This is a genomic window from Staphylococcus sp. 2S1, from assembly GCF_046721335.1.
In the GTDB taxonomy this organism is placed as follows: domain Bacteria; phylum Bacillota; class Bacilli; order Staphylococcales; family Staphylococcaceae; genus Staphylococcus; species Staphylococcus equorum_A.
In genome coordinates, this window is record NZ_JBEUUJ010000003.1 from 922,744 (window position 1) to 1,038,086 (window position 115,343).

The 115,343-nt window shown below is 32.9% G+C and carries 90 protein-coding genes, 1 tRNA gene, 24 pseudogenes and 2 riboswitches (2 of these 117 only partly in view); of the genes and pseudogenes, 64 read left to right on the forward strand and 51 right to left on the reverse strand.

Annotated elements, in window-relative coordinates; translation table 11 throughout:
* A pseudogene (gene mbcS / locus ABLV90_RS04905) lies at nt 1-1,480 on the forward strand (acyl-CoA synthetase MbcS) (it extends 99 nt beyond the left edge of the window).
* Between the two features lie 198 nt (nt 1,481-1,678).
* Here the strand turns inward: mbcS and ABLV90_RS04910 are convergent.
* Entirely contained in the window at nt 1,679-2,224 is a 546-nt protein-coding gene (locus tag ABLV90_RS04910; protein WP_002506107.1) for a DUF1541 domain-containing protein, read from the reverse strand.
* Nucleotides 2,225-2,242: 18 nt separating this feature from the next.
* The gene (locus tag ABLV90_RS04915) at nt 2,243-4,285 is read right to left on the reverse strand and encodes a heavy metal translocating P-type ATPase (protein ID WP_427705578.1); all 2,043 of its coding nucleotides are present in this window, start codon (nt 4,283-4,285) and stop codon (nt 2,243-2,245) included.
* 183 nt (nt 4,286-4,468) lie between these two features.
* Here ABLV90_RS04915 and ABLV90_RS04920 point away from each other — a divergent pair, with 183 nt between their 5' ends.
* The 3 genes and pseudogenes from ABLV90_RS04920 to ABLV90_RS04930 all read left to right on the forward strand — a co-directional run bounded on the left by ABLV90_RS04920 (nt 4,469) and on the right by ABLV90_RS04930 (nt 6,880).
* Entirely contained in the window at nt 4,469-5,200 is a 732-nt protein-coding gene (locus tag ABLV90_RS04920) for a MerR family transcriptional regulator (protein ID WP_460872279.1), read from the forward strand.
* Between the two features lie 177 nt (nt 5,201-5,377).
* Nucleotides 5,378-6,082 carry a dihydropteridine reductase gene (locus ABLV90_RS04925; protein WP_427705573.1) on the forward strand — a complete coding sequence of 235 codons (705 nt, stop codon included), beginning with the start codon at nt 5,378-5,380 and terminating at the stop codon, nt 6,080-6,082.
* A 211-nt stretch (nt 6,083-6,293) separates the two neighbouring features.
* Nucleotides 6,294-6,880 (forward strand): annotated as a pseudogene (locus ABLV90_RS04930) (undecaprenyl-diphosphatase).
* A gap of 153 nt (nt 6,881-7,033) precedes the next feature.
* Here the strand turns inward: ABLV90_RS04930 and ABLV90_RS04935 are convergent.
* Nucleotides 7,034-7,237 (reverse strand): TM2 domain-containing protein, encoded by a 204-nt coding sequence (locus ABLV90_RS04935; RefSeq protein WP_069814824.1) that lies wholly within the window; start codon nt 7,235-7,237, stop codon nt 7,034-7,036.
* 263 nt (nt 7,238-7,500) lie between these two features.
* On the opposite strand from ABLV90_RS04935, the gene ABLV90_RS04940 reads away from it, so the two are divergent.
* From ABLV90_RS04940 to ABLV90_RS04955, 4 genes and pseudogenes are all read left to right on the forward strand, one after another.
* A complete protein-coding gene (locus tag ABLV90_RS04940) occupies nt 7,501-8,166 on the forward strand; it encodes a 4'-phosphopantetheinyl transferase family protein (RefSeq protein ID WP_427705571.1) in 666 nt (221 codons plus the stop codon).
* A 204-nt stretch (nt 8,167-8,370) separates the two neighbouring features.
* A complete protein-coding gene (locus ABLV90_RS04945; protein ID WP_460872856.1) occupies nt 8,371-11,142 on the forward strand; it encodes an amino acid adenylation domain-containing protein in 2,772 nt (923 codons plus the stop codon).
* A pseudogene (locus ABLV90_RS04950) lies at nt 11,129-14,256 on the forward strand (amino acid adenylation domain-containing protein); the annotation flags it as partial. The gene ABLV90_RS04945 and the pseudogene ABLV90_RS04950, both read left to right, overlap by 14 nt.
* Nucleotides 14,243-15,820: an SDR family oxidoreductase gene (locus ABLV90_RS04955; RefSeq protein WP_460872280.1), complete on the forward strand. Its 1,578-nt coding sequence runs from the start codon at nt 14,243-14,245 to the stop codon at nt 15,818-15,820. The pseudogene ABLV90_RS04950 and the gene ABLV90_RS04955, both read left to right, overlap by 14 nt.
* An 80-nt stretch (nt 15,821-15,900) precedes the next feature.
* Here ABLV90_RS04955 and ABLV90_RS04960 read toward each other — a convergent pair whose 3' ends face one another.
* The 6 genes from ABLV90_RS04960 to ABLV90_RS04985 form a co-directional block, all read right to left on the reverse strand.
* A complete protein-coding gene (locus ABLV90_RS04960; protein WP_427705566.1) occupies nt 15,901-16,593 on the reverse strand; it encodes a thioesterase II family protein in 693 nt (230 codons plus the stop codon).
* A gap of 3 nt (nt 16,594-16,596) precedes the next feature.
* Nucleotides 16,597-17,883 (reverse strand): condensation domain-containing protein, encoded by a 1,287-nt coding sequence (locus ABLV90_RS04965; protein ID WP_427705564.1) that lies wholly within the window; start codon nt 17,881-17,883, stop codon nt 16,597-16,599.
* 37 nt (nt 17,884-17,920) lie between these two features.
* A complete protein-coding gene (locus tag ABLV90_RS04970) occupies nt 17,921-18,724 on the reverse strand; it encodes an oxidoreductase (protein ID WP_069816619.1) in 804 nt (267 codons plus the stop codon).
* 354 nt (nt 18,725-19,078) lie between these two features.
* Nucleotides 19,079-19,345: an FmdB family zinc ribbon protein gene (locus ABLV90_RS04975; protein ID WP_069816621.1), complete on the reverse strand. Its 267-nt coding sequence runs from the start codon at nt 19,343-19,345 to the stop codon at nt 19,079-19,081.
* Nucleotides 19,345-20,538, reverse strand: a complete 1,194-nt coding sequence (gene fmdA, locus ABLV90_RS04980) for a formamidase (protein WP_069816623.1) — start codon at nt 20,536-20,538, stop codon at nt 19,345-19,347. Before fmdA ends, ABLV90_RS04975 begins: the two co-directional genes overlap by 1 nt.
* 636 nt (nt 20,539-21,174) lie before the next feature.
* Nucleotides 21,175-21,321: a hypothetical protein gene (locus ABLV90_RS04985; RefSeq protein WP_460872890.1), complete on the reverse strand. Its 147-nt coding sequence runs from the start codon at nt 21,319-21,321 to the stop codon at nt 21,175-21,177.
* Here ABLV90_RS04985 and ABLV90_RS04990 point away from each other — a divergent pair.
* The 6 genes and pseudogenes from ABLV90_RS04990 to ychF all read left to right on the forward strand — a co-directional run bounded on the left by ABLV90_RS04990 (nt 21,257) and on the right by ychF (nt 29,455).
* On the forward strand, nt 21,257-22,732 hold the full coding sequence (locus tag ABLV90_RS04990) for an NADH dehydrogenase subunit 5 (protein WP_460872857.1): 1,476 nt from the start codon (nt 21,257-21,259) through the stop codon (nt 22,730-22,732). The two genes, ABLV90_RS04985 and ABLV90_RS04990, sit on opposite strands and share 65 nt — an antisense overlap.
* 1 nt (nt 22,733) lies before the next feature.
* Nucleotides 22,734-25,363, forward strand: a pseudogene (locus ABLV90_RS04995) (DUF2309 domain-containing protein).
* 202 nt (nt 25,364-25,565) lie between these two features.
* Nucleotides 25,566-25,934, forward strand: coding sequence for a Na-translocating system protein MpsC family protein (locus ABLV90_RS05000; protein WP_002506093.1), 369 nt, complete (start codon nt 25,566-25,568; stop codon nt 25,932-25,934).
* A 1,302-nt stretch (nt 25,935-27,236) separates the two neighbouring features.
* Nucleotides 27,237-28,121: a mechanosensitive ion channel family protein gene (locus ABLV90_RS05005; protein WP_285324075.1), complete on the forward strand. Its 885-nt coding sequence runs from the start codon at nt 27,237-27,239 to the stop codon at nt 28,119-28,121.
* 21 nt (nt 28,122-28,142) lie between these two features.
* On the forward strand, nt 28,143-28,358 hold the full coding sequence (locus ABLV90_RS05010; RefSeq protein WP_002506091.1) for a DUF951 domain-containing protein: 216 nt from the start codon (nt 28,143-28,145) through the stop codon (nt 28,356-28,358).
* Nucleotides 28,358-29,455: a redox-regulated ATPase YchF gene (gene ychF, locus ABLV90_RS05015; protein WP_427708301.1), complete on the forward strand. Its 1,098-nt coding sequence runs from the start codon at nt 28,358-28,360 to the stop codon at nt 29,453-29,455. Before ABLV90_RS05010 ends, ychF begins: the two co-directional genes overlap by 1 nt.
* Nucleotides 29,456-30,435: 980 nt before the next feature.
* Here the strand turns inward: ychF and ABLV90_RS05020 are convergent.
* Nucleotides 30,436-31,231: pseudogene (locus tag ABLV90_RS05020) on the reverse strand (GH25 family lysozyme).
* A 404-nt stretch (nt 31,232-31,635) separates the two neighbouring features.
* On the opposite strand from ABLV90_RS05020, the gene rpsF reads away from it, so the two are divergent.
* From rpsF to rpsR, 3 genes are read left to right on the forward strand one after another with little or no spacing between them, the layout of a single operon-like run.
* Nucleotides 31,636-31,941 carry a 30S ribosomal protein S6 gene (rpsF, locus tag ABLV90_RS05025; RefSeq protein ID WP_002511967.1) on the forward strand — a complete coding sequence of 102 codons (306 nt, stop codon included), beginning with the start codon at nt 31,636-31,638 and terminating at the stop codon, nt 31,939-31,941.
* Between the two features lie 19 nt (nt 31,942-31,960).
* On the forward strand, nt 31,961-32,500 hold the full coding sequence (ssb, locus tag ABLV90_RS05030; protein WP_069816640.1) for a single-stranded DNA-binding protein: 540 nt from the start codon (nt 31,961-31,963) through the stop codon (nt 32,498-32,500).
* A 51-nt stretch (nt 32,501-32,551) separates the two neighbouring features.
* Nucleotides 32,552-32,794 carry a 30S ribosomal protein S18 gene (rpsR, locus tag ABLV90_RS05035; RefSeq protein WP_002506086.1) on the forward strand — a complete coding sequence of 81 codons (243 nt, stop codon included), beginning with the start codon at nt 32,552-32,554 and terminating at the stop codon, nt 32,792-32,794.
* A 79-nt stretch (nt 32,795-32,873) separates the two neighbouring features.
* Here the strand turns inward: rpsR and ABLV90_RS05040 are convergent.
* Nucleotides 32,874-33,934 (reverse strand): annotated as a pseudogene (locus ABLV90_RS05040) (type I restriction endonuclease).
* Nucleotides 33,935-34,378: 444 nt separating this feature from the next.
* Between ABLV90_RS05040 and ABLV90_RS05045 the strand changes: the two are divergent.
* Together ABLV90_RS05045 and ABLV90_RS05050 are read left to right on the forward strand one after the other, a co-directional pair.
* Nucleotides 34,379-34,567 (forward strand): hypothetical protein, encoded by a 189-nt coding sequence (locus ABLV90_RS05045; RefSeq protein WP_065337215.1) that lies wholly within the window; start codon nt 34,379-34,381, stop codon nt 34,565-34,567.
* 217 nt (nt 34,568-34,784) lie between these two features.
* The gene (locus tag ABLV90_RS05050) at nt 34,785-36,086 is read left to right on the forward strand and encodes a peptidoglycan recognition protein family protein (protein WP_069816643.1); all 1,302 of its coding nucleotides are present in this window, start codon (nt 34,785-34,787) and stop codon (nt 36,084-36,086) included.
* 75 nt (nt 36,087-36,161) lie between these two features.
* On the opposite strand, the gene ABLV90_RS05055 is transcribed toward ABLV90_RS05050, so the two are convergent.
* Entirely contained in the window at nt 36,162-36,767 is a 606-nt protein-coding gene (locus tag ABLV90_RS05055) for a hypothetical protein (protein WP_069816644.1), read from the reverse strand.
* A gap of 313 nt (nt 36,768-37,080) precedes the next feature.
* Between ABLV90_RS05055 and ABLV90_RS05060 the strand changes: the two genes are divergently transcribed.
* The 6 genes and pseudogenes from ABLV90_RS05060 (at nt 37,081) to ABLV90_RS05085 (ending at nt 42,758) form a co-directional block, all read left to right on the forward strand.
* The gene (locus ABLV90_RS05060) at nt 37,081-37,320 is read left to right on the forward strand and encodes a hypothetical protein (protein ID WP_069816645.1); all 240 of its coding nucleotides are present in this window, start codon (nt 37,081-37,083) and stop codon (nt 37,318-37,320) included.
* Nucleotides 37,321-37,531: 211 nt separating this feature from the next.
* Entirely contained in the window at nt 37,532-37,846 is a 315-nt protein-coding gene (locus ABLV90_RS05065; RefSeq protein WP_065337227.1) for a PTS sugar transporter subunit IIB, read from the forward strand.
* A 9-nt stretch (nt 37,847-37,855) separates the two neighbouring features.
* A pseudogene (celB, locus tag ABLV90_RS05070) lies at nt 37,856-39,152 on the forward strand (PTS cellobiose transporter subunit IIC).
* A gap of 6 nt (nt 39,153-39,158) precedes the next feature.
* The gene (locus ABLV90_RS05075) at nt 39,159-39,473 is read left to right on the forward strand and encodes a PTS lactose/cellobiose transporter subunit IIA (protein ID WP_460872281.1); all 315 of its coding nucleotides are present in this window, start codon (nt 39,159-39,161) and stop codon (nt 39,471-39,473) included.
* Nucleotides 39,474-39,485: 12 nt separating this feature from the next.
* Nucleotides 39,486-40,865, forward strand: coding sequence for a glycoside hydrolase family 1 protein (locus ABLV90_RS05080; RefSeq protein WP_069816648.1), 1,380 nt, complete (start codon nt 39,486-39,488; stop codon nt 40,863-40,865).
* A gap of 42 nt (nt 40,866-40,907) precedes the next feature.
* Entirely contained in the window at nt 40,908-42,758 is a 1,851-nt protein-coding gene (locus tag ABLV90_RS05085; RefSeq protein WP_460872282.1) for a BglG family transcription antiterminator, read from the forward strand.
* Between the two features lie 109 nt (nt 42,759-42,867).
* Here ABLV90_RS05085 and ABLV90_RS05090 read toward each other — a convergent pair whose 3' ends face one another.
* Both ABLV90_RS05090 and ABLV90_RS05095 read right to left on the reverse strand, forming a co-directional pair.
* Nucleotides 42,868-43,614, reverse strand: a complete 747-nt coding sequence (locus tag ABLV90_RS05090; RefSeq protein WP_460872283.1) for a poly-gamma-glutamate hydrolase family protein — start codon at nt 43,612-43,614, stop codon at nt 42,868-42,870.
* Between the two features lie 229 nt (nt 43,615-43,843).
* Entirely contained in the window at nt 43,844-44,218 is a 375-nt protein-coding gene (locus ABLV90_RS05095; protein WP_460872284.1) for a VOC family protein, read from the reverse strand.
* Nucleotides 44,219-44,411: 193 nt separating this feature from the next.
* Between ABLV90_RS05095 and hypR the strand changes: the two genes are divergently transcribed.
* Nucleotides 44,412-44,846 (forward strand): redox-sensitive transcriptional regulator HypR, encoded by a 435-nt coding sequence (gene hypR, locus ABLV90_RS05100; RefSeq protein ID WP_069816652.1) that lies wholly within the window; start codon nt 44,412-44,414, stop codon nt 44,844-44,846.
* A pseudogene (merA, locus tag ABLV90_RS05105) lies at nt 44,833-46,156 on the forward strand (hypothiocyanous acid reductase MerA). Before hypR ends, merA begins: the two are co-directional and overlap by 14 nt.
* A 64-nt stretch (nt 46,157-46,220) precedes the next feature.
* Here merA and ABLV90_RS05110 read toward each other — a convergent pair.
* A complete protein-coding gene (locus ABLV90_RS05110) occupies nt 46,221-46,397 on the reverse strand; it encodes a hypothetical protein (RefSeq protein WP_176722975.1) in 177 nt (58 codons plus the stop codon).
* 205 nt (nt 46,398-46,602) lie between these two features.
* Nucleotides 46,603-46,827: a hypothetical protein gene (locus tag ABLV90_RS05115; protein WP_069816656.1), complete on the reverse strand. Its 225-nt coding sequence runs from the start codon at nt 46,825-46,827 to the stop codon at nt 46,603-46,605.
* Between the two features lie 300 nt (nt 46,828-47,127).
* A riboswitch (guanidine-I (ykkC/yxkD leader) is annotated at nt 47,128-47,225 on the forward strand.
* A 52-nt stretch (nt 47,226-47,277) separates the two neighbouring features.
* Here ABLV90_RS05115 and ABLV90_RS05120 point away from each other — a divergent pair.
* The 3 genes from ABLV90_RS05120 to ABLV90_RS05130 all read left to right on the forward strand — a co-directional run bounded on the left by ABLV90_RS05120 (nt 47,278) and on the right by ABLV90_RS05130 (nt 48,659).
* Nucleotides 47,278-47,604, forward strand: coding sequence for a DMT family transporter (locus ABLV90_RS05120; protein WP_069816658.1), 327 nt, complete (start codon nt 47,278-47,280; stop codon nt 47,602-47,604).
* Nucleotides 47,604-47,918, forward strand: coding sequence for a DMT family transporter (locus ABLV90_RS05125; protein WP_069816660.1), 315 nt, complete (start codon nt 47,604-47,606; stop codon nt 47,916-47,918). The genes ABLV90_RS05120 and ABLV90_RS05125 overlap by 1 nt, the downstream gene beginning before the upstream one ends.
* Before the next feature lie 150 nt (nt 47,919-48,068).
* Nucleotides 48,069-48,659, forward strand: coding sequence for a LysE family translocator (locus tag ABLV90_RS05130; protein WP_460872858.1), 591 nt, complete (start codon nt 48,069-48,071; stop codon nt 48,657-48,659).
* A gap of 99 nt (nt 48,660-48,758) precedes the next feature.
* Here ABLV90_RS05130 and ABLV90_RS05135 read toward each other — a convergent pair whose 3' ends face one another.
* Nucleotides 48,759-49,124 carry a DUF4870 domain-containing protein gene (locus ABLV90_RS05135; protein ID WP_460872285.1) on the reverse strand — a complete coding sequence of 122 codons (366 nt, stop codon included), beginning with the start codon at nt 49,122-49,124 and terminating at the stop codon, nt 48,759-48,761.
* A 140-nt stretch (nt 49,125-49,264) separates the two neighbouring features.
* Between ABLV90_RS05135 and ABLV90_RS05140 the strand changes: the two are divergent.
* A pseudogene (locus ABLV90_RS05140) lies at nt 49,265-49,844 on the forward strand (histidine phosphatase family protein).
* 41 nt (nt 49,845-49,885) lie between these two features.
* Here ABLV90_RS05140 and ABLV90_RS05145 read toward each other — a convergent pair.
* The 12 genes and pseudogenes from ABLV90_RS05145 to ABLV90_RS05200 all read right to left on the reverse strand — a co-directional run bounded on the left by ABLV90_RS05145 (nt 49,886) and on the right by ABLV90_RS05200 (nt 60,729).
* Nucleotides 49,886-50,101 carry a hypothetical protein gene (locus ABLV90_RS05145; protein ID WP_002511986.1) on the reverse strand — a complete coding sequence of 72 codons (216 nt, stop codon included), beginning with the start codon at nt 50,099-50,101 and terminating at the stop codon, nt 49,886-49,888.
* Nucleotides 50,102-50,528: 427 nt separating this feature from the next.
* Nucleotides 50,529-51,155 (reverse strand): NDxxF motif lipoprotein, encoded by a 627-nt coding sequence (locus ABLV90_RS05150; RefSeq protein ID WP_460872286.1) that lies wholly within the window; start codon nt 51,153-51,155, stop codon nt 50,529-50,531.
* A 614-nt stretch (nt 51,156-51,769) separates the two neighbouring features.
* Nucleotides 51,770-53,294: pseudogene (gene ahpF, locus ABLV90_RS05155) on the reverse strand (alkyl hydroperoxide reductase subunit F).
* 16 nt (nt 53,295-53,310) lie between these two features.
* Nucleotides 53,311-53,880 (reverse strand): alkyl hydroperoxide reductase subunit C, encoded by a 570-nt coding sequence (gene ahpC / locus ABLV90_RS05160; RefSeq protein ID WP_069816672.1) that lies wholly within the window; start codon nt 53,878-53,880, stop codon nt 53,311-53,313.
* A 381-nt stretch (nt 53,881-54,261) separates the two neighbouring features.
* Nucleotides 54,262-54,603 carry a hypothetical protein gene (locus ABLV90_RS05165; RefSeq protein ID WP_460872287.1) on the reverse strand — a complete coding sequence of 114 codons (342 nt, stop codon included), beginning with the start codon at nt 54,601-54,603 and terminating at the stop codon, nt 54,262-54,264.
* A gap of 88 nt (nt 54,604-54,691) precedes the next feature.
* A complete protein-coding gene (locus tag ABLV90_RS05170; RefSeq protein ID WP_460872288.1) occupies nt 54,692-54,970 on the reverse strand; it encodes a hypothetical protein in 279 nt (92 codons plus the stop codon).
* A 1-nt stretch (nt 54,971) separates the two neighbouring features.
* A pseudogene (locus ABLV90_RS05175) lies at nt 54,972-55,820 on the reverse strand (ABC transporter ATP-binding protein).
* 95 nt (nt 55,821-55,915) lie between these two features.
* Nucleotides 55,916-56,239: a LytTR family DNA-binding domain-containing protein gene (locus ABLV90_RS05180; RefSeq protein WP_427708307.1), complete on the reverse strand. Its 324-nt coding sequence runs from the start codon at nt 56,237-56,239 to the stop codon at nt 55,916-55,918.
* Between the two features lie 66 nt (nt 56,240-56,305).
* Nucleotides 56,306-56,848, reverse strand: a complete 543-nt coding sequence (locus ABLV90_RS05185; protein ID WP_427708309.1) for a P-loop NTPase family protein — start codon at nt 56,846-56,848, stop codon at nt 56,306-56,308.
* 154 nt (nt 56,849-57,002) lie between these two features.
* Nucleotides 57,003-57,357, reverse strand: a pseudogene (locus tag ABLV90_RS05190) (helix-turn-helix domain-containing protein).
* Nucleotides 57,358-57,618: 261 nt separating this feature from the next.
* Nucleotides 57,619-59,610, reverse strand: a complete 1,992-nt coding sequence (locus tag ABLV90_RS05195; RefSeq protein WP_460872289.1) for a catalase — start codon at nt 59,608-59,610, stop codon at nt 57,619-57,621.
* 338 nt (nt 59,611-59,948) lie between these two features.
* A pseudogene (locus ABLV90_RS05200) lies at nt 59,949-60,729 on the reverse strand (2-keto-4-pentenoate hydratase).
* A 166-nt stretch (nt 60,730-60,895) separates the two neighbouring features.
* On the opposite strand from ABLV90_RS05200, the gene nfsA reads away from it, so the two are divergent.
* Nucleotides 60,896-61,651, forward strand: a complete 756-nt coding sequence (gene nfsA, locus ABLV90_RS05205) for an oxygen-insensitive NADPH nitroreductase (protein WP_460872290.1) — start codon at nt 60,896-60,898, stop codon at nt 61,649-61,651.
* A 75-nt stretch (nt 61,652-61,726) separates the two neighbouring features.
* Nucleotides 61,727-62,302, forward strand: coding sequence for a hypothetical protein (locus ABLV90_RS05210; protein ID WP_069816782.1), 576 nt, complete (start codon nt 61,727-61,729; stop codon nt 62,300-62,302).
* Nucleotides 62,303-62,423: 121 nt separating this feature from the next.
* On the opposite strand, the pseudogene ABLV90_RS05215 reads toward ABLV90_RS05210, so the two are convergent.
* The 5 genes and pseudogenes from ABLV90_RS05215 to ABLV90_RS05235 all read right to left on the reverse strand — a co-directional run bounded on the left by ABLV90_RS05215 (nt 62,424) and on the right by ABLV90_RS05235 (nt 66,575).
* A pseudogene (locus tag ABLV90_RS05215) lies at nt 62,424-63,802 on the reverse strand (L-cystine transporter).
* A gap of 276 nt (nt 63,803-64,078) precedes the next feature.
* Nucleotides 64,079-64,306: a hypothetical protein gene (locus ABLV90_RS05220; protein WP_460872291.1), complete on the reverse strand. Its 228-nt coding sequence runs from the start codon at nt 64,304-64,306 to the stop codon at nt 64,079-64,081.
* A gap of 348 nt (nt 64,307-64,654) precedes the next feature.
* Nucleotides 64,655-65,127: pseudogene (locus ABLV90_RS05225) on the reverse strand (hypothetical protein); the annotation flags it as partial.
* 125 nt (nt 65,128-65,252) lie between these two features.
* Nucleotides 65,253-65,915: a hypothetical protein gene (locus ABLV90_RS05230; RefSeq protein WP_069816690.1), complete on the reverse strand. Its 663-nt coding sequence runs from the start codon at nt 65,913-65,915 to the stop codon at nt 65,253-65,255.
* Between the two features lie 246 nt (nt 65,916-66,161).
* A complete protein-coding gene (locus ABLV90_RS05235) occupies nt 66,162-66,575 on the reverse strand; it encodes a general stress protein (protein WP_460872292.1) in 414 nt (137 codons plus the stop codon).
* 227 nt (nt 66,576-66,802) lie between these two features.
* A riboswitch (purine riboswitch) is annotated at nt 66,803-66,905 on the forward strand.
* A 250-nt stretch (nt 66,906-67,155) separates the two neighbouring features.
* Between ABLV90_RS05235 and xpt the strand changes: the two genes are divergently transcribed.
* The 7 genes and pseudogenes from xpt to ABLV90_RS05270 all read left to right on the forward strand — a co-directional run bounded on the left by xpt (nt 67,156) and on the right by ABLV90_RS05270 (nt 75,197).
* A complete protein-coding gene (gene xpt / locus ABLV90_RS05240) occupies nt 67,156-67,737 on the forward strand; it encodes a xanthine phosphoribosyltransferase (protein ID WP_460872293.1) in 582 nt (193 codons plus the stop codon).
* Entirely contained in the window at nt 67,734-69,002 is a 1,269-nt protein-coding gene (gene pbuX, locus ABLV90_RS05245; protein WP_460872294.1) for a xanthine permease PbuX, read from the forward strand. The genes xpt and pbuX overlap by 4 nt, the downstream gene beginning before the upstream one ends.
* A gap of 35 nt (nt 69,003-69,037) precedes the next feature.
* Nucleotides 69,038-70,506 (forward strand): annotated as a pseudogene (gene guaB, locus ABLV90_RS05250) (IMP dehydrogenase).
* A gap of 21 nt (nt 70,507-70,527) precedes the next feature.
* Nucleotides 70,528-72,069 carry a glutamine-hydrolyzing GMP synthase gene (guaA, locus tag ABLV90_RS05255; protein ID WP_069816699.1) on the forward strand — a complete coding sequence of 514 codons (1,542 nt, stop codon included), beginning with the start codon at nt 70,528-70,530 and terminating at the stop codon, nt 72,067-72,069.
* A gap of 461 nt (nt 72,070-72,530) precedes the next feature.
* Entirely contained in the window at nt 72,531-72,920 is a 390-nt protein-coding gene (locus ABLV90_RS05260) for a hypothetical protein (RefSeq protein WP_460872295.1), read from the forward strand.
* Nucleotides 72,895-74,568 (forward strand): DUF1430 domain-containing protein, encoded by a 1,674-nt coding sequence (locus tag ABLV90_RS05265; RefSeq protein WP_460872296.1) that lies wholly within the window; start codon nt 72,895-72,897, stop codon nt 74,566-74,568. The genes ABLV90_RS05260 and ABLV90_RS05265 overlap by 26 nt, the downstream gene beginning before the upstream one ends.
* Nucleotides 74,565-75,197: an ATP-binding cassette domain-containing protein gene (locus ABLV90_RS05270; protein ID WP_069816704.1), complete on the forward strand. Its 633-nt coding sequence runs from the start codon at nt 74,565-74,567 to the stop codon at nt 75,195-75,197. The genes ABLV90_RS05265 and ABLV90_RS05270 overlap by 4 nt, the downstream gene beginning before the upstream one ends.
* Before the next feature lie 297 nt (nt 75,198-75,494).
* Here the strand turns inward: ABLV90_RS05270 and ABLV90_RS05275 are convergent.
* From ABLV90_RS05275 to ABLV90_RS05295, 5 genes and pseudogenes are all read right to left on the reverse strand, one after another.
* A pseudogene (locus ABLV90_RS05275) lies at nt 75,495-75,702 on the reverse strand (hypothetical protein); the annotation flags it as partial.
* A gap of 98 nt (nt 75,703-75,800) precedes the next feature.
* Entirely contained in the window at nt 75,801-75,947 is a 147-nt protein-coding gene (locus ABLV90_RS05280; RefSeq protein ID WP_176723016.1) for a hypothetical protein, read from the reverse strand.
* Nucleotides 75,948-76,219: 272 nt separating this feature from the next.
* The gene (locus tag ABLV90_RS05285; protein ID WP_256092387.1) at nt 76,220-76,378 is read right to left on the reverse strand and encodes a hypothetical protein; all 159 of its coding nucleotides are present in this window, start codon (nt 76,376-76,378) and stop codon (nt 76,220-76,222) included.
* A gap of 55 nt (nt 76,379-76,433) precedes the next feature.
* Nucleotides 76,434-76,604 carry a hypothetical protein gene (locus ABLV90_RS05290; RefSeq protein WP_176723017.1) on the reverse strand — a complete coding sequence of 57 codons (171 nt, stop codon included), beginning with the start codon at nt 76,602-76,604 and terminating at the stop codon, nt 76,434-76,436.
* A gap of 42 nt (nt 76,605-76,646) precedes the next feature.
* Nucleotides 76,647-76,985 (reverse strand): hypothetical protein, encoded by a 339-nt coding sequence (locus ABLV90_RS05295; protein ID WP_069816709.1) that lies wholly within the window; start codon nt 76,983-76,985, stop codon nt 76,647-76,649.
* 146 nt (nt 76,986-77,131) lie between these two features.
* Between ABLV90_RS05295 and ABLV90_RS05300 the strand changes: the two genes are divergently transcribed.
* The 5 genes from ABLV90_RS05300 (at nt 77,132) to cspD (ending at nt 78,874) form a co-directional block, all read left to right on the forward strand.
* Nucleotides 77,132-77,326 (forward strand): hypothetical protein, encoded by a 195-nt coding sequence (locus tag ABLV90_RS05300; RefSeq protein ID WP_069816711.1) that lies wholly within the window; start codon nt 77,132-77,134, stop codon nt 77,324-77,326.
* 34 nt (nt 77,327-77,360) lie between these two features.
* Complete coding sequence (locus tag ABLV90_RS05305; RefSeq protein ID WP_069816713.1) at nt 77,361-77,561, forward strand: hypothetical protein; 201 nt, start codon at nt 77,361-77,363, stop codon at nt 77,559-77,561.
* A gap of 132 nt (nt 77,562-77,693) precedes the next feature.
* Entirely contained in the window at nt 77,694-78,077 is a 384-nt protein-coding gene (locus ABLV90_RS05310) for a phosphate-starvation-inducible PsiE family protein (RefSeq protein WP_256092389.1), read from the forward strand.
* 69 nt (nt 78,078-78,146) lie between these two features.
* Nucleotides 78,147-78,305, forward strand: a complete 159-nt coding sequence (locus ABLV90_RS05315; RefSeq protein WP_176721514.1) for a hypothetical protein — start codon at nt 78,147-78,149, stop codon at nt 78,303-78,305.
* A 368-nt stretch (nt 78,306-78,673) separates the two neighbouring features.
* Nucleotides 78,674-78,874 carry a cold-shock protein CspD gene (gene cspD / locus ABLV90_RS05320; protein WP_460872297.1) on the forward strand — a complete coding sequence of 67 codons (201 nt, stop codon included), beginning with the start codon at nt 78,674-78,676 and terminating at the stop codon, nt 78,872-78,874.
* Nucleotides 78,875-78,991: 117 nt separating this feature from the next.
* On the opposite strand, the gene ABLV90_RS05325 is transcribed toward cspD, so the two are convergent.
* Nucleotides 78,992-80,155 carry an MFS transporter gene (locus tag ABLV90_RS05325; RefSeq protein ID WP_427708317.1) on the reverse strand — a complete coding sequence of 388 codons (1,164 nt, stop codon included), beginning with the start codon at nt 80,153-80,155 and terminating at the stop codon, nt 78,992-78,994.
* A 172-nt stretch (nt 80,156-80,327) separates the two neighbouring features.
* Here ABLV90_RS05325 and ABLV90_RS05330 point away from each other — a divergent pair, with 172 nt between their 5' ends.
* Nucleotides 80,328-81,170 carry a LysR family transcriptional regulator gene (locus ABLV90_RS05330; protein WP_460872298.1) on the forward strand — a complete coding sequence of 281 codons (843 nt, stop codon included), beginning with the start codon at nt 80,328-80,330 and terminating at the stop codon, nt 81,168-81,170.
* A gap of 363 nt (nt 81,171-81,533) precedes the next feature.
* Here the strand turns inward: ABLV90_RS05330 and ABLV90_RS05335 are convergent, their stop codons facing one another.
* Nucleotides 81,534-81,782 carry a hypothetical protein gene (locus ABLV90_RS05335; RefSeq protein ID WP_069832198.1) on the reverse strand — a complete coding sequence of 83 codons (249 nt, stop codon included), beginning with the start codon at nt 81,780-81,782 and terminating at the stop codon, nt 81,534-81,536.
* A 339-nt stretch (nt 81,783-82,121) separates the two neighbouring features.
* Between ABLV90_RS05335 and ABLV90_RS05340 the strand changes: the two genes are divergently transcribed.
* From ABLV90_RS05340 to ABLV90_RS05355, 4 genes are all read left to right on the forward strand, one after another.
* On the forward strand, nt 82,122-82,691 hold the full coding sequence (locus tag ABLV90_RS05340; RefSeq protein WP_069816724.1) for an RNA polymerase sigma factor: 570 nt from the start codon (nt 82,122-82,124) through the stop codon (nt 82,689-82,691).
* Entirely contained in the window at nt 82,681-83,499 is an 819-nt protein-coding gene (locus ABLV90_RS05345; protein WP_069816727.1) for an anti-sigma factor, read from the forward strand. Before ABLV90_RS05340 ends, ABLV90_RS05345 begins: the two co-directional genes overlap by 11 nt.
* Nucleotides 83,500-83,646: 147 nt before the next feature.
* Nucleotides 83,647-84,660 (forward strand): Mur ligase family protein, encoded by a 1,014-nt coding sequence (locus ABLV90_RS05350; RefSeq protein WP_460872299.1) that lies wholly within the window; start codon nt 83,647-83,649, stop codon nt 84,658-84,660.
* A complete protein-coding gene (locus tag ABLV90_RS05355; RefSeq protein ID WP_460872300.1) occupies nt 84,596-85,123 on the forward strand; it encodes a hypothetical protein in 528 nt (175 codons plus the stop codon). The genes ABLV90_RS05350 and ABLV90_RS05355 overlap by 65 nt, the downstream gene beginning before the upstream one ends.
* A 193-nt stretch (nt 85,124-85,316) precedes the next feature.
* Here the strand turns inward: ABLV90_RS05355 and isaB are convergent, their stop codons facing one another.
* Both isaB and ABLV90_RS05365 read right to left on the reverse strand, forming a co-directional pair.
* Entirely contained in the window at nt 85,317-86,216 is a 900-nt protein-coding gene (gene isaB / locus ABLV90_RS05360) for an immunodominant staphylococcal antigen IsaB family protein (RefSeq protein WP_460872301.1), read from the reverse strand.
* 294 nt (nt 86,217-86,510) lie between these two features.
* Entirely contained in the window at nt 86,511-87,104 is a 594-nt protein-coding gene (locus tag ABLV90_RS05365) for a histidine phosphatase family protein (RefSeq protein ID WP_460872302.1), read from the reverse strand.
* Nucleotides 87,105-87,373: 269 nt separating this feature from the next.
* Between ABLV90_RS05365 and ABLV90_RS05370 the strand changes: the two genes are divergently transcribed.
* Entirely contained in the window at nt 87,374-88,588 is a 1,215-nt protein-coding gene (locus tag ABLV90_RS05370) for a CynX/NimT family MFS transporter (RefSeq protein WP_460872303.1), read from the forward strand.
* A 96-nt stretch (nt 88,589-88,684) separates the two neighbouring features.
* Here the strand turns inward: ABLV90_RS05370 and ABLV90_RS05375 are convergent, their stop codons facing one another.
* Nucleotides 88,685-89,287 carry a poly-gamma-glutamate hydrolase family protein gene (locus ABLV90_RS05375; RefSeq protein ID WP_427705534.1) on the reverse strand — a complete coding sequence of 201 codons (603 nt, stop codon included), beginning with the start codon at nt 89,285-89,287 and terminating at the stop codon, nt 88,685-88,687.
* 442 nt (nt 89,288-89,729) lie between these two features.
* Here ABLV90_RS05375 and ABLV90_RS05380 point away from each other — a divergent pair.
* Together ABLV90_RS05380 and ABLV90_RS05385 are read left to right on the forward strand one after the other, a co-directional pair.
* A pseudogene (locus tag ABLV90_RS05380) lies at nt 89,730-90,264 on the forward strand (hypothetical protein).
* 187 nt (nt 90,265-90,451) lie between these two features.
* Nucleotides 90,452-91,190 (forward strand): annotated as a pseudogene (locus ABLV90_RS05385) (alpha/beta hydrolase).
* A gap of 112 nt (nt 91,191-91,302) precedes the next feature.
* Here the strand turns inward: ABLV90_RS05385 and ABLV90_RS05390 are convergent.
* Together ABLV90_RS05390 and brnQ are read right to left on the reverse strand one after the other, a co-directional pair.
* Nucleotides 91,303-91,674 (reverse strand): iron chaperone, encoded by a 372-nt coding sequence (locus ABLV90_RS05390; RefSeq protein ID WP_460872304.1) that lies wholly within the window; start codon nt 91,672-91,674, stop codon nt 91,303-91,305.
* Between the two features lie 70 nt (nt 91,675-91,744).
* Nucleotides 91,745-93,111: pseudogene (brnQ, locus tag ABLV90_RS05395) on the reverse strand (branched-chain amino acid transport system II carrier protein).
* A 297-nt stretch (nt 93,112-93,408) separates the two neighbouring features.
* Here brnQ and ABLV90_RS05400 point away from each other — a divergent pair.
* Nucleotides 93,409-94,741: pseudogene (locus tag ABLV90_RS05400) on the forward strand (sodium-dependent transporter).
* Between the two features lie 394 nt (nt 94,742-95,135).
* On the opposite strand, the pseudogene ilvD reads toward ABLV90_RS05400, so the two are convergent.
* Nucleotides 95,136-96,837, reverse strand: a pseudogene (gene ilvD, locus ABLV90_RS05405) (dihydroxy-acid dehydratase).
* Between the two features lie 478 nt (nt 96,838-97,315).
* Between ilvD and ABLV90_RS05410 the strand changes: the two are divergent.
* Nucleotides 97,316-98,101 (forward strand): arylamine N-acetyltransferase family protein, encoded by a 786-nt coding sequence (locus ABLV90_RS05410; protein ID WP_427705525.1) that lies wholly within the window; start codon nt 97,316-97,318, stop codon nt 98,099-98,101.
* Nucleotides 98,102-98,261: 160 nt separating this feature from the next.
* Nucleotides 98,262-99,234 (forward strand): annotated as a pseudogene (locus ABLV90_RS05415) (LysM peptidoglycan-binding domain-containing protein).
* A 156-nt stretch (nt 99,235-99,390) separates the two neighbouring features.
* Here the strand turns inward: ABLV90_RS05415 and ABLV90_RS05420 are convergent.
* A complete protein-coding gene (locus ABLV90_RS05420) occupies nt 99,391-99,660 on the reverse strand; it encodes a hypothetical protein (protein ID WP_460872305.1) in 270 nt (89 codons plus the stop codon).
* A 208-nt stretch (nt 99,661-99,868) separates the two neighbouring features.
* Between ABLV90_RS05420 and ABLV90_RS05425 the strand changes: the two genes are divergently transcribed.
* Complete coding sequence (locus ABLV90_RS05425; RefSeq protein WP_285324213.1) at nt 99,869-100,720, forward strand: GNAT family N-acetyltransferase; 852 nt, start codon at nt 99,869-99,871, stop codon at nt 100,718-100,720.
* 109 nt (nt 100,721-100,829) lie between these two features.
* Nucleotides 100,830-102,074, forward strand: coding sequence for an ammonium transporter (locus ABLV90_RS05430; protein ID WP_069816760.1), 1,245 nt, complete (start codon nt 100,830-100,832; stop codon nt 102,072-102,074).
* A 65-nt stretch (nt 102,075-102,139) separates the two neighbouring features.
* On the opposite strand, the gene ABLV90_RS05435 is transcribed toward ABLV90_RS05430, so the two are convergent.
* The 3 genes from ABLV90_RS05435 to gltC all read right to left on the reverse strand — a co-directional run bounded on the left by ABLV90_RS05435 (nt 102,140) and on the right by gltC (nt 105,016).
* Nucleotides 102,140-102,925 (reverse strand): YibE/F family protein, encoded by a 786-nt coding sequence (locus ABLV90_RS05435; protein ID WP_460872306.1) that lies wholly within the window; start codon nt 102,923-102,925, stop codon nt 102,140-102,142.
* A complete protein-coding gene (locus ABLV90_RS05440) occupies nt 102,922-104,034 on the reverse strand; it encodes a YibE/F family protein (protein WP_069816764.1) in 1,113 nt (370 codons plus the stop codon). The genes ABLV90_RS05435 and ABLV90_RS05440 overlap by 4 nt, the downstream gene beginning before the upstream one ends.
* A gap of 94 nt (nt 104,035-104,128) precedes the next feature.
* Nucleotides 104,129-105,016, reverse strand: a complete 888-nt coding sequence (gene gltC / locus ABLV90_RS05445; RefSeq protein WP_460872307.1) for a glutamate biosynthesis transcriptional regulator GltC — start codon at nt 105,014-105,016, stop codon at nt 104,129-104,131.
* Nucleotides 105,017-105,152: 136 nt separating this feature from the next.
* Between gltC and gltB the strand changes: the two genes are divergently transcribed.
* From gltB to treR, 6 genes and pseudogenes are all read left to right on the forward strand, one after another.
* Nucleotides 105,153-109,652 carry a glutamate synthase large subunit gene (gene gltB / locus ABLV90_RS05450; protein ID WP_460872308.1) on the forward strand — a complete coding sequence of 1,500 codons (4,500 nt, stop codon included), beginning with the start codon at nt 105,153-105,155 and terminating at the stop codon, nt 109,650-109,652.
* Between the two features lie 19 nt (nt 109,653-109,671).
* Nucleotides 109,672-111,135: a glutamate synthase subunit beta gene (locus tag ABLV90_RS05455; RefSeq protein WP_460872309.1), complete on the forward strand. Its 1,464-nt coding sequence runs from the start codon at nt 109,672-109,674 to the stop codon at nt 111,133-111,135.
* Between the two features lie 60 nt (nt 111,136-111,195).
* Nucleotides 111,196-111,288, forward strand: a tRNA-Ser gene (locus ABLV90_RS05460).
* Nucleotides 111,289-111,530: 242 nt separating this feature from the next.
* Nucleotides 111,531-112,959, forward strand: a pseudogene (gene treP / locus ABLV90_RS05465) (PTS system trehalose-specific EIIBC component).
* Nucleotides 112,960-113,049: 90 nt separating this feature from the next.
* The gene (gene treC, locus ABLV90_RS05470; protein WP_427708319.1) at nt 113,050-114,684 is read left to right on the forward strand and encodes an alpha,alpha-phosphotrehalase; all 1,635 of its coding nucleotides are present in this window, start codon (nt 113,050-113,052) and stop codon (nt 114,682-114,684) included.
* A 28-nt stretch (nt 114,685-114,712) separates the two neighbouring features.
* Nucleotides 114,713-115,343, forward strand: the 5' portion of a protein-coding gene (gene treR / locus ABLV90_RS05475; RefSeq protein WP_427705510.1) for a trehalose operon repressor. Its footprint extends 95 nt past the window's final position; the window shows 631 of its 726 coding nt (coding positions 1-631); the start codon lies at nt 114,713-114,715; its stop codon lies off the right edge, out of view.

A 115,343-nucleotide genomic window follows, 5' to 3' on the forward strand; every position in this document is an offset into this window, starting at 1 on the left:
AATGAAACAGGAGAAAATAGAGAAATTACATATACCAACCTTATCAAAAATGCGAATAAAGTTGGTAATATGTTTTTAAAATATGGTTTTAAAAAAGGTGACAAAGTGCTCGTCATGATGCCACGTTGTATTGAGACATATGAGGTTTATCTTGTCGCCTTAAAATTAGGTATCATTATTATCCCTAGTTCTGAAATGTTACGTACGAAAGATTTACAATACAGAATTACACATGGTGAAGTAAAAGGAATTGTAGTTATTTCAGATGCGCTTGATGAGTTTAAAGCAGTCAAAGAATACGACACTTTAACTAAATTTATTGTTGGCGGTCAAGAAGATGGATGGATGTCAGTTGAAGATGAAAAAGCAAATTCAACGGATCAATTAGAGATTGTTGAAACTTCTCGTGAAGATATTGCTTTATTATCTTATACGTCTGGTACAACTGGTAATCCTAAAGCTGTTGTCCATTCACACGGTTGGGGCTATGCACATATGCAGATGGCGCCAAAACATTGGTTGAGTATTAAAGAAGACGATATTGTTTGGGCAACTGTCTGCACCAGGGTGGCAAAAATGGGTATGGAGCCCATTGTTATCAATTATGGGATCAGGTGCAACTGCCTTTGTATATAATGGAAGATTTGATGCTGAAAAATATTTACAGTTATTACAAGATAATAAAATTAATGCGCTTTGTTGTACACCGACTGAGTATCGCTTGATGGCAAAACTGTCTAATTTAACAGATTATAATTTAGAACATTTGCATAGTGCAGTGTCTGCAGGCGAACCATTAAATAGAGAAGTCGTTGAAAAATTCCAAGAAAACTTTGATCTTATGGTAAGAGATGGATACGGCCAAACAGAAAGTACACTGTTGATTGGATTTTTAAAAGATACAGAGAGCCGTCCCGGTTCAATGGGTAAAGCAATCCCTGGTAGTCATGTAACAGTTATTAATGATGATGGTGAACTTTCTAAAGTAGGCGAAGTAGGTAATATCGCAGTGCCGTTAGACTTACCTGCATTATTCAAAGGTTATTATAAAGACCCAGAACGCACAGCAGAACCACAAAATGGTGACTATTTTATGACGGGTGATTTAGCTAAAATAGACGAAGATGGTTATTTCTGGTTTGAAGGTCGTAAAGATGACATCATTATTAGTTCTGGCTATACAATAGGACCATTCGAGGTTGAAGATTCACTTACGAAACATCCTTACGTAAAAGAATGTGCTGTTGTTGCAAGCCCACATGAAATTAGAGGGAACATCGTTAAAGCATTTATTATTTTACAAGATGATGTAACTGGTAATGAAGACACAATCAAAGAATTACAAAACTACGTCAAACATGACGTTGCGCCATATAAATATCCAAGAGCCATCGAGTTTGTCGAAGACTTACCTAAGACCAACTCAGGTAAAATTAGACGTATCGAATTAAGAGACGCTGAGAAAAAGAAACAATCGTAATTGATTAAACTTAAAAATGCTTAGTACACAAAAACCTGGCAATATCATTGAGTAATTTTAATGATAGTGCCAGGTTTATTTTTTTATTGAAAAGTGTTTGCTCTTTTTATTACGTCATATCATCTGTATTATAATATCGAAAGTAATGGGAATGCTAAATGCGGTTAGATTTTAAAAAGTCTAAAAGGATAATTTAATTTATCTCGATTTTAGTTCGTTACTTGTCATCCATTTATGATTTTTAACCATTTTGTCATTTTCAGTTGATCTATAATCAACTACATAAACAGTTGTCTTATTTACATCATCTATTTTTGCTTCTGCCCCCTTCATACCTGGCATATGGTCAGCTTCTAATTTAACTGTATCACCTTTCTTAAAGCCATTTTCAGGGGCATCGGCAACTTCTTCATTAACAACCCATTTATGATTACTTACCTTTTCATCCCCATTTGTGGGTGTATAGCTTACGACATAAGCATAAGTCTCATAAGCACCTTTTACAGTAGCTTCCGCATTTTTCATACCTGGCATGTGTCCTGCTGTAATAGTAACTTCATCATCTTTTTTAAATTTACTTTCTTCTGTGCTCTCCATATCCTCTGGAACTTTATTTTCACTTTTATGTTCCATATGTTCCTCGTGTTTTTGATCTTTAGAATCTTTTTCCTCTCCACTGCCATTTGAGCAAGCTGATAATACGAGGCCTGATGCTAATATAATAAAGCTTAATTTTTTAATCATAATTTTAACCCCTATCATTTATTTTAATTTTAAAGTAAAAGCGTTAATTGCTACGATAACTGTACTTAAGGACATGAGTATTGCACCTACAGCAGGCGATAATATTAAACCTATAAAAGCTAATATACCAGCTGCAAGAGGAACGGCTACAACGTTATATCCAGCACCCCACCATAAATTTTGAATTGTTTTTCTCATAGTGTTTTTAGAAAGTGTAAAGAAATTGATAATATCGGATGGATTGCTTTTAACAAGTATGACATCGCCTGATTCGACTGCTACATCTGTTCCAGCGCCTATCGCCATTCCAATATCTGCTCTTATAAGACTGGGAGCATCATTGATTCCATCGCCAACCATCATAATTTTACTACCTCTGCTTTGATATGCTTTAATAATACTTTCTTTATCTTCGGGCATTAATTGTGCATGGACATCGTTAATTCCTAATTGTTTAGCAACTGTTTCTGCAACTTCTTTATTATCACCAGTAAGCATCACTGGTGTAATGTTTCTTGATAATAAGTCTGAAATCATTTGTTGTGAGCTTTCTTTGATTTTATCGCCTTGTGCAATCATGCCAATAACTTGTTGGTTATGAATTAAATAACTAATAGAATTACCTTGTTGAGCAAGATGAGTGAATTGTTCTTTATTATACTTAAGATTGTTATTATCGAGATAAGAAGCATTCGTTATTTTGAGTATTTTATTATCAACTGTGCCTTCTAATCCTACGCCTGGTAAATTATTAACTTCTTTAGGATTAGCATACGAGATATTTTTACCTTTAGTAAAATCAACGATTCCAGTAGCAAGTGGATGATTAGAACTACTTTCTAATGAAGCAAATAGACTCAATATTATCTCCTCATGGAATTCATCAGTAAAACTTTCATAGTGATTTACTGTAAAATCACCTTCAGTAAGTGTTCCTGTTTTATCCATCATAACGTAATCAATATGTTGGGCAATTTCTACAGATTCTCTGTTTTTTATGATTAAGCCATTATGTGCACCTATAGAAGTAGAGCGTGCTGTAACTAATGGAATGGCCAGTCCTAATGCGTGTGGACAAGCAATAACTAATACAGTAACAAGTCTTTCAAGTGCGAAGTCGATATCATTTTGAATAAGCATCCATACAATAAATGAAATTAACCCTACGCTCACTGCAAAATAAAATAAATAACCTGCTACTTGATCTGAGAGAAGCTCGGCTTTTGACTTATCATTTTGCGCCTGATTAACTAATCCCATAACTTGAGATAGGTAGCCATTTTCACCAGTGGCTGTAACTTTAACTTGTATTGTGCCTGAACCATTGATAGAGCCGCCAATAACGTCATCATTATACTTTTTGGCAACTTTTTTTGATTCACCAGTAACTAATGATTCATCAATTGATGTCTCGCCCTGAGTGATTGTGCCATCTGTAGGTATGCTTTCCCCAGCTTTAACTTCAACAATATCATCAATATTGATGTTATCAATTTTAACTTCATGACGTTGGTCATCTTCTGTCACTTTAATTGCAGTATTCGGTAACAGTTCTGCCATTTTTTTCAATGCATTGCCCGCTTTACCTACAGCATTCATTTCAATCCAATGACCTAACAACATAATTAAAATTAAAGTCGCTAATTCCCAGAAAAAATCCATTGTATGCGTTGAGGAATCGGTGAAATTATTCATGTAAAAAGCATATAAACTATAAAAATAAGCCACTGAAATGCCTAAAGCAACTAGCGTCATCATGCCAGGTTTTTTAGTTGAAATCTCATCCTTAGCACCTGTTAAAAATGGTTTGCCACCGTAAAAGAATAAAATTGTAGCAAGGATTAAAACAATCCAATCAGAACCTGGAAATGAAAATTGGAATGGCAATGTAACACCCATCATTGGTGATAGAATAATAATAGGTATTGCAAAAATTAAAGAAATAAAAAATTTATTTTTAAAATTGCCGTGATGATGCGCATGACCATTATGGCTGTCATGATGCTCATGTTCGTGATGACTATGAGCATCATGATTATGGTGTTGATCATTATGTTCCATAATAAAACCCCCTATATTTATAGAATTGGTAATAAGATGATTTTAGTATAACACATACCCTATAGGGGTATAAATATTTCGACTTTTCATAAATAATTTGGTAGAAAACATAATGAGAGTGTTTATTTATATTGACTGTTACTCAGGGTAATAGTTTATTAAATAAAGTAGGAGGTGAAAAATATGTCTATATATTCAACAGGAGAGTTAGCTGCCCTTTTTTCTATCACAACTAGAACCATTCAATATTATGATAAAAAAGGAATACTCAAACCATCCTATGTTAAGGATAATAACTACAGAGTTTATACAGAAAAAGAAGTAAAAAAATTACAAATTGTCATAACTTTAAGAAATATGCAATTCAATTTAAAAGATATTAATAAACTAATTAATAGTGATGAAGATTTGAGGTCAATATATTTATTATTAGATCAAAAGATAGAGGGTGATGAACAACGCATAAAAGAAGATCAGCAAAGACTTAATAACTTGAAACGTGTTAAAAGTATGATTTCTGAAACATCTAACTCACCGATACAAAAATTATTAGACATAGAAGATGTTATGAATAAAAATGAAAATATTAGTAAGTTATATCGAAAACTATTTTTGGTGGGTGGATTAGGGACATTAGTCCAGTTAATAGGTATATCAATAAGTTTTGCTATAAAAAGTTATTTACCATTTGTAATATCTTTTGTTTTAGCTATTATTTGTGCGATTACAATAACAAATAAATACTTTAATTCAGTATTATACATGTGCCCGAATTGCCATTTTAAATTCAAACCTAAAAAATTAAAATGGATGTTAGTCGCGCATACATCGAAGACTAGAAAATTAAAATGTCCAAACTGTAACGAAAAATATCATTGTATAGAAACATTAAAAGAGGTTGAAAAATTCTCTTAATTAATGGAAAAGCGTGAGCAGAAAACATTTATTTTCTGTTCACGCTTTAAATATAGCGAAAATTACTTCTGCAAAATGATTTTCAATAAACAGTAATATCCTTTAATTGATAATTATTATCATTTGAAGTATATTATATAAATAGATTTAATTGTAAATGATGAGGAGAATATATAAATGCAGATATATTGGACTAAAATAAATAAGATTATTAATGAGACGTCTGAAATTAAAACGTATTTACTTGATCGCCCAGAGGGTTTTACTTGGGAAGAGGGCTCTCACACGCACATGGGATTAAAAGGTTTTAATGAAGGCGAAAAACCAAATAAAAGCTTAGTTCGCCATATGTCGATTTCTACTGTTCCTAACGAGAATATAATTGGAATTACTACAAGAATAAGAAAACAATGTTCTGAATTTAAAAATATTTTAAATAAGTTAGAAGTTGGACAAGAAGTAGCGATTTTTAAAACACATTCAAATATTCCACTAAAAAGAGAAAGTAAAAATGTGTATTTACTATCTTCGGGTGTTGGCTTAGCGACATATAGACCAATAGTGCTTAAATATTTAGAGAACGCTGAAAATGTTAATAAAATACATTCTATAAATGTTGATTCATCTAAAGAATTCTTATTTACAGATATATTTAAATCTGTACCAGATAAAAAATTCACATCACAATTTGTGGATAGCAGAGCATCATATTATGAGCAATTAGAAAATATTGCAATGGATAAAAATGCTTTATTTTATATAGTAGGTAGCGATGAATTCGTAACTCAAAATATTGAAAAATTATTTGAGTTAGGTATGAAAACATCACAAATTGTAATTGATAAGCGTGAGAAACAACGCTCGGAATTCCTAACAATATAAATGCTTAAATTGCTATAAAATTAAAATATTGTAATGCCTCAAGCCAAAGGTCTGTTATATATTTTTGAATATATTCAAAAATCGTTTCTTTATATTTTAAAGTAATTTTCAACAATATTTTATAGATATTGTTTTAATATTTTATTTTGGTATAGTTGAAGGTCAGTATAAACTATATTTAATAAAATTAAATAATTAAGGAATGATTTGAATCAATTTATCAGAATTAAATGTTGAACTATTTAGGGTGTTTAACGAATTAAGTAAACAACTGGTGTTTTTAAATCCAGTAATGATTTTTTTAGCTAAATACATGGAGTATTTTTTAATTTTAAGTATTATCATATATTGGTTTACTCGAAAACAACAAAATAGAATGATGGTCATTAGTGCAATCATTGCTTTTGTAGTCGCAGAGTTATTAGGAGATATTATAGGGAAAGTATATTCAAATAACCAACCATTTGCAGAATTATCAAATGTTAATCAACTTATTGGACATGAAATAGATAATTCATTTCCAAGTGATCATGCACTACAATATTTTGCTATATGTATCATGTTTCTGCTTTTCAAAAAAACTTAAGGTATTTTTGGCTAGTATTAGCTTTTCTTGTAGGAATTTCACGGATTTGGGTTGGTGTACATTATCCGGCAGATATACTGGTAGGCGCAATTTTAGGTACGTTTTCGGCAGTATTTTCTTTCTGGATCGTTCCTCATATAAGGCTAACTAAAAAACTTTTAGAAATATATGAAAGAGGAGAAACGTTCATATTATCGAAAATATCAAAATAAAGCGTATAGATAAATAATACGGCACGATAATATATAAAATTTCTGAAGATAAGAAAATATACTAAAATAGCAGTGAAGAAATCTATAATGATAGAGGCCTTCACTGCTATTTTATATGAGTAGATTATCCAGTATCTTAAATTTCAAATTGCTTTATACTGCTATATCTCCATTACTATCCGACTTTTTAAAAACAGTTAAAATCGCTTCTACGATACCAATGATTTCAGGAATACCAGTCCAACAAAATACAAAATATAATATCCCTAATTTTCTTTTGTTTGAATAAAATTTATGGACGCCTAATCCACCTAGAAAGAAGGCTAATAGCATATAAATTATTTTGTTAACTTTCATTAAACCATCTCCTGAACCTTTTATAGGCACTATACAATATAAATGGTGGTATACATAATGTTTTGACTATTTAGACTTGAATAACAAATATATCTAATATAATAAGTGGCTTAGATTTTTAAAAATCATTAAAAACTTTAACATTAAAAATATTTTAATATGTTACCATAACACTAATAATATAATGTTTTTAATAATTTCCATGTATTAGTAAAGTTTTTTATAATGATATATCGTGAACCTATATAGAATGGAGCAAATAGATGAAGTTATATTTAATAAATGTAAGTGACTTAAACTATGATGCTATACAAAATCGGTTTTTAAATCATATCAGATGTGACAAGCAGAATAGAATTCATAACTTACATGCCGCAAATGATAAGGTGCTTACTTTGATCAGTGAATTGTTATTATATTATGCGCTGATCAAAGATTATGGTTTTTCTCTAGAAGGACTCATTTTTGAGGAAAATGAGTATGGCAAGCCATATTTACTAAAATCACAGAACGTACATTTTAATTTATCTCATTCAAATGAATGGGCGGCTTGCTATATCTCTGATTCGCCAGTAGGCGTCGATATAGAGCAAATAGATGATATAGATAAGAAACTGTTTTGTGATATTACACATGCTAATGAACGCGCTATGATGAGCAATAATAAAGAGAATTTCTTTTCTTTTTGGTGTTTAAAAGAAAGTTATACCAAATTTATAGGAAAAGGCTTATCTTTTGATATTAAACAATTATCTTTTGATTTTAACATCAAACACAATATTGAGTTGGTATATAATAACGAAATAATTACAAACCATTTTTTATTATTAGATGTAATAGAAAATTATAAATTAGCTGTTTGTTGTGAAAATATAGTTACACCTAAAATTGAGTTTGTAACGTATAAAAATATAGAAAAACACTTATAAAATCATCGTGGGAGAGCTGTTTTGGAATAATTTTACATTCATTTACTATAAGTTAATAATAATTTATGATTTAATAAAAAAATTACAAAATATTTACAATTTATAACCTTTTATAACTTTTATTATTATAATAATAAGAGTTATAAAAGGTTATTTTTTTAAAAAATATGTTAATCTTAAGATATAAAAAAAGGGGGTTTAATTATGGAAACAAGTACTTTATCAGATGCACAGACCGAAATTATTCAGTTACAAGAATATTATGAAAATAATAGCATTAATAATATACCGGGGATTATTTATATTAAACCTGAAGTTAAAATAGAAAAAATAGAAAAGGCATTAAATAATCTAATAAAAACACATGAGAGCTATAGAATTAAAATGAAAAAAGTGAAAGGTGAATATAAACAATATATTACTGAACACAAAGATAGAAATTTTGATTTTATTGACTTTATGAATAATCAAGTAGGGTATGATGAATGGATTAATGAACAGGCACGTAAAAACCTATTTTTTGAAAATAAGGACTTATTTGACTTTAAAATAATGAGGTTACCTACTGGGAAAACCGGAATACTTTTGCTGGAACATCATGTTATTTCAGATGCGTGGAGTGTGACAGTAGCTATCAATACAATATGTAAATATTTAATTGATGGAACTAATAACAAGCAAATAGAGTCTACATATTTTAATTACATCAAAGAAGAATTAGAATATAAAAATTCTAAAAGGTTTGAAAAAGATAAAAATTTCTGGTTAAAAAAGGTTGAAAATTTAGAAGATAATGAATTATTCGAAAATAATAGTGAAAATAATGCTCTGAGTAATAGAAAAAGTTATAGTTTCTCTGATATAGAAACCCATAGAATACACGACTTTTGTGAAAAAAATAATATAAGTATTAATAATTTATTCTCTTCCATTATGATTATTATAAAATATAAAAAAACAGCATCGAAAAAAATTTCAGTCGGGTCAGTAATGCATAATAGAAATAAAAAAGCAGAAAAAGGGCTTACTGGCGTGTTTTCAAGGGCATTGCCAATTATAATTGATGTCTCTAGTGATTATTCTATATTTGATTTATTAACCCAAACAAAATATGAAAGTTTCAATATACTAAAACATAGAAAATATCCGTATAGAAATATAGTAGAAGATAGTGGTGGGCAAAAAGGACTATTAGACTGTTTGATTTCCTATCAAAACACTCAACACAATTATGAAATTATAAAAAATGGTTATTCAGATGAATGGATAGAAAATGGCTCAAATAACGCGCCATTAACTGTAAATATTAGTAATAGGAATAGGGAAGATACTTTAATTGTAGATTATGATTATCAAAGTGCTGTTGTGAATGAGAAAGAAATTATAGACCCGCATAAGATAATATTAAAAGTCATAGAAGAAATAATAGAAAATCCAAGTAAAAAGATTAAAAATATAGAGTTATTGGATGAAAACGAAAAAGATACCATCTTAAACGACTTTAATGATACAGAGGTTAGTTTAAATAATACGGAAACGTTTGTTGAACGTTTTGAAAAGCAAGTGAAAAAAACGCCATATCAAACAGCGATTACGTATGAAGGCAAACGTTTAAGCTATAATGAGTTAAATATCCGTGCGAATCAGCTTGCTTATCAATTAAGAGATGAAGGTGTGAAAGCTGACAGTCTAGTTGGTTTAATTATGGATCGACAACTTGAAACGATTATTAGTATTTATGGAATTTTAAAAGCAGGTGGCGCTTATGTTCCAATTGATCCTAATTATCCAATTGACCGTATTAATTATATTTTAGAAGATAGTCAACCGAAGGTTTTACTAACAGATCGAGTATTAGATGAATCTATAAAATATGAAAATAAAGTAATTGATTTAACTAAAGAGATAAAATCAGAAACATTTCCAACTTCTAATTTAAAACAAATTTCAGATAAGTCTAACTTAATGTATGTGATTTATACTTCAGGTACAACTGGAAAACCGAAGGGCGTTATGGCACATAGTGAAGGCGTTATGAACCGTTTGAACTGGGTGATAAATAAATATAATGTTGATGGTGACGATACAATATTATTTAAAACACCTTATACTTTCGACGTTTCAGTTTGGGAAATATTTGGCTGGGCTATGGCCGGTAGTCAAATTGTTTTACTACCATCTGGAGAAGAAGGTAATCCTGAAAAAATAACTGCATTATTAGAAGATTACGCAGTAACGATGGTTCACTTCGTGCCTTCGATGTTAAATATGTTCGTCAATTTTATTAAATCTACGAACAACTCACAGTCCATTTCGAAATTAAAATATGTTTTAGCTAGTGGCGAAGCATTGAAACCTGAACAAGCTAATGACTTTAATCATTTTATCGGGAATAAAAACAATACTGCCTTATTAAATCTATATGGTCCTACTGAGACAACCGTTGACGTAACAAGTTTTGACTGTGAAAACCATAAGACATATGACTCAATTCCAATCGGTAAACCAATCTCAAATATTCAAGCTTATATTCTAAATGAAGATAATAATATAATGGGTATCGGCGTGCCTGGCGAACTCTGTATTGCGGGCGTGGGTGTCACAGCAGGGTATTTAAACCGTCCTGAATTAACACAAGAGAAATTTATTGATAATCCGTTTGGGAAAGGTAAATTATATCGTACGGGAGATTTAGCGAAATGGAATGCCGACGGCAATATTAGTTATATAGGTCGTATAGATGAACAAGTTAAAATACGTGGTTATCGTATTGAATTGGGCGAAATTGAAAGTGTTTTAAGACAACAGGCTCATATCATTGATGTAGCGGTTGTTGCGACAACGATGGTTGAAAATGAATTATCTATTTGTGCGTATTTAGTATCAGATGACGCACTTGATTTTGGATCTCTAAAAACATCTTTAGGTCAAAAGTTACCAGATTATATGATACCAAGCATATATGACACAACTTGATAAACTGCCAGTAACTTCAAATGGAAAGCTGAATAAAAAAGCTTTACCAAAAATCAAAGTTGAAAGTAAAGTATATGTAGCGCCGACAAACGACATAGAAAGCGCTGTGGCGAAAGCATTTGAAGCAGTATTACATGTGAATCAAGTTAGTATCCATGATAATTTCTTCGAAATGGGAGGGCACTCACTTAAAGCCATTAGTGTAATCAATGAAATTGAACATTGTATTGGGATCAGATTACCATTAAAAATTATCTTTGAGAAACCAACGGTTGCTCAATTAGCTGAGTTTATAAAAAATAGTAAAGACCATAAGAATATTCAAGATATTCCACAAGCTGAAGATAAACCCTCTTATTATGTATCTTCACAACAGAAGAGATTATATGTTTTAAATGAAATGACGGAGGGGCAAACGGCTTACAATATGCCGGGAATACTTGAAATTAAAGGTGACGTAGATATTGAACGTGTACGTTATGCTTTCCAGAGTTTAATTAACCATCATGAAATTTTAAGGACACATTTTGAAGTGTTTGAAGGAGAACCTGTTCAAATTATCAAAGATAGTGTATCTATTAATATAGACTATGAAGAGAAAATGGATATTAATTATGATAATCTCTTAAGTGAATTTGTAAGTCCATTTGACTTAGCACAGGCGCCTCTATTAAGAGTAAAAGTAGTGAAGTATGACGAACAAAAATATCTTTTATTATTTGATATGCACCATATCATTTCTGATGGTTTATCTATCAATATTATTATTAAAGATTTTTCGAGATTGTATCAAAGCGAAACATTAGAAGCATTGAAAATACATTATAAAGACTATAGTGAGTGGATGTGTGAACGTGATTTAAATCAACAACGTGCATTTTGGTTATCACAATTTGAAGAGGAAGCACCTGTTTTAGATTTACCTTATGATTATACTAGACTTAAACAGCAAAGTTTTAAAGGTAGAACAACGTCAATGCACATGCCTAATGAAACTAAGAACGCGATTAGTCAGCTTGCGCAAAAAACTGGTAGTACGGATTACATGATTTTATCGGCATCATTTATGGTATTACTTCATAAATATAGTAGACAAGAAGATATAGTTATTGGTAGTCCAGTCTCCGGAAGAACACATAAACATACCGAAGGTATATTAGGTATGTTTGTTAACACACTAGCAATGAGAGGTTATCCAGAACGAAATAAAACGTTTGAACAATTATTGTCAGAAGTAAAGAACCTTTCTATAAAAGCTTTTGATAATCAAGAATATCCACTCGAAGATTTAGTAGAAGAAGTAGTAGAAAGACGTGATTTAACTCGTAATCCTTTATTCGATGTATTATTCACGTTACAAAATAATGATAATCAAGCATTTGAAATTAATGATTGGTCTGTTGAAGTTAAAGAAGCATCACATACAAATGCGAAATTTGATTTGAGTATGACAATTGAAGAAGATGAAGGATATAAAGTTTCATTAGAATATGCAAGTGAATTATTTAGTGAAGCGACGATAGAGCGTATGTTGAAACACTTTATGGAAGTTTTAGTTGAAATTACAAAGGATTCCTCTCAAAAACTGAGTGAGATTGAGATGATAACTGAAGAAGAAAATGCAGTTATTTTTGATGACTTTAATGATACAGAGGTGAGTTTAAATAATACGGAAACGTTTGTTGAACGTTTTGAAAAGCAAGTGAAAAAAACGCCTCATCAAACAGCGATTACGTATGAAGGCAAACATTTAAGCTATAATGAGTTAAATATCCGTGCGAATCAGCTTGCTTATCAATTAAGAGATGAAGGCGTGGAAGCTGACAGTCTAGTTGGTTTAATTATGGATCGACAACTTGAAACGATTATTAGTATTTATGGAATTTTAAAAGCGGTGGCGCTTATGTTCCAATTGATCCTAATTACCCAATTGACCGCATTAATTATATTTTAGAAGATAGTCAACCGAAGGTTTTACTAACAGATCGAGTATTAGATGAATCTATAAAATATGAAAATAGAGTAATTGATTTAACTAAAGAGACAAAATCAGAAACATTTCCAACTTCTAATTTAAAACAAATTTCAGATAAGTCTAACTTAATGTATGTGATTTATACTTCAGGTACAACTGGAAAACCGAAGGGCGTTATGGCACATAGTGAAGGCGTTATGAACCGTTTGAACTGGGTGATAAATAAATATAATGTTGATGGTGACGATACAATATTATTTAAAACGCCTTATACTTTCGACGTTTCAGTTTGGGAAATATTTGGCTGGGCTATGGCCGGTAGTCAAATTGTTTTACTACCATCTGGAGAAGAAGGTAACCCTGAAAAAATAACTGCATTATTAGAAGATTACGCGGTAACGATGGTTCACTTCGTGCCTTCGATGTTAAATATGTTCGTCAATTTTATTAAATCTACGAACAACTCACAGTCCATTTCGAAATTAAAATATGTTTTAGCTAGTGGCGAAGCATTGAAACCTGAACAAGCTAATGACTTTAATCATTTTATCGGGAATAAAAACAATACTGCCTTACTAAATCTATATGGTCCTACTGAGACAACCGTTGACGTAACAAGTTTTGACTGTGAAAACCATAAGACATATGACTCAATTCCAATCGGTAAACCAATCTCAAATATTCAAGCTTATATTTTAAATGAAGATAATAATATAATGGGTATCGGCGTGCCTGGCGAACTCTGTATTGCGGGCGTGGGTGTCACAGCAGGTTATTTAAACCGTCCTGAATTAACACAAGAGAAATTTATTGATAACCCGTTTGGGGAAGGTAAATTATATCGTACGGGAGATTTAGCGAAATGGAATGCCGACGGCAATATTAGTTATATAGGTCGTATAGATGAACAAGTTAAAATACGTGGTTATCGTATTGAATTGGGCGAAATTGAAAGTGTTTTAAGACAACAGGCTCATATCATTGATGTAGCGGTTGTTGCGACAACGATGGTTGGAAATGAATTATCTATTTGTGCGTATTTAGTATCAGATGACACACTTGATTTTAGATCTCTAAAAACATCTTTAGGTCAAAAGTTACCAGATTATATGATACCAAGCATATATGACACAACTTGATAAACTACCAGTAACTTCAAATGGAAAGCTGAATAAAAAAGCTTTACCAAAAATCAAAGTTGAAAGTAAAGTATATGTAGCGCCGACAAACGACATGGAAAGCGCTGTGGCGAAAGCATTTGAAGCAGTATTACATGTAAATCAAGTTAGTATCCATGATAATTTCTTCGAAATGGGCGGAGATTCACTTAAAGCCATAAAGTTAACATCGTTAATATCTAAATTATATAATATATCAATTAAAGATATCTTTGAATTACAGACAGTGGAATCTATAAGTAAAGCATTGATTGAACGTGAAGAAATGAATGTAATGACAAAATTAGATGCATTAAAATTTCCGAATGTTAAGAATGAACATCATTTAAATAGTGATTTTATATCAGAAATCAATGATTACAAAGTGCAAAGTAACGAAAATTATAAATTCATTGATAAAGATGTCGTTAAATCTAACAAACAAATATTATTGACAGGCGCTACAGGTTACTTAGGTATCCATATATTAAAAGATTTATTAGAACGTAAAGATTTAATTATTCATGTGTTAGTGAGAAATAATAAAAAAATAAGCGGTGAGAGCAAATTAAATAACAATTGGTCCTATTACTTTAATTCTCAATTAAAAACAGAAGATTTGAACCGTATTCATTTTGTAGAGGGCGATATTGAATCAAAATATTTAGGTTTTTCTAATAGTAATTATGATTATTTAGTAAATAATATAGATATTATTATAAATGCAGCAGCAAATGTAAATCATTTTGCGACAGAAGAATCTTCTTATAACACAAATGTTAAATCAATCCACAATTTAATATCTTTTGCGAAAGACAAAAAGAAAAAAGAAATTCACCATATGTCTACAATTAGCGTAGCTTCAGGTAGCGTAGAGGATAAAAATAGTATTACTTTTTCTGAATATGATGTAGATATTTCTCAAAAACCAAATAATATCTATATTGATGGTAAGATAGAAGCTGAAAAATTACTTATTGCTTATCGTGAAGAAGGTATTGAGACAAATATTTATAGACTAGGTAATTTACAATGTGACTCTAGAACAGGAATTTTTCAAAAAAATGAAGAAAACAATGCTTTTTATAGTGTCATAAAATCATTTAAGATGTTCCAGAAGTTTCCAAGGCTCGAAGATGATGACTTAGAATTCACTCATGTTGACCAAGTCGCACAAGCATGTAATAAATTAATATTGAATGATCAATTAAGCAATGAAATCCATCACATTTATAACAACAAGCGCTTATCACTCCAGAAATTAATGGAAGTATATAATGCGAATAACCATTATATAGAAGCTGTTTATTGGGATACCTTTTTAGATCACTTAATGGAATGTATAGACCTTGGAGTAATGAGCGATGAAGTCAATGCGTTCTTACTTCACACAGGTATCTTAGACAATACATTATTTAATAAAGTACATTTCGAAATTTTAGATTATAAAACTAATTTCATACTGGAAAAATTAAATTTCCAGTGGGAACCAACAAGTGAAAACACATTAGATATAATGATTAATCATACAAAAAATAATTTCTAAAAAAATGAGGTAGCAAATTTTATTTTGCTACCTCATTTTTATTTTTAACGTATGAATAAACTTTGGAAATTAAAAGCGGTTTAATTTAAAACTAATTTTATTTCTTCGCTTAATTGGTCGTAAGCATCAGTAATAAATAAGTGACTTCCTTGAAAGAATTTATATTCTACATGTTCACTTGTTAGATTCGACCATTTGTACAAAGTATGATTAGCTATAGTGTCATTTTCACCTACAAATATAGAAAGTGTAGTATTCATTTTCTTCTTCTCATAACTATTATGATAGTTATCTATTGCGAGAAAATCGTTTTTAAGAGCAGGTTCAACAATTTCCCATAATTCCTCGTGATTCAAGACTTCTTCAGGAGTATCACCTTTATCTTTTATAAACTTTTTAAATTCAAAATCACTCATATTATTTATATTATTATGCTTAGCATATCCAATAGGTTCACAAGCACAAAGAATCATATGGCTAGGAAGAATATGATGAGATTTATGTAATCTAAAGTAAATTTCATAAGCCAAGATGGCTCCTAAACTGTAACCTAATATTATATATTGTTCAGGCTTTTCTTTAATAATTTGATTGGTTAAATCATCGACCATATCTTCAATTGTGAGAAGAGGTTGCTCATTTAACCTTTCTCCATGACCTGGAAGTTCTAAGGATTTTAAATCAATATCCTTGTGAAGCTTATTCTTTAGAGGGTAAAATATAAATTTATTCCCTCCCGCAAATGGGATGCAAAACAAAGTAACGTTCATCATAAATTATCGACCGCTTTTAAAAGTAACAACTTCTATGTCGTTTAAACGTGCGTGCGGGTTATTATAAAATTGAACTAAAATATCTACTAAACTATAATGGATTTGTTCAATATCTTTCTCGGTTAAGTAGCATGTACTGAAGTCATAATCGATATGCAATGTATTATCATTATTTCTATTACTAATATTCATATTTAATTTGTTGTAAAGGTTTGCTTCATTTAATAACCATTCCTCTTTAAACCCTTCTTTTGTAATTTCATTATCATATTGCATATTATGATATGAAATAGCAAAGTCAGCCAAGCTCGGTACATCTTTCTCTTTGTTTTGTTCTATCAATACTGTTGTAGGTAATTTTCTATGTTTTAGTAATTTGAAGTTTTCTTTTTTAACTAAGTTTATAAAACTTTCAACAGATTGCTCAGGATTTAATTCAACGATTAATGGCAGTGCTTTTGTGAACAAACCACAAGTCTCTTTTTCGATGTTACTACTTCTATTATGTACCATCAAACCAATTGAATTTTGATTCTTATTTGATAATTTACTAATATATAAATGCATCAAAGACATAAATAGTGTACTAATACTAATAGAATAATCACTACACATTTTATGAATCAACTTAAATTCGTATTCATTAAGAGAATAAGTTTCTCTTAATGATTTATAATCTAAATTTTGTAATTTTGTTAAAAAATCAGTCATTTCATAGTTGGATATTGTATTAAACCAATAGTTCTTATCGATTTCAAAACGGCGAGAATTTAAGTATTTTTGGTCATCATTAGCGATATCTAAATAAGAATAAGTATTAGGTTCCACATCATGACCAATCAGAATTTTTGCGACATAGTTAACAGAATGAGTTATGCTCCATGCGTCAGTAATAGCATGGTGGTGTGTGAAGAAAACAGAATGCTTTCCATCGGGGTTTTTTACAATTGTAAAGTCGTATAAATCGCTATTTAATTCAAATAAGCATTTATTTTTTTGTTGATCAATCCAAGCGTTATATTGAGCTTCGTCTGTAAATTCAACTACTGGGAAGTATTGGAAATTAAATGGTTGTAAAGATTGTTTTAGTTCACCTGATTCATTAATTATATGAATTCTATATGCATCAAAATTTTCAACAAGCTTATTTAATGCATTATTTATAGCATCATAAGAATAAGTGTTTTCGATATATAATAAATTAGAAAGATTAGAAATGCTTGTATTAGGTTGTGATAACTCCAACATTGCATAATGATTTTGGGCAAAAGTTAGATTTGCAGTGGACATTTAAATTCGCTCCTGTCATAAATTATTTAGATATCTATTATTTGATAATAAAATTATATAGCTTAACTGGTAAAACTGCATGTAAAAAAATAGAGGTCTTAGCAAGGAAACCGACAATATATCGTGGTTTTACAATGCGTCTTTCTATTGAATTAGTGATAACTTTAGCTACAGCGGAAGGAGGATAAAATAAATTAAGTGAATTTAACTTGATCATTGTATTTGCCAGTGTTAAAGCTTTTTCTTCATAGATTCCTCCTTTAGCAGATGATTTAAGATTTTGAGCTGTAATCGTAGACCATTCTGTTTTTATACCACCTGGTTGGATAACGATAACGTCTATGCCAAAATCAGAAAGTTCTAAACGTAAGCTTTCGGTGTATCCCTCTAATGCATGTTTAGAAGCATGGTACCAAGTACCTAGATAATTAGGTATACGTCCACCGATTGATGATATGTTTACAATTTTCCCTGCTTTTTGTTCGCGCATGGAAGGTATAACAGCTCTTGTTATCTCAGATAGTCCGAATAGGTTTACATCGAACTGTCTTTTCGCTTCTTCAATAGACACGTCCTCAATAGCACCATATGACCCATATCCAGCATTATTTATTAAAATGTTTATATGCCCTTCTTGGTTTAAAATATGGTTAACTACTTCTTTAATCGCATCATAATCTGTTATATCCAGCTTCATTATTTTGACATTATATGCTGATAAACCTTGCATTTTCTTTGTGTTTCTTGCAAGAGCATAAACGCGATAGTCTTTTTTAGCTAACATTTTAGCTGTTTCAAAACCAATTCCGCTACTTGCTCCTGTGACTATAGCAACTTTCATTAAAACCAGCCCCCTTTGTTTTTTAAATAAAAAGATTAAGTAAGTTGAATATAAATATATTGCTTATTTTATAAATATATCACAAATTATACTTTTATTAAAAAAATAGCTTCTCTTTAGTTTTATTAAAATTGTTAACAAAATATTAATTTTATCTACTAAAAGTTAAATTAATATTTTTTTGTTGATTATTGTCATTGTGCTTTTTAAGGATGGTTAATGAAATTAGAGGGAAGGAAGCAATGTCATATATTGAGTCGGTGAAGTGAAGGCTGAAGTGTAAAAATCCATCATTGCTTTATGATTATAAGCAATGATGGATTAGAGTGTTAGTAATACTATTAAATATTTAGATTAATGGCCGGCCATCCAAGGTCTGGCAGTGTTTGTGATTGTTTGATTTTTTTGTGGTAATTTATCTTTAGTGACTACTTTTGGTTTTTGTCCTTGTTCGATGCGTTTTTTTAACTTTGAGTCCATTCCATAAGTTTGAAAAGCAGTATATACACGTTTAGATAAATGGCCACATGCGGGACATGAAACGTTATCGTGTGTGTCATTCATAGATTGACGAATTGTAAATTCATCACAGTTTGGACATACATATGTGTAGTTTGGCATTATTCATCAGGCTCCAATTCGGGTAAAATATCGCCCTTGAATATTTCCCGGGGAATGGCAATGGTACAACAGGCATTAGGGACATCGACAATACCGGCTACGGTGCCTTGAACAGGTGCTGATCCTAGTAACATATAGGCTTGTTCACCTGTAAAACCACGCGTTTTTAAGAATTCAATTGCATTTAAACAAGCATTCCGATAAGCAGTGTTTGCATCTAAGTATGTTTGGTCTCCGTTAAATTCATTAACTGAAATACCTTCAAAAACAATATAGTCTGTATAATTTGGCATAACAGGGCCGGGTTTAAATGCAGGATTTTTCTTGATTTGGTATTTCTCCATCCCATTTTTAATTACGTTTACGCGTAATTCAATCCAACCTGGCATTTCAATTCCACCGCAAAAAGTGATTTCACCATCTCCTTGAGAGAAGTGTAAATCTCCTACAGACAGTTTGGCGCCATCAACGAATACAGGAAAATAAATACGAGAACCTTTTGATAAATTTTTAATGTCACAATTGCCTCCATTTTCTCTTGGAGGCACTGTTCTTGCACCTTCTTTTGCTACACGTTCAAAATCATTTCCTTTAAGATCACCTAGTACGACTGCATCAGTTTCGGGTAAGTTAGCTAATACAGGTTCACGATTAGGGTCAGTATCGACCAACGCTTGTTCACGTCGATTCCATTCATCAAGCATGTCTTGTGAAGGTGCGACACCGATTAATCCTGGATGAATAATACCAGCAAATTCAACGCCAGGGATATGACGACTCGTAGCGTATATCCCATTGAAATCCCAAATTGATTTTTGAGCATTTGGATAATGATCTACTAAAAAACTTCCGCCATTCGTTTTATCAAAAATACCGTTAAAACCCCATTCGTGTTCTGGGAATGTACCTATGTCTAGTATATCTACGACTAATAAATCACCAGGTTCAACACCATTGATGTGAACAGGTCCACTTAATACATGCACACGGTTTAAATTAACGTGTTTGATATCACTTGCATCATCGTTATTGGAAATTTGTCCATCTGTCCAATCTAAACATTCCATACGAAATGATTCACCAAGTTCTACTGAAAAAGCTGCTGGAATATCTGGGTGCCATCGGTTATGTCCAGGGTGATCTTGTTGGTCCATTTTCTTACTTAAATCAATATTGAATAACTTTTTTGGCATAATAAGCATCCTCCTACTTAATTTAAATAGATAAAATGTGACTGTATCATATGTTGAATAAATAATAACACAAAATGTGTAAAATTATAATTAAATTGAGTGGATGGATAAATAAGAAAAGAGAAAGTTAAAAACTAAGAAAGTATATAGCAAAGAAGGAATGTTATTTTAATTATTAATAGCGTGTTTTAAGCTGTATATATAATTATTAAAAGCATTGTTAAATTCATTATAGAAGTTTGTGTTTCTTGACAATCACGAATAATAAGTATATGTTTGTAATATTAAATAAAAATAAATATAGTCGTTGAATACTGCTTTTTTCACGATATTAAAGCTTTAGCAAGCTGTTAATAATCATATTGGCAAATTGAAAAAGTGTACGAATAGTGTTGAAAAGTTAAAATCATCCGTCATATAAGATTAAATGTAATATTTTTAGATTATAAAATTCATAAACATTTATACATATAAGGTAGCAAAGCAAATCACTTCGTTAAAAAGTGCGTTGCAATGAAGCCGACAATTGTAATAAACCGTCCGTGGTTTATTGTATATTGTCGGCTTTTTTTAATGGGAAAATAACTGAACATACTAAGTTATACATAAAAGTAGCTTGATTTTGTAACACTAAAATTAATGTAAAAAGAAAGGAGAATCCAATATGTTCACATCGCTTAATGTATCAATACTGTTAATAATATTTTTCATCACTGTTATTGTTTCTGTATTGAGTGGCATCATGTTTTTAAATTCACGCATACCATTGGCGTATGTGCGCATACATATATTTTTAGTGGCTTTACCACCACTTGTAGCATTTATCGGACTTATAGGCGCACCGAAAAATATAGAAGTAGGATTTTGGTATTCGGATTTTCTAGCATGGTTAATGGCCTTTTTCGTTTTAGTCATAGGCTTAATCATTCAACGTTATTGTGTACAGTATCTAATGGGCGATCGAAGTTATAGAAAGTACTTCACTTTATTTACAATTACCACTAGTTTTGCCGCAATGGCTTGGTTAACAGGTGATTTGCGTATTATGGTGATCAGTTGGGGCGTAACGTTACTTGGTTTAACGCTATTAATTAGCTTAACAAGCGCTTGGAAAGTGACAAGAGCTGCCGCAAAAGTAACCGGTAAATTGTTTTTGTTAAGTTGGCTAGCATTATTGTTGGCGGTAGTGTGGATTGCATTATTAACTGGTGAATGGCAATATACCTCGATTTTCACAGCTACAAATTTAGCTCAAATTAATGCGTGGGAAAGTTTTGGTATTAATATGCTCATTATATTAGCAGTTATGGTGCCACCTGCACAGTTTCCATTTCAAAGATGGTTAATAGAATCAGTCGCAACACCAACACCGGTGTCGGCGATTATGCATGCAGGTATTGTGAATGCGGGTAGTATCATATTGGCGAGATTTTCACCGATATTTAATGGTGACATTGCAACATTCGTATTGTTATTGTTTGCCAGTATTTCTGTACTGATTGGTGCAGGTATAAGTTTAGTGCATGTAGATTATAAACGCCTTTTAGTAGGATCTACAATTGGACAAATGGGCTTTATGTTAATCCAGTGCGCAATGGGTGCATACATTCCTGCGATTATCCATTTGATTTTACATGGTTTATTTAAAGCAACGCTCTTCTTACGCTCTGGTTCGGCGGTGCGTCACTTTAATGTACCAAGACGTGCTAGTGAGAGAATGTCATATTTATGGATTATATCAGGTCGTGTATTAGCTTTGGCTATTGGTTTAGGTTTTTGGCTTACATCTCCTGGTGAAGGCTATCGTTTAGTGAGTGGCCTCATCTTAGCTTGGTCATTATCGGTATCATGGACACAACTTGTTGCATTTGGAGAAGGGAAATTCGGACGTATCATGGGATTATTGATACTCATTGTCGTTGGCTCAGTATACTTTATCGTTCATCACTTCTTCGCTAGCGCCTTACATACGATGACTTTCAATAGTGTTCAACCACCTATGCTTGTCGTTGTAATTGTAGCTTTAATGCTCTTGATTGGTAGTTTAATGAGTACATGGGTCGCACGTAATCGTTCATCGGTCGCATTTTCAATATTATATATGTGGCTTGTACGTATTGGGGATGCAAAAGCTGACACTGTAGAACGTCATCCAAACTACCTTAAAACATATTTAACAAAAGGAGGACACTAAAATGGGGGAAGCAAATAGAGAGACAGACTATGTTTCACAAAACAATCCTAATGATATTCGAACATTAATTGATGCCGCAAGTAAGGTTATTGTCCCGTTATCGCCCATTTCAGTGTTTGCGGCAAGAAGTCCGTGGTCTGGGTTAGAGGATAAAACATTTGATGAAGTTGCACATTGGCTTAAACAAGTGCGAGAAGTAGATATTTATCCTGCGATAGCAAGTATATTAGAAGCTAAGAAACAGGGCGAAATAGACGAGCGTAAGATAGAGGAACAATTCCAACAGTGGTTGGAGCAAGCGTCATTAGCAATACCAAGAGAAAATGCAATGGAATATGGGCGTAATGCTTTAAAATTACATCCTTTAAAATCTAATCATCATGTACAAGGGCAAGTCGATGCATTGGCACAACAGTTAGAGGATTTAGATTTATCAAGTGATGTCAAAAGCTCAACGCCGTTATTGTCTACGTATGTAATGGATGAAAATAATAAAAAATTAATCGATACAGTGGATTATCACGTTATTAAGTGGTGTAAGTTATTTGTTGATGATGCACAATCAGGGTGGACAATGCCCCATCGTGAAAAAGGATTATTCTATTCTTGGAAACGTTTAATCCAATATGATCCAGCGTTAACGAAAGCTCAACGTGCCCGGTTAAAGACTTTACCTGATGATGCTGAGTCATTAATTAGAGCCACATTGTTAAAATTAGGTATTGCTGAGGCAGACACGCAAAATTATTTAGAGAATCATTTATTATCATTACCAGGTTGGGCAGGTATGATGCTATGGCGAGCATGAAAATAATAGTAAAATGGAGTCGTTGTTATTAGATTACCTTGCGCTTCGTTTAGGCATGGAGTGGGTAATCATGGAACCGTATTTATCAGACTTACCTACAAATGATACATCAGCGAATCAATCTATTTCATTAGCGGATTGCATTTTGTCATGGATGCAATGGGGCGGTTTTACGGCACAACAATGGGACAAATTAACAACGCAAGAACAACAGCAACATGTGTTATTTGCCGTTCAGTTTAATGATCAATTACGTCGTAAATTATTGTTAGAGGCTTGGGAAGCAACTTATAATCAGCAATTAAGAAAGATTATTGCGCCTGAAAAGCAAGTGTTGGTGGAGAATGACACGCCACTTGCACAAATGGCATTTTGTATAGATGTACGTTCTGAGCCATTTCGTAAACAAATTGAAGCAGCAGGTCCCTTTGAAACGATAGGTATTGCAGGGTTCTTTGGTTTGCCGATTGCCAAAAATGAACTTGGAAATCAACATAGCCATCCATCTTTACCTGTAATGAATAAGCCACAGCATAAAATTAAAGAATATACACAGGAAAAAGAACCAACTATTTTCCGACAACGTAAGCATGTACTTGAATCGGTCACTTATACGTTTAAGAAAATGAAACAAAACGTGTTGCCTAGTTTACTATTACCAGAACTCAGTGGTCCGTGGTTAACACTACAAACATTTACACGCAGTTTTATACCAAATCGTGTAGGCAACGTGATTCGCAAGTTCTATGCAGGTTGGTTGCAAAAGCCAGAAGATACAGCACTTACGCTTAATCATCATCATCGTAGAGAAGATGGTTTGCCTGTAGGGTTTACAAAAGATGAGCAGTTAAATTATACACGCCAAGCGCTACGCTTAATGGATTTAACGACAGACTTTTCACCTTTAGTTGTTATGTGTGGTCATGGTAGTCAAAGCGCGAATAATCCGTATGCTGCCTCGTTAGATTGTGGTGCATGTGGTGGTGCGGCAAGTGGTTTTAATGGCAAAGTATTAGCACAGTTGTGTAATTTGCCAGAAGTGAGACAAGGGCTAGCACACGATGGTATTGAAATTCCGGAAACGACCGTATTTGCAGCTGCAGAACATCAGACTTCTGTGGATACATTAGAGTGGGTTTATGTACCAGAATTACCAGAAGTGGCACAAAAAGCTTATGATGCTATTGAAGCGAGCAATGCCTAACGTCAGCTATTATGCTAATGAACAACGCTTAGAACAATTACCAAATAATAATGTAACGAAGAAAAATCCTGTCAATGAAGCGCATCGCTTATCAAATGATTGGAGCGAGATAAGACCAGAGTGGGGATTAGCTAAAAATGCTGCCTTTATTATTGGACAACGTGAGCTAACAAAGCACAGTGACTTACAAGGCAGAGCATTTTTGCATAATTATGATTGGAAAAACGACCAAGATGGTAGTATATTAGCCAATATTATTGGTGGGCCTGCAGTTGTAGCACAATGGATTAACTTACAATACTATGCTTCTACAGTTGCGCCACATTATTATGGTAGTGGTAGTAAAACAACACAAACTGTGACAGCCGGCATTGGTGTTATGCAAGGGAATGCGAGTGACTTGTTAACAGGCTTACCTTGGCAATCCGTGATGTCGTCAGATGATAAAATGTACCATTCACCTATACGTTTACTTGTAGTGATCCAAGCTCCTGAAAACTTTGTGAAAGAACGATTAGAAGCGGATAAAGCATTCCAACAAAAAGTACAAAACGGTTGGGTGAGATTAGCAACGATTGATGAAGATGGCCAATGGCATGACTGGTCAACGGATTATTAAGCTATATTTAAATGTCATGTCATTAAAAATCTATGAGCATATTGATATCTTATCGTACTTAATTTATTAAATAAAATATAAATGATTTCCCGGGTGATATTGTAGAACTGTGGAGAAAAGTATGCAAAAATGATAATGTTATCTTTATTCAAATAATAATCTAACTTAACCTCATTTTGGTTCTACAGGAGATGCATACTAAATGAAAACAACCAAAGGCACTTACGAGTCTGAAATCAGCAAAGCAATTACACAATGGGAAAAAGACTTCCTTGGCCGTGGCTCTCTTTCTGTAAAAACAGATATATTGCGCGATATGATTATTGTGAGTTTACAAGGTGTATTAACACAAGCAGAGTATAAAGTTTGTGAAACGAACGAAGGGCTAGTAACAATTAAAAGAACACGCTCAAAACTCGTGGAATCAGGTATTGAAGCACTCGATGACATTGTATTATCCATTACTGGTGAAGAAGTCAAAGGCTTTCATACTGATTTAAGTTCTCGTACAGGTGAACGTGTGATGATTTTTAAACTTCATAATGACCTTGAAAAACAAATTGCTGAATAGAAAAATTCACAGTATTTATTAATGAAAATTAAATTCTAGAATTTTAAAAAGCCTAATCAATTTCCGAATAGAAGTTGATTAGGCTTTTTAATATTGTAATTAAAGTATTTTTGGCAAAACAAGCACTTACCGATGTAAGGCTCAGTAAGTGCTTGTTAATTATAGGAATTCAGAAGAACCGTTTACTTAAAAATGACTATCATCATATATATATATATTTGGGTGTTAAAGAATCATAATCTTTAATTAGAGTTCTTAAGCGTTAACGTTTTGTTCTTATAATGGTAAAATACTTGATACTAAATCTAAAATTGTTTGTACGATATCTCCTAGCATAATACCCCTCCTTATAAAAGTTATGTAATCTCATAGTTCAAGACGTTATACAAAGTGTAAAATTGTCTCAATCTAAATTTACGAGGATTATTTTAAAAGTGATTTGAAGATGAGTTCAACGATGTTTTCGATCATTTCAATTCCCTCCTTCATAAATGCTATCTTGTAATTACTATTCTACTTGGTCTAATACTAAGTTTAGGATTTGTTCTACTAGAGTTGCTAACATTGTATGCACCCCCTTTATCTGAATATTATAATAAATACATTTAAATTTGGTGGAAATTCCCCAAGTGTCTAAATTTAATGCGTAAGTGTTAATATGTTAAATTTATTGTAATTTTATATAAATTTAGTTGTATTTTAAATATTATAAAAAGATGTTGATTAATTTTTAATATGTTTAAATAGTACTACATACATTTGAGAGGTAGTGAATATGACTTGTTTAAAAATTTATACAAAAAACTTAAAAAACACTTGAATTTTGTGAGTATTTGGTAGTATAATTTTAAATTGGGTGTTAAAGAATCATAATTTTTAATTATGGTTCTTTTTCTTTTGCCATTTTTTAAGTTATTTAGGCTATCTTACGCCTAAGAATAAGATTAAAGGTATACATAAAAGTTAAATTAATAATAAAATTTCAATCTATGCGACACTAGTCTATTTGTAGAAATATTCCGTGAATCTAGTGATGATTGATATAAAGCTTCATTAAACGCCTCATTTTAAATCTTAATTACAGAATAAGGTTTAAAACTATCCTTCTAGATACATTTTTAATAAACTATATAAGTCTATAATTATTTTAATGAGAGAAAATAGTTATGTATTTGTAAGGATATACTCAGATAGTTCTTAATTATAAAATAGCTTATGAAATTAAAGCTGAAGTTGGATTTATTTCATAGAAAAATTGCTTATAATAGAATGGTATAGAGTATGACTAAGGAGGAAGTGTAGTTGGATCAAATTAAAAGTATCCTTTATTCGTTAATTGAACCGTTAACGAAGCCAGAGACATATCAAACGTTGATATCGAATGTTATTATGATTTTTGTTTATATCATTGTGGCTTGGATTGTCCTACGTTTCATAAATAAAGCGATAGCACAATTCTTTAAAATACAAAATAGAGGTAAAAAAGCGAATAAAAAACGTTCCAAAACTTTAATAGCATTAGTTCAAAACGTAGTAGCATATGTGGTATGGTTTATAGTATTGACTACAATTTTAAGTAAGTTTGGTATAAGCGTTGGAGGCATTATTGCCAGTGCTGGTGTTGTTGGTTTAGCAGTTGGTTTCGGCGCACAAACAATTGTTAAAGATATTATCACAGGTTTCTTCATTATTTTTGAAAATCAATTTGATGTAGGAGATTATGTTAAAATCAATAGTAGTGGTACTACCGTTGCAGAAGGCACAGTACAGTCCATTGGTTTGCGTTCGATGCGAATTAATACGATTACAGGTGAGTTAACAACATTACCTAATGGTAGTGTTGGTGAAATTACAAACTATTCAGTAACGAATGGTGAGTCAATGGTAGAAATACCAGTTTCCGTAGAAGAAGATATAGATAAAGTAGAAGAGATATTAGTCGAACATTTTGAAACAATGCGTTCTAAATATTACTTATTTATATCAAATCCAGAAGTGGTTGGTATTAATTCCATTACAAGAGATGAAATTACATTGTGGATTTCTGCTGAAACGATACCTGGAGAAGGATTTTCAGGTGCACGTATTTTAAGAAAAGAGATTTTAAAAGTATTTAAACAGCATGAGATTCAAATACCGAAACCTATGATGGTGCAATACGATGCGAATCAACAAAATAATGCATAAGATGTTCGGAGGTGTGACAGAATGACATCAAATTACGGTTTAAATGATATTGTAGAGATGAAAAAACAACATGCATGTGGCACGAATTGTTTTAAAATCATTCGTGTAGGTGCAGACATCCGAATAAAATGTGAAAACTGTCAAAGAAGTATTATGATCCCAAGACAAACTTTTAATAAAAAACTAAAAAAAATCTTAGTGTCTCATCAAGATACTGAAAATAAGGAGAATGAATAATGGCTTTAACAGCAGGTATAGTTGGTTTGCCCAACGTAGGTAAGTCTACACTTTTCAATGCAATCACAAAAGCAGGTGCACTGGCAGCGAATTATCCTTTCGCGACAATCGATCCTAACGTAGGTATCGTAGAAGTACCAGACAGCAGATTAGATAAATTAACAGAAATGGTACAACCAAAGAAAACAATTCCAACAACATTTGAATTCACAGATATCGCCGGAATCGTTAAAGGGGCTTCTAAAGGTGAAGGACTTGGTAATAAATTCTTATCACATATTCGAGAAGTAGATGCAATTTGCCAAGTGGTACGTGCATTTGACGATGATAATGTGACACACGTTTCAGGACGCGTAGACCCAGTTGATGATATCGAAGTAATTAATATGGAATTAGTATTGGCAGATTTAGAATCTGTTGAAAAACGTTTGCCAAAAGCCGAAAAAATGGCGAAACAAAAAGATAAAGATGCAGTGAATGAAGCACGCATTTTAGCAAGAATTAAGGAAGTATTAGAAGAAGGAAATCCTGTTCGTAGCCTTGAATTTAATGACGACGATCAAAAATTTGTGAATCAAGCACAGTTATTAACTTCTAAAGAAATGTTATATATTGCAAACGTGGGCGAAGATGAAATTGGCGATGAAGATAATGAAAAAGTTAAATTAATTCGTGAGTATGCGAGCAAAGAAGATTCAGAAGTTATCGTAATTAGCGCTAAGATCGAAGAAGAAATTGCAACGCTTGAAGATGAAGATAGAGAAATGTTCTTAGAAGACTTAGGTATTGAAGAGCCTGGTTTAGATCGTTTAATTCGTACAACATACGACTTACTTGGTTTAGCAACTTACTTTACTGCAGGTGTTCAAGAAGTACGTGCATGGACGTTCATCTCTGGTATGACAGCGCCACAGTGTGCGGGTATTATTCATACAGACTTTGAGCGTGGTTTTATCCGTGCCGAAGTAACAAGCTACGATGATTACGTTGAATTCAATGGTGAAAATGGTGCCAAAGATGCTGGGAAACAGCGTTTAGAAGGTAAAGAATATATTATGAAAGATGGCGACGTCGTACACTTTAGATTTAACGTGTAAGATAAGCACGGAGCCTTCTCATTACAGAATAGTGATGAGAAGGCTTTTTTATTTTAGCTAAAACTACAATGTGTATTTATGTGGAATTTTACACAATTGTATAAATGTAAAATAAAGAACGGGGCGATGGACTATTCAGTAAATATAAATGCAATCAATTCAGTTGTGCATTAAATAATTATGTTATGTAAAATTAAAGTTAACTTTTAGTAAAAATATTATTTTCCTCCACAAAATGATTTTATTGAAAATTATTTTATGTTAGTCTGTATTTAGACACTTCAAGGGGGTGCATCATATGTTAGCAGATCTAGTTGAACAAATTCTTGGATTAATCCTTGATCAAGTTGAATAGTAAAAATACAGTGAGTAGGTTTATGTGATGGGAGGGGCTCGATTATGATAGAAAATATTGTCGAACTAATTTTTAAAGCATTACTTAAATAATACGAGGTATTTTGTGTAACATTTATATTTTAAGTGTCACTTAAATTAAACAGTTAGAATAACAACATTCGATGTTTAGAATTAGGAGGCGTTACTATGTTAGGCGAATTATTACAAACAGTATTAGACTTAGTATCAAGCATCTTACCAGTATAAAATTACCTAGAAGTACCCTAATTAAAGATTATGATTCTTTAACACCCAATCAAAATACATTTATATTTAACGACTTATAACGTTGAATATAAATATATAAGAGGCCGGACAACCAATCGTGTTGTTTGGCCTTTTTTCTTACCATAAAATTATGGCATACGATGTTAACATTTTAAAAAAGACAATCCCTGTAATAGAGATTGTCCTTGAGTGCCAACAAATTCTTTGCCTTTGTTGTCATTTATTTGTGCATTATTTCCACGGGCACAGCCTCAACCTGTAATCTTCGACTAGTGCTTTATTAAAGAGCCAGGAGTCGCGGCCCAAATCGTTGACGTTATTTAAATGATCCTCATATATTTTGAAAGTATATGAATTTAAGATGTAAACCATGATGTATCGACACCTGGGCCAGTATAGTTTGCATCGACATTTTGGTCTAATTCTGGTGATGCGTAACTATCAGTATATTGCCATAAAACGTGTTCACTAGCGGGTTGATCAGGATTGTAATTGGCAATCCAATAACCATCATATTCACCGACAGATTCTGAAGCATGTTCCTTCATGAAATTTTCATATGAATAGAATAATACTTTCTTGTTGCCGCCTAAACTTTTCATTTCATCATACCATGCAGATGTACTTTCTTCTGTAGTACCCGAAGTGACTGTATCTTGTTCAAAGTCATTGATGTAAAAGCTAGCTTTAGGTGCACGGTTGTATAACGTTTGCGCTTCGTAGCGTGCATCTTCAGGATTTTCATACATACTATAAGAATATACGCCAAAGTCCAAATCGTGTTTGTCTAATAAAGCTGAATTGTGTTCTAATGATGCATCCACTTTTTCAGAACCATATTGAGCACGAATAATGATGAAGTCGTAATTAGCTTTAAGGTCTATAACTTCTTGTTCTGTTAAGTCACCTTGCCATTCTGAAATATCTAGAACACGTTCGCCAGATTGTGTTGTGCTTGCTTCAGACTGTACCTCATTTGAACTTTGTTTGGATGATTTTTCAGGGTGTTTTTCAATGTATTGTTGATAGCCATACCCCATCGTTCCTTTTTGGTTTGATGTATCTCCAGCGGCGTGTGCTTGCGTTCATTGCTAACGTTGATGCAAATAATACACTTGCAGTGACTAAACCTTTTTTGATTACTGAAACCATAATATGCTCCTTTGTATGTAATTAATATTTTGAAAATGCTAGGTGCTAAATAAGGTTATAATTATAAAAAACGAACTCAGATTGTATGCTATTAGAATTAAAAAGATTTAGCAACCATATATTTTATGGAATCAATTTTTTATTAAGATTAATTTTATTTAGAATTTAAAAAATGAAAGTCAGCATAAAGCGTTTTGCAAGAAACTTTTGAAAGGCATTTTATTGTGACTGTACAGCATGTTTCATATGAAACATTTTGATAAATTTTAGATTATAGCAGTGTAATAACCATTGTAAAATGTAATGCGCTGTGCTATAATTCTTGATTGTGAGTAATGAAAATTATTCCTTGCTTATCACATATGATGATGAGCCGCATAGACCACAAGGAGGTGCAATTATAAATGAGAACATATGAAGTTATGTACATCGTTCGTCCGAACATTGAAGAAGATGCTAAAAAAGCTGTTGTTGAACGTTTCAACGGTATTTTATCTTCTAACGGATCAGAGGCTTTAGAAGTTAAAGATTGGGGTAAACGTCGTTTAGCTTATGAAATTAATGATTTCAGTGAAGGTTATTACAACTTAGTACGTATCCAAGCTGAAGACAATGAAGCTACTGATGAATTCCAACGTTTAGCTAAAATCAACGATGATATCATCCGTTATATCGTAATTCGTGCAGACGAAGATAAGACTAAAAAATAATAATTGGGGGTTCGTTTAAATGATAAATAGAGTTGTTTTAGTCGGTCGTTTAACGAAAGATCCAGAATATAGAACAACACCCTCAGGCGTGAGTGTTGCGACTTTTACTCTAGCAGTAAACCGTACGTTTACAAATGCGCAAGGGGAACGCGAAGCAGATTTCATTAACTGTGTTGTTTTTAGAAAACAAGCAGATAATGTGAATAACTACTTATTCAAAGGTAGTTTAGCCGGCGTTGACGGTCGCATTCAATCACGTAGCTACGAAAACCAAGAAGGACGTCGTATTTTTGTAACTGAAGTGGTTTGTGATAGTGTTCAATTCCTTGAACCTAAAAATCAAAATCAACGTCATGCCCAAGAAGGAAATAACAATTTCCAAAACTTTGGCGGACAACAATCAGGTCAAAATACGTCATCTTATCAAAACAATAACCAAAACCAAAACAACAATAATAATAATAACAACAATTCATCAAACAACAATAACCAATCGGATAATCCATTTGCAAATGCAAACGGACCAATTGATATTAGTGATGATGACTTACCATTCTAATTATATAGCGTATATAAATAAGAAAATATCATAAAAAGGGAGGCAGTTACCATGGCAGGTGGACCAAGAAGAGGCGGACGTCGTCGTAAAAAAGTTTGTTATTTCACAGCAAACGGAATTACACACATCGACTATAAAGACACAGACTTATTAAAACGTTTTATCTCAGAACGCGGTAAAATTTTACCACGTCGTGTAACAGGTACTTCAGCTAAATATCAACGTATGTTGACATTAGCTATTAAACGTTCTCGTCATATGGCATTATTACCATATGTTAAAGAAGAACAATAATAGATATTGTATCTGAAAACCCCGTAAGCTTAGGCTTACGGGGTTATTTTTGTGGTTTTATATTGAATTTTAAGTAATTCTATAAGAATTTTTCAACAACTTTTACAATGGATTCTTTGTACTTTAGAATATCTAAAGGTTTATCAAATTTTATAATTGTTTTATCATCATCATTTAAAACAAATTCTGATTTAGTGTTAGTTATATAAATTCTCATAATCCATTTTCTTATATTATTATCTAACAGTATATTGAAGTAACTTCTATTATCTCTAAAAAAATACGCTCAGCGTCTGTAATTTCTGAAGCAATTACTTTAGTCATTGAATATGATTCGAGCTCTTCTTGTGTTGTTATAATATCATCTTTTTTAATAGGTTTGATTTCTTCTTCTTCGTTTTCTTCAATTGTAATTTTATTAGAAGAACTAGAATTTAATGCCGCATTTAAGCGATCAGTTACTTTTTCATTGATAAATATATTCAAAGTATTTTTTACAGTTGGAGTAAACTTATCAATAATTGTTTTTGTTTTAACACCTTCATACACTTCAGTTAATAAATATTTAACAAAATCCTCTTTAGGTTCTTCTAATTGTTTTTCGAAAAATGATTTAATTAAATTCATATATTTAAGCTCATAAGCAGAACTTGAGATATTATCAATATCAAAATTTTCCTTCTTAAATTTAAATAGTTCTTTAATACTATTTTCTTTCAATTTTTCAATATTTACTACTAAAAAAGGCTTGGTATCCATTTTATTTGGGATTTCTAAATCAGTGTAAAACCTATATTCAATCCCATTTGTTAAAATTCCGAATTTAGAAGTACTAGTACCGAAATATCTGAATAACTGCGAATCATGGTTATTCAATTTTTCATTAATAGATTTGCATTCTATTAATATAGAGGGAGAGTCATCAGTTATAATTGCATAATCAACTTTTTCGCCTTTTTTAATACCGACATCGCCTATAAATTCAGGTGTGAATTCCATTGGATTAAAAACATCATAACCTAGTAACTGAAAAAAGGGTAAAATTAAAGCGTTCTTAGTAGCTTCTTCAGTTTTAATATTATCTTTTAAATTAGAAACTCTTTTTTGAAGATCTTCTATCTTTTGAGTGAACTCTTTCATTTAACCATCTCCTAAAAAATTGTGAGCTACCTAAATATAGGTTGGTAAACTCCTTATTTTATACAATAGAACAAAAATACACTTGATAGAAATATGATACTTATAAGTTAATTATACACTCAAATCAATTTTATAGGAATGATTATTAATTAACTTTATATGTTGCTTGTATTCTAAAATAGAAATAATTGTTTTGAGAAGGTAAAAGAAAAGGCATACTTTATAAAAATATTATTACATATGCTAGATGAACGATTGATATTTGTTTCTAATCGTCGAAAAAGGGGTAATTGAATAAAAAGAATATAAATTAATCTTTGTTTTTTGTAACTGTGAAATATAAATCGTAACATATCTAATCGGGAAGGCTTTGTACATGAAAAGCCTAAATAAAAGAAGATTTAAAGCAACAAACTTAATTATTTCAAGTTTGGAGTGATGATAATGGAAGTATTAGCGTTGGTATTTCATTTATTGTGTTTAGTCATTGTATTAATTACAGGATTTTTCGCATTAAAAGAATTTAGAAAACCTATGAATGAACGTAACCAAAAACGAATTGATTCACTTTTAGTATTGGTACTTGTAGTCGCATTGGTTGCTATTTTATCTAGTGTGGTTATGGATATTTGAATATGAGCTACTGCCTTTTGAGGTAGTAGCTTTTTTGTGCAAAAATCAAAATAATGATTATGCTTATATAAAAATATTTAAAATAATAGCATAAAATAAAACTATGTTTTGTAAATAATCTTATAATATTATAAGATGAGACAATAAGGTGTTGTGCAAGGAATGGATGTTTATATAGTGTCGTGTTTTTAAAAATTTGAAATGGGAGATGTTTTTTATGAAGTACAGGATTAGTTTGTCATTAGTATTAGCAACGAGTTTATTGTTAAGTAGTACAGTTGCAACCGCACAAGAAGATAATGCTAATAAGAATACAGAAGAAACTAAAAATGAAAATACAAGTAAGGCAATAGATTTTGAAAAAGCACAAAAAATGAGTCCACAGGCTTTGAAAGATCAGTTAACACCAGGGGATTTGAAGCTACATGATAAAGTTGCAGAACATAATTCAGTAGAAATGAGTACATTTGCAAATAGAGCGTACCAAGACGTTAATACATACATAGACAATAACAACATACAACCTGCAGAAATAGTGCAAGATTCTCGTATGAATAATTTACCAAAATATAATTATAAATCAGGGAAATTCATCGGTGTCGTTATTCACGAAACTGCAAACCCTAATAGTACAATCGATGGTGAAGTAAATTACATGTATAATAACTACAATAATGCCTTTGTTCACGCATACGCAGGTAGTGACAAAATTATACAAACGGCACCAAGCGACTATTTAGCATGGGGCGCCGGAGCGAATGCTAACCCATATTTTTATCAAATAGAATTAACAAGATCTAACACGTTTGATGGTTTTGCTAAATCTGTGAACAACCAAGCTTATTTAACTGCTAAAATGCTAAAACAAAACGGACTACAACCTTCACTTGCAGATAACAATCAAGGAACTGGAACAATTATTAGTCATAATGCAGTTAGTCAATATTGGGGTGGGACAAACCATACTGATCCTGTAGGTTATTTTAACCAATGGGGCTATAACATGAATCAATTTTATAGTTTAGTTCAGAAACACTATAAAGAATTAGGTGGCGAAGATGACGATGCCATTACAGGTTCTACTTATAAAGTAGTTAAAGGCGATACATTGTATAGTATATCTAAGAGAAGTGGCGTAACAATTGATAATATTAAAAAATGGAATGACTTAAACGATAATACATTATCCATCGGTCAAACATTGAAATTGACGGACCCTGATAGTAACGATGACAGTATTTCAGGTGATACACATAAAGTAGTCGAAGGTGACACTCTATATAATATTTCTAAAAGAAGCAAAGTGAGTATTGAAGATCTCAAAAAATGGAATAATCTTGAAACGAATAATATCAGTAAAGGGCAAACACTCTACTTAGTTAAAACATATACTGTTGAAAAAGGTGATACATTGTATAGTATCGCTAAGAAACAAGATACAACAGTAAGTAAAATCAAATCTGATAATAATCTAGACTCAAATAGCATTAAAACAGGACAAATTTTAAAAATAAAATAGGCATGTAACGTTCATGCGAACATATACATTTAAATAAAACGCTCTATAGTAACAAATACTATAGAGCGTTTTTATTTATTTTTCATTAATTATGCCATCTTTATCTCTATCTTTTGATGGGTCATAACCCGGCATATCAGATGTTATTTCTCCAGGCTTAGCTACATCGATGTCTGAAGAACTAGAGTTGTTGTTACTTTCAGTTACCTCGGTTGAAGGTGACGTGGTATTTGATTTTGAATTAGTTTCATCATTTTGAGAGGCACTGTTTATTTCATTACTTTGACCACTATTGTTAGATGACTGGTTTTGGTCTGTATTATAATTAGAGTTATCAGTGTTTGTAGATTCATCTTGATTATATTCTGAAGTTGTATCTTCTGTATCGTTTGTTTCTTCATAAGTAGTTTGTTCTTGATTAGAATTGTTTTGATTTGAAGTATCATCAGTTTCATTTGAAGTGTTCACGTCATTGTTTTTAGGTTTTTTATCTTTCTCAGTATCATTATTCTTAGACTTTTCATTCTTTGTAGAACTTTTTGGTTCGTCATTTTTCTTGTTTTCGTTATTATCATTTGAATCAAATAGTGCACTACATCCACTAATGAGTAGTATCAATAGAATGATGAGTCCTAAGCACCCTAGGCAACCAAAACAACCGTTTTTCTTTTTCTTTTCCATTACAGTCTCCTCTAATTTAAAGTTTGCAATACTTATTAAAAATATTTTCGTTAATTTATATTTTTATAGCTACTAACATCATATATAATTAATTAACTCTATTGTACTACACCTTTATTGTTTGAGTAACCTCTTTTTTGATTTAAAGTACAACTATCTAAATGTTGTAGACTGCAGAAATGCTAAAATGACAGTTATATGAGGTTCTATGTATACAAAGTGTGCCTATAGTTATTATAAAGAATAATCTCTTAGTTACTCTTTGTTTTAGAAGCAGTCAAATGTTTTTAATAATTAAAGAAGGAGTGGTCACATGATAGCTAAAAATATTAAGTATCCTTATGTTAAATTATTGTTTGATGTAGTTGGTATATTATCTTTTATTACCTTGGTATTTGTATTTGGGATTAATTTTTACATAGAAAGTGATCCTAACGGAAATTTTAATGCGGGAATCACAATAAGCGGGAGCAACGCTATCGTATGTGGTATCTTATTTTGGGTGACAATTATCAGTGCTTTAGCATCCTTTCTTTTGAAAAAAATAAAATAATGAAAAACTTAAATTTTTAAACGCCTTACTATCATAGATAGTAAGGCGTTTTTTATAATACTTTTATTCTTTAAAGTTAGATAAATAGCGAGATAATATTATCTTCATACTCCGATTAAACTCATTTTCCTATAGTAAAGGAAAAAATGTCCATTAATGTGTAAGCGCATACATAGTATAGTTTGATAAACAAACAGAAGGGATGATTTATATGAAGAATATTTTATTATCATGTTCCGCAGGGATGTCTACAAGTTTATTAGTTACCAAGATGAAAGAGGCAGCAGAAAGTGCTGATATTGAAGTTAACATTGAAGCAGTATCAAGTGATAATGCTTTTTCAAAATTAGATAACTATGACGTGTTATTAATTGGTCCGCAAATGAGATTCATGAAGCGAAAATTTGAAAAATACGCTAAAGAAAACGATATCGAAATTCCTATTGATATTATTGATACTGTTGCATATGGGCGTATTGATGGTGATGGCGTATTAAAGCAATCACTAAATTTAATAGGAAAGTAGTGAAACCATATGGAAAATAAATTTATGGAAAAACTGGAAGATATATTATTGCCAATTGCAGATAACTTGAATAACAATAAGTATCTTTCGAGTTTAAGAGATGGATTTATGGTTGCTTTACCTTTAATTATTTTTGGTTCGATTTTTATTGTAATAGCCAATTTTCCATTTTTAGACAAAATATTATCTGAATCACAATTTTCGGCTTGGCAAGCTATGGTTGGACCAGACTTCAGAGTCCACGCTCTCGATAATGGGGCTATATGTAATTATAGGTATTGGTTATAAGCTGACAGAGAAAAATGGATTTGAAGGTATTTATGGTGCTGTAACAGCATTAAGTAGTGTTTTGATTTTAACACCTCAAGTTTTTGAAAAAACGGAAGGCGTCATACCGGTTGAGATTTTAGGAGCAAAAGGTATGTTCTTAGGTATTTTTGTATCTATTATTTCGTGTGAAATTTACAGTTATCTATGTCGGAAAGAGATAACAATTAAAATGCCTAATGGTGTACCAACTCAAGTGGCAAAATCATTTAGTGCTTTAATTCCTATTTCGGTAACACTTTCGGTGATATTAATTGTTAGAATATTAATTTCTTTTACGCCTTTCGATACATTACAAAACTTTATTTATACGATCTTGCAACAACCATTAACAGAATTAGGTAGTGGATTGACGGCTACAATTATTGCAGTACTTCTAATACAAATATTTTGGTTTTTCGGATTACATGGCCAAATTATTGTAAATACAGTATTTGACCCAATTTGGTATTCTTTGAATAACGAAAATTTAGAGGCATTTAAAGCAAATCAAGAGTTGCCTAATATTATTACCAAACAATTTATAGATACGTTCTTAGTAGGCATGGGCGGTACTGGTGGCACAATGGTAGTCATTATATTGATATTTATTGTTTCCAGAAGTCAGCAAAACAAAGAAATTGGAAAGTTAGGCGCCCCGACTTCTATTTTCAATGTAAACGAACCGATATTATTTGGATTACCAGTAATAATGAATCCAATTATACTTGTACCATGGATTATTGCTCCAGTAGTAGTAACGATAATAACTTATTTTTCTATGGGATTAGGATTGGTACCTAAGCCTTCTGGGGTCATTGTTCCTTGGACAACTCCTATTTTTATAAGTGGATATTTAGCTACAGGAAATGCTTGGCAAGGTGCAGTATTACAGCTATTTAATTTAATTGTTACGTTCTTAATTTGGTTACCATTCTTCAAAGTATTGGACAATGGCTATTTTAGAAAAGAACAAGAAAAATCAAAGGGTGAGGAGTAATATATCATGGATAATACAGAAATAGCATTCCAAATTATCTTGCTAGTCGGCAATGGTAGATCAAGTGCAATGGAAGCAATTCAATATGTGAAAGAAAATGATTTCGAGACTGCTAAGGAAAAAATGAAAGAAGCAGAACAAGAAATAAATAAGGCACATAATTTTCAAACAAGTTTATTGCAAGAAGAAGCACGAGGCAAAGATTACCAATTAAATTTAATACTTATACATTCACAAGATCATTTGATGAATGCACTAACGATAAAAGATATGGCAAATGAAATCATCGATATTTATCAAGAAATTAAAGCAAACAGATAGGAGAGAACTTTTATGAAAATTACTTTTCCAAAAGACTTTTGGTGGGGCAGTGCGGCAAGTGCGACACAAACTGAAGGAACGCAATCTATGACTGAACAATCTATATGGGATTATTGGTATGAACAAGAACCGAATCGATTTTATGATAATGTTGGACCAGATGTCACGTCGAATTTTTATAACACATATAAAGAGGATATTAAACTGATGAAAGAAACAGGGCACAATTCGTTTCGTTTATCCATTTCTTGGACTAGGATGATAAATCAAGATACGGGAAATACAAACGAAAATGCAGTTGAATTTTATAATAATGTCATTGATGAATTAATAGCTAATGACATTGAACCTTTTGTTAATTTATATCACTTTGATATGCCTATGAAACAACAAAACAAGGGCGGTTTTGAATCAAGAGAAGTCGTCGAAAATTATGTTGATTATGCACAAAAATGCTTTGATTTGTATGGGGATAGAGTAAAAAAATGGTTTACGTTTAACGAGCCAATTGTGCCTGTTGAAGGAGGTTATTTATATAATTTCCATTACCCTGATATAAATGATGCTAAAAGAGGTTTTCAATATGCTTTTAATACAATATTAGCAAATGCTAAAACAATTAAGTTATTTAAAGAACAGAACTATGATGGGGAAATAGGAATAGTCTTAAATTTAACCCCTTCTTACCCAAGAAGTGAAAATAAGGAAGATAAAAAAGCTGCATTAATAGCAGATTTATTCTTTAATAAGAGTTTTCTAGATCCTGCTACAAAAGGTACTTTTCCAGAGGAATTAGTAGAAATGATCAAAGCACAGGATTTACTGCCTTTTTATAAGAGTGAAGACTTGGAAATCATAAAACATAATACAGTAGATTTATTAGGTGTAAATTATTATTTACCTAGACGTGTTAAAGCTAAAGAAAGTATGCCTAACCCTAATTCACCCTTCACTCCAGAATTTTATTTTGATAATTATGAAATGCCAGGCAGAAAAATGAACCCTTATAGAGGTTGGGAAATTTATCCCGAAGGTATCTATGATATCATGAAAAACTTACAAAATAACTATGGCAATATTACTTCATTTATTTCTGAAAATGGAATGGGCGTGGAAAATGAAGCAAGGTTTATAGAAAACAATCAAATACAAGATGATTATAGAATTGAATTTTTGAAAGATCATTTGTATTGGCTTAATAAAGCGATTAAAGAAGGTGCAAATTGTAAAGGTTACCATATGTGGACATTTATGGATAATTGGTCTTGGATGAATGCCTATAAAAATAGATATGGATTTATTTCTGTAGACATTAATACACAAGCACGTACAATTAAAAAGAGTGGGTATTGGTTTAAAAAATTATCAGAGGAAAACATGTTTGAATTATAATATATAATCAATACTAAAGTGTAAGGTAATTGGAGTGAGGGAATGAACAAAAGAACTTTAAAAATTATACGGCTTATGTATAATTATTCAAGCACCTATATTTCTGGGGAGTTTATAGGTAAAAGTTTGAGTGTTTCTCCTAGAACTGTTAGAAATGATTTGAAAGAATTAAATGAATCAGAAAAAGAATTTGGATTTTATATTTTTTCTAAAAAATCAGTGGGATATAAATTGATAATAAAAAACAAAGAGAAATTCAATTTATTCCTAAATGACCAATATTTAAAAGATGAGCTTCTCAATTTTAATAATCAAGATAGTAGGGTTAGATATATATTTAGCCAATTACTTATATTGGATAACTATGTAAAGATTGATGATTTAAGTGAGCGAATGTTTGTAAGTGATACAACTATTAAAAAAGACTTGAAAATGATACGAGGACAGTTAGAAAAACATGATTTGAATCTGATAACAAGCCCATATCATGGATTGAAAATAGATGGACATGAATTTCAGAAAAGATATGCAATTGCCGAATTTTTATTAGATCCGTTATCTATGGATGAGTTTTTTGATAGCGAAGAAATAAATTTACTTAAAAATAAAATTGTCGGAATAATCAATCGATTTAACATTACAATACCTGATGTAAAATTAGAAAATTTGGTTGTTCACATATATATAGCACTATTTAGGGTTGAGCATAAACTCATTATTAAAGATGAAAGTAATATATTTAATGGCTATACGAAAACGAGTGATGATGTTAATCAATTTTTTAAGCAGTTAGTAGAAATGATAGAATGCAATTTTAATATCCAATTACCTACTAAAGAAAAACAATATATTTGGGCACATATATTAACATCAGGGCTTATTTCTGAAAAAGCTAATATTCATGAAAATAAAGAACTAAATATGTTGATAGAGCATATTTTAAGAAGAATAAAACAAGTATTTCACATAGATTTAGCGGATGAAGAAGAATTGAGAAATAATCTAAGTTTACATTTATCTACTTCTATTACGAGATATAAATATAAAATGAATATCAGAAATCCATTATTAGCAGAAATTAAAAAGAACTATCCATTTTCATTTGATATCGCTTTAGTAGGAAGTAAAGTAATCGAAGAAGTATACAAAATAAGAATTTCTGAAAGTGAAATTGGCTACCTAGCTTTGCATTTTGAATTGGCTTTGAAGAAACCTAATAATTTGGATAACAAAATCAATACAACCATTGTTTGTGCATCTGGTTTGGCTAGTTCACAGCTAATAAAATACAAATTGATTGAAAACTTTAGTGACGAAATCACAACAACCAATTCATTACAATTGTATGAGTTAAGTGAACATAAATTACAGGGAACAGATTTAATAATATCAACAATCCCTCTGGAAAAAGATTTCTCTGTGCCCGTCATTTATGTGAATACCATTTTAACTGATGTGGATATTTTAAACTTGAAAAAATTTATAGATAACTACAATGTAGACCAAAAAGAAAAGTTAATCGAACTTTTTGCTATTAAAAGTAATGTTGAAAGTAAAGATGAATTACTATCAAAAATTGAATGTGATTTAAAAGCATTACATTATATAAAATCAGACTTTTTTGAAAAAGTTAAAGAACGAGAAGAAGTAGCTACTACGGCTTATGGTAACCTTATCGCTGTTCCTCATCCTGTTACACCTTCTGCTAAAAAATCTTTTATTTATATAGTTAAATTAGACAAACCTATTCAATGGGGGGACAAAGATGTTCAACTTGTTTTTTGTTTAGGTTTAAAATCACAAACAACAGTTGATATGGAACCTATTTTCAAAAGGATTAGTCATATTATTAATGATTTTAGTTTAGTAGTAGAATTATTAAACCAGACCTAATGAAAAAGATTTAAAAGAAACGTACTTTGATATTTACTAATAATGAATTTTAAAAAATGAAAAATCCAGAAAGCTACGCTCATCAAGTAGGCTTCTGGATTTTTTATTATTAGTCTTTTGTTGTTTGTTCTTTTACACCTTTTGTAACAGCTTCAGCAAAATCGTGGATGGATTGTCTGTAATCATTTGGATTTTCTCTCGTGGAGCGACCAAGGTCATCATCCTCAAAAAATGATTTGCGGTATCCCGTTGAAATCTCAAGTTGAACACCTGATCCTGTATCATTTTTATTAATGATATTTTGGCTAGAATCACCATTTACGTAATTAGGACTATTTTCAACATTAAAATCCTCTTTTTCTAATTCCTTACGTATAGATTTGGCCATATCCTTATCTTTACCACCAATGTAGACAACTTTTTTATCTTCTCGAATGCCGTGTATGGACACCGTTTCATCTGATCTACTCGTCATGTCTTTTAATTTGGGGTCATCGAAACGAGTCGAAGTAATATGCAATTTAGTATTGTTTGATTTTAATAAACCTTCAAAACTATATAGATTAAAGTTACCTTTTTTAGAAATGATTTTTGCCAATTCAGAAGTGCCGGGTTCAATACCGCCACCATGAATAGCAGTAACTAATATATCTTTGTTATTTGTCGTTTTTGAATTGATTTGCCAATCACGATCTTCTTTTGTGTCGGCTTTCAATTCTTCAAAATTCTTATAATAGTCTTGATTTTGTGGTCGGTCGTTTTTCCACACATATAAAAAATATAAAGACAGTAAAACAGCGGCAACGATAGCTAACATAATAAAATAGTATAAATATAAGTGGAAAATTCTTTTCATAATTGTCTCCTGTATTACATATTTAGTGGTTATAAAAGTATAACAAATTTAATAAGTTATACAGGTTATGTGTTGATTACAAATACATTACTTACGACTTAACAGACCTTTACAATTGTTTAGGGCAAGAGATACAAAATTTAAGCATGTCGCACCTTTTAACAATTTAGGGCGGGACATGTATTTATGACATAGGCCGTGGGGCAAATTTAGTTACAATACTGAAATATTATATTTCTTTAACTGCGAAATAATTATTTTCTGCATCTGCAAAATTAAACACTCTACCCATAGGTAAATCCATAATATCTCCAACTGTATTTTGATTAGATTTCAAACGATTATATAAATCGTCGAATTGTGTTGTTGCGAAAATCAGTGATGGTGTAGTTGTACTGACACCCATGTCCATTTCGTCAACTTTCGCTTTGTCCCGCAATACAATAGCAGTTTGAGCATCGTCTTCTGGAAGCAGTTTTACTACGCGCATACCCATTTCTTCGTCATCGGCTACTACTACAAAGTCTAAGTTTTCTGTCCAAAATTGAATTGCTTTATCGTGATTATATACGTATATCATAACTTCATCTAGTTTTTTAATCATTTCGCCATCTCCTCTATTGTTTATCTTGTCTTGCACATAAGTATATTAAATATATTCAGTAATGCAAAATAATAACTTTGCTGATACCTATTACTGTAATTAGGGAATGTAAATAATATAAGCAAAAAACTTTCGAGAAATTTCAAGACATGTTTTAATGTAATTATAAAAGTTACGATTAAAGGTGATGTAAATGAATTTAGAGTTTAATATAGCAGTACATCTGCTAACATTTCTAGTTAAGCATCCAGATGCGCGTTATAGTAGTGGGTCATTATCAGAACGAATATGTATTAACCCAGTGCAATTACGCAGGGTAACAAGAAAGTTAAATGATCAACATTACCTAGATGCTAGTAGAGGGAAATATGGTGGTTATCAAGCTAATGAAGTGACCGCCGATGTTAATCTGGCAGACTTATTTGAATTATTTAATGAAGAAAGGTCAGATGGACGAATATTTACAGGTGATGAAGGTAGCGATTGTGAGATTTCCAGGGAAATAGGAACCACGATGTCTAAGTTTCAGCAAAAAGAAAATGATATATTAATTAATTATTATAAAAGCGTCAAGATTACTGATGTATTAGACGATGTATTGAAGGAGGATATTCATGAGACAATTTGATGTAGTGATTATAGGATTTGGTAAAGGTGGTAAAACATTAGCGAAGTTTGCTTCAAGCACAAGGTAAAAAAGTAGCAGTAGTAGAAAAATCTAAAGCGATGTATGGTGGGACTTGTATCAATGTTGGCTGTATCCCTTCAAAAACGCTTGTTCACGAAGGTCTAACTCATAATGATTTTAATAAAGCATTTTCTAGAAAAAAAGATGTAGTAGATGCATTAAACAATAAAAATTATCATAATCTTGCAGATGATAACAATATTGAAGTGTTGGATTATACTGCGAAATTCAAATCTAACAATGAAGTGAACTTATTAAATGACAATGATGAGATAGTGGAAACATTACATGCGGAAGATGTCGTTATTAATACGGGTGCAATGTCAGTGATTCCGCCAATCACAGGTGTTGAAAGTTCTCAACATTTATACGATTCAGTCGGGATAATGAGTTTGGATTTTCAACCTAAACAATTAGTCATCATTGGTGGTGGATATATTGCTTTAGAATTTGCTTCTATGTTTGCTAACTTTGGCACACAAGTGACCGTACTTGAACGTGGCAATGATATTATGACTAAAGAAGATAAGGACATTGTTACAGAAGTTAAAAAAGATTTAGCTAACAAAGGTGTAAATATCATATACAATGTGAATACAGAGGGCTTTGAAGATACTGACTCTGGAACTATTGTGCATACGTCTAATGGAGATTATGAAGCGGATGCAGTTCTATTAGCGACTGGTCGTAAGCCTAATGTGGATTTAGATTTAGACAATACAGATGTAACACTAGGTGAGCATGGAGAGATTAAGGTCAATGAATACCTCCAAACGGATGCGCCACATGTTTATGCAATCGGTGATGTTAAAGGTGGCATGCAATTCACATATATTTCTTTAGATGACTTTAGAATTGTAAAAGACCAACTCTTTGGAACAGGAGTGCGTTCTACTGAAAATAGAGGCGCTGTACCTTATACAGTATTTATTGATCCACCAATGGCACGTGTAGGTTTGACTGGTAAAGAAGCTGAAAATCAAGGCTATAATGTAATAGAAAACGCACTACCAGTTAACGCTATCCCTAGACATAAAGTGAATAATGATCCAAGAGGCTTGTTTAAAGTAGTAGTGAATAAAGATACGGAAACAATACTTGGAGCAACATTATACGGCTTAGAAGCAGAAGAAATTATCAATCTAATAAAATTAGCAATAGATCAGAAATTAAATTATAAGGTATTGAAAGATAATATCTATACACATCCAACGATGGTTGAATCATTTAATGATTTATTCGATATGTAAGAGTGTAGAAATTTAAAAAGAGATAGATTCCTTATAGGGAATCTATCTCTTTTTTTCATGTAAATTAGGTCATTGCCATAATAATAACACCTATTAGACCAAAGAGGCCAAAAACCAATGACATCACACCGAAACTGACCAAACTTTGTTTTTTACTTGTATCACCTTTTTTTGAAAGGCGTTTATTTAAAACGAGTAGTACAATACCAAGGATTATGAGTAATATTGAACCATAGAACATATTGCGTCCCCCCTAAACTATATTTATCACGTTTGAATATCTTTATTATGTATTTACCCGGTAAATGATGTGAACTAACTCAATATACCATGCACAGTTCAATTATAGGTAGTGTTTTTCTTGAAGCATATATAAGCAAAAATAAAAGATGAGTACGCTGTTTTAAAGTTAACAGTATACTCATCTTTTTGGTATGTGATTAATATTATAAACTATTGTGGCTCACATCCGCATATGTGTAATTTTTTAGTAATGAACAACCTAATGGATGGTGACCATTGTCTACATATTCGTTAATTTCTTCAAGTACGTCTAAAATTTCGTATTCCGGCGTGTTTACATCAAATGTGTATTTGAACACTTGCTTCTTGTCGGATAACACTGTAGCGATGAGTTCATCATTGTGCATTTTGTAATTTAATAATTGCATAGTCATCCCTCACTTTTTTTATATTTCAATCCAATAATCGGATTGTTTTAATTGAGAATTCATTTCATTGATTAATCATTCAGATTATAATTGTTCTAATCTGATATTCAGTATACATGAAATACTATAAAATGTAGAGGGGAATGACTTAAATAATTAAAACTTTTTAAAATAAAAATGTAAAAAGACACCGAGGCGTTTCTTGTAAGCGTTTTTAAATGATAATGATTTTAAATTGAGTGAAAATAAAATGCTATGCTTGATGTCTATAAGATAAATTGATATGATACAGAGAATTAAATAAAAGCTTTCTAGGGTTCCGCAACACTTAATGTTGGCCTGGTCCGAGAGGAAGCCACATGTTAAATGTGACACGGAAGGATAAAAGCCTGGGAGATAGTAGTGATGACTATCTCTCGGGCTTTTTTTATTTTAACAGGGGGAATATAAATGAATTGGATAAAAATTATTATCGCATCAATCTTTGAAGTTGGTTGGGTCGTAGGGTTAACACATGCAACGACAGGTCTCGAATGGATGTTAACAATTATAGCTATATTTTTAAGTTTTTATTTGCTTATAGATGCATCCAAAATGTTACCAGTGGGTACATCTTATGCAGTATTTGTTGGTCTAGGAACAACAGGTGTTACTCTATTTGATTTTGCTTTCTTCGGTCAGGAAGTTAATTTTGGAAAAATCATTTTAATTTTAACATTACTTTTAGGTGTGATTTGTTTGAAATTAGTCACACCAGATAAAGGGGGAGAAGCATAATGGCTTGGATATTATTAATCATTGCAGGTATTTTTGAAATGTTAGGTATTACTTTTTTAAATGCTTATACGCATACACGGAAAAAATCCGCTGTCATGGGATTGATAGGCTTCTTTAGTTTGAGTTTCTTAGCTTTATCTACGGCAATGACTCAATTACCTATGAGTACAGCGTATGCGGTTTGGACAGGTATTGGTGCAGTGGGCGGAGCGATATTGGGTATGGTTTTTTATAAAGAGTCTACCGATATCAAAAGAATAATTTGTATTGCAGTCATATTAGCTAGTACGGTTGGTTTAAAATTATTGAGTTAACGTGGAAGTGATAAAAGGTTTTGCTAATCAGTTTGCCAAAAGAAATATGGACTAGGTATATTGCGGTGACATAGTGTAATTGATACCATGTAGTTAAGATGGAGGTGCATGTGATGGAAGGTCTTGCAAGCATTTATTACGATTACATTAATGATTATTATTGTTCCTGGTCCAGATTTTTTTGTAGTAATGAAAAATTCAATTACTTCAGGTAAAGGTAATGGCGCGATGGTCGCGTTAGGTATTACGTCAGCACACGTTATCTATTCTTTATTAGCAGTATTTGGCATTATATTTATCTTGGCAAATATGTATTATGTCTTTCTGATGATTAAAATTTTAGGCGCGTGTTATCTGATTTATTTAGGCATTAAAAGTATCATCTGTGCACGTCAAAGCATGAATTTTTCAACATCTCAAATGCAGACACAACAGATTAGTTATTTAAGTTCTTATCGCCAAGGTTTTATCAGCACAATATTAAACCCTAAAGCATTACTTTATTACATAAGTATTTTACCGCAGTTTATAACTGCCGGCGAAGGTGTGTCATCTCAAATTGCAATATTATCGGCAGTAGTAACAACGGTGATTCTTATCTGGTTTATTTTTTGTGTATACATATTCCAATATATTAAATTACTTTTTGGAAACAGAAAAATAAAAGCGGTGTTTGATTATGCAGTAGGTGCCATCCTCATTGGTTTATCTATTAGTTTATTATTTAGTAAAAGCAGTTGATTCAACTTAAAAGTATAATGAAAGAAGGAGGCTGGGACACAAAAAATTGTCTCAGCCTCAATCATATTCTAAATAGATTTTCTAAAAAATTGCAATGCTTTATGGACGGAAATAAGCATCTTCAGAAATCAATATCTTGATACCACGATATATATTTTTGATTGTGTACCATATGGTTACCACTAATAAAAGGATGGCCACCACAATCGCTATGATTGCAATTGTAGTATTCTGTTGATCAATTATTGTAGTTCCAAACGCTACGCTTAAAACTAATAGTATTGGTCCAATATACGTTATAATATGATAGACTAATGATTTTGCCGCATGCGTTGAAGCGGGTTTATCAGCAAAAATCCAAAGGATAATAGGTAATATAATTGGTGCAAAGAATATACTGAAATAACTGACTGTCGCTAATACACGCCCACTTTGTGTGTCATGATGTAACATTTTTTCGCTCATTTGTATCACCTCAATTGGATAATAACAAGAATAATCATTGAAATATAGACATATTGCTTCATCTAACAGTATTGTAAGATATGAGCTTCGTTAAAAGAATAATGAAATATTGGATTATAAATAGAGAAGAGGTAATCACTATGAAAATTTATTTAGTTCGTCATGGAGAATCGCAGTCAAATTACGATAAAAAACAAGGAAAAAAATACTTTTGTGGTCAATTAGATGTACCTTTAACAGAAAGTGGTGTATATTCTGCTCAATTACTGCAAAGCTATTTTGAAAAAAAGAATATTGAACACGTGTATATATCTGATTTGACTCGCACGAGACAAACATATAATGCGATATTTGATAAGCACATTCCAGCCGAGTGTGACCCCTTTATTAAGAGAGCGTTCTTTAGGCATCTTTGAAGGTAAAATGATAGATGCAATTGAACAAAATCCTGAATATCATGCTTATTTTAATGATGAAAATTTGCTTGCTTTTCGTCATAGTTTCACACAAAAAGCCCCTGAAGGAGAAAGCTATTCGGATGTATTACAGCGTGTTGAACAATTTTTTGACCAAGAACTTGATCCGTCTTTAGAGTCTATCGCAATTGTTGCGCATCAGGTCGTAATCAGATGTTTTCTTGTTTACTTACGCTATGAAACGAAAGAAACTGTAATTGATAGAAAAATAGAAAATTGTGTACCCTATGAACTTGAAATGTAAGACAAACAAAAAACCTGAACTGCGACGTTGCCGGTTCAGGTTTAATATTTTTTAGCTGCTGTTAAGCTATCATGAAATCCTTGGAATAATGTATTGATATTGTCTAAAAAGCTTCCGACAATAACAGCCAGTATGACGTAAGTTACACTTAGCGCAATTGTTCTAAAAGAAACGACGCCATATTTTTCTTTCTTCTCAAAGAGATTAAAAGCTATGAAAATAGCAGCCATGGCACCTATTAAAATAGTTAATATCATAACAGTGTGGCCTCCTTAAATTTATTAATGAGTGGCTGTGCTTCTAATAACGTATTTCTTAACTTGTATATAGCTTAACAAATTAAGCTTTGAGAAAAACAGGATAATCATATTAAAAAACCTTACAATCATGTAAGGTTTTTTACGAGAATAAGTCAGAGTGTATCAATGTATGAGTAGAAAATAGGCTCAACGCCTTTGCCATCATGGAAAGGTGACATGTCATCATTTTGTAACCTTGGCTAAAATTGTGAAACATAAATGAAAAGCATGACGCTAAAACAACAATCTTTTGACACAAATGAGGCTAGGGCGTTAATACATGTCTTAGCCTCATTCATTATATAGTCAGCTTTGCCGGGATAGAATTATACGACGAAATCTTGTTGGAAAAATTAGATTTCATTGTCCTACTCCCATTTGTCATCTATTTATCTACTGCGTCACTTTCAATTCCTTTTTCATCAAGGAATTTCTTAATTGATTTTTGCTTTTTATGATTTACATTTCCGGCAACTTTAGCAGGAACGTCAACAACGTTGAGGTCATTGTCAGGTTGGTAATCTATTTCTTCAATTTCTTTATCAACGTTTTTAATTGTAGTGTTTAGGGATGTAAAATAAGCGATAATTTCATCGAGATTATCTTTATAACCGCTTGGCATGTTGTTATCTTCTACGAAATTTTTAAAATGAAGGTCATTTTTAATTGCATTATTCGATAAATCTGATAAACGTTTTTCTTGTGCATCAGTGATTTTTGTATCTGTACCTATTTGTTTGTCTAACTTATATTGCATGAGGTATTTATTATCAATAATAAGTGAGTTAACATCTAAATATTTTTTAATCGCTTTATTCATTTCATCTTCACTAATATCTTCACCCTTTTTATCTGAATGGAAGATATCTTTCTCAGCCAATTTGCTCACATTTTTTGGTGCATTGCGTTCATTATGTTCCTCTTGTTCATCATCTTCTGTATTACCATTTGAACATGTCGCGAGTATGACAGCTAGCACCAAAACTAACGATAAAAGTATACTTTTCTTCATAAATAATATTGCTCCTTTAATAATAAGTCGTTCTATTTTAACAGTCCCATTGTATGTTTACATACGTTCTTAGAAAATTATAACTTAAGCGTATCATGTAGTGCTATCTATTTGTATGATGAATTAAATAATAAACGCACAATCTATTGAACAAATGAATGGTGTAAGAGGATAATTGTTATATAAATTTAAAAATTCATTAGATTTTCATTATAAAATGTTAGCTAATTTAAATAATTAATCGCATAGATACAAGAATAAGCATATAAGGGTTAAACTCAGATTTAAAAGAGAAAAGTATACAAATAAAAAGAGAAGCACATATAGATTTTGTTAAGCGTATGCGATTTTGTTGGGAGTTTGTGTGCACTTTTTCCGCGGGAACACAGCCTAATCCTGTATGCTTCGACTAGTGATTCTCCCGCATAAGTTTGCCCAAATCACTGCTAGTGTTCAAATAATATAATCCATTATTAGATAATAAATAAGAACTGTTTCAAGGAAAAAACTATAAAAAAACAAACCACTTGCTTTTGCAAGTGGTTTGTCAATGTTAAGAGAAGAACCGCATAAGGGTTCTCCTTAATCTTTATTGTTAAATGAAAGGGGTGCGATTAATGTCTGATGATATAATCAAAAGCGTTTAATGCCGCATTTGCACCAAGCACCCATAGAAATAATAATTTGTTTGTTACGATCATCGGTAACATCACCAGCAACAAAAATACCAGGGATGCTTGTAGCATTCTTACGATCAATTACTATTTCTTTAGCTTGGTTTAATTCAACATAATTATCAAGCCATTCAGTGTTTGGTAATAAACCAATTTGAACAAAGATACCTTCGAGTTCTAAAGTATGATCTTCGCCAAGTGATTTATCCTGATATTTAATACCAGTTACTGCACTGTCACCTAAAACTTCTGTTGTTTGAGCATTTTTAATTATAGTTACGTTTGGCAAAGAAGCCAAACGTTCTTGTAATACGTTGTCTGCTTTCAGCGTAGCGTTACGTTCAAGTAACGTTACGTGTTTAACGATACCTGCAAGATCGATTGCGGCTTCGACTCCAGAATTACCGCCGCCTACAACAGCAACATTTTTATTTTCAAATAATGGACCATCACAATGTGGGCAGAATGCAACGCCTTTATTGATTAATTCTTCCTCACCAGGCACTTCTAGCTTGCGCCAACGCGCACCTGTTGAAATAATAACAGTTTTACTTGTTAATTGTGCACCATTATCTAAAGTGACAATGATACCATCGTCTGTTTTTTCAATATCACTGGCACGAATACCAGTCATTACATCAATATTGTATTGTTTAATATGATCTTCGAGTGCTGAAGTAAATTTTGGTCCATCTGTTTCTTTAACAGTGACAAAGTTTTCGATAGTAGCGGTATCGTTGACCTGACCCCCGATGCGATCCGCAACAATACCTGTACGTAAACCTTTACGTGCAGTATAAATTGCCGCACTACCACTTGCGGGTCCACCTCCGACAATTAGTACATCATATGGATCTTTGTCGTTAAATTCAGCTGGGTCTGCTTGACTGCCTAAGTTTGCTAATATATCTTGAACTGTCATACGTCCGTTACCAAATTCTTCTCCATCTAGGAAAATTGCAGGAACGGCCATAATGTCTTCAGACTCTTCTCTAAAGATAGATCCGTCTACCATAGAATGTGTGATATTTGGATTTACCAAACTCATTAAGTTTAAAGCTTGAACAACGTCGGGACATTTTTGACAAGTTAGACTAATAAAAGTCTCAAAATGTAACGGACGGTCTAAAGCTTTGATTTGATCTATAACTGCTTGTTCTTCTTTTGGTGCACGACCGCTTACTTGTAATAAAGCGAGAACAAGAGAGTTGAACTCATGACCCATTGGTAAACCAGCGAATGTAATACCTGTTTCTTCACCAGGTCTATTAATAGAAAAGCTTGGTGTACGTTTAAGGTCAACTTCTTCTATAGTAATGCGAGATGACATCTCTGCTACTTCGTCTAATAATTCTTTTAATTCTTTAGACTTTTCATCTGTACCAAAACTTGCACTTAGTACAACGTCACCTTCCATTAATTGAAGTAATTGTTGTAATTGTGATTTTAGCTGATCATTAAGCATTTAAATCAATGCCTCCTTAGATTTTACCTACTAAGTCAAGACCAGGTTGTAATGTTTCTGAACCTTCTTCCCATTTAGCTGGGCAAACTTCGCCTGGGTGTTGACGTACATATTGTGCTGCTTTGATTTTGTGTACCAATGTACTTGCGTCACGGCCGATACCGTCAGCATTCACTTCAGCTGCTTGTACAATACCGTCAGGGTCTACGATGAAAGTACCACGTTGAGCTAAACCTAATTCTTCATCTAATACATCAAAACTACGAGTGATTGTTTGAGAAGGGTCACCAATCATAGTGTATTGGATTTTGTTAATGGCTTCTGAATGGTCATGCCAAGCTTTGTGTACGAAATGCGTATCAGTTGATACTGAGTACACGTTTACGCCTAATTCTTGTAATTTATCATATTGTCCTTGTAAATCTTCTAATTCAGTTGGACATACGAATGAGAAGTCTGCTGGATAGAAGCAAACAACACTCCATGAACCTTTTAAGTTTTCATCTGAAACTTCGAAAAACTCATCTTGCTTTGGATCATAAGCGTTAGCTGTGAATGGTAAAATTTCTTTGTTAATTAAAGACATAAAAAAACATCCTCCTGATTGATTAACTAATTTTGATTAGAATATTAGTTAAGTAGATTATTATAGTTTGTTAATTGTAATGATTCTAATCTTTCACGTACTATTATTGCACGCTCATATATTCTCGTCAACGATGAAAGGCTATATATAAAAGTGTAAAATAACGCTCTGTGTGTGCTTTTGAACCATTAGTGACAAGTGAAAACATGCACGTAAAAGAGAGCGTTTACATAGTTGATATAATCTTTCTACATATTAAATAGCCTTTCAATTCTCAACTAAACATATGAAACTGAGAAGAAAGGCTTGTTATTTATTAAATTGGCTTAAAAACATGAATTACACAGCTTTTCAGAGCATTTTTTACAATTTTGTGAACGACTAGCGTTTACGGAATTTATACTTATAAGTAATGAACAACGAAACCATAATAAGAATAAACCAAATCAGAAGATATAGTAGGCTCAAGCTAGCATTATTGATTTCTAATTCTAAAATTAAGCCAAAAGGTAATATTTCCAGTACTTTGTCGAAAAAGCCTAATTTTATAACACCCTCTAAGGTATTAAATATTGGTGTCATGCCGAAGAGAATGAAGGGCACCATCATTAATGTTGTGGCAGTACCAACAGTATTAGACAACAAACCAAAGACTAAACCAAGGACAAGGTAAAAGCATAGCATGACTGCAAGTCCTAAATAAGTTTGAAAATCGAAATTCACGTTACTGTTCACAATCATTAAGCTTATGATAGTCGTAATGATTGTGATTATAAACGTGATGATGACTTTAGAAAACAATATTTCAATATTAGATGCTCGGCGACTCTACTAAGCCTTTCAATGTACCTTTTTCATTTTCTTCAGAGATCATTGTGATAAGAGGTGATGTAGCAACAAAAACAAATGCCATGTTAATTATGATGAACTGCATTACAGTCGGTGCGCTTTGAACTGTATTTGTAGTTGGAATGATACTGTAAAATATACTGATTAATATGATCATTAACGGCATGAAAATAATGGAAGGATTTCGTATAGATTCTTTAAAGTCTTTCTCTAACAGTGCTGACAAGCGTGTAATATTCATACTAAACAAGCTCCTTTCCAGTGATTTTCAAGAAAACATCGCCAAGCGTAGGTAAATCAGATGAAATGTATTTTAAATCATTTGCTTCGAGCATATCTGTAATATACTGTGCAGATTCGGTAGTCATGGGTAAGGTTTTTTCTCGATTATTATTATGAATGACCTTAATTGTATGATTTGCATGATTAAAGCGAAAGTTCTCTGGTGTATCAAGTTCTTTGAGTACACCTGACTCTATAAAAGCCACGCGATCGCATAAGGCGTTTGCTTCTTCCATATTATGTGTTGTTAAAAATATCGTTGTGCCACGTTCGTTTAATGCTTTAAGGCCTTTATGCACATGTTGAATTGTCATAGGGTCTAAAGATGCTGTTGGTTCATCTAAAAATAATAGTTCAGGTTGATGTAAGATTGCTTTAGCAAGTAGTACACGTTGCTTCATACCGAGCAGACAAGTTTTTAAATAATGATTTTTTATCCTGTGTTAGACCAACAAATTCTAAAGCTTCGTCAACTTTTTGTAATGATAGTTGACGAAGCTTTGCGAATAACTTTAAGTTATCCCAAATACTTTGACGTTCATAAGCAGTACTGTGATCTGTAAGGATACCAATTTTTGACATAAATGTGCCTGTACCTATTTCAGAACCATTGTGTCCAAGTACATTTAGACTACCTTTAGACGGATGGTATGTGCCAGTTAACATTTTAATTGTTGTTGTCTTGCCGAACCACTAGGGCCAAGGAAACCAAAAATTTCTCCTCTTTTTACAGTGAAATTCATATCTTTAATTGCTACTTTGTTTTTAAATGACTTCGTTACATGATTCATTTCAATTATATGTTCCATTAAATTACCTCCTTTTGAAGTAACTTCAGCATAGCGTGTTTACGCGTATCTGACGTTTAAAAGAAGGTGAAATGTAACGTATAAGTGTTGAGTTGTTACTTATTAATATTGAAAAATTGTTCTATTTCTTTTGCCTTTTGTCTAGATAATGGAATAAGCATTTCTTTAGTATTATTGAGTCGTATCGAATAGTTGTTTTTAGACCAAGAAATTATTTCACTCACTTTTTGTAAGTTTACGATATAAGAACGATGACATCTATAAAAACCATAAGGAATAATAATGGTTTCAATAGCTTGTAAAGTCGTATCATGAGTATATTGTTCATTACCTACATGTATTACAACCTTGCCATCTTGTCCTTCTAAGTAGTCAATGTCGATGGGATCTAAAAATAACGTTTTTTCACTGGTTTTCACTGTTAAACGTTTGATTTGTTGTCGCTCTAATTGGTTGTTGTCGCTTATATCTTGCTGATGATTTGGTTAGTATTGTGATATTTCTATAGGTTTAAATGTTTTTTCAGTAAGGCGATAACAATTGTTGCTGATAAGTAATGCTTCCTCTGTGTGATTTGTTAATGTAATAATTGATTTGTACTTGCTGAGTTCATTGAGTAAGTTGAGTATGGTGTGTTTTGTTTCAATAGAGACATTTTGTAAAGGTTCTTTAATAATAAATTTCTTTTCAGGTACAAGGAATAATTTTGCTAAATGTACGAGTTTAAGTTCAGAATTTGTGAGTTTTTTAATTTTCTTGTGGTGGAATGAGAATAACTTACATTCATAAAGGACTGTATCTAAGGATAATTTTGAATCGTACCATTTACACCAAAATTTAATGATTTCTTTGACTGATAATCGCTCTGGTAGTGGTACTTTAAGCGTGTATGTCTTGAATCCGCTCGTATCTTGATTGAGTTCTATAATCGAATTTTGAAACTCATCTTCTGTGACAATAGTAGCTAAATCATTTTGAAGTTCAACTAATCTATTATCTTTTACAAATAATTCTATATGTTTAACCATAAATAATACTCCTATAGTGTATTTATAAAACAGTATAACAAGCTATAGTGATAATGTGTGAGATTTTTATGAAAAAAAGACCTATTTTCTGATTGAAATAGGCCTTGTATTGCATTAGCAATATGAAGTTACTAAAGAAGGTTTTAGTACTAAATTACATGAATGATTGTGCTATCCACCAAATCATTGCGAGCAACAGGGAAGAACAACCACCAGTAACCTGCTAGGAATTCCCAACCATTCATAGCATTTTTCTCTTTATCATCTGAAACAGGTTGCTGATATGTTTCAATAATTGTATGTTTAAGTTGCTTGTCTCCTTTAATGAGTTCATCTAATGAGATGTCGAATAGATCGCTCATTTTAATTAACATATCAATGCTCGGATAGACTTTATTTAATTCCCATTTTGAAATACTTTGGCGTGAAATGTTAAGTATTTCGGCTAAATCATCTTGAGACCAATTTTTTTGTTCTCTTTGCTCTTTAATCTTTTTACCAATTTCCATATCAACCACATCCTTTGTTTAAAGTTAATCTATTACATGTTCAGCGTCACGAACTTAATGTTATTGTCTGTCGCAACGACAGGTTGCAATCGCGTATTTATCATCATTATCAGTTTTTGAAAATTAAATATGTATAAGATTGATTTATGTTCACAGGGATTTATGAACAACCTCTTTAATGTAATAATACCCATTTCATTCTATTATAATAAAAAACTGACTAAGTTATAACTTAGTCAGTTAATAATAATTTTGAATTTTTTATCTATCCCAATATCTTGCTCTATCAAAAGCTTGCACAATTGTATTAGGATCATCCGATACGAAAACACCAGGTGCTGTTAGATTCAATTTGGCATCTGCTAAATTTGTCTCAGTTGCTTGGCTAACAATTAATGGTTTATTGTGTTTATAAGTGAGTTCTGCAAACTCCTCGACAGGTGGAAGTATGTCGCTACCATCTGAAAGTACAATTAAGCTATCAAATAAAGTTGGATGAGCAGTATCAAATGTTTCAGTGATACCGTAGTCTTCTGAGATATCTTTAGGATGTTGTCCCACAAATGCGTAGTTTAATTTATGTTCAGTGAACGTTTTAGCGTATGATTTTAGTGTGTCAGCACTAATATCGCCATTTACTGCAACAGCTACAGAATGTCCAGCTAATGGGATGTCGAATTTTTCCATTGTTAGTTTACTATCTTTTGCGTCTGATTGGACTTCTTCATTTTCTGCGGGCACTTCCACACCTACATTTTTAGCTACACGTTCGGCTAATGTGCGGTCAACCTTGTTCAATTGGTTAACAGCATTTTGTTTAACCATAACCGATTTACACATACCGATTTCAAATGAAAAGCCATCTACGGTATGATCAAATTCAGGCTGAGTCAGACTGTTTAAATAAAGTTTGGCTTGACTATAATAATCTTTGAAACTTTCACTGCGTTTTTGAATCTTGCGGCCTTCAACTTTTTCTTGATAGTGCTCATAACCACCTTCTTCTTTTGGCGTTGTATGAGGGTCATTATTATTCAGTGCATTTTTATGATACGCAACTTGTCCCTTGTTTACACTTGTTTGGTGCATACCTTCTCTTTGGTTGTTGTGTACTTCATTCACAGGACGGTTAATTGGAATTTGATTAAAGTTTGGACCACCTAATCTCGTGATTTGTGTATCTGTATAAGAGAATAAACGTCCTTGTAATAATGGGTCGTTAGAAAAGTCGATACCTGGCACAATATGACCTGGATGGAATGCGGCTTGTTCTGTTTCATCAAACACATTCGTAACATTTTGGTTTAACGTCATTTTACCAACTCTTTGTACTGGAACGTCATCTTCAGGCCAAATTTTTGTCGGGTCTAAAATATCAAAATCAAAGTCAAATTCTTGTTCGGGACGAATAATTTGTAGGCCTAATTCCCATTCAGGATAATCGCCTTTTTCGATAGATTCGTAAAGGTCTTTACGATGAAAGTCAACGTCTTTACCATGTAGAATTTGTGCTTCATCCCATACGAGAGACTCTAGCCCTTGAAGTGGTTTCCAATGGAATTTAACAAAATAAGACTGTCCCTCGCTATTAACAAGGCGGAACGTATGCACGCCGAAACCTTCGACTTGTCTGAAATCTTTAGGTATCCCGCGATCACTCATAGCCCATACAGCGGTATGTGTAGATTCTGGGTTTTGAGCAAAGAAATCCCAAAATGTATCATGTGCAGTACCACCTTGAGGCATTTCGTTATGTGGTTCAGGTTTAACTGCGTGAATTAAATCTGGGAATTTGATTGCGTCTTGTATGAAAAACACTGGTATATCGTTACCTACTAGATCGAAAATACCTTCATCTGTATAAAATTTTGTCGCAAAGCCACGGACGTCTCTAACTGTATCAGGAGAGCCTTTAGAACCTTGAACTGTGGAAAATCTAACGAATAGTGGCGTTGTTTTCTCGGGGTGAGTTAAAAAGTCGGCTGAAGTATATTTCGATAAATCTTCATAAACTTGAAATTCTCCATGTGCACCAAAGCCACGGGCATGTACAACACGTTCTGGGATTCGTTCATGATCGAAGTGCATGATTTTTTCTCTGAAATGGAAATCTTCTAATAAGCTAGGACCACGTTCACCAACAGTTAGCGTGTTTTCATCTTCACTTACTTTGACACCATTATTAGTCGTCATTACTTTATCGTCATTGCTTTTTTCTACTTCATTTAATTGATCTTTCTTTTTATTGCTCATTAAAATACCCCCTATCTTTACGTACAGTTAGTGTTTTCCACGTTACGATAAAGAGAAACATATCTATGAGTTAAATGAATTATTTTAAATGATTTATAAATTATAGTATGCATAGTGAGAAGATTATATGTGAGAGATTGTCGACAAGACTCCGACTTTGTTGGCAGTTTTTGTGCACGTTTTCCTTGGCACAGACTTAGACTGTGGGCTTCGGCTACTGCATTTTCTGTAGGAGTCGACCCAGGCACTACCATTTTGAAAGAAAAATACTATAAAAAAACCAAATGCCTTTATAGCACTTGGTTTGTCTACATTCTGTGACATGAGGAAAGGGGAGTCTAGTCTACAAATGTGACATCCACTTGTCCTACATTGCTATATTCCGCTTTATAAGATCCTAATTCTACTGGGATAGGCGATATAAAGGTACCTGAAGAAATGATATGACCTTTGTGTAATTTTTTATCGTGCGTTGCGAGTTTTTGTGCAAGCCATTTAACAGACTCGATTGGGTTGCCAAGTACTTCTGTAGAATCGCCTTCATGTTCTACTATTCCGTTATACGATAGTTTCATATGGATGTTTGCAAAATCTTCATATGACAGAGGCTCAATTGTTTCACCAACAACAATTAATCCTGTCGCAGTGTTGTCTGCTAATAAATCACCTAAAGTAAAATTAGGGAACCAATTTTTGTAGCGTGCATCGGGTATTTCAATACCTGGTGCAACTTTAACGCTAGATAGGACTTCTTCATTTGTTGGATTAGAAGATAAATCTTTCGTTAGAATAAACATAATTTCTGGTTCAATTAAAGGTGAAAATAGACTTGAAAGTGATACAGAGCCATTGCTTTCTACAATTTTAGAAGAAAGTATTGTGCCATAAGCTGGCTCATCAGTATTAGCGATACTTTGTGTTGCTCGCACTTGTCATACTTACTTTATAGCCGGCTATATTGGATTGATCAACGTCTTGAAGTTTATCGATAAGTAAATCCTGTGTTTGGTATGCTTCTCGTTCACTGATATTGTGCGTGTGACTAACAAAATCTATGGGTTCGTGCTGTTTAAAGGCTTCAAACAATGCATCTGCGACAGTTGTATTGGCTTGTGTCATGAAATATTAGCACTCCTTTTTCAGAATATTGTTACTATTATACTAACCATAAACTTAATTACTTTCAAATCTTTTAAGAAAGGTGAAAAATGGGTAAACATAATATAAGCAATCAAAATATGCTTTTGGTAAGATATGGATATATTTCATAAAGAGGAGCGATAGCATGTCTGATCACGTGTACAACTTATTGAAAAAACACCATTCAGTAAGAAATTTTAAGAAAGAACCTATTCCAGAAGAGCATATTAAACAACTTGTTGAGGCAGGGCAAAGCGCTTCGACTTCTAGTTATTTACAAACCTATTCCATTATAGGTATAGAAGATCCTGAGATAAAAGAAGATTTAAAAGAAGTATCTGGGCAGCCTTATGTCGTAGAAAATGGCTATTTGTTTGTTTTTGTAATGGATTATTATAGACACTCAATAGTGAATGAAGATTCCAAGCATCAAATGGAGACATCATTTGAATCTGCGGAAGGCTTGCTTGTTGGTACAATAGATGCAACGTTAGTAGCACAAAATATCGTCGCTACAGCAGAGGATATGGGCTATGGAATTGTTTATCTAGGCTCATTAAGAAATGATGTTGAACGAGTTAAAGAAGTATTAGACCTACCCGAGCATACTTTCCCTCTATTTGGTATGGCACTTGGTATACCTGAAGATGAGGAAGATGGTAGCCCGAAACCGCGTTTACCGTTTGAACATGTTTTTCATCGTGATAGATATAATAGCGATAAGGACGAGCAAAAAGAAGCATTACAAAGATATGATCAAACCGTAAGTGATTATTACAAATCGCGTACAAACGGTGAACGTAGTGAAACATGGTCTAATCAAATTGCGAATTTTATGAGCGCAAAACAAAGATTAGATATGTTAGATCAATTGAATAGAGCAGGTTTTATTAGAAAATAATAGTATAGCAAGATAGCTAAAGTGTTTCATTTTCACAAACTCATTACATTAAGGAAGGGGTTGGTTAAGTTGAGCATGTTTAATAGATTTTTTAGAAAAAAACCGGATGAAATTGATGGACGTGACATAAATAATCAATATATTTATTCATCTGAGAGCAAACTAACCCCGGAAGAAGCGCAAAAGTATTGGGCGAAAATGGCGCAAAAAGTACTTGTCACAGCAATCAATTCAGTAGATCATACAGCTGAGCGCATATTTATTTTAATCACCTTTGATGAGAAAGATTCGACAATCGATTTGTTTTTTCAAATGGATGGTCAACTCAGAATGTGGAATGACTTGGATAATGAAACACATAAAAAGGTTATTTCAGGTAGTATCGTTTCTCAAGCACCGAATTTAGTGAAACAAGTGAATTGTTTATACGATAGTGTAGACAAAGTTAGGTTAGCATATGCTCAAATTCAATATGAATTTGAAAGTAAAGCTTGGTATTTACATGATGTTACTCAAGAAAGTGTCGAAGCATATTTGGAAAAAGATCCCGCTTTTTTAAAATGGTTTGATGATGTGTCGAAAGAAATTGATGCAATTCCACTAGATGGTAAAGAAAGAATCACTTGGGGGCCATTCAAACCAGAATACTAGATAAAATAAAAACCTTCCTAAACAACGTGAAATCACACGGTTTGGGAAGGTTTTTTACATATTTAATTTTAATTATAGTTAGAACTATTAATGAGCAGGGATAGTTCTGGTTAAAGGCTGATTAGCCAGTAATTTCACCATATTCTTCTGAGTTATATGCGTCTTTATCTAAGTTGTCTGTCAGTTTAGCTGTACCTGTACCGCAAGTAAAGAGTCATTGACGTTCAATGCAGTACGACCCATATCAATTAAGGGTTCTACAGAAATTAACACACCTGCAAGTGCTACAGGTAAGTTCAGTGTAGACAATACGATGATTGAAGCAAACGTTGCGCCACCACCAACACCAGCTACACCAAATGAACTAATAATGACAACGCCGATAACTGCCAATATAAATTGTAAGTTAACTTCCACACCGGCAGCAGGTGCCACCATGACAGCTAACATAGCTGGATAAATACCCGCACAACCATTTTGTCCGATAGATAAACCAAATGAGGCGGAGAAATTAGCGATACCGTCTGGTACACCTAAACGATTTTTTTGAGTTTGTACGTTAAGTGGCAATGAACCTGCACTTGAACGAGACGTAAAGGCGAAGAGTAATACTTCACCCGTTTTCTTAACAAAAGTAACAGGGTTTAAACCTAATCCTGTAACAATAAGTAAGTGAATGATATACATTACGATAAGGGCTGCATAAGATGCGAGCACAAATTTACCTAATGTCCATATAGCAGCGAAGTCACTTGTGGCAATCGTTGATGTCATAATCGCTAAAATACCATAAGGTGTTAAGCGTAATACGAACGTTACAATCGCCATTACTAGGTTATACAATGCATCGATACCACGTTTTAAGATATTTCCACTTTCAGGTTGTTTACGCATTACACGTAAGAATGCAAAACCAATAAATGCAGCAAATATAACGACTGCAATAGTAGAAGTTGTACGTTGACCTGTGAAATCTAAGAATGGATTACTTGGTAGTAACTCTAAGATTTGCTGTGGCAATGTATTGGCAGTCATGTCTTTAGCCTGACTTGCGAGTTCGCCACCTCTTGAACTTTCAGCACTTCCTAAATCGATAGATGAAGCATCTAAGCCAAAAACAAGGGCAGAGACAATACCAACGATAGCCGCGATAGCTACTGTACCGATTAAGAACATGAAAATATAAATGCCTATTTTAGCAAATTTTTCTCCAATTTGAATTTTAGTGAAAGCTGAAACGATTGAAATAAAGATTAAGGGCATTACTATCATTTGTAATAATGAGATATAGCCATCTCCGACAATACTAAACCAGTCTGTTGTTTGTTTAGTAATCGTAGAATCCACACCATAAATTAGATGAATGAAAATACCATAAATGATACCTACGCCTAAAGCACTGAAAACACGTTTTGGAAATGATACGTGTCGTTTAGCCATTACATATAATCCGATGAGGAAGGCCACAAAAATGACGATGTTAAGAATTGTTAATAACATAAAGCAGGACCTACACTTTCATAATTTAATTTTTTAATTCCGATAAGCATACTAAGGATATTAGAAAAGTTAATAATATTCAAGTCTATTTTGCAAGAAAATTTGAAAATGAAAATGACTTTATATTCTGACAATAATGAAATGCAGTGAGAGACTGCTATGAAGATGTTTTTGTGGGTGAAGAAAGGGGTGAGGAGAGAAGATTGATATACTGGATAATTATATAAAAAAACCATCCCTTGATTGTTGGGATGGTTAAAATAAATTAGATTTTCTTTATAGATTGAATAAACGAGCAAAAAATCCTTTGCGTTCATCTTTTGGTTCTTCTTTAGCAAGTGGGGATTCATAAGCGTGCGTTTGCTCTGAAGATGCTTCTTGCTCACTAGACGATGCTAGGTCTGTAGCATGATCATTGTCTGGTGTTTTTTGGATAGAATCATCTTTAGCTTTATCAACTGAAGTTGTATCTTTTTCTTCTGATGATGCAGTAGTTGCGAGCACCCGTTGTGTCAGTTTCTTTAGCTGTCTGACTTGTAGAAGAAGTTGAAGCAACTTTGCTATCATCAGTTGTTGGTTTAGCTACAGTAGATGGTTGAGCACCAACTTGTGTAATCTCGCTATCTTCGACTTGAACTGAGTTTGAAGTGTTTTCCGTACTTACTTTACTGTCTTTAGCTGGATGTGCAGTAGCAGATGAAGCTTGTTCAGTAGTATTATCAGTCAAATTATCACCTTTACCAGCAGTTGTACCCGTAGAAGCAGTAATATTGTCTGTCTCAACGTTAGATTTCACAAGTTCTGATTGTTCTTTTTGAGAATCTTGAATCACACTTTGAGTTGTCTTAATTTCATCCGTTGATGTTTGGATAGCTTTTAATGATTCCGTGTTAGCATCTAATTTTGATGTGATTTGATTTTGCATTTCATGTAATTCGTGTTGTTGCTTGGTGTACTTGGTTAATCATTTGGCCAAGCATTTGACGTTCGTCACGCATTTTTTGGATTTCAGAACGTAAGTCATCCACAAGTTTAGAAACATTTTGGTCAGTAGGTAGATTACTGTCATTGTCTTTAACAAGTACTTGTAGGAAGTCTTTTTCTTTTTCTAATTCCTCGAAAGCTAAATCATAGCTATTGGTTTGCTTAACTTTTTCGGCAATTTCTTGGAAAAGCTCAATATCTTCTTCTTTGAAATCTGTAGCTTCACGGCCACGGTATTCGGTTTTGCTAAGTTGGTACCCGCGTTCTTCTAAATGTTGAACGATTTTACGGACTTGTTTTTCACTTAGCTCTACACGTAGTGCAAATTCTTTAGTTAACATAGTAATAAGTCCTTTCATATAAGCGATTTATGTATACGGACGTTTGTCTTCGGTTAGTGAAACGTCAGTCTTACCTCTATGTTAGTCTAAACTGTTTTAACAGTGATTTCAAGTAGTGCCTGCTATCATTTGCGCAAATCCATTTCCGTGAGTAAAGGATAAATAACACTTCTAGATATTCTGTTAGCAAATACATACTTTAATATATAATTTGATTTAATACTTGGTCCATAAATATCTTTAGTTAATTCGATATTAGATTTAATAAATAAATCCATAGGTCGTCCTTCAGAAAAACCTTTCAGACTGGGTGCTAAATAATCGATGTCATATTGTCTTTCGAAACCATTTTCGAATAAAAACTGACGTCTGTTATCCATAATAGTTATTTCGTCTTCAGACGCTTCTTCAGGTTCTTTTGGCACTTCCAACATGATGAAGTTAACATCATGAGCATGGAGTTGATTAGATAATTTATTAATTTCTTTTTCCATACGTTTTAGTGTTAAATTGATTAATTCATCATGGTTCGGTTGATCGAGGGCTATTAAATAAATTAAAAAAGCTGAGTTCGTCGTTGCTTCATAGTGAGCAGTAGCTAAACTCACTGGTTTTTCTGACTCGATACCTACTAAAAATAAATAATCATGTTTAGTACGTTCGTTTTTTAACGATTGTTTAAATATTTGTTCGTCCTCTGTTAACCCGATATCAAACTTTTCGTCATATATCTTTAAAGCTGATTTGAACAATGGATCATCAATTGATGTTACGGCTTTAAATTCCATAGACTCACCCCCAAAATTATTGCGTTCATTATAACATAATAGTTATATTTGTAATTTATTAACACATAATCTAAATCTTGTTAATACTTATTATGTAATTGAAAAAGAGCGGGACAGAAATCAAATTTTGATTTCGTATTCCCGCCCCCACTAAGTTGACTAAATATCTAGTCAACTACTGTGCAGTCTCTAAATTAATAAATGCAATTATGTTTCAGACTCAAAATGATTATAGTAAGTGCATCTTTACGATTTTGGGCCGTTTGATTCTTCGGCATAATGATGCCCAACAACTGATTCATCTTCATAAGCAGCATTTGTTTTTTCTACTTCTTCATGTGAAGAGGTATCTCTCGCGACTACGATAATGTATTTATCGTTTAGTATTTCCTTTTTATAATGTTCTTTTTCATCATCTGTAATATCATAGTGAGATAAGACAACTTCTTCACCGTCTTCACCAGTCATAATCTTAGCGACTTTATCACTAAATGATCCGCTTGTTGCTATTAAACTCACTTCGGAATTATGTAATTCATCAATATGGAGTTTTGTTCTAGATAAAACGGATAGCTCTGATTCATCGTATCCTTCAGAAACTTTTTCTTTAACTTTTTGTAATAATTCTTCTTCATTTTGTACAATTGTAAAATCTGTCATGTAAAATCCCTCCGACCATTGTTTTAATGATTATTAAGTATTTACCCAGTTCACATATAGATAAAACGAATACAACTTTATTATATAACGGAATGATAACTCTGACAAACATCATTTTATCGCCATAGAAAACGTTTACAAATTCGAGAAAAAAGTAATAAAAAGGTCGTTGTGAAGCGCTTACTTGTAATATGTGTATTGAAAATAAAGCTAAAATTTGCTATCATCAGTTAATAATTTATCTAACTCATATAATCTAAAGGATAAGGCTTTAGAAGTTTCTACCATGTCGCCATTAACGATATGACTATGGGTAACCAATACAATACATAAGTAATTCGAATTCATATGTTTTAAATCGTAAGAAGACGTACACGTTTTAGAACACTTATCGCTACTGTTGTCACAAATCTAACCTTTTTACATATAATTTGGGAAATGAATGTGAAACAACCAACTTGGGCAACATGAGTTATAAGTTGAAGAAGGGCTTCTTCTCGTATTGCAAGTTCACTCATAGATCCTGAAACTAAGTTAGTTTAGGACTTTTTTTGTACACAAAATGAGGAGGTTTTTTCGAGTGGATTTGTTGAAACAGAAAGTAGAAGCAGATGGTGTCGTTATTGATGAGAAGATTTTGAAAGTGGACGGATTTTTAAATCATCAAATCGATGCAAGGTTAATGTACGATGTAGGACAAACGTTTTATGAGCAGTTTAAGGACGAAGGTATTACTAAAATATTAACAATAGAGGCTTCAGGTATTGCACCGACTATCATGGCTGCAATGCACTTTGATGTACCGTGTCTATTTGCGAAAAAAGCAATGCCGAGTACGTTAAAGAAAGATGTATATCAAGCAGATATCCATTCATTCACAAAAAACACGACAAGTACGGTCATTGTTTCAAATGAATTTTTAGGTGAGCATGATCGCGTATTAATCATAGATGACTTTTTAGCGAACGGCGATGCATCACTTGGTTTAAACGAAATTGTAGAAAAAGCGCATGCAACTACGGTCGGTGTTGGCATTGTAGTAGAGAAAAGCTTCCAACCCGGAAGAGAGCGATTAGAACAAGCAGGTCTTACAGTTTCATCACTATGTAAAGTTGCTTCTTTAAGTGGAAACAAAGTAACGTTTCTAGGGGACGAAGCATGAAGACCTTTTTCTTAAGCTTACAACATTTATTGGCAATGTATGCAGGAGCCATCCTAGTTCCTATTATCGTTGGAACAAGTTTAGACTTCTCTCCAGAAGAAATTGCATTCTTAGTTACAGTAGATATTTTTATGTGTGGTGTAGCTACATTTTTACAAGTTTGGAAAGGTACTGGTACAGGATTACCTATTGTATTGGGGTGTACATTCACTGCAGTAGCACCGATGATTTTGATTGGTCAGACAAAAGGTATTGGTGACTTATATGGTTCACTATTTTTATCAGGTATCTTAGTTGTTGTTATTGCGCCATTCTTTTCGCATTTAGTGAAGTTATTCCCACCTGTTGTAACAGGTAGTGTCGTTACGATAATAGGGATTAACCTAATGCCAGTTGCAATGAATTATTTAGGCGGCGGAGAAGACGCAAAAGATTATGGTGATGCTACGAATATTATGCTTGGTGCGACGACGTTAATTATTATTTTGATAGTTCAACGATTTACATCAGGTTTTCTAAAATCTATTGCTATTTTAATAGGATTGGTTGCGGGGACGATTTTAGCTTCGATATTTGGTATTGTAGATGTGAAGCAAGTTGGAACAGCGCATTGGTTTGCGTTACCACAACCATTTAGGTTTTCAACTTTCAGCTTTGACTTAGGTGCGACGCTTGTATTTTTCATTGTTGCATTAGTCAGCTTGATAGAATCAACAGGTGTGTATCATGCATTAAGTGAGATTACAGGTAAGAAACTAGAACGTAAAGATTTCCGTAAAGGCTATACTGCAGAAGGTATTGCGATTATATTAGGGTCAATTTTTAACGCCTTCCCATATACAGCGTATTCTCAAAATGTTGGGTTAGTATCGTTATCAGGTGCTAAAAAGAACAATGTGATATATGGCATGGTTATATTATTGATTATTTGCGGATGTATTCCTAAATTAGGTGCATTGGCGAATATGATCCCACTTCCAGTATTAGGTGGTGCCATGATAGCTATGTTTGGCATGGTTATGGCATATGGTGTTAGTATATTAGGTAATATTAATTTTAAGAATCAAAACAATTTGTTAGTAATTGCTGTATCAGTTGGGCTAGGAACGGGTATAAGTGCAGTACCTCAAGCATTTGAAGCATTAGGTGAACAGTTTGCATGGTTAACTCAAAATGGTATTGTACTTGGCGCGATTTCAGCAATTATTTTGAATTTCTTTTTTAATGGTATAAAGAGTCAACAAAATACGGAAGTTATGAAATAATAACTATAAAACAAATAATAGGAGGCTGTACCAGTATGTGGGAAAATAAATTTGAAAAAGAATCTTTAACTTTTGACGATGTGTTATTGTTACCAGCAGAATCAGATGTTTTACCGAAAGAAGTAGATTTAAGTGTTCAATTATCAGAAGGCGTTAAATTGAACATTCCTGTGATTTCAGCGGGTATGGACACAGTAACTGAATCGAAAATGGCGATTTCAATGGCTAGACAAGGTGGACTTGGTGTAATCCATAAAAACATGAACATTGAAGATCAAGCAGACGAAGTTCAAAAAGTAAAACGCTCTGAAAATGGTGTTATTTCAAATCCATTTTTCTTAACACCTGAAGAAAGTGTTTTTGAAGCGGAAGCATTAATGGGTAAATATCGTATCTCAGGCGTACCAATTGTTAACAGTAAACAAGATAGACAATTTGTAGGTATTATTACAAACCGTGATTTACGTTTTATTGAAGATTTTTCAATTAAAATCTCTGATGTGATGACTAAAGATGGACTTGTTACAGCACCTGTTGGTACAACATTAGACGAAGCTGAAAAATTATTACAAAAACATAAAATCGAAAAACTACCTCTAGTAAAAGAAGGGCGTTTAGAAGGTTTAATCACAATTAAAGATATTGAAAAAGTACTTGAATTCCCATATTCAGCTAAAGATGCACACGGTAGATTATTAGTTGGTGCGGCAATTGGTATTGCTAAAGACACAGACATCCGTGCTAAAAAATTAGTTGAAGCTGGTGTAGATGCGTTAGTTATAGACACAGCGCATGGCCATTCTAAAGGCGTATTAGACCAAGTTGCACATATTAAAGAGCAATTCCCACAAGTAACATTAATCGCTGGTAACGTAGCTACTACTGCAGGTACAAAGGCGTTATATGATGCAGGTGCAGATGTAGTTAAAGTAGGTATTGGCCCAGGTTCAATTTGTACAACACGTGTTGTAGCAGGTGTTGGTGTACCTCAAATTACAGCTATCTATGATTGTGCTACAGAAGCACGTAGACAAGGCAAATCAATTATTGCTGATGGCGGTATTAAATTCTCTGGTGACATCATCAAAGCATTAGTCTGTTGGTGGACATGCGGTAATGTTAGGAAGCTTACTCGCTGGTACTGAAGAAAGCCCTGGCGCAACAGAAGTATTCCAAGGTAGACAATATAAAGTATACAGAGGCATGGGTTCATTAGGTGCTATGGAAAGTGGTTCAAATGACCGTTATTTCCAAGAGGACAAAACACCTAAGAAATTCGTTCCAGAAGGTATTGAAGGCCGTATTGCTTATAAAGGTTCATTACAAGATACAATTTATCAACTTATGGGTGGCGTAAGATCTGGTATGGGTTATACTGGTTCAAGAAACTTAGAAGCACTAAGAGAAGAAGCACAGTTTACACGTATGGGACCTGCTCGGACTAGCAGAAAGTCACCCACATGATGTTCAAATTACAAAAGAATCACCAAATTATTCATTCTAAGTCAAAGGAGATTTAAAAGTTATGGAAATGGCGAAAGAGCAAGAGCTCATACTTGTTTTAGACTTTGGTAGCCAATACAACCAATTAATTACACGTCGTATTCGTGAAATGGGAGTGTACAGTGAATTACACGACCATGAAATGAGTATGGATGAAATTAAAAGTTTGAACCCTAAAGGTATTATCCTTTCTGGTGGACCAAATTCAGTTTACGAAGAAGATTCATTTACAATTGATCCAGAAATATATAATTTAGGTATTCCTATTTTAGGTATTTGCTATGGTATGCAACTTACAACTAAATTATTAGGTGGAAAAGTTGAGCGCGCTAATGAACGCGAATACGGTAAAGCAGTTATTAATGCTAAAACGGATGAATTATTCTTTGGTTTACCAGAAGAACAAAATGTTTGGATGAGTCATTCGGACAAAGTAATTGAAATTCCTGAAGGCTTTGAAGTCATTGCAGATAGCCCAAGCACACGTTATGCGGCTATCGAAGATAAAGAACGCCGCATTTATGGCGTGCAATTCCACCCAGAAGTACGTCATACAGAATTCGGTAACGATTTATTACGTAACTTTGTACGTCGCGTCTGTGATTGTACAGGCGAATGGTCAATGGAAAACTTTATCGATATTGAAATTGAAAAAATCCGCAACCTCGTTGGCGATCGTAAAGTCCTTTCTGCAATGAGTGGTGGGGTAGATTCATCAGTAGTTTCAGTATTACTACACAAAGCAATCGGTGACCAATTAACATGTATCTTCGTAGACCATGGTCTTTTACGTAAAGGTGAAGGCGACATGGTAATGGAACAATTTGGTGAAGGTTTCAATATGAACATTATTCGTGTGGATGCACAAGAACGTTTCATGAGTAAACTAAAAGGTGTATCTGACCCAGAACAAAAACGTAAAATCATTGGTAATGAATTCATCTATGTATTTGATGACGAATCATCTAAGTTAGAAGGCGTAGACTTCCTAGCTCAAGGTACATTGTATACAGATGTTATTGAATCAGGTACGAAGACTGCACAAACAATTAAATCACACCATAACGTTGGTGGATTACCAGAAGATATGGATTTCCAATTAATCGAACCAATCAATACATTGTTTAAAGACGAAGTACGTGAATTAGGTATCGAATTAGGAATTCCAGAGCATTTAGTATGGAGACAACCGTTCCCAGGTCCTGGACTTGGTATTCGTGTGCTTGGCGAAATCACAGAAGATAAACTAGAAATTGTACGTGAATCTGACGCGATTTTAAGACAAGTTGTACGTGAAGAAGGTCTTGAACGTGAGATTTGGCAATACTTCACGGTATTACCAGGCATCCAATCTGTAGGTGTTATGGGAGACTACCGCACGTATGATCACACAGTAGGCATCCGTGCTGTAACTTCTATTGATGGCATGACAAGTGACTTCGCACGCATTGACTGGGAAGTCTTACAAAAGATTTCAAGTCGTATTGTAAACGAAGTAGACCACGTCAACCGCGTCGTCTATGACATTACATCTAAGCCACCAAGCACAATCGAGTGGGAATAATAGTATAGAATGATGCCCCCTTAGGCCATAGGCTTAAGGGGGTGTTTTTTATTTTAAATAAAGTGCTAGAAATATTTCTTCATAATAATTCCTATGCTACTAATATCTTAAAAATTTTAAGGTATTAGTAGCATATTTTTAATTGAACTTCTTTTTATCTCCATCTAATATAAAGAAAATTTAATCTTAGGCAATAAAAAATAAATAAACATAAAGATTTGTAGATATTTTCTAAGGGATAAGTATAATTTAAGTTAAATATAGAGAAATGTGTAACTTAGAATGCGACCTAAATTATGAATGAAGGGTGGACTAAAATGGAAAAAACCGGGGGATTTTTCATATGGCAGAATAGTGAAAACTTTATATGGTAATAAAGTATATTATGATCACAAATAATAATGTTTAGCCCACTAAGATTATTATTCTTAGTGGGCTTTCTTTATAAGGAGATAGATGTTGTGAAAAGGATTTTAATAATATTAGCAGTAGTGATTTCACTCACTTTAAATTTTATTATTATCGACACTTATAAGTCACTTTCTTTTTATAATACTGTAGCAAAAGGAAATGAGAAAATAGAGTTTTTATTCACTCAAGAAAAGAAAAAGTATACTGACGAAGCGTTAGAGTATTTCAATAAACTGTCAAAAAAATACAACACTAAAATTACAAAAGTCACATACATAAATAATGATGAAATCGTTATAAATACTAATGATGAAAAATTGAAAGCTATGGCAAACACCAATAATAAGATGATGATATTTGATAGTAAGTTACATATTAAAATATATGCTCTAGAAGATACAAAATTATCAGAGAATGGCACTTATTATTTGTCAGTGTAGTAAAAATAATACTGAAAAAGTTAAAAATTTGATAGAAAAAAATGTAGGTCATATCGAAGAAATGGATAATAGTAGTGAAGTTTACTTAAAAATAGACCAATTTAGTTTAACCCTATGTTCACTTTTAATTTTGATATATATGACAGTGTTACATCATTATTTAAACAATAATAAAATTAACTATAAAATATTATATGATTTAGGATATGTAAGATATAGAATCATCTTGGCTATTATTAAATCATTTAGAACACAGATGCTCTACTATATTCTCCTTAATATATTACTTACACTATTGATGTATATATTAATTTATAAAGATTTTCAGTTGTTAAATGTGATAGGTATTATTTTATTAACTACTTTAATCATACTATTACTGTCTTTAATAATTATAGTAATAATCACTTATATATTTGGAAAGGATTTTGCTAAAAATAAAAAGCATAGTAATAAATTAATTATGATGTACACCTATATGCTATTAACAATTGTAATAGTTGTATTTTTAGTGCTATCTACTCAAAGTTTAATTAATAATTATAGCGAATATCAAAGACAAAAACTTTCTTGTGAACACTGGACACAAGCCGAGAACACCTATAAAACCAACGTTATGGATAGAGGTCAGCTGAAAAATAGAAAGTTAGATATAGAAGTTAATAAGAAGTTTAAAAATTACTATAACAGTAACGAGAATAAAGGGTTTATTATTGATACTATTAAATTTCTTGAGGTTGATGGAGAGCCATTATATGTAAGTGGTGAAATAGAAAATTATAATATCGATCCAACTGGCAAAACAATTACGATAGACCAACGATTTTTGAAAGACCATCCACAATATACTCAGGAAAATAAAAATGTATTAACTAAAATGATATATAAAGATAATACGCAGAATATCATAGTTCCAGTAAAGTATAAAAGCTATGAAAGTGAAATTAAAGACAATTTCAAAGATGAGTTCACTTTCAGAAAAAATTTATTTAAATATAAAGGAGAAGCAAATGAAAGTTTAGATGTAAATATTATTTGGACGAAAAATAATTCCTCTTACTTTACCTATGACGCTCAAATAGGAGGAGAAAAAAATACCATTATAGATCCTATTGCAATAGTTGAAAGTGGAAAAACACATGAAGAAAATTTTGAACCATATTTTTCTCAATCTTATATGTTTAAGAGTATGTTAGATCATCCATATAAAACAATAGAATCGGGATTGAAAAAATATAAATTAGATAACTATATTCCTACAGTAAGTTCGGTGTTCGATTCTAAAATAGAATTTATAAATGAACTGAAATCAAAAATGTATAAATATACTTTTTTATCGGGATTAACAGCATTAATTTATATGATAGTAAGTATCACTTTTATAAACCTTTATTTTAAATCGTATCAATATGTTATTTTTCTTAAACGAAATTTAGGCTATAGTTATTTTGAAATTCACAAATGGGTTTTATTCTTTTTGTGCTTGGTTAATTTCTTTATAGGCCTATTCCTTAGTAAAGGCTTAAATCAAATAGCAATACTATTTTATATAATTTTACTTATAGTTCACTCTACTGTGATAATGCATTCATTTAAAAAGTTGAATAAAGAAAATATAAATCAAGTATTGAAGGGGAAAAAAGAATGATAAAACTTAATCATATTAATAAATCTTTTGATGGAAAAGTAATTTTCGAAAAATTTAGCGTCGTTATTGAATCAGGAGACTTTGTAATCATTAGAGGAGCAAGTGGTAAAGGGAAATCAAGCTTATTAAATATTATTGGATTACTTGAAGCTCCAGACTCAGGAGAAGTATTATACAACGGCGTTGTAGTGAAAAATGAAAAAACGAAATTAATCTATAAGCGTAAAGATATATCATACGTTTATCAAAATTATGGTCTGCTTGAAAATGAGACAATCCTTAAAAATCTCACTTTGCCATTAAATGTTTCGAAAAAAGAGATAACTAAATTAAAAAGTGTAATGAAAAAAGTTGGTTTGCAAGATCTATCTTTAAAAACGAAAATTTACACATGTAGCGGCGGTGAACAACAAAGAATTGCTATCGCAAGAGCAATATTAAAAGAACCGAAATTAATTATTGCGGACGAACCTACAGGTAATTTGGATAGAGATAACAGTGATAATGTAATAAATATATTTAAAGCGTTAAATAAGCAAGGCATAACTATAATAATGGCGACACATGATAGCAATTATTTTGGTGTTGGAAATAAAATCATAAATTTAGACTTATCAACATCATGCTAATCGAAGCGTGCTTGAGTAATTTGATCACTATTAAGCGAGAGACATAAATCAGTTTAAAACTAATTGTGGGCATAGTTCTCGCTTGTTTTGGTGCATATTTAGCATTAAAGAAAAAAGGGATTGCCTGATTTAGATAATTCCAAAAGCAACAAAAGGGCGACTGTTATTAGAGTCGCCCTTTTAAAGTAAAAGTGTTTTGATTTATTTTTGATTTTTAAAATACATTAACGTTATGACTATAGAGTATACAAATAGGAATATTATGATAAACATCGCCATAGTAAAACCTCATTTCTTTCATCTACAAATATAGTTTGTCGCGCCTATACACCCTAATGAAGTAATTAAGCCACATATTGTTGCCATGCCAAAGGGTAATACCTAAAGTAATAGCAACAGTCCAACAGCCTCTAGCACCACCACTTCCACAATGTGCTCCTACTATCCATTCAAACCAACCTCGTTCTTTGTGAGGTAAATTTTTATAAGAGTCAGTTTCAATTTCCTTGTAAATTAATGAAGTGGTTACCGTTATGTTTTATAAATGTTTTTCTTGTATTAATCATAGTACCCGGTTTGTCTTCATCAACGAAAATACCATCATTAATCACTCCTACTCTTTTTCTCAAATCCACAAAATATACATATGAAAAAGGCAACAAATACTGATGGTACAAATAGTGATACTACTAAAAGTGGTGTAGACATGAGTAAATAGTTATAATCATATTTATATTTACCAAAATTCATACATATCTTCCATTTTGTTTATTCTGCTTGTTTTGTTTTTTATAATTCATGTAGGCATTAATATCTAACGTTAACAATGATGTGAAAAATATTAATGCGATTATAGATGTAACTATATAAGCTGTATTATCTTTAGTTATTATGGTGTATATTGCAAATACAATGAAAATTAAAGGTACCGGAAAAGGTTTTAAAAATATCGTCCTAACATCCTTAGTATTTGATTGAGAATCGCTATATTTCATGAAATTCCTCCTGTGTAATTGGTAGTATTATTTCTCATAATTTTCTATAGTAGTGCCATCTTTCTTAACATGTTTACTGTTAGCGCTTAGTAATAATATCGTATTACAAACAAAGACAATTGCTAATACGATTAAAGCTGTTGATTCACCTATATTCGTGAAATCTAATATGGATAGGATAATCAAAATGTTAATTGTCCTGTATATACAATGCATTGCTCATTTTAATTTCTGATAATTTTTATAAATTAGAAACTTTCGTTTTACTATAAAGTATGCCGACGCCAAAGCCGCTATAACCTATTTGATAATCGAATTTAATAATCTCAATATATGGATTTTCTGTTAAAAATTCATTCACCTTTTTATTTAATCCTTTTTCTGTCATTGCAGTAAAATTTATGAATTTCATAATTGTATCAATCCTTTTTTTATTTTATGTATTCTTATTTTATTACTCGCCAGTAGAGTATTTTTTCCTAACACCTAAATAATTTACGACAATTAATATAAAAGTTGCAGCTAAAAATATAATTTCAGGATAGTTCATGAAAAGGCTGCCTTTGGTATCCCAAAAACCAAAAAGTCGAAATATAAGTATGAGTACTAAAATATAAACTAGCCAAACGCAAGTTCTAGCTAAAATTTCAATGAATATTTTCTTTTGTCTTTTGTCATATCGGCTATTATTCTTGTTATTATCCACAACTTCACTTGGTAAATACTTGCCTGTTATCACAGTCCAAATTGATGAAAATATCAAAATAGCAATGAAGAATAAAAGTAATTTCAAAATAGGATCTCCTTATTAATTAATCAACAATATAAGTATAATCCATTTTGTATTGCTTTTAAATATATTATCAATAAAATATACATGACAAAAAAATTTTATGTTAGTGTATTGTTAAAAGAATTAAACACCAAGGAGATGTATTGATGAAGAAAGAAGAGAATCTAGACACGGGTTTTATGATTTCTAGTATTATAAATATCTTTCTTGTATTAATCATAGCTTTTGGTTCATCTTCATTAAGTATGCCATTATTAATTATATTAGTAATAATCACCATTCTAAATGCAGGTTACCTCGTTTATAAAGCTATGAACATAAGAAAAAAACACAATAATTAAGCTTACATATAATTATAAAAAGGGAGATATATCTATGATTATCACAATCTTAATTATAGTTTTGTTCGTTAATTTGCTAGAAGCATTGTATTTATTAACAAAGTGCTGGCATTTAAAGAAAAATAATGCGCCAGATAAAGAATATAAAAAAATGATTGATAAAGTAGCACCAATATTGAGTTGGACAATGATTATTTCGGTAATATTGTTAGTGGGTACATTTATAGTTGCTTAGCCGAATTATAAATTTTATTTATAAGGTTTTATATGATGTATTTTAAGATATAAATGTTAAAATAGACGTCCTCATACAAGTGTTTGTATGAGGACATTCTCAAGTTAAGGAGATTTATTAATATTGAACAAAGTGATAGATTATTTCACTAAAGCACTTTATTTTTGTTTAAACCTCTGTATTGCAATATTAGGAGTTATATTAGTCGTATTTTTATTTCAAGAATGTTGGGGTATGATTTATACCTTTATAGAAAATAAAACGGTGAAGTATAATTATGTCGTAGAGAAAATGTTGATTGCTTTCATGCATATCGAATTCATACTGTTAATCATACAATATTTCAGAAAGAATTATCATTTCTCATTACAATTTTTTATTTACGTAGGAATTACGGCAGTGATTCGATTTATTATTGTAGAGCATTATAATGCAATTGAAACATTGCTTCTTGCAGTGACAATTGGTGTATTAATATTTTGTTTACACTTATTGAAACGCTATTCATTAGATTAAAAATTACGACGCAGATTTTGTGACTGAAATACTAATATGCATTTAGAATGCCAAAAGGGAGTTTTATAATTGATAAAGAAGGTAAAAAGTACGTTAAGTAAATATGTAAAAAACGGTAAATTAGAGCAAGGCTTGTATAAAATAAGTGATAAACTTAAAAAGAAAACTGGAAAAGATTATTCAAAATATGTTAGTAAAATAATGGACCAATTACGTAAAAGAGTATAATAAAGTCTGAAAATAGAGTCATTTGAAACAATGGAGCACACTTAATAGCGTGTCTTCATTGTTTTTTGTAGTGAATCTATTTTCTAAACAGCGATGTGATGAGTGATCATATTAATGAGAGGCATAGTGTACGCAGGTTTAATTGAAAATAAAATGAGTCGAGCAACACAATATATTCGTATCAAAGATTAAAAATTAAAATTAAATTAGAAATAGGGGTGTACAAAATGAGTATAACTCGTTATAATAGGTATTAAGTAATTTAGTTCGTGAAATTGATTTGTAGTTTTATTCTTTTGAATTTACTCCTTTTGATTTTTTAAGACAGATTACAAATATTAGTGCAAAAGCACATGGAGGAATTTAATATGAATAACGGTACAGTTAAATGGTTTAATGCAGAAAAAGGTTTTGGTTTCATCGAGGTTGAAGGTGGAAACGACGTATTCGTACACTTCTCAGCAATCACTCAAGAAGGCTACAAATCATTAGAAGAAGGCCAAGCTGTTGAATTCGAAATCGTTGAAGGCGACCGCGGTCCTCAAGCGACTAACGTTGTTAAATTATAATAACGGCTAAAAGACGAGTATAACTCGTCTTTTTTTTATGGCTAAATTTAAATTTCAAAATGAATAATGAAAGTATCAACATAAAATCCCTTAATCTAGATAGATTAAGGGATTTTATTATGAAATATTATCTTGTTTTTTAAAACTTTTATTTCTAATTAAGATAAACAAGATATTAATGACACAGGCTAAGATACCAACCATAATGACATAATTAGATCCTAGTGTAGTGATAAATATACCACCAATAAATGTACCAATCGTGGTTCCTGAATTTACAGCTGATAAAAATATACCATTGGAAAGATCTGGTGCATCAGGAGCAGATGAAGTAATTACGTATTGTGTGATATTTGCAGAAATTCCAGCTAATGTACCCCAAAATATTGAAATGATAGCCATTGGGATAAGGAAAGAGCCTAAGCCAAACATTGATATATATATAATAATTAACGCAAACGGTAGTAGAAAAATTGCTGTTTGTGGAATAGAAGTTAATAGTTTTCCCGCAATAATATTTCCTAAAATGTTGGATACACCATATAGGAATAAAATTATGGATACATAGTGACTAGGCGCTTCTGTCACAATATTTAAGTAATCGGTTAAGTAACTGTAAACACCAAATATAGCGGCATTAAATAGTATAGAAATGATGATGGACATCCATGTTAAAGGACGTTTTAATACACTAAGTTGTGTGCCGTAAGTCACAGATTTTTTTGTTGGCATTTTAGGTATAAAGATTAATGTTAAAATCAAAACGATTATATTAACCAGTGCAAAAAATGATAAAGCGATAGACAAGTTGAATTGAGTTGCTAAGAAATTAACGATAGGTACACCTACAACCATGCCCGCAGAAACACCAATAAATACGCGAGCTACAGCCTTAGGTGCATCTTTAGAATTGACCGAATCAGACGCGACTGAAAAAGCTAAGGCGATATATACTGGGTGGAAAATGGCTGGAATTACTCTAGCAATTAATAAAATAGTAAAACTTGTAGTGAATACTGAAATGATATTACTGATAATAAAAATTAAAAGCACAATAATCATTACTTTTTTTCTTTCCAATTTAGATAATAATAAAGGCATAATTGGACCTGATATTGCTATGCCAATAGCAAAAATGGAGACGAGCCAACCTGCAGTTGAAGTGCTAACACCAAAACGTTCAGCAATTTGAGGTATTAATCCTATGAAACCCATCTCAGTATTTAAGATACCAAAAACACCAATAGTTAAAATGAGTATAATTAATTTATTGTTTTTCACTATGTACCTCCTACAAAACTTTTATAATAAAAGTGTAAAGGGTATAAGTAGTTATAACAAATACTTAATTGTAATTATTAGATATGCTTAAAATGCATAATGAGGAGAAATGTAATGGAATTAAAAACCCTATATTATTTTGTCACGATTGCAAAAGAAGAGAGTATAACACGTGCTCGCTAACACATTGCACATTACACAACCAACTTTATCTAGACAAATTAAAGATTTGGAAAGTGAACTAGGTGTCAAACTTTTTAAAAGAAGCAACCACAGTATCTATATTACAGATGAAGGGCTGTTACTAAAAAAGAGAGCTGAAGAATTATTAGAAATGTCTCAACAAATACAAGAAGAATTTAAATTTATTGATAAAAACATTGAAGGTAATGTCTATATAGGTTGTGGTGAAACTAAAGGAATGCAAGTAATAGCTAATGTTTTTAAAAATATTCAATCAATGTATCCTGATATTCATTTTCATATATATAGTGGTAATGCAGAAGATATTGAGAGTCGGTTAGATAAAGGATTGTTGGATTTTGGGGTATTTATTCAACCAACAAACTTAAATAAGTATAAAGCATTAAATTTACCGTCTTCAGATCATTGGGGGGTGGTAGCTAAAAGTGATAGTACCTTAGCACAGCAAAATTTTGTAACTAAGGAGGATTTATTAACGCAACCGTTAATTTGTTCCAGACAAGTTTTAGATACAACGATTTCTAAAAATGAATTTGCAGATTGGTTTGGTAGTAGTTTTGAAGCACTGAATATTGTAGGTACTTTCAATTTAGCATATAACGCTGGATTAATGGTCAAATCTGGCATAGGGTATGTCATCACTTTGGATAGTATTATCAATACTTCTATTGAAAACAAACTTAGCTTTGTACCTCTAAAACCGAAATTAATAGCAAAACATAATATGGTATGGCGCAAAGACCATACTTTTTCTAAGGCAGACACAACTTTTTTTAGAAAAAGCGACGGAAATTTGTCAGTAACATATTAGGATTTGAACCAAATTATTTTTCGTTTAATTGACGCATATATAGTGAATATGATTTTGAAAGAGGAAAATAAAAAGTGTGGAATTTTTTAAAATGAAGTAATTGATATACATCATATACACATTTTTCAACTTGATCACTCATTATAATATAGAGGGCTACTGTGATGGTAAGCATGTTTCGAAAAATGATTAAAACAAGATACACTAGTTTGCTATTTGAAGCTATAAGTCATTTCAAAAACTGAAAAGCACTTACTATCATGAATAACTTAAGATGAGTTATATGTAAACATTCCTTTTAAAAATTCATATTACAAGGAATGTTTTTTGCAGTTTAATATCGACTTGTAGTTAGAACTTAACTTAGTTTCTTACAACATCGATGCTTGTATTGATGATGAATAGAACAAGCAATGTAAGCGTAAATGCGCCTATAAATGCTGTGATTAAGAAATACATACTTGGTGCTATTAATAAAGATGTGCCTATAAATGCGCCTAACACACCTGAAATCAGACTGACAATGACAGTGGGAATTGAGTTACTCGTTAACCAAAGCGATAAACTGATGCCTACAATAGCACCTACGATTAGTGTAAGAATGATACTCATCAAAATCCCTCCAGTAGGTTATGATTTACGTCCAGTGTAACACCTATTTATAGACAATCTAGTACGAAGGCTTATAGTATTATTACACTTGTCAGTTAACTAACAAGTGTACAACCACTTTTGTAATGAAATGCTTGAGCTATTAGTGGTAATGTGAATAATAGGTTAAAAATAAAAGGGGAAAAGGAAATAACTCTAATTATTTAGCGATATTATAAAAAGATTCTTGAAAGTTAAACTTTTAACGAATAACTTTCGTATGTTTATTGAATACATATGTAAATATACATATAGGATAGGTATTTCTAGATACTGAATTTAAACTAAGGAGGGGACGGCATGATAGATGAAAATGATCTTTATAGATCAATAATCGATAAAAAGGACAGCGAGAGTTTAGAAATCCTATATGATCGATATGAGTCATTGTTATTTAATTTGGCTTATAAAATCACAAAAGATGTTCAATCTAGTGAAGAAGTTTTGCAAGATGTTTTCATGAAAATTTGGAATCAAAAAGCTATATTCAAACCAAATAAAGGGAAAATGTCGACTTGGCTTATTACGTTATGCCGTAATAAATCTATTGATATGTTAAGAAAGAATAAACATATTGAAAATGAGTTTGATGAGGATTTTCAAGGAATACAAAATGATCATCTACCAGAATATGACTTATTGGATAAGGAAGTGTCTGAAGAAATTAAAAAAATGATTTCACTTTTAAATAAAGACCAACAAAAGATTATTTATTTGTTTTATTATAAAGGTTTGAGTCAGCAAGAAATTGCTGATAAACTACAAACTCCACTGGGCACTGTTAAGAGTAGAATGAGGCTGTCAATTAAGCATTTGAACGATTATTCCAAAAAACATTTAAGAAGGGAGCGTGGAGAAAATGAAAGATAATAAAGTTGATAAACTATATGATTATTTCAATGACAATCTGAGCGAAAGTGAAAAAGAGCAAGTTGAACAAGAATTAGATTTGTCATCTGAAAGCCATGAGACTTTAGAAGACCTAAACGTTCTTCACGATTCACTTCCTTATAGTAATAAAGAAATTGAACCGCCAACAGGTATGAAGAAAAGAATTTTAACGTCAGTGCTAGATGAAGAAAACAATTCAAACGAAGAAGCAGAAAAAGAACAACAAGAAGATGAACTTGATACAACAAGTGCAAATAATAATCATGAAAATCAACAAATAGCGCATTTTTCAAAACACAAAAAGAAAAAATCTAAAAGTGTTATTACCAAGCGTGTATCGATAGGCGTTATAGTAGCGCTATTGTTCTTATCTATTATAGGTAATGGCGTGCAATACTTTGGATATAAGGCATCTCAAAACCAATCAGCTTCTATGATTAATACGAATGATGCGAAAGCAATAAACTTAAAGTCCATGTCTGGGGACGAAGTGCAAGGGCAAGCCTATCTGTCTGACTCTAGTAGTACAAAAGATAGAAAATTAATGGTTGAAGCCAATGATATTGAAGCAACAAAAGGTAATGAAGTTTATCAAGTGTGGATATTAAAAGGCGAGCAAGCACACCCTGCAGGCACGTTTGCGAGTGCGAATGATAAAGGTATGGTTGTTTTTGACTTAAGTAATGTAGATGTTGATAAAGAAGATAAAATAGCAATTACACTAGAACCATCACCTAATAATAAGCAACCTAAAGGACAAATGATTATGTCTAGTAATGAAATTTAACTAGGTTTTAATTTAGAAAAAATGATTTTGAAAGGATCACAAATTAATGTGATCCTTTTCTTTGGTTTATACGTATACTTTATAATTACTTTTTTAATATGCATATTTAAGTATTATAAAATAAACGATAAATGTTGGGTGAATATAATGAAAATAACTGTTGAAGACATATTATTAACAATTGGAGAAAATATAGTTAAGCGTTCATTAAGCGTAAAAGTGAAGACAGATAAGACCTGTAAAAAAATTACGTCAATGTATCAAGATATTCAGCAAGATACAATATTTATGTTGAAGCGTTCGGACAATACGGTTTATTATGCGGAACGTGCAAATGAAATGAAACCATTGATAATGATTACAGATGCGTCTCCGTCTACATTTAAAGATTTCGAATTTAATATGCCCGTTATTTATATCAATGATTTTCCTGAAGTGGCTAATCAATTAGTGAAGTTATACTATGAAGGCGCCATTGACGCTTTAAATTTTATTGCAGTGACGGGCACAAACGGTAAAACAACAACCTGTCATATGATTGGGAATTTATTAACACAGTTAGGTAAAAAAGTAGCTATCATTGGTACGATGGGCGTGTTCGATAGTCATTATAACAAAATGAAATTTAACCATACGACGCAAACGACGCCGATGTATTTTGAAATGGGAGAAATCATAGATTATTTTTATCGTGAAAATTATGATTATATTGTTTATGAAGCAACCTCTATTGCTTTAGAACAAAGGCGCATAGACTTCATTCAAAATGAGTTAGCAGTATTTACTAACTTTAGTCCGGAACATCTTGAATATCATGGCACAATGGAAAAATATTTAAATGCTAAGTTAAAATTGAATGATTTAAGTAAGGTGAATTTAGTGAATTGGGACACGCTTGAATATAGAACCATAGCAAAAGATGATTTATATTTTTCAAATCAAGAAGAAACATATTATCAATATCATGCGAAAAATAATCATATTGATATTGTCATCGATGGAGTAAAGTATCGTGTTCATCCTACTTTTCAGGGAGGCCATAACTACATTAATTTAGCGACGAGTATGTTTGCATTGCATAAAATAGGTTTTGATATTGAAGACATTATTCAAGCGAGCTCATGTAATTGGTTCACCTTTACATCGTTTTCAAATTATTAATATAGGTGCATATACGATTATTTTAGATTTTGCGCATACAGCTTTAGCAGTTAGAGAATCAGTAAACAATGCTTTAGACTATACAGACAGTATAGGTAAAAAATTAAATACGATGATTACTGGTATAGGCTTAAGAGGTTTTGATAAAATTGCTTTGACTGTCGATGAGCTTCCTGATGGGGTGCATAAGTTGATGTTGGCTGCAGAGCAAGTAGGGTATGTAGATCCTAAACTTATCATCAAATTTATGAATCAACATTTACCTGATTGTTATAAAAAGCGTGTTGTTTTAAATGGATGTTCGAGAAAAGAAGGTATACGAGAGCCGCTATATGCCACAGATAGCAATAATGAGGTTATCCTACTTACTGGCATTAATGAACCACAGAACTTTAAAGGGAGTAAGTATGAACACGATGACCAATCATATATAGAGGAAATACTACAAATGGATGTTATTTAACTGAATTGGCTGTGTTGTTGCGTACACTTTCTATGGGCACATCCTCACCTTGTAGTCTTTGGTGAGTGTTTTTTCCATTGGAGTCGGTCTTATAAACTGCTATCATTTCGTAATTATTAATATAACCACATTATAATTTATTATATAAAGCACAAAAAAGGACCTATAATCAGGTCCTTTTTGTTATTGCTTATTAACTTATCATCACTTTCATTAAAAAGCCTTGTTCGTCGAAGTGTGCTGTATACATACCATGATTTGTTTTATAAGTTATATATGAGCCGTTTTCTGTTTGTCCTTCGTCAGACATGTGGTTAGACATATGTGCTTTTTTGAACATTGCTTTGCTTACTGTATCTGCTTTAGTATTAAAAGTGATATTAACGACTTGACCATCTTTATTCATATCAACCATTGTGTCATTCACTTTTTTGCTTGTAGCTACATCTTTATCGTTTGTTGCAGTGTTAACTTTGTATCCGTCAATCATTACATTATCGTATTTTAATGCTCTTACAAAATCATAATCTTGAGTAAAATGGCCATCATATGTTGTGTAGCCTGTGTAATTATAATATGGCATCATAGCTTCTTCCATGTTACCCTTCATCATATTACCTTGCATGTCGTTCATGCCTTGATCCATGGCCATATCGTTGTGATTCATATTGCCTTGCATGTCGTTCATGCCTTGATCCATGGCCATATCGTTGTGATTCATATTACCTTGCATGTCGTTCATGCCTTGATCCATGGCCATATCGTTGTGATTCATATTGCCTTGCATGTCGTTCATGCCTTGATCCATAGCCATATCGTTGTGATTCATATTACCTTGCATGTCGTTCATGCCTTGATCCATGTCCATATCGTTGTGATTCATATTACCTTGCATGTCGTTCATGCCTTGATCCATAGCCATATCGTTTTCCATTGGCATGGCTTGTTGTTGCATATTGTTGTTCATGTTATTTTCTTGAGGATTCATTGTATCTGCATGTGCAGTGTTATTTCCAATTACGCCATTTCCTGCTCCTACTAAAAATCCTGTAGTCGCGACTGTTGATGATAATACTAATAATTTTTTATTCATAATGCTTCACCCCTATTTTAAAATTTTAAAGTAATTCATGTTGTCTAACCTTAATTCTTATGAGATTTTATCTACCAAATTAAATCCCAAATAAGCTTACACAACTAGCCCCCTTTTTTAATTTCACTCAATAAATATACGTTTTCTTTTTAGATAGAGTTCACATTTTACAAAGTTTCTTCTGATTATTTTTAAAACGCTCTATTTATTCAATCTACTTACTGCTCTAAAGTATTGTCATAGAGCTGTATAACAAAAAAACGGTTAATCATAACAAAAAGTTATAATTAACCGTTACTTTTTCCCTAGTGAAGAATGCGATGGTAAGTGTGCCGCTTCATTATAATTTAAAATTGTGGCTTGCTCGTTCGTTAGTTTAAGTGTACTTAGACTGCCATTAGACAATCTCGGCGAATCAGTGCTAATTTCTCCATTAGAATAGTAAGAAAATACTGCTTTAATAAATGCGCCATGAGAAACAATTAGGATTTTTTGATCTTTGTATTGTTCTATAAGTGAATTTATCCCATTAAGAAAGCGATTTGTTACGAGGTGTGCTTGTTCTTTGTTTGGGTAAAGTCGATCGGGATATAACGCTGTACGTTCTTCTGTTGATAATCCCTCAGCATCACCGAATGAAATTTCAATAAAAGCCTCCATTTCTATTAAAGGTATAGTAAGTTGTTGCTGAATAATTTCAGCTGTCTTTTTTGCTCTCGCTAATGGGCTCGTGATGATAATATCCCATTCTGAATGATTTAGAAATTGGTCGCATGCTTCTGCTTGTTTAATGCCTGTATGGTTTAAAGGTACGTCTGTACGACCTTGTAATTTCCCTGCTGTATTCCAATCTGTTTCTCCGTGTCTGATAAAACAAATTTCCGTCATTGATATCAACCTTTATTGTAGTTTTTTTAATTTGAAATCATATCATTACTCCATGTATCTTATAGATTAGTTTCTCATGTATCTATCAATTTTACAAAAGTAGTTTTGCAATTAAAAATTTAGCATCTTTAAATTTACTCAGTATTGTAGTAACGTAATTAGCAATAGTATAAATAGGTCACTATAATATTTTTTATTAATTAGGTAAATTGAATGATATGGAATATATAAAACTTTAAAATTAATTTATTGTAGAAAGGTGGTATAAGATGTCGGAACTTTATCGTACACACAGAATTAATGAGCATTGGGGCGTCATTATAGCTATTGTTTTTATCGCCTCTACCTTAAGAGCACCACTTACTTCTGTAGGTCCTGTAGTCGAAGAGATTAAACAGGTGATGGAAATTGGTAATAGTGTAACGGGTATTTTGACTACGATACCACTGATTATCTTTGCGATTGTATCGCCACTCGTATCTAAAGTTACGTCACGCTTAACGATGTCGCGGACGATATTTTATTCTACGATATTATTGATTATTGCGCTGCTTTTACGTATCGTCGGTGATTTTAATCTGTTTATTATAGGAACGTTATTGTTGGGTATTGCGATTGCATTTGGAAATGTCGTCTTGCCAAGTTATGTTAAATGGTATTTTCCAATGCAAATTGGATTAGCAACAGGTATTTATAGCGGAACGATGAATTTCACGGCGGGTTTAGGTGGGGGACTAAGCTTCCCCTTATCTGAAATGTCACCTATAGGATTCAGATTGTCCTTATCATTTTGGATTATCTTTGGTGTCATTGCTTTATTACTGTGGATACCCAAAGCGCGTACTGGCGCCAAATTGGAGCAAGAGACAGTGGACCAATCGAAACTAGAGCCTTCTAAAAAAGTGAATGTTGTAAAGTCTAAATTAGCGTGGATGGTCGCATTGACGATGGGATTTCAGTCGATGGTGTTCTATACGATGGTGGCATGGGTGCCTTCAATTCTCATAGATAGAGGGTTAGAACCAACCACAGCAGGCTATCTATTAATGTTAAATCAATTCTCTCAAGTTCCTATGACTTTTATATTTCCGATTGTTGCTTCTAAGTTGAAAGACCAACGCATTTTAGTCGTGATTATTACAGTATTATTCTTAATCGGATTTAGTCTGTTCTTTACACAATCGCTCGTGTTGCTAATCATCGGTATTGTGATTGCAGGTTTAGCGATGGGCGCATGTTTCAGTTTGTGTATGACATTCTTCTCGATTCGTGCACATACAAGTGAGGGTAGTATTTCTCTCTCAGGGTTTGGACAATCTGTCGGTTATTTAATTGCCGCAATTGGACCATTCCTAATTGGTTATCTATATGATGCGACTGGAAGTTGGAATTCAGGTATTGTTGCATTAATCATTATGTCGATTTTAATCTTTATTTTTGGCTATCCAGCCGCTAAAAATAAAGTGGTTGAAGATGAGACGTAATAAAATTCGGAAAATAAATGATAAAAAACGCAGTCGTTTGAGTTAAAAAAGCGACTGCGTTTTTATATTAGCTTAAAGTAGCATTTTCAATAAAAATTATTCGTGTTCATGTATTGCTGTTTGTATTGCTTGAGCAAAGTCATACATTGCAAAGCTCCAATTACTTTGATCTTGCCTAGAATTCATGGTTAGATCTTGGTTGTTAAAGAAGGATTGTCGTAGTCCAGTCGTTAATTCTAACTGTACACCTGCACCTTGATTATTTTTATTGGCTATATTTTCATCAGCTTCACCTTCTAAATGACTAGGTGATGTTTGTACATCAAATTCTTTAAGCTCTAATTGTTCTTCAATAGACGCTTTTAAAGCATCATCTTTGCCACCAATATAAACGATAGGCGCTTCGCCATTTGCACCATGAATCATGACGGAATTTGATACTTGTTGTTGCATATCTTCTATTATAGGTTCATCAAAGTTAACTGAAGTTACATGTAAACTTGCGTTGTTTGTTGAACGAATGCCTTGGAAGCTATAGTAATTATAAGCCCCTTTGGTAGCAGTTAGTTTTGCTACTTCAGTAGTTCCAGGTTCGATATTACCGCCATGTATTGCCGCAATAAGTGCGTTGCTTTGGTTGTTGTTATAGTTGAGCTCCCAGTCGCCACCTTCTTCAGTGTCCTCCATAAGTTCAGTCATTGACGTGTATAAATCATCGGCATAAATTGCTTTAGGGGATAAAGTTAGAAAAAAGCAAAAAGTAAAAAAACATAGAGTAGAAAATGTGGTGATTTTTAAAAATGAGGTGACTCTTTGATTAGAACTATACATACGACAACTCCTATTGATATTAAATCATATTTTATAAATATAATATTAGCATACAATTGTAAATGCTATAAAACATTTATAAAATTAAAAATATATGTTGGGTTGTAAAAAGTAAAAGTTCATTGTACAATAATTGTTCGTGCCCACGGGCATGATAACTAGAGGCAGGTCTGTAACATGCCCTTGGGCATGTTAACAGACTTCCTCTTAGTTACGAGCTGCCTTTTGGTGGCTCGTTATTTTTTTTGAGTGTAAAATATGTTACAATGCAAATCCTGCCTCTTAAATAGAATAACGGAGGTTTACAATTATGATAAATATTATTTCAGCGATTGGCTCACTTGGTACATTTATAATGGCACTGTTTTACTTTATCTCAGTCAGTGTGCAACTGTACCAAATGAAAATCAGTTTTTTACCGGCGCTCGGTTTTAATCAAATACTGATTACTAGAGACCATGATGAATTAAACTTAAGAAATACTGCTATTGATAGTGATGAAGACCAAGACTTTTTGAAATTATATAACTTAGGTGGCGGTGCTCGCTAAAAATATAAAAATCGAAATCTATCTTGGTAATCAAGACATCTTACAAACAAAATATGTTAATATTTTACCTAGTAAAGAAGGTTATTTGTTACCGATTAATAAAGACGTTTATTCAGAAATTGAAAGCACAATTAAGAATAATGGTTATGAATCTGATTTAAATGTGAGGATAACTTACAAGCATAATGTAAGTAGAAAAACACAAGAAATACATTTAAACGGTAAAATTGATACTTTTAATGCGTATGATGAAAAATCAATATATGAATTACAATTCTTTAACATGAACGAATAACTAAAAACTAAGAGAAGTTATAAATGTTAATAATTCATTAAAATATCCCCTTCAAAATTAACACGTAAGCGTGTTGGATTTTGAAGGGGATATTTATTTTTAAAAAGAGTGATAGTTTATATGCTTTGTACGCATTATGAATTTGAATTACAATAAATGGTGAATCTAAATTTTGGAGTGACAAAAGATGATAAATGTTAAGGCACCAAACCCAATATTTTTGGAGAATAATGAAGCGGAACGGGCTATATTATTATTACATTCATTCACGGGTACGGTAAGAGATGTAAAATTATTAGCTACTAAATTACATAAAGCGGGTTTCACATGTTATGTTCCCGCATACAAAGGTCATGGTTTAATGTTAGACACGTTGATGGACTATGATATTGAAGATTGGTGGAAAGATGTATTAGATGGTTATCAATTTTTACAGGATAAAGGGTATTCAAGTATTGGTGTCTGCGGTATCTCATTAGGTGGTATATTATCACTCAAATTGGCAGAGCATCAACCTATAGATGCAATAGCTATTATGTCTACACCATATAGAAAAAGTGATGCTTGGTCTCTCAGGTAGATTGACCTATTATGGTCAACGTATGGGAGAGTTGGTTGGTTTAGAACAATCGGAGGTAGCACAACAAATTAAAAATATTGAGCGTTATGGAGCAGGACTTAATCAGTTTCAAATCGTAGTTGAAGATGTGATGTCAAAATTAGACCGAATCACTGCTCCCATTACTATCAAATATGGTGAACAAGACGATGATGCTTATGAAACGAGTGCGCGCTATATCTATGATCATATTACGCATGAACAAAAAGAAGTGCAAGGTTATGCGCCATGCAAACATTTAATGACTTATGGTGAAGGCCATATAGAAGTAGAACAAGATGTGATTGCATTTTTCGAAGATTATTAACTTTTAAGCATGAGAAATGTTTGAGATATAAGCTTTCAGATAATTAAAATAATGGTTTCTACTGAAATATAGTAGAAACCATTATTTTATATCTTTGACTATGAAATAAATGTTAAGTTCTCCAAAATGTAGAGCAATCAGCTTTATCATCGATGTTGAATTGAATCATGTCTTTTAACAATGTGTAATCGACCTCTTGAGTCCATTTTATTCGAAATAAATTGTTCGTTTGTGAGTAACCGACGGCATCGATACGTTCGCTAAATTCAGTCATGCATTTCGCTTCAGGTGCAATTGAAAAGTGCTGTTTTGCTTTACTAAAGCCGAGAATAAAAGTACCGTGATCTGTGAACATAGGCTGGTTCCATTTTATGGTTGTCTCAAGATTAGAAAATGTTTCTGAAATCCAATTAAAAATCTCAGTCATTGTTTTTTTGTGTTTATCATTATCTATAGTTTGTAAAAATTCATTGAAATTATCCATGTAACATCCCATCCCCTTTTAAAAATATAACTAAAATAAATTTCTTTGCATAATATCCATTTTAGCAAAACTACTTATGACAAGCCATTATACAGTGAAATAAGGAAAGTCTAGACAACGAAATCAAATTTATAACGATTTTGTCTGGTTTGTTTTTTAAGAAAAAATCTATTATTAATCCAATGATAAGTAAGACTATAAAGGGTATGAGCCAACTTAATTGAATATCAGAGAGTGGTAACACTTGATATAACGCATTCAGTGGTTGGAATAATTTGAAATCATTGAGTATCTGTAACACCGAAATAATTAAAGTCACGATAGTAGGAATGATAAACGCAAATTTCATTTCAAATGGAATGAAAATACTTACTAATGAAATAAGCACCAATACAATAGATGTTGGATATATAAACGTTAACAACGGTACTGCAATTTGTAATATCAGTTCTAAACCTAACGTTGAAACTAAAAAGCCCAATAATGAAAAGATAAGTACGAAAATTTTATATGATATTTTCGGTAATTTTTTCATCGCAAAGGCCGCACATGCGTTTACTAATCCAACACAAGTAGTTAAGCAAGCTAATATAACGATGACCCCAAATAACAGATTGCCGAATGAACCGAATACACGTAACGAATTAAATGTTAAGATGCCAGTGCCATCTTTAAAGCCAGCCTTGAGTGGTTGTAGCACCTACATAAGCCAGTGCAAAATAAATGACTAATAATAAAATAGCAGAGATCAAACCAGCTTTAATTACGTTTTTAACGAGTGTTTTTTGATCGGTGATGCCATTCATTTTGAAGCTTTGCACAATCACAACAGAAAAGGCTAGCGCGACCACAAGATCCATTGTAAAGTACCCCTCTAAAATACCTGATACGAGTGGAGTTTGTGCATAATCACCACTTGCTTGGCCAATTGAACCTTCTGGATTTATGATTACTAGGATACATAAAATAGCTATAATAAGTATTAAAATTGGCGTCAGATATTTACCTAAATTATCTATAATACGATTTGGATATAATGCGATAAAATAAACAATTAGGAAAAATATGACTGAAAATACGATTAATGTAAAATGGTTATGTACTGGTAAAACATGATTTGTTCCAATTTCGTACGCAACATTTGCAAGCACGTGGGATACCATATAATGCCCCGATAGATAAATAAATGAAGATCGCAAAGATTGTCCCGAAAATAGGGTGGACTTTGTTCCCGATACTTTCAACGCCGCCATTCATATAAGCAACGACGATTACTGTAAGATAAGGCAATAAGATGCCTGTTATAGCGAATCCAGTCATAGCAACCCACATATTTTCTTGAGCTGTATAACCTAACATAGGTGGAAATATTAAATTTCCTGCTCCAAAGAAAAATGAGAATAACATTAGACCAGAAATTAAGATGAGGCTGTTCATTTCTAATACCTCGATTTAAAGGAAATTTACTTGCACAAAACACAAGCAACTTTAACATATATTACTTGTTAATTCAATGAGATGTCAGATAATTTTCAATATTAAAAGTATTGTGTTTTATAAACGTCATAAAATGTTCAATGTAACAGAACGCTTTCATGTTTTGTCTTAGGTTACATAGTGCGCACTATTCAATGAAATTTATATTGAGACAATTACTGAAAAATGTTATAGTAATTGCTATGTTACTAAAACGCTTTAACGCAATGAAGTTTTCTAAAACACAAAGGATGTAAAATTATGAGTAAACAATCACAATGGAAGTCGTCGACGGGCTTCATTTTAGCAAGTGCGGGATCTGCTATAGGACTAGGAGCAATGTGGAAATTTCCATATATGGCTGGTATATATGGCGGGGGCGCATTTTTATTAATGTTTTTAATATTTACGATAGTTGTCGGACTGCCCTTATTAATGATGGAATTTACTGTTGGTAAGATGGGGAAGACTTATACAACTGTAATTTATGAAAAGTTAACAAAGAAAAAATGGCTGAACGTTATCGGATGGAACGGTAATTTAGCTGTATTCATACTATTTGGGTTTTATAGTGTGATAGGCGGTTGGATTATCATCTATATATTTAATGTTGCGCTTCAAATATTAACCCTTAACGGTGGTCAATTAGGAAATATACAGTTTGAATCTATTATTAGTAATCCTTTCTTAACGATTACTGGGCAAGGCATCTTTATATTGTTAACGATGTTTATTGTGATGATGGGCGTTGAAAAAGGTTTAGAAAAAGCCTCTAAGTTTATGATGCCACTATTATTTATCTTTTTAATTGTTATTGTTATCAAATCGTTAACACTTGAAGGGTCATTTGAAGGTTTAAAATATATTTTACAACCACGTCTAGAAGAAATTTCTATGGAGGGTGTCTTATTTGCACTTGGGCAATCCTTCTTCACATTATCATTAGGGACGACGGGCATGATTACGTACGCGAGTTATGCTTCAAAAGAGATGACGATTAAGACTTCGGCGATTTCTATTGTAGCAATGAATATACTGGTTTCAATTTTGGCAGGTTTAGCTATATTTCCTGCAATTTCAGCATTCGGCTACAGCCCAACAGAAGGGCCTGGGTTACTATTTAAAGTATTACCAAAAGTATTTGATCAAATGGCATATGGACAAGGATTTTACCTAATCTTTTTAATCTTATTCTTATTTGCGAGCACTTACTTCTTCAATTTCACTATTAGAATTGAACGTTTCGAACTTCACAAAAAATGATAATGCAAAACGTAAGCCAGTTGCATTTTATGTAAGTATATTAGTGTTCGCAATCAGTATTCCAACAACACTATCGTTTGGAAGTTTAGGTCATATACAATTTGCCGCAGGTACTATTTTTGATAATATGGACTTTTTAGTTTCGAATATATTAATGCCACTGGGAGCATTAGGAACAACACTAGTTGTTGGTCAATTATTAGATAAAAATGATTTGAAAGCACATTTTGGTAAAGATAAACTCAGATTATTTATACCTTGGTATTACCTAATTAAATTTATTTTACCTGTAGTAATTATTTTGATTTTTGTAGTGCAATTCATATAAAAATTTAATATGACTCAGTTAACACTACCAATAAGGGCCTGATATTTAATTAAATATCAGGCCCTTAAAGCAATTTTAGAGATTATTTGCCAGTGAATAAACCGATAATTTTTTTGATGATATCAATGATAAAGCTCATATAACTCACCTCGCTTTGTTTTGTTATTTTCACTTTAATATAATTGTACTTAATTTTGTTTATAATTTCTTAAATAGTAACAAATTATTCGTAAGTGTGAATAATTTGAAAAATAAAACGACAACGCATGCAAAAGTGTTTTTCACGATTCTTTTTTAAAAAATATCCGAAAATAAAAAGCATTACCATAGAGAACAGGATAAATGTTCATTATGATAATGCTTTAGTTAAAATGGATAGAAACGTTTTAATATATTAGTCTGTGATAGCGCCTTTAGAAGCAGAAGACACGAGTTTAGCATATTTTGCGAGTGTGCCTCGTGTAGCTTTTGATGGTGGCGCCTGCCATTGCTGACTACGACGTTCAAGTTCTTCATCTGATACATCAAAGCTTATTTCAAGATTTTCAGCATCGATTGTAACTGTGTCGTTTTCTTCTAATAAGGCCATTGGTCCACCTACCATTGATTCAGGAGCAGCATGTCCGATTACGAGACCATGCGAACCACCTGAGAAGCGGCCATCTGTGACTAAAGCAACAGATTCGCCTAATCCTTTACCTACTAAAATAGATGATGCGGATAACATTTCAGGCATGCCAGGTGCACCTTTAGGGCCAGCATAACGGATAACTACGACGTCGCCAGGTTTAATATCGTCATTAAGAATCGCTTTTGTCGCTTTAGATTCAGAATCGAATACACGTGCAGGTCCTTTAATATAAGTTACACTTAATCCTGAAATTTTAGCAACTGCGCCTTCTGGTGCAAGATTACCTTTTAATATAACAAGTGGTCCAGTTGCATGTTTAGGCTTATCAAAGTTAATAATTTCTTTATTATCAGTTAAGCCAGGTTCGTTTTCTAAGTTTTCGGCAACAGTTTTACCAGTTACTGTTAAGCAGTCGCCATGGATTAAGCCATTGTCATAAAGTAATTTCATTACTCCAGGAATACCACCTGCTTCATCAAGATGTGCCATAACGTATTTACCGCTTGGTCTTAAGTCAGCAATGTGTGGTACGCGTTTACGAATTTTTTCAAAATCGTCAAGTGTCAGATCTACTTCAATCGTATGTGCAATAGCTAATAAATGTAAAATAGCATTTGTAGAACCACCTAGGGCCATAACGACTGTGATTGCATTTTCAAACGCTTCTTTTGTCATGATGTCTTTAGGATAAATATCTTGTTCTAATAATTTATAAACTGCTTTTCCGGCAGCTCTACTATCTTTCATTTTGTTTGTCGATACAGCTGGATGAGAGGCACTTCCAGGTAAACTCATGCCCATCGCTTCTATAGCTGAAGACATAGTATTTGCAGTGAACATACCACCACAAGCGCCCGCGCCAGGACATGCTGCACATTCTACTTTATGTAATGCTTCTTTGTCGATTTCTCCATTATTGTACTGACCTACGCCTTCAAATGCTGAAACGGCATCTAAATCTTTGCCATCTAATTTACCAGGCATAATCGTGCCACCAAATACGAAAACAGCAGGTAAGTTAAGACGTGCAATGCCGATCATACAACCAGGCATATTCTTATCACAGCCACCGATTGCCACAACGCCATCTAAATTCTCGGCGCTTACTACAGATTCGATTGAATCAGCAATAACTTCACGACTTGGTAGTGAGAAACGCATGCCATCTGTACCCATGGAAATACCGTCAGAGACAGTGATGGTGTTGAAAATAAGTGGTGAGGCACCGGCTTCACTAATGCCTTGTTTAGATGCACGCGCTAAACCATCAATGTGCATGTTACATGGTGTTACTTCACTCCATGTACTTGCTACACCAATCATCGGTTTTTTAAAATCTTCATCTTCAAAGCCAAGTGCACGTAGATAGGAACGGTTAGGTGTACGACTTACACCTTCACTAATGACTTTGCTCGCGGATACGCAAATCTTTTTTCTCTTCTGTATGTTCTGTTTCTTTAGTCAAAAAATTACCTCCATTAATAAGTCTATATTGTATGAATACTCTGAAAATTTAAAATAATCAAATGTTTTGTTCACTAAAAATATTTAATCCGTTTTTTAATGTAACCTGCATAGAAGTGTAAAATAGTTATGAATTTAAAATCACAGTGCTACATAGGGCTGTTGAGCCATTCGTAAAGCACTTTTTTTAAAATCATACTATATATGCTAAGTAAATTGAAAAGTGGTATTGAATATACACAGTATCGGTATATTTCCCTCATGTCAATATTAAAATGATTTATACAAATTATCATAACACCTATGATATGAAAGCGACATGTGAATACTAAGTATTTATGAAACTACAACATTTTAAGGTGGAGACACAAATTACATGACGCTTTCCACAAAACAGTCTGTTTGTCTGAAGTAGATTAAGTCGGCTAAAATAGTATTGTATAAACAATAGACTATCGTGTTAGAAGGGGTAACGGTAAATGACAAACTTTAAACGATTGGAAACGTACTTAAATATTAATTCTGATTATTACAATAAAGTCGATTTAGAGACGTTGAATCATTATATTCACCAATATGTACTACATGTGCCGTTTGAAAATATTAATGTTCAAAATAAGCAACCCATCGCACTAGATGATGAAACGATGCTTCATAAAATCATTCGAGCGCATAGAGGTGGTTTTTGTTATGAACAAAATAGATTGTTTCATAGCTTTTTAAAGGAAAAAGGTTTTGACGTTTATATGATTTCTGCAACTATTAATACAGGTGAAGGATGGGCAATGGAAGGGTCTCATATGGCTTTGATTGTACGTTTAAATCAGCATAAATATCTGATCGATGTTGGTTATGCGGATGTACCTAAAAAAGCGATGCCACTTATTAAGAATCAAAATGAAGTGAGCGATGTAAATGGTACATTTCAAGTGATACATATTGATGCGGATACGATTGAAATGCAAAAGTATAAAACAGATGATTGGGAAACACAATATAGAGCAATTGATATATCTAAAACGCTCAAAGATTTTGCGGCGGGAATTGAATTTAATCAGCATCATTCAGACTCTATTTTTGTTCGAAAATTATTGGTTAGCAAAGCCAAAACATACGGCAGAGTTACATTGTCTAATGCACATTTAACGATATCAAAAAATGGAGAAGTTCAAAAAATTCCAGTAACCCAAAATAATTATCAAGCTTTACTAAGTGATTACTTTGGGATAGACGATATTCGGATTCAAACATTTGAACAGCATTAAATGAATTGATAATCATGAAGGCGTTTATATTACGAGTAGTTCTTGTTTGTAATATGAATGTCATACAAATAATATACTCACGCCCAACTTTAAGCTGTATAATAATATAGTGAGCAATGAATGATAAAATGTAAAAAGAAATATTGGGAGGTTTACATAAGTGCGTAAAAAAATAATTGCAACTGTAATAGGTACAAGCGCGATAGCGGCTGTAACTTCAGTAAATGCTGATGCTCGCAACAACTTATAAAGTTAAGAGTGGGGACTCTCTGTGGTCAATAGCAAATAAATATGATATTTCAATTTCAAAATTGAAATCGTTGAATAATTTGACGTCTAACGTTATTTTTCCTAACCAAACATTGAAAGTTTCTGGTTCAACAAGTACATCAACGAATACATCATCAGGATCAACATATACAGTAAAATCTGGAGACACGTTATCAGGTATCGCCGCTAAACACGGTACGACTTACCAAAAAATCATGAACTTAAATAATTTATCAAATACTAACATTTATCCAGGACAGAAGTTGAAGGTATCGGGAACAGCTTCAACTGGTGGTTCAAGTTCATCAGGTGGGACGAGCAGTGGTAGTACAACGACATATACAGTGAAATCAGGCGATTCTTTATCAGCAATCGCCGCAAGATATGGCACGACTTACCAAAAAATCATGAGTTTAAATGGTTTATCAAATACTAATATTTATCCAGGACAGAAGTTGAAAGTTTCAGGGACAGCTTCAACTGGTGGATCAGGTTCATCAGGGTCTACAGGTTATAACACACCGATATTTAATCATTCCAATTTGTATGACTGGGGCCAATGCACATGGCACGTATTTAACAAACGTGCACAAATTGGTAAAGGCATTAGTACATATTGGTGGAATGCTAATAGTTGGGATACTGGCGCAGCAGCTGATGGTTATACAGTTGACCATAAGGCAACAGTGGGCTCTATTTTACAATCTGATCAAGGTTATTATGGTCATGTTGCATTCGTAGAATCTGTTAATTCTAACGGTAGTATTACTATTTCAGAAATGAATTACGGTGCATCACCAGGTATTGTAACTTACAGAACGATTCCTGCATCACAAGTAAGTTCATATAAATATATTCACTAATTTGAAAAGTGCTTCTGATGTATTTTAAAACGAATACGTTAGAAGCATTTTTATGTTGTTTTTTAAAAAAATTGCCAACAGAGCGCGTGTCCCTGTTGGCAGATTGATTTTATAGTAATTAGTTGTGAAAAGGTTTTTCCTAAAGAAAATGAGAGATTATGCTTCTTTACGTATAGATTGTACACGTTTAGCAGTCGTGAATAATGTGCTAGTCGCTGTGAAAGTTGAAAAAACTTTAACGAATTTACGCGGTGATTTTAATGCTGTATAAAAATCGAGTACCGCACCCGCACTTGTGATTGCCATGCTAGCGTAAAGTAATTTTTTGTTTTTTGATTGATAGGCGTACCAGTTGAAACCTTCTACGGCAATACCTACAAAATTGATTGTATTAGAAATGCGATTAATGCTTGGTTTTTTAGCCATTTTTATTGTATCCTCCATTTTGAAAGTGAATATATTGTTCAATATTATAACATTTTATGAGTTGATTGTTATGTTCCACACTGTGATGTTGCTCTAAATGAGATGTTCTCGAATAATAAAATATGATAACATAAGCGCAGTTAGTTTGAAAATGGTACGATTATTTCCGTATAAATAAAAAATTGAAATACGTTTGGAGTGCGTAGTTATGATTAAATGTGTTTGTTTAGTTGTTGAAGAAAATGACGAATTACTACTAGTACAAGCTAGAGATAGAGAGAAATATTATTTTCCAGGCGGTAAAATAGATGGTGATGAAACTTATAAGCAAGCATTACAGAGAGAGTTGAAAGAGGAACTGCAAGTTGATGTATCGGAAAACTCGCTCATTTATATGGACACAGTTATTGGAGATGCTTATCCACAGCACAATGAGCAGACAGAACTGAATTGTTTTTATACAACAGAACAAATAGATTGGTCTAATGTTGCAACTGACCAAGAAATTACAGATGTAAAATGGATTCATAAGCTAGAGTTCAATAAAATCGCACCTGCAGTAGTGACTTGGATAAATGAACAATTAGAAAATATATTTATGATTCCATATCGTGCAGAACTTGTTTCAGATATTGAAAAAATCACAATTACGTCAGGAGACCATCAATTTACTAAAACGCCAAAAGTGAATATTGAACTTGCGCAACGCGACTCGGAACGTCATCCTGTACTCGTATATAACGATGAGCAACAATGTATAGGCTTTTTTACACTCCATGAAGGTGCGGGTGTAGCGCCTTATTCATTAAATAAAAATGCAATGTTTTTTAGGTCTTTTAGTGTAGATGCACATTATCGAGGACGTGGTTATGGAAAACAAATTATTCAAGCGTTGCCAGAATATATACATCGCCACTTTCCTAATATCGATGAAATTTGCCTGGCGGTCAATGATAATAATGAAGTAGCTCAAAAATTATATCGACAGTGTCATTATAACGAAGTAGGTGAAACCTTATTAGAAGGTAGACCTGTTTATATCTTACAGCAACAAATATAATCAACTTAAAAATGCGTCATGTAAGTTAACATACAATGTTAATTTATATGACGCATTTTTGCTATTCATTTTGACCGGGGGTATGATTTTGATCAAAGGAGTGATTTAGATGAATATGAATGATACTTTATTTTTATTTTTGTGTACGTTACTTGTATGGTTAATGACGCCAGGGTTGAGTTTGTTTTATGGTGGGCTTGTACAATCTAAAAATGTGTTGAATACAGTTATGCAAAGTATGTCTGCGATTGTTGTTGTGACATTCGCGTGGGTTATTTTAGGTTTTAGCTTAAGCTTTGGTCCAGGAAATACTATTATAGGAGACTTTACATACTTGGGGTTAAAACAAGTTGGCTTTAATACACAAGATGATATTGCTACGCATATTCCTATAGCGCTTTTTATGCTGTTTCAATTAATGTTTTGTACCATTGCTGTATCGATTTTGTCAGGATCAATTGCAGAAAAAATGAAGTTTATACCCTATTTAATTTTTGTATTTTTATGGGTTCTTTTAGTTTACAGTCCAGTTGCACATTGGGTATGGGGAGGTGGCTGGATTCATAAATTAGGTGCGATAGATTATGCAGGGGGTACAGTAGTTCATATTACATCAGGAGTATCAGGACTAGTATTGGCCTTGATGATAGGTGCAGGGAAAAATTTTGATAAACGACCACCTCATAATCTTATTATTACGCTAGTAGGTGGCATATTAGTATGGGTTGGTTGGTATGGGTTTAACGTGGGAAGCGCATTAACATTCAATGATATTGCTATGACTTCTTTTGTAAATACTGTTTTAGCGGCAAGTGCGGGTTCGTTGGGATGGTTGCTTATAGAGTACATTATGAAAAAAACAACAAGTTTGATTGGTATGTTATCAGGAATGTTAGCCGGTTTAGTAGCAATTACGCCTTCTGCCGGATTTGTAGACTATATGAGTGCAATAGCGATTGCATTGATTGGTGGCGTTAGTTGTTATTTTGCAATTAATTATATTAAAGTGAAACTAAAATATAATGATGCATTGGATGCTTTTGGTATACATGGTATCGGTGGTATTATCGGTGCAATTTTAACAGGTGTCTTTCAATCTCATAAAGTGAATGATGAAATAGTAAATGGATTACTTTTTGGTGGCAATTTACAAACTGTTTGGGCACAATTGATTGCAGTTTTTGTAACAGTTGTTTTTAGCGGTTGCTTAACGTTTTTAATTGCAAAAGGAATAACATTATTTAGTGCTTTAGGCACAGACAAAGTTGAAGAAGTAAATGGATTGGATTATGTTGTTCATGGAGAACGTGCTTATTTCAGTGGAGAGTTAAATAAATTTAATAAGCTGCCTTAATGGATTGAAGAAAAAATAAGTCAAAACCACTCATCTAATATTTAATACAAGATGAGTGGTTTTGTTTATTTATACGTATGCTTTATAGGTAATTTCATTTTTTGTTCCTTTTTGATTAATAGCGAGGACAGCCAAGCCGTAATAGGGATGCTTATCGCAATCGCAATACCGCCTAATAAAATAGAGATAAATTCTTGAGCGAATATTTTAGAATTAATGATATGACCAAAGGAATAATTTAATTTGAAAAACCAGAAAAATAATGTGAGTTGGCCTCCAAAATAAGCGAGATAAATTGTATTAGCTGATGTGGCTAAGATTTCTCTGCCTACACGCATTCCTGAATAAAATAGTTCTTTTTGAGTTAAATCAGGGTTGGTCTCACTTAATTCATACATGGGTGAACTAATTGTAATAGCTAAATCAATGACAGCGACTATGACTGCAAGGACTATGGTGAAGACCATGAATTTAACCATGTCTATACCGATATTCATAGAGAAAATGTACGTTTCATCTTGTTGCTCAGTTGTGAAACCTTGTAGGTTACCGATAGATACAGAAAAGTAGATGGCTGCAATCAAGATGACTGTTGTTAGAATCGTTGCGTAAAAAGCTGCCTGTGTCTTGGTATTATAACTATTAAGTACAAATAGATTACACGTCGCGATAACGATACAAAAAATTAAGGTTACAAGATAAACCGGTGCGCCAAACATAATGATAATCAAGCTTATTAATAGGATGACAAAGTTTAAGAATAATGTCAGATAAGAGATGAGCCCTTTTTTACCACCAAAAATAAGCATGAGTATGAACAGTATAATACCTAAAATTGTTATTGCACTCATTGTTTAGCACCTCGCATTTTGAACCATACTTGCATCAATAATATTGTAATAGGAATTGTTAAGACGATACCAATACCGCCTGTAATTGCCCGGGAAATTTCTAATGACCAATTCATAGAGATTGTGTAGGTAATGGTATTTGCATTTTTTAAATAAATAAGTAACATCGGTAAGCTTCCAGATAAATAAGAGAAGAGTAAAATGTTGGTCATCGTCCCCATAATATCTTGGCCAATATTTCGTCCGGCAAGTGCCCAACGCGTCATACTAATATGAGGTGTTCGACGTAGGATTTCAGTCATCCCGCTTGCAATTGTAATGGCGACATCCATTACTGCACCAAGTGACCCAATCATTACCGATGCGAGAAAGACTTCTTTAGGTGGTAATGTTAAGAAACTCATCGTTTCAAATTTTAATCCTTCGCCACCAGTCATTTGAATTACTAATTGTGTTAACCCAACGCATATAAATGTACCAAGCAAGGTACTAACAATAGTAATGAGTGTGCGCCATTGCCAACCCGTAACTAGCAATAAGGTTAATGTAGTAGATATGATAACTCCGATACTCATTAGACTGAATAAAGTCATAATATGGAATTGGTTATAAATATAAATCGCTAGAATGACGACGGCTGTGTTAATTGCCAAAGATAAAATGGATTGAAGTCCGATTTTCCTGCCTACAAGAAGTACCGTTAATAAAAATAAACCTGTCACGGCTACTACGAGGCTATCACGCTTTTTCTCTAATATATATGCGTCATTTGGATGTTTATCGATATGTAGTAAGACTTTATTATTTTTAGAAAATTTTTCACTATCTGCTTGAGATTCATAATATTCATGTGGAATCGTTGCAGTTTGACCTTCAAATTTTCCGTTTAAAATTGTAAGTTTCAATGTTTCTGTATGTTTTATATCTTTATTATGATGGTCATCTGTGGTTTTAGATGTAGATTTATTTTCAATATTTGTAATTTGACCAATAGGTGTATCGTAAAACTTAGCGTTTACAAATGTGAAAATAAACAACCCAATAAATATGATGCAAAACAACAATAATACCCAATTGAAAGGGCGTTTGATTAGTGTTTTGATTGGCATCGCTCTAATTCAATCCTCTCTTTATAGACAATGCGATTATACGCGTCTCATATGTTGAATTCAACGATTTATAGGTTTGCGTATGAATTTTGAATTAGTGATACGTTGTACTACGACTCAACAATTGATCGATCATTGAAAGCATTAAGCGAATGTCGTTTTTACGATTATCTTGGCGCATCACACTACAAATTGTGCGTTTTAGCTCTGTATGTCCGAGAGAGATGTCCACCCATTTATCAGGGTTCTTCTCTAGTAGGTGATAGGAAGTCGCGATAATATATCCACGCTCTTTATTTAAAATGTATTGTGCGAGTTGTGGATGGGTAATGGTACGTATTGGTTTTACTACAATATTGGCTAATATTTGCTTGATATGCGGAGGTAACGGATAAAGTTCGTAAATTATTTTGTCTGAGAACTGTACTAGAGGCGGGTGAGTTGCCATAGTAATTGGTGCGTCTTTAGGGGCGTAGACGTGGTAGTTTTCCTCGAACAAAGCATTTACTTTTAGTTCGCGATTTTGTTTGATGTCATTTGATAAATCGGTAAATGCAATATCGATTTGATCAGTGGTTAAAGCATTTAAAATTTCACTTTCTTCCATTAGAATAGGTTCGACAATTGAATCGCTCTGATTTTCAAAAGATTGTATTAATAGCGTGAGTACTTGTGAGATATAACTTTCAACATAACCGATACGAATAATAAAATGATTGGATTCTGATTGTTTATGAAATAGACGGACAGTTTCGTCGAATTGATCTATAATTTTAGTTGCTTCTGAAAATAATTGCTTCCCTTCATCGGTAAGATAAATATTGCGGCCTTCTCTATTAAATAATTTAACTTGTAATTCTTTTTCGAGTTGCGTAATTTGACGACTTATTGCAGATTGTGCGATTTCTAATTCAAGTGCGGCTTCTGATAAATGCTCTCTTTTTGCGACTTCTATAAAGTATTTTAGTTGTTTGATTTCCATTGTATCCCCCAAATTCAAAAACATTCTAATAATTAGAATAATATCATCTATTTTATATATTGAACAGATTGATCAACTACTATATAGTTTACTTACTAATTTAATATTCAGAATTTTCGAAAAAGAGGTGAAGATCATGCTCGAATACAATAAGAAAATTGGCTTATATGATAGTCGTGAGGAACATGATGCATGTGGTATTGGCTTTTATGCCAATATGGATAACGAAAGGAACCATGCTATTGTCGAAAAATCATTGGAGATCTTGCGTAGGTTAGATCACCGTGGCGGTCTTGGTGCAGACAGTGTGACAGGTGATGGTGCAGGGATTATGACCGAAGTGCCATACGATTATTTTTCAAAACAAACGGACTTTAATTTGCCTGAAGAAGGTCAATATGCCGTTGGGATGTTTTTTACAAATGAATCGATTGCTGGTTCTCAGCACGAGGCACAGTTTAATGCACACTTTGAAGCGGAAGGATTAAGCGTAATTGGTTATAGAGATGTACCTGTAGACATTAATGCAATTGCTTCACATGTTGCCGATACAATGCCTTTTATTCAACAAGTGTTCGTGGCATTAAATGATGTTTCACATGTAGATCGTAAATTATTTTTAGCGCGAAAACAAATTGAAAATTATGCGAATCAGCAACAACTAGATTTATATTTTACAAGTCTGTCGAATAGAACGATTGTATATAAAGGATGGTTGCGTTCGGATCAGATTAAGGCTTTATATCAAGATTTGAATCACGAATCTTATGTTTCGAAATTAGGACTTGTTCATTCGCGTTTCAGTACAAATACCTTTCCAAGTTGGAAACGTGCACATCCTAATAGATTACTTATGCATAACGGTGAGATCAATACGATTAAAGGTAATGTAAACTGGATGCGCGCTAGACAAGATGAGCTGATTGAAACTATTTTTGGCGACGAAAAGGACAAGGTAAAAGAAATTATTGATGAAGATGGCAGTGACTCGGCTATAGTCGATAATGCTTTAGAATTTTTATCATTAGCTATGGAGCCTGAAAGAGCGACGATGCTCATGATTCCAGAGCCTTGGTTATACAACAAAGCTAACGATGCGAATGTACGTGCTTTCTATGAGTATTATAGTTATTTAATGGAACCATGGGATGGACCGACGATGATTTCGTTTTGTAATGGAGACAAGATTGGTGCTTTAACGGATAGAAATGGCTTAAGACCAGGACGTTATACTATAACGAAAGATAATTACATTGTCTTTTCATCTGAAGTTGGTGTTGTTGATGTACCTGAAAAGAACGTTGCGTTTAAAGGTCAGTTGAACCCTGGGAAGTTATTACTTGTTGATTTTAACCAACATAAAGTGATTGAAAATAATGAGTTAAAAGCAAATATCGCAGATGAACTGCCTTATGAAAGTTGGTTAAACCAGTTTAAAGTAGATTTGGATTTAGAAAATGTGACGTATAAATCATCTGAGTGGGATAGTGCAACATTGAATCGATTGCAAAAACAATTTGTCTATACCAAAGAAGAAATGGATAAATACATGACAGAACTGGTTGATAATAAAAAAGATCCAATCGGGGCAATGGGTTATGACGTACCTATTGCAGTATTAAACGAAAAAAATGAAACACTTTTTAATTATTTCAAGCAATTATTCGCTCAAGTAACAAACCCGCCTATTGACGCTTATCGTGAAAAAATTGTCACGAGTGAGTTAGCTTATTTAGGCGACGAAGGGAATTTGTTAAATCCTAATGAGGATGTGTTAAATAGAATTCAGCTTAAACGTCCTGTGATGACAGAAGCGCAACTTGAGGAAATTGAACAGAGTAGATTTAACGTAAAACATCTATCAACTGTTTATAAAGACGATTTAGAAGCAGCATTAGACGCTTTAGGGGGTAAAGCGATACGTGCTGTTAAAGAAGGCAGTGAAATTTTAGTATTAGATGATCGTACACTTGTAACAGAAAAAGGTTATGCAATGCCTATATTACTTGCGGTGAGTCATATTCATCAATTGCTTATCCGAGAAGGCCTACGTATGCGTACGAGTATTGTTGCTTTGTCAGGAGAAACAAGAGAGGTACATCATGTTGCATGCTTATTAGGTTACGGTGCAAACGCGGTAGTACCTTATTTAGCACAACGTACGATTGAACAATTGGTCTTGAGCCAACGTTTAGAAGGGGATATTTCTGAAAATGTTCAAACCTATACACATACCTTGTCTGAAGGTGTCATCAAAGTAATGGCTAAGATGGGTATTTCTACAGTTCAAAGTTATCAAGGGGCACAGATTTTTGAAGCTGTAGGACTTTCAAATGAAATTGTAGACAAATATTTCACTGGCACACAGTCCAAGTTATCTGGGATAACGATGGATTTAATTGATAAAGAAAATAAAGCGAGACAAACACCTGAGAGTGAATACATTGAGTCAGGTAGTACGTTCCAATGGCGCAAACAAGGACAACATCACGCTTTTAATCCAACTTCGATACATTTATTGCAACATGCATGTCGCTTAAACGATTATGAAAAATTCAAAGCATTTTCAAATGAAGTTAATCATAAGCGAACAGACCATATTCGTCATTTGATGGAATTTAAAAAGCAGAAATCAATAGATATCGATAAAGTTGAACCTGCGAGTAAGATTGTACAACGTTTCAATACTGGAGCGATGAGTTATGGGTCGATTTCAGAAGAGGCACATCAGACACTTGCAGAAGCAATGAATCAAATGGGCGGTAAAAGTAATAGTGGTGAAGGCGGCGAAAATCCTGAACGTTTTGTAATAGATGAAGAAGGTAAAAATCGTTCAAGTGCTATTAAACAAGTTGCTTCAGGTCGCTTTGGAGTAACAAGTGATTACTTACAACATGCAAAAGAAATACAAATTAAAGTTGCGCAAGGCGCTAAACCAGGGGAAGGCGGACAACTACCAGGTACGAAAGTATATCCATGGATTGCGGAAGTAAGGGGTTCTACACCAGGTATTGGCTTAATATCACCACCGCCACATCACGATATTTATTCAATAGAAGATTTAGCACAATTAATTCACGATTTAAAAAATGCCAATAAAGATGCAAATATTACAGTTAAACTTGTCTCTAAAACAGGTGTCGGTACGATTGCGGCAGGTGTCGCGAAAGCATACGCTGATAAAATCGTAATCAGTGGTTATGATGGTGGGACAGGAGCATCACCTAAAACAAGCATTCAACATGCGGGCGTGCCATGGGAAATTGGTCTATCAGAGACGCATCAAACCTTAATGATGAACGGCTTAAGATCAAGAGTGAAAGTGGAAACCGATGGCAAATTACTTACAGGTAAAGATGTCGCTTATGCATGTGCATTAGGTGCTGAAGAATTTGGTTTTGCCACTGCACCGCTAGTAGTTATGGGATGTATTATGATGCGCGTATGTCATAAAGATACATGTCCAGTAGGTATCGCTACACAAAATCAAGATTTACGCGCGTTATTCAATGGTAGAGCAGACCATGTAGTTAATTTCATGCATTTTGTAGCGGAAGAATTAAGAGAAATATTAGCTGAACTCGGTTTGAAATCAGTCGATGAATTAGTAGGGAGAACGGATTTATTACAACGAAGTAGCCAGTTATCATCACGTCGCTCTAAAGCGACTACTATGAATGTTGAAGCGTTGTTGTATCAACATGAAGGTGACAGATTTAATAAAATAAAACAAAATCATCATCTTGATGAAGGGTTTGATTTAACGAGATTGTATCCTGACGCACAAACAGCTATTGAAAAAGGTGAAGCATTTACAGGTAAATATAAATTGAAAAATGAACAAAGAGACGTAGGTGTAATCACTGGTAGTGCAATTACTAGAATTCATGGCTCTGAAGGTTTACCTGAAGACACGATTTATGCCCAAACACAGGGTCATGGTGGGCAAAGTTTAGCAACATATACGCCTAGTGGATTAACGATTCATCATACAGGTGACGCAAATGATTACGTTGGTAAAGGATTATCTGGCGGTAAGATTATTGTGAAAGCGCCGAATAAACATCGTGAAAATGAAATTATTATTGGTAATGTTTGTTTTTACGGTGCATCACATGGTAAAGCGTATATTAATGGTAAGGCAGGAGAACGTTTCTGTATCCGAAATAGTGGTGTACAAGCAGTTGTCGAAGGTATTGGCGACCACGGGCTTGAATATATGACTGGCGGACGCGTCGTTATACTTGGAGATGTAGGTAAAAACTTTGGCCAAGGTATGAGTGGCGGCGTGAGTTACATTTTCCCATCAGACGTTGAAGCTTTTAGAAAAGAACATAAATTAGACAGTCTAGATTTCGATACGATTAGTGTAAAAGCAGAGCGTGAAATTTTGAAAGACATGCTACAAGCTCATGTTAAATATACACAGAGCACAAAAGCACAAGCTATTCTAAATGATTTTGAAAATGTGGCACAAAAAGTAGTCAAAGTAGTTCCGAAAGACTATAAATTAATGATGCAAAAAATAGAATTACAAAAACGTGATTCGAGTGAATTAGATGAAGCGTTGTTGAATGCATTTAATGATAAACGTACAAGCTTAGCATCAGAAGAACAGCAGACTGCCGTATATTAACCATAAAGGGGGATTTGTCATGGGCGAATTCAAAGGATTTATGAATTATGACAAACAACAATTAGATGAATTGTCATTGGTTGAACGTATAAGTAATCACGATGCCTTTCAACAGAGGTTTACTAAGGATGAAGCAGCAGAACAAGGTGCACGTTGTATGGATTGTGGGACACCATTTTGCCAAACGGGGGAACCTCATGGAAAAGAAACAATTGGTTGTCCAATTGGGAACTACATTCCGGAGTGGAACGATCTCGTTTATAGAAAAGATTTTAAAACAGCATATGAACGCTTGAGTGAGACAAATAACTTTCCAGAATTCACGGGTCGCGTTTGTCCCGCGCCTTGTGAACAATCGTGTGTGATGAAAATTAATCGTGAATCTGTTGCTATCAAAGGTATTGAACGTACGATTATTGATGAAGCTTATGAAAATGGCTGGGTCAAACCAACAAAGCCTGAGCAACGCCAATCCGAAACAGTAGCAATCGTCGGCAGTGGTCCAGCTGGGTTAACAGCGGCAGATGAACTAAATAAACTAGGATACAAAGTAACAGTATATGAACGTGCACATGAAGCGGGTGGGCTTCTAATGTATGGTATTCCTAATATGAAATTAGATAAGGATGTCGTGCGCCGTAGAATTGAAGTGATGAAACAATCAGGTATTGAATTTATGACAGATACAGAAATTGGTGTAGACGTAAGTCGTGATGAATTAAATGAACGACACGATGCAATTATACTTTGTACAGGTTCACAAAATGCGAGAGATTTACCATTAGAAGGACGCATGGGATTTGGAATTCACTTTGCAATGGATTACTTAACTGAACAAGGCCAATTTTTAAATGGAGAAATTAACGAACCTGAGATTTCAGCTAAAGGAAAAAATGTCATTGTAATTGGTGTTGGTGATACAGGTGCTGACTGTGTAGCGACAGCACTGCGTGAAAATTGTAAGTCTATCGTTCAATTTAATAAATACACAAAGCAACCAGAAGAGATTACATTTGATGAAAATACGTACTGGCCATTAGCAATGCCTGTGTTCAAGATGGATTATGCACACAAAGAATATGAGGCGCGTTTTGGTTTTGAACCACGTGCATATGGTGTACAAACGATGCGTTACGATGTTGATCGTATCGGCAATGTAAAAGGCGTTTATACTCAAATACTTGAAGAAACAGAAGATGGAATGGTCGTGGTGGATGGCACAGAACGTCACTGGCCAGCAGATCTAGTCTTATTGTCTATCGGTTTTGTCGGTACAGAAACGACCGTCCCTCATGCTTTTGATATTCAAACTAAACGTAATAAAATAGTGGCTGATAATAAAGATTTTAGAACGAATCAACCACACATATTTGCGGCGGGCGACGCGAGAAGAGGTCAAAGTCTTGTGGTCTGGGCTATTCAAGAAGGAAGGGCTGTCGCAGATTCAGTAGATGCTTACTTAAAAGAAAAAGCACTTGTATAGTGCTGAAATTTTAATTGACTTTTGAAACGGGCTATAATATTATAAATAATGTATTTATTTGGAGGAATACCCAAGCCCGGCTGAAGGGATCGGTCTTGAAAACCGACAGGGGCTTAACGGCCCGCGGGGGTTCGAATCCCTCTTCCTCCGCCATAATATTATAAAACTAAGACTAATAAATAGAGTAGGCAAGTAATCAATCATGTATTGAGTGCTTGTCTTTTTTATTTGCCGTTTTTAAGTTGTTTTGCATTAATTAAATGAATCTATTGAAAATATTATACAAAAACATGAAAATAACATTATTTTTTTAAATTAACATGAAAGCCTTTACAAAACTTGTCTATACAAGTTATACTTTCAGTGATGTTAAAAGAAAAAGGGAGTGAATCATCATGGCAGTTAAAAAGAAAGATGTGCAAGATATAGTCGAAGCTATTGGGGGCAAAGACAACTTGGACACAGCAACGCACTGTGTAACACGTTTGCGACTTGTCTTGAAAGATGATGATAAAGTAGATAAGGATCGATTGGGGGATAACGATTTAGTAAAAGGACAATTCAAAGCTGATAATCAGTATCAAATTGTCATTGGTCCAGGTACAGTCGATGAAGTTTACAAACAATTCATTGAAGAAACAGGTGTAGGTGAAGCGTCAAAAGACGACGCGAAAGCTGCAGCGGCTAAAAAGGGTAATCCGGTTCAAAGATTGATTAAATTGTTGGGAGACATATTTATTCCAATCTTACCGGCAATTGTTACTGCTGGTTTACTTATGGGGATTAATAATTTACTTACGATGGAAGGGCTATTTGGCCCTAAACCGTTAGTAGAACAATTTCCTCAACTTGGAGATATCTCTAATATTATCAATGTAATTGCAAGTACAGCATTCATATTCTTACCAAGCATTAATCGGTTGGAGTAGTATGCGTGTGTTTGGTGGGAGTCAAATACTTGGTCTAGTGCTAGGTTTAATTCTAATGAATCCACAACTAGCTTCACAATACGATATTGCTAGTGGTAATATTCCTACTTGGGATATTTTCGGTTTAGAAATTAAACAATTGAACTATGAAGGACAAGTATTGCCGATTTTACTTGTCGCGTATGTATTAGCTCAAATCGAGAAATTCTTAAATAAATATATTCATGATTCAATTAAAATGTTAGTTGTAGGGCCTGTGGCACTACTAATTACAGGTTTCTTAGCATTTATAGTTATTGGACCGGTTGCATTATGGCTTGGTACAGGAATTACAGAAGGCGTGACATTTGTCTTTGAACATGTCGGCTGGTTAGGTGGCGCACTTTATGGTTTGTTCTATGCACCACTCGTTATTACAGGTTTGCATCACATGTTCTTAGCGGTAGATTTCCAATTAATGGGAAGTAGCCTTGGCGGCACATACCTATGGCCGATTCTTGCAATCTCAAACATTTGTCAAGGTTCAGCGACATTTGGCGCATGGTTTGTCTATAGAAGACGTAAAATGGGCAAAGAACAGGGTCTTGCTATGACTTCAGGTATTTCAGGTTTCTTAGGTGTAACAGAACCAGCATTATTCGGGGTAAACTTACCACTAAAATACCCATTTATAGCAGCAATTTCAACATCTTGTGTGATAGGTGGTATTATAGGTGCAAGTCGTGTGCTTGGTAGTGTAGGCGTAGGCGGCGTGCCGCCTATTATTTCTATCCAAAAGGATTTCTGGTTAATTTATGCTATTTGTACCCTTTTAGCAATTGTCGTACCAGCAATTTTAACTGTTGTTCTATCAAGATTTAGTAAAGAAGAAACAAAAGAAATGGTTGAAAAATAATTCAAGTTATATAGATAAGTACAATTAAACTCGCTAAAATTGATTAGCGAGTTTCTTTTTAAAATAGTAAAAGAAAAGGCGGTAATTGTTATGGCACATAATGATTGGAGAAAATCAGTTGTTTATCAAATTTATCCAAAATCATTTAATGATACAACAGGCAGTGGAGAAGGTGATTTACAAGGTATTATTGAAAAACTAGATTATTTACAATATCTAGGTGTGGATTACATTTGGTTAACGCCAGTATATGAATCACCAATGAACGATAACGGCTATGATATTAGTAACTATTACAAAATCAATGAAAAATTTGGAACAATAGAAGATCTTGAAACATTAGTAAGTGAAGCACATAAGCGTGATTTAAAAGTTATGATGGATATTGTAATTAATCATACCTCTACAAAACATGAATGGTTTAAGCAAGCGTATGCAGATAAAGAAAGTGCCTATAGGGATTATTACTTCTTTAGACGATCAGCAGATAATCAACCACCAACAAACTGGGAGTCAAAATTTGGCGGCAATGCGTGGAAATACGATGAAAAAACAGAAGAATATTATTTGCACCTATTCGACGTTACACAAGCTGATTTAAATTGGGATAATCCTGAGGTGCGAGACGCTTTATATGACATTGTTAACCACTGGATTAGTTTTGGTGTAGATGGCTTTAGATTTGATGTGCTTAATTTGATTTCTAAAGGTGAGTTTAAAGACTCTGAAAAAATCGGTAAAGAGTTTTATACAGATGGACCACGCGTACATGAATACGTACATGAAATGAATCGTCGTACGTTTGGAGACAAAGATATAATGACAGTTGGTGAAATGTCCTCAACTACAATAGATCATTGTATTAAATATACGAATACTAAGCGCCAAGAATTAAGTAGTGTCTTTAATTTCCATCATTTAAAAGTAGACTATGCTGATGGTGAAAAATGGACGAATGCTAAATTAGATTTCCATAAATTAAAAGATATACTTATGGAATGGCAACTCGGTATTTATGAAGGTGGCGGTTGGAACGCAATATTTTGGTGTAACCATGACCAGCCTCGTGTCGTTTCGCGTTTTGGTGATGACTCGTCTGAACCAATGCGTAAACAAAGTGCTAAGATGTTAGCTACTGTACTGCATATGTTACAAGGCACGCCTTACATTTTCCAAGGTGAAGAAATCGGTATGACAAATCCGGGTTTTGAAACAATTGACCAGTATCGTGATGTTGAATCTTTAAATGCTTATCAAAATATGAAAGGTGCAGGTTATAAAGAAGAAGAAATCATTACGATATTAGGACAAAAATCTCGCGACACTTCAAGAACACCAGTTCAATGGACTGATACAGAGCATGCGGGCTTTACTACAGGCACACCATGGATTGATATTCCAAATAATTTTGATAAAATCAATGTTGAAGCGGCGATTAAAGATGAAGCATCTATATTGCACACTTATAGACATTTGATTCACTTACGTCATGAACACGATATTATTACGTATGGGAGTATAGAACCTTTATATATGGAGCATAATGAGTTATTTGTTTATAAACGTCATTATAATGATGAAACGTGGCTTGTTATTGCAAATTTTTCAAATGAACAAGTAGCGATTCCAGAAGATTTAGCTATTGAGGGAGAAATTATTATCCAACAGGGTGAAGCAACAAATGAATTAATTTATGGATTTGGCGCAATAGTAATTGCACAATAATTTAGAAAAGGGCAGTGAGTGAGCGCGCATGACACAGAAAAAATTTATTACGATATATGAAACAATACGTACAGACATCATAGAGTCACGCATATCGTATGGCACTCAATTGCCATCAGAGCATGAGTTAGTAGAAACCTATAGTGCCTCTCGTGAAACAGTACGTAAAGCACTGAACTTATTAGTGAGAGACGGTATGATTCAAAAGATTCGCGGTAAAGGTTCGATTGTAATCTATCAAGGCTTAACAGAGTTTCCTTTTGCAGATTTAACCAGCTTCAGAGAAGTTCAACAAGGATTAGGGCTGCGACATGAAACTGACGTCAAAGTGTTTGAAAAGATAACTGCAGGTGAAGTTCCGAAAGTACAAAAGGCATTGAATGTTCGCCACGGAACAGTATTGTGGCATGTTGTTCGAATTAGGAAAATAGAAAATAGAGTAAAGATTATAGATGAAGACTACTTAATAGAAGCAATTGTTCCGAACCTTACTACGGAGATTGCAAAAGCATCACTATATGAGTATATAGAAGATGTATTAGGTTTAGAAATTAGTTACTCTAATAAGTCGATTACTTTTGAGGCCTTCGGAGAAATAGAACGAGAAATATTTGGCGATGTAGTTCCGCCATATACAGCAACAGTTCGAGGCATTGTAC

What these genes read in the sequence shown, in the direction of transcription:
- ABLV90_RS04910 (WP_002506107.1), bottom strand. Translation starts at nt 2,224, where the DNA reads ATGATTAAAAAATTAAGCTTTATTATATTAGCATCAGGCCTCGTATTA.
- ABLV90_RS04915 (WP_427705578.1), bottom strand. Translation starts at nt 4,285, where the DNA reads ATGGAACATAATGATCAACACCATAATCATGATGCTCATAGTCATCAC.
- ABLV90_RS04920 (WP_460872279.1), top strand. Translation starts at nt 4,469, where the DNA reads ATGTCTATATATTCAACAGGAGAGTTAGCTGCCCTTTTTTCTATCACA.
- ABLV90_RS04925 (WP_427705573.1), top strand. Translation starts at nt 5,378, where the DNA reads ATGCAGATATATTGGACTAAAATAAATAAGATTATTAATGAGACGTCT.
- ABLV90_RS04935 (WP_069814824.1), bottom strand. Translation starts at nt 7,237, where the DNA reads ATGAAAGTTAACAAAATAATTTATATGCTATTAGCCTTCTTTCTAGGT.
- ABLV90_RS04940 (WP_427705571.1), top strand. Translation starts at nt 7,501, where the DNA reads ATGAAGTTATATTTAATAAATGTAAGTGACTTAAACTATGATGCTATA.
- ABLV90_RS04945 (WP_460872856.1), top strand. Translation starts at nt 8,371, where the DNA reads ATGGAAACAAGTACTTTATCAGATGCACAGACCGAAATTATTCAGTTA.
- ABLV90_RS04955 (WP_460872280.1), top strand. Translation starts at nt 14,243, where the DNA reads ATGACACAACTTGATAAACTACCAGTAACTTCAAATGGAAAGCTGAAT.
- ABLV90_RS04960 (WP_427705566.1), bottom strand. Translation starts at nt 16,593, where the DNA reads ATGATGAACGTTACTTTGTTTTGCATCCCATTTGCGGGAGGGAATAAA.
- ABLV90_RS04965 (WP_427705564.1), bottom strand. Translation starts at nt 17,883, where the DNA reads ATGTCCACTGCAAATCTAACTTTTGCCCAAAATCATTATGCAATGTTG.
- ABLV90_RS04970 (WP_069816619.1), bottom strand. Translation starts at nt 18,724, where the DNA reads ATGAAAGTTGCTATAGTCACAGGAGCAAGTAGCGGAATTGGTTTTGAA.
- ABLV90_RS04975 (WP_069816621.1), bottom strand. Translation starts at nt 19,345, where the DNA reads ATGCCAAACTACACATATGTATGTCCAAACTGTGATGAATTTACAATT.
- fmdA (WP_069816623.1), bottom strand. Translation starts at nt 20,538, where the DNA reads ATGCCAAAAAAGTTATTCAATATTGATTTAAGTAAGAAAATGGACCAA.
- ABLV90_RS04985 (WP_460872890.1), bottom strand. Translation starts at nt 21,321, where the DNA reads ATGCGCACATACGCCAATGGTATGCGTGAATTTAAAAACATGATGCCA.
- ABLV90_RS05000 (WP_002506093.1), top strand. Translation starts at nt 25,566, where the DNA reads ATGAAAACAACCAAAGGCACTTACGAGTCTGAAATCAGCAAAGCAATT.
- ABLV90_RS05010 (WP_002506091.1), top strand. Translation starts at nt 28,143, where the DNA reads ATGACATCAAATTACGGTTTAAATGATATTGTAGAGATGAAAAAACAA.
- ychF (WP_427708301.1), top strand. Translation starts at nt 28,358, where the DNA reads ATGGCTTTAACAGCAGGTATAGTTGGTTTGCCCAACGTAGGTAAGTCT.
- rpsF (WP_002511967.1), top strand. Translation starts at nt 31,636, where the DNA reads ATGAGAACATATGAAGTTATGTACATCGTTCGTCCGAACATTGAAGAA.
- ssb (WP_069816640.1), top strand. Translation starts at nt 31,961, where the DNA reads ATGATAAATAGAGTTGTTTTAGTCGGTCGTTTAACGAAAGATCCAGAA.
- rpsR (WP_002506086.1), top strand. Translation starts at nt 32,552, where the DNA reads ATGGCAGGTGGACCAAGAAGAGGCGGACGTCGTCGTAAAAAAGTTTGT.
- ABLV90_RS05045 (WP_065337215.1), top strand. Translation starts at nt 34,379, where the DNA reads ATGGAAGTATTAGCGTTGGTATTTCATTTATTGTGTTTAGTCATTGTA.
- ABLV90_RS05050 (WP_069816643.1), top strand. Translation starts at nt 34,785, where the DNA reads ATGAAGTACAGGATTAGTTTGTCATTAGTATTAGCAACGAGTTTATTG.
- ABLV90_RS05055 (WP_069816644.1), bottom strand. Translation starts at nt 36,767, where the DNA reads ATGGAAAAGAAAAAGAAAAACGGTTGTTTTGGTTGCCTAGGGTGCTTA.
- ABLV90_RS05060 (WP_069816645.1), top strand. Translation starts at nt 37,081, where the DNA reads ATGATAGCTAAAAATATTAAGTATCCTTATGTTAAATTATTGTTTGAT.
- ABLV90_RS05065 (WP_065337227.1), top strand. Translation starts at nt 37,532, where the DNA reads ATGAAGAATATTTTATTATCATGTTCCGCAGGGATGTCTACAAGTTTA.
- ABLV90_RS05075 (WP_460872281.1), top strand. Translation starts at nt 39,159, where the DNA reads ATGGATAATACAGAAATAGCATTCCAAATTATCTTGCTAGTCGGCAAT.
- ABLV90_RS05080 (WP_069816648.1), top strand. Translation starts at nt 39,486, where the DNA reads ATGAAAATTACTTTTCCAAAAGACTTTTGGTGGGGCAGTGCGGCAAGT.
- ABLV90_RS05085 (WP_460872282.1), top strand. Translation starts at nt 40,908, where the DNA reads ATGAACAAAAGAACTTTAAAAATTATACGGCTTATGTATAATTATTCA.
- ABLV90_RS05090 (WP_460872283.1), bottom strand. Translation starts at nt 43,614, where the DNA reads ATGAAAAGAATTTTCCACTTATATTTATACTATTTTATTATGTTAGCT.
- ABLV90_RS05095 (WP_460872284.1), bottom strand. Translation starts at nt 44,218, where the DNA reads ATGATTAAAAAACTAGATGAAGTTATGATATACGTATATAATCACGAT.
- hypR (WP_069816652.1), top strand. Translation starts at nt 44,412, where the DNA reads ATGAATTTAGAGTTTAATATAGCAGTACATCTGCTAACATTTCTAGTT.
- ABLV90_RS05110 (WP_176722975.1), bottom strand. Translation starts at nt 46,397, where the DNA reads ATGTTCTATGGTTCAATATTACTCATAATCCTTGGTATTGTACTACTC.
- ABLV90_RS05115 (WP_069816656.1), bottom strand. Translation starts at nt 46,827, where the DNA reads ATGCAATTATTAAATTACAAAATGCACAATGATGAACTCATCGCTACA.
- ABLV90_RS05120 (WP_069816658.1), top strand. Translation starts at nt 47,278, where the DNA reads ATGAATTGGATAAAAATTATTATCGCATCAATCTTTGAAGTTGGTTGG.
- ABLV90_RS05125 (WP_069816660.1), top strand. Translation starts at nt 47,604, where the DNA reads ATGGCTTGGATATTATTAATCATTGCAGGTATTTTTGAAATGTTAGGT.
- ABLV90_RS05130 (WP_460872858.1), top strand. Translation starts at nt 48,069, where the DNA reads ATGATTATTATTGTTCCTGGTCCAGATTTTTTTGTAGTAATGAAAAAT.
- ABLV90_RS05135 (WP_460872285.1), bottom strand. Translation starts at nt 49,124, where the DNA reads ATGAGCGAAAAAATGTTACATCATGACACACAAAGTGGGCGTGTATTA.
- ABLV90_RS05145 (WP_002511986.1), bottom strand. Translation starts at nt 50,101, where the DNA reads ATGATATTAACTATTTTAATAGGTGCCATGGCTGCTATTTTCATAGCT.
- ABLV90_RS05150 (WP_460872286.1), bottom strand. Translation starts at nt 51,155, where the DNA reads ATGAAGAAAAGTATACTTTTATCGTTAGTTTTGGTGCTAGCTGTCATA.
- ahpC (WP_069816672.1), bottom strand. Translation starts at nt 53,880, where the DNA reads ATGTCTTTAATTAACAAAGAAATTTTACCATTCACAGCTAACGCTTAT.
- ABLV90_RS05170 (WP_460872288.1), bottom strand. Translation starts at nt 54,970, where the DNA reads ATGAATATTACACGCTTGTCAGCACTGTTAGAGAAAGACTTTAAAGAA.
- ABLV90_RS05185 (WP_427708309.1), bottom strand. Translation starts at nt 56,848, where the DNA reads ATGGTTAAACATATAGAATTATTTGTAAAAGATAATAGATTAGTTGAA.
- ABLV90_RS05195 (WP_460872289.1), bottom strand. Translation starts at nt 59,610, where the DNA reads ATGAGCAATAAAAAGAAAGATCAATTAAATGAAGTAGAAAAAAGCAAT.
- nfsA (WP_460872290.1), top strand. Translation starts at nt 60,896, where the DNA reads ATGTCTGATCACGTGTACAACTTATTGAAAAAACACCATTCAGTAAGA.
- ABLV90_RS05210 (WP_069816782.1), top strand. Translation starts at nt 61,727, where the DNA reads ATGTTTAATAGATTTTTTAGAAAAAAACCGGATGAAATTGATGGACGT.
- ABLV90_RS05230 (WP_069816690.1), bottom strand. Translation starts at nt 65,915, where the DNA reads ATGGAATTTAAAGCCGTAACATCAATTGATGATCCATTGTTCAAATCA.
- ABLV90_RS05235 (WP_460872292.1), bottom strand. Translation starts at nt 66,575, where the DNA reads ATGACAGATTTTACAATTGTACAAAATGAAGAAGAATTATTACAAAAA.
- pbuX (WP_460872294.1), top strand. Translation starts at nt 67,734, where the DNA reads ATGAAGACCTTTTTCTTAAGCTTACAACATTTATTGGCAATGTATGCA.
- guaA (WP_069816699.1), top strand. Translation starts at nt 70,528, where the DNA reads ATGGAAATGGCGAAAGAGCAAGAGCTCATACTTGTTTTAGACTTTGGT.
- ABLV90_RS05265 (WP_460872296.1), top strand. Translation starts at nt 72,895, where the DNA reads ATGGCACTTATTATTTGTCAGTGTAGTAAAAATAATACTGAAAAAGTT.
- ABLV90_RS05270 (WP_069816704.1), top strand. Translation starts at nt 74,565, where the DNA reads ATGATAAAACTTAATCATATTAATAAATCTTTTGATGGAAAAGTAATT.
- ABLV90_RS05280 (WP_176723016.1), bottom strand. Translation starts at nt 75,947, where the DNA reads ATGAATTTTGGTAAATATAAATATGATTATAACTATTTACTCATGTCT.
- ABLV90_RS05290 (WP_176723017.1), bottom strand. Translation starts at nt 76,604, where the DNA reads ATGAAATTCATAAATTTTACTGCAATGACAGAAAAAGGATTAAATAAA.
- ABLV90_RS05300 (WP_069816711.1), top strand. Translation starts at nt 77,132, where the DNA reads ATGAAGAAAGAAGAGAATCTAGACACGGGTTTTATGATTTCTAGTATT.
- ABLV90_RS05305 (WP_069816713.1), top strand. Translation starts at nt 77,361, where the DNA reads ATGATTATCACAATCTTAATTATAGTTTTGTTCGTTAATTTGCTAGAA.
- cspD (WP_460872297.1), top strand. Translation starts at nt 78,674, where the DNA reads ATGAATAACGGTACAGTTAAATGGTTTAATGCAGAAAAAGGTTTTGGT.
- ABLV90_RS05335 (WP_069832198.1), bottom strand. Translation starts at nt 81,782, where the DNA reads ATGAGTATCATTCTTACACTAATCGTAGGTGCTATTGTAGGCATCAGT.
- ABLV90_RS05340 (WP_069816724.1), top strand. Translation starts at nt 82,122, where the DNA reads ATGATAGATGAAAATGATCTTTATAGATCAATAATCGATAAAAAGGAC.
- ABLV90_RS05345 (WP_069816727.1), top strand. Translation starts at nt 82,681, where the DNA reads ATGAAAGATAATAAAGTTGATAAACTATATGATTATTTCAATGACAAT.
- ABLV90_RS05350 (WP_460872299.1), top strand. Translation starts at nt 83,647, where the DNA reads ATGAAAATAACTGTTGAAGACATATTATTAACAATTGGAGAAAATATA.
- isaB (WP_460872301.1), bottom strand. Translation starts at nt 86,216, where the DNA reads ATGAATAAAAAATTATTAGTATTATCATCAACAGTCGCGACTACAGGA.
- ABLV90_RS05365 (WP_460872302.1), bottom strand. Translation starts at nt 87,104, where the DNA reads ATGACGGAAATTTGTTTTATCAGACACGGAGAAACAGATTGGAATACA.
- ABLV90_RS05370 (WP_460872303.1), top strand. Translation starts at nt 87,374, where the DNA reads ATGTCGGAACTTTATCGTACACACAGAATTAATGAGCATTGGGGCGTC.
- ABLV90_RS05375 (WP_427705534.1), bottom strand. Translation starts at nt 89,287, where the DNA reads ATGACTGAACTTATGGAGGACACTGAAGAAGGTGGCGACTGGGAGCTC.
- ABLV90_RS05390 (WP_460872304.1), bottom strand. Translation starts at nt 91,674, where the DNA reads ATGGATAATTTCAATGAATTTTTACAAACTATAGATAATGATAAACAC.
- ABLV90_RS05410 (WP_427705525.1), top strand. Translation starts at nt 97,316, where the DNA reads ATGACAAACTTTAAACGATTGGAAACGTACTTAAATATTAATTCTGAT.
- ABLV90_RS05420 (WP_460872305.1), bottom strand. Translation starts at nt 99,660, where the DNA reads ATGGCTAAAAAACCAAGCATTAATCGCATTTCTAATACAATCAATTTT.
- ABLV90_RS05425 (WP_285324213.1), top strand. Translation starts at nt 99,869, where the DNA reads ATGATTAAATGTGTTTGTTTAGTTGTTGAAGAAAATGACGAATTACTA.
- ABLV90_RS05430 (WP_069816760.1), top strand. Translation starts at nt 100,830, where the DNA reads ATGAATATGAATGATACTTTATTTTTATTTTTGTGTACGTTACTTGTA.
- ABLV90_RS05435 (WP_460872306.1), bottom strand. Translation starts at nt 102,925, where the DNA reads ATGAGTGCAATAACAATTTTAGGTATTATACTGTTCATACTCATGCTT.
- ABLV90_RS05440 (WP_069816764.1), bottom strand. Translation starts at nt 104,034, where the DNA reads ATGCCAATCAAAACACTAATCAAACGCCCTTTCAATTGGGTATTATTG.
- gltC (WP_460872307.1), bottom strand. Translation starts at nt 105,016, where the DNA reads ATGGAAATCAAACAACTAAAATACTTTATAGAAGTCGCAAAAAGAGAG.
- gltB (WP_460872308.1), top strand. Translation starts at nt 105,153, where the DNA reads ATGCTCGAATACAATAAGAAAATTGGCTTATATGATAGTCGTGAGGAA.
- ABLV90_RS05455 (WP_460872309.1), top strand. Translation starts at nt 109,672, where the DNA reads ATGGGCGAATTCAAAGGATTTATGAATTATGACAAACAACAATTAGAT.
- treC (WP_427708319.1), top strand. Translation starts at nt 113,050, where the DNA reads ATGGCACATAATGATTGGAGAAAATCAGTTGTTTATCAAATTTATCCA.